The organism is Advenella alkanexedens (genome assembly GCF_019132845.1).
In the GTDB taxonomy this organism is placed as follows: Bacteria; Pseudomonadota; Gammaproteobacteria; order Burkholderiales; family Burkholderiaceae_B; genus Advenella; species Advenella alkanexedens.
In genome coordinates this window covers 1-115,343 of record NZ_JAHSPR010000009.1, presented here as the reverse complement: position 1 = coordinate 115,343, position 115,343 = coordinate 1, and the positions used below count along the sequence as shown (strand labels likewise).

General features: G+C 50.8%; 106 protein-coding genes, 5 tRNA genes and 1 other RNA gene (1 of these 112 running past the window's edge). 46 read left to right on the top strand and 66 right to left on the bottom strand.

What is annotated here, in order from left to right:
• Window positions 1-1,101 carry the 3' portion of a vWA domain-containing protein gene (locus KU392_RS11845; protein ID WP_169295285.1) on the top strand. Its footprint begins 72 nt before the window's first position, so only the last 1,101 of its 1,173 coding nucleotides appear in the window; the start codon falls outside the window, past its left edge; it ends in the stop codon at window positions 1,099-1,101.
• A 107-nt stretch (window positions 1,102-1,208) separates the two neighbouring features.
• Window positions 1,209-3,902 (top strand): M16 family metallopeptidase, encoded by a 2,694-nt coding sequence (locus KU392_RS11840; RefSeq protein WP_246587451.1) that lies wholly within the window; start codon window positions 1,209-1,211, stop codon window positions 3,900-3,902.
• A gap of 130 nt (window positions 3,903-4,032) precedes the next feature.
• On the opposite strand, the gene dnaJ is transcribed toward KU392_RS11840, so the two are convergent.
• The 5 genes from dnaJ to hrcA form a co-directional block, all read right to left on the bottom strand.
• Window positions 4,033-5,145 carry a molecular chaperone DnaJ gene (dnaJ, locus tag KU392_RS11835; RefSeq protein WP_169295287.1) on the bottom strand — a complete coding sequence of 371 codons (1,113 nt, stop codon included), beginning with the start codon at window positions 5,143-5,145 and terminating at the stop codon, window positions 4,033-4,035.
• A 110-nt stretch (window positions 5,146-5,255) separates the two neighbouring features.
• Window positions 5,256-7,166: a molecular chaperone DnaK gene (gene dnaK, locus KU392_RS11830; RefSeq protein ID WP_169295288.1), complete on the bottom strand. Its 1,911-nt coding sequence runs from the start codon at window positions 7,164-7,166 to the stop codon at window positions 5,256-5,258.
• A 156-nt stretch (window positions 7,167-7,322) separates the two neighbouring features.
• Window positions 7,323-7,907, bottom strand: a complete 585-nt coding sequence (gene grpE, locus KU392_RS11825; protein WP_169295289.1) for a nucleotide exchange factor GrpE — start codon at window positions 7,905-7,907, stop codon at window positions 7,323-7,325.
• Between the two features lie 140 nt (window positions 7,908-8,047).
• Window positions 8,048-9,118, bottom strand: a complete 1,071-nt coding sequence (hemH, locus tag KU392_RS11820) for a ferrochelatase (protein ID WP_246587450.1) — start codon at window positions 9,116-9,118, stop codon at window positions 8,048-8,050.
• A 13-nt stretch (window positions 9,119-9,131) separates the two neighbouring features.
• Window positions 9,132-10,145, bottom strand: a complete 1,014-nt coding sequence (gene hrcA, locus KU392_RS11815; RefSeq protein ID WP_169295290.1) for a heat-inducible transcriptional repressor HrcA — start codon at window positions 10,143-10,145, stop codon at window positions 9,132-9,134.
• A gap of 140 nt (window positions 10,146-10,285) precedes the next feature.
• On the opposite strand from hrcA, the gene KU392_RS11810 reads away from it, so the two are divergent.
• Together KU392_RS11810 and recN are read left to right on the top strand one after the other, a co-directional pair.
• On the top strand, window positions 10,286-11,170 hold the full coding sequence (locus tag KU392_RS11810; protein WP_169295291.1) for an NAD kinase: 885 nt from the start codon (window positions 10,286-10,288) through the stop codon (window positions 11,168-11,170).
• A 20-nt stretch (window positions 11,171-11,190) separates the two neighbouring features.
• Window positions 11,191-12,837: a DNA repair protein RecN gene (recN, locus tag KU392_RS11805; protein WP_217735407.1), complete on the top strand. Its 1,647-nt coding sequence runs from the start codon at window positions 11,191-11,193 to the stop codon at window positions 12,835-12,837.
• Window positions 12,838-12,867: 30 nt separating this feature from the next.
• On the opposite strand, the gene fur is transcribed toward recN, so the two are convergent.
• Complete coding sequence (gene fur, locus KU392_RS11800; protein WP_189386079.1) at window positions 12,868-13,308, bottom strand: ferric iron uptake transcriptional regulator; 441 nt, start codon at window positions 13,306-13,308, stop codon at window positions 12,868-12,870.
• A gap of 185 nt (window positions 13,309-13,493) precedes the next feature.
• Here fur and KU392_RS11795 point away from each other — a divergent pair, with 185 nt between their 5' ends.
• Together KU392_RS11795 and dapB are read left to right on the top strand one after the other, a co-directional pair.
• On the top strand, window positions 13,494-13,949 hold the full coding sequence (locus KU392_RS11795) for an outer membrane protein assembly factor BamE (protein ID WP_169295294.1): 456 nt from the start codon (window positions 13,494-13,496) through the stop codon (window positions 13,947-13,949).
• A 48-nt stretch (window positions 13,950-13,997) separates the two neighbouring features.
• Window positions 13,998-14,789 (top strand): 4-hydroxy-tetrahydrodipicolinate reductase, encoded by a 792-nt coding sequence (gene dapB / locus KU392_RS11790; RefSeq protein WP_169295295.1) that lies wholly within the window; start codon window positions 13,998-14,000, stop codon window positions 14,787-14,789.
• Window positions 14,790-14,832: 43 nt separating this feature from the next.
• Here dapB and murB read toward each other — a convergent pair whose 3' ends face one another.
• Window positions 14,833-15,852 (bottom strand): UDP-N-acetylmuramate dehydrogenase, encoded by a 1,020-nt coding sequence (gene murB, locus KU392_RS11785; RefSeq protein WP_169295296.1) that lies wholly within the window; start codon window positions 15,850-15,852, stop codon window positions 14,833-14,835.
• Between the two features lie 187 nt (window positions 15,853-16,039).
• Here murB and KU392_RS11780 point away from each other — a divergent pair.
• Window positions 16,040-16,115 (top strand) — tRNA-Gly (locus KU392_RS11780).
• 145 nt (window positions 16,116-16,260) lie between these two features.
• Here the strand turns inward: KU392_RS11780 and KU392_RS11775 are convergent.
• Entirely contained in the window at window positions 16,261-16,749 is a 489-nt protein-coding gene (locus KU392_RS11775) for a hypothetical protein (RefSeq protein WP_169295297.1), read from the bottom strand.
• A gap of 403 nt (window positions 16,750-17,152) precedes the next feature.
• Between KU392_RS11775 and KU392_RS11770 the strand changes: the two genes are divergently transcribed.
• Both KU392_RS11770 and KU392_RS11765 read left to right on the top strand, forming a co-directional pair.
• A tRNA-Cys gene (locus tag KU392_RS11770) sits at window positions 17,153-17,226 on the top strand.
• A gap of 20 nt (window positions 17,227-17,246) precedes the next feature.
• A tRNA-Gly gene (locus KU392_RS11765) sits at window positions 17,247-17,322 on the top strand.
• A gap of 82 nt (window positions 17,323-17,404) precedes the next feature.
• Here the strand turns inward: KU392_RS11765 and KU392_RS14330 are convergent.
• On the bottom strand, window positions 17,405-18,799 hold the full coding sequence (locus KU392_RS14330; protein WP_217735406.1) for an FUSC family protein: 1,395 nt from the start codon (window positions 18,797-18,799) through the stop codon (window positions 17,405-17,407).
• Between the two features lie 41 nt (window positions 18,800-18,840).
• Window positions 18,841-19,425 (bottom strand): hypothetical protein, encoded by a 585-nt coding sequence (locus KU392_RS11755; RefSeq protein ID WP_217735405.1) that lies wholly within the window; start codon window positions 19,423-19,425, stop codon window positions 18,841-18,843.
• 318 nt (window positions 19,426-19,743) lie between these two features.
• Between KU392_RS11755 and cls the strand changes: the two genes are divergently transcribed.
• Complete coding sequence (gene cls / locus KU392_RS11750) at window positions 19,744-21,150, top strand: cardiolipin synthase (protein WP_217735404.1); 1,407 nt, start codon at window positions 19,744-19,746, stop codon at window positions 21,148-21,150.
• A 63-nt stretch (window positions 21,151-21,213) separates the two neighbouring features.
• On the opposite strand, the gene KU392_RS11745 is transcribed toward cls, so the two are convergent.
• The gene (locus tag KU392_RS11745) at window positions 21,214-22,449 is read right to left on the bottom strand and encodes an MFS transporter (protein WP_217735403.1); all 1,236 of its coding nucleotides are present in this window, start codon (window positions 22,447-22,449) and stop codon (window positions 21,214-21,216) included.
• Between the two features lie 211 nt (window positions 22,450-22,660).
• On the opposite strand from KU392_RS11745, the gene rssA reads away from it, so the two are divergent.
• The 7 genes from rssA to KU392_RS11710 all read left to right on the top strand — a co-directional run bounded on the left by rssA (window position 22,661) and on the right by KU392_RS11710 (window position 27,881).
• Entirely contained in the window at window positions 22,661-23,593 is a 933-nt protein-coding gene (gene rssA / locus KU392_RS11740; RefSeq protein ID WP_169295301.1) for a patatin-like phospholipase RssA, read from the top strand.
• Window positions 23,594-23,768: 175 nt separating this feature from the next.
• Window positions 23,769-23,897: an entericidin A/B family lipoprotein gene (locus KU392_RS11735; protein ID WP_217735402.1), complete on the top strand. Its 129-nt coding sequence runs from the start codon at window positions 23,769-23,771 to the stop codon at window positions 23,895-23,897.
• Between the two features lie 93 nt (window positions 23,898-23,990).
• Complete coding sequence (locus KU392_RS11730; RefSeq protein WP_217735401.1) at window positions 23,991-24,611, top strand: DUF2946 family protein; 621 nt, start codon at window positions 23,991-23,993, stop codon at window positions 24,609-24,611.
• A 74-nt stretch (window positions 24,612-24,685) separates the two neighbouring features.
• On the top strand, window positions 24,686-25,258 hold the full coding sequence (locus tag KU392_RS11725; RefSeq protein ID WP_217735400.1) for an NUDIX hydrolase: 573 nt from the start codon (window positions 24,686-24,688) through the stop codon (window positions 25,256-25,258).
• A gap of 3 nt (window positions 25,259-25,261) precedes the next feature.
• On the top strand, window positions 25,262-25,996 hold the full coding sequence (gene aat, locus KU392_RS11720; RefSeq protein ID WP_217735399.1) for a leucyl/phenylalanyl-tRNA--protein transferase: 735 nt from the start codon (window positions 25,262-25,264) through the stop codon (window positions 25,994-25,996).
• Window positions 25,997-26,028: 32 nt separating this feature from the next.
• Window positions 26,029-26,763, top strand: a complete 735-nt coding sequence (locus tag KU392_RS11715) for an arginyltransferase (RefSeq protein ID WP_217735398.1) — start codon at window positions 26,029-26,031, stop codon at window positions 26,761-26,763.
• 53 nt (window positions 26,764-26,816) lie between these two features.
• Window positions 26,817-27,881, top strand: a complete 1,065-nt coding sequence (locus tag KU392_RS11710; RefSeq protein WP_217735397.1) for a quinone-dependent dihydroorotate dehydrogenase — start codon at window positions 26,817-26,819, stop codon at window positions 27,879-27,881.
• 104 nt (window positions 27,882-27,985) lie between these two features.
• Here the strand turns inward: KU392_RS11710 and phaP are convergent, their stop codons facing one another.
• The 3 genes from phaP to KU392_RS11695 form a co-directional block, all read right to left on the bottom strand.
• The gene (gene phaP / locus KU392_RS11705; protein ID WP_169295379.1) at window positions 27,986-28,594 is read right to left on the bottom strand and encodes a TIGR01841 family phasin; all 609 of its coding nucleotides are present in this window, start codon (window positions 28,592-28,594) and stop codon (window positions 27,986-27,988) included.
• Window positions 28,595-28,872: 278 nt separating this feature from the next.
• Entirely contained in the window at window positions 28,873-29,694 is an 822-nt protein-coding gene (locus KU392_RS11700) for an IclR family transcriptional regulator (protein ID WP_217735396.1), read from the bottom strand.
• 131 nt (window positions 29,695-29,825) lie between these two features.
• A complete protein-coding gene (locus KU392_RS11695) occupies window positions 29,826-30,626 on the bottom strand; it encodes a competence/damage-inducible protein A (RefSeq protein WP_169295308.1) in 801 nt (266 codons plus the stop codon).
• Window positions 30,627-30,823: 197 nt separating this feature from the next.
• Between KU392_RS11695 and KU392_RS11690 the strand changes: the two genes are divergently transcribed.
• Window positions 30,824-31,207: a thioredoxin family protein gene (locus KU392_RS11690; protein ID WP_169295309.1), complete on the top strand. Its 384-nt coding sequence runs from the start codon at window positions 30,824-30,826 to the stop codon at window positions 31,205-31,207.
• On the opposite strand, the gene KU392_RS11685 is transcribed toward KU392_RS11690, so the two are convergent.
• The 3 genes from KU392_RS11685 to KU392_RS11675 all read right to left on the bottom strand — a co-directional run bounded on the left by KU392_RS11685 (window position 31,182) and on the right by KU392_RS11675 (window position 33,843).
• A complete protein-coding gene (locus KU392_RS11685; RefSeq protein WP_217735395.1) occupies window positions 31,182-32,636 on the bottom strand; it encodes a DEAD/DEAH box helicase in 1,455 nt (484 codons plus the stop codon). The genes KU392_RS11690 and KU392_RS11685 overlap by 26 nt on opposite strands.
• A gap of 122 nt (window positions 32,637-32,758) precedes the next feature.
• Complete coding sequence (locus tag KU392_RS11680; RefSeq protein WP_169295311.1) at window positions 32,759-33,082, bottom strand: AzlD domain-containing protein; 324 nt, start codon at window positions 33,080-33,082, stop codon at window positions 32,759-32,761.
• Window positions 33,079-33,843, bottom strand: coding sequence for an AzlC family ABC transporter permease (locus tag KU392_RS11675; RefSeq protein ID WP_343212452.1), 765 nt, complete (start codon window positions 33,841-33,843; stop codon window positions 33,079-33,081). Before KU392_RS11675 ends, KU392_RS11680 begins: the two co-directional genes overlap by 4 nt.
• Window positions 33,844-34,034: 191 nt before the next feature.
• Here KU392_RS11675 and KU392_RS11670 point away from each other — a divergent pair, with 191 nt between their 5' ends.
• The 3 genes from KU392_RS11670 to KU392_RS11660 are packed head-to-tail and all read left to right on the top strand — an operon-like array spanning window position 34,035 to window position 35,769.
• Window positions 34,035-34,232, top strand: a complete 198-nt coding sequence (locus KU392_RS11670) for a zinc-finger domain-containing protein (RefSeq protein WP_169295312.1) — start codon at window positions 34,035-34,037, stop codon at window positions 34,230-34,232.
• Window positions 34,222-34,683 carry a YybH family protein gene (locus KU392_RS11665; RefSeq protein ID WP_169295313.1) on the top strand — a complete coding sequence of 154 codons (462 nt, stop codon included), beginning with the start codon at window positions 34,222-34,224 and terminating at the stop codon, window positions 34,681-34,683. Before KU392_RS11670 ends, KU392_RS11665 begins: the two co-directional genes overlap by 11 nt.
• A 21-nt stretch (window positions 34,684-34,704) precedes the next feature.
• Window positions 34,705-35,769: a YheT family hydrolase gene (locus KU392_RS11660; RefSeq protein ID WP_217735394.1), complete on the top strand. Its 1,065-nt coding sequence runs from the start codon at window positions 34,705-34,707 to the stop codon at window positions 35,767-35,769.
• Here the strand turns inward: KU392_RS11660 and KU392_RS11655 are convergent.
• Entirely contained in the window at window positions 35,766-36,695 is a 930-nt protein-coding gene (locus tag KU392_RS11655; RefSeq protein ID WP_217735393.1) for a cytochrome c oxidase assembly protein, read from the bottom strand. The two genes, KU392_RS11660 and KU392_RS11655, sit on opposite strands and share 4 nt — an antisense overlap.
• A 145-nt stretch (window positions 36,696-36,840) precedes the next feature.
• On the opposite strand from KU392_RS11655, the gene KU392_RS11650 reads away from it, so the two are divergent.
• The 10 genes from KU392_RS11650 (at window position 36,841) to ruvB (ending at window position 46,200) form a co-directional block, all read left to right on the top strand.
• The gene (locus KU392_RS11650; RefSeq protein WP_425514659.1) at window positions 36,841-38,004 is read left to right on the top strand and encodes an FAD-dependent monooxygenase; all 1,164 of its coding nucleotides are present in this window, start codon (window positions 36,841-36,843) and stop codon (window positions 38,002-38,004) included.
• Between the two features lie 60 nt (window positions 38,005-38,064).
• A complete protein-coding gene (dusB, locus tag KU392_RS11645) occupies window positions 38,065-39,078 on the top strand; it encodes a tRNA dihydrouridine synthase DusB (protein ID WP_169295315.1) in 1,014 nt (337 codons plus the stop codon).
• A 55-nt stretch (window positions 39,079-39,133) separates the two neighbouring features.
• A complete protein-coding gene (locus KU392_RS11640) occupies window positions 39,134-39,370 on the top strand; it encodes a helix-turn-helix domain-containing protein (protein ID WP_169295316.1) in 237 nt (78 codons plus the stop codon).
• A gap of 5 nt (window positions 39,371-39,375) precedes the next feature.
• The gene (gene purH / locus KU392_RS11635; RefSeq protein WP_217735392.1) at window positions 39,376-40,965 is read left to right on the top strand and encodes a bifunctional phosphoribosylaminoimidazolecarboxamide formyltransferase/IMP cyclohydrolase; all 1,590 of its coding nucleotides are present in this window, start codon (window positions 39,376-39,378) and stop codon (window positions 40,963-40,965) included.
• A gap of 6 nt (window positions 40,966-40,971) precedes the next feature.
• On the top strand, window positions 40,972-41,517 hold the full coding sequence (ruvC, locus tag KU392_RS11630; RefSeq protein ID WP_169295318.1) for a crossover junction endodeoxyribonuclease RuvC: 546 nt from the start codon (window positions 40,972-40,974) through the stop codon (window positions 41,515-41,517).
• A 26-nt stretch (window positions 41,518-41,543) separates the two neighbouring features.
• Window positions 41,544-42,116: a Holliday junction branch migration protein RuvA gene (ruvA, locus tag KU392_RS11625; protein WP_217735391.1), complete on the top strand. Its 573-nt coding sequence runs from the start codon at window positions 41,544-41,546 to the stop codon at window positions 42,114-42,116.
• A 38-nt stretch (window positions 42,117-42,154) separates the two neighbouring features.
• Window positions 42,155-43,138 carry a TRAP transporter substrate-binding protein gene (locus KU392_RS11620; protein WP_217735390.1) on the top strand — a complete coding sequence of 328 codons (984 nt, stop codon included), beginning with the start codon at window positions 42,155-42,157 and terminating at the stop codon, window positions 43,136-43,138.
• Between the two features lie 57 nt (window positions 43,139-43,195).
• Window positions 43,196-43,693: a TRAP transporter small permease gene (locus tag KU392_RS11615; RefSeq protein ID WP_217735389.1), complete on the top strand. Its 498-nt coding sequence runs from the start codon at window positions 43,196-43,198 to the stop codon at window positions 43,691-43,693.
• A 41-nt stretch (window positions 43,694-43,734) separates the two neighbouring features.
• On the top strand, window positions 43,735-45,009 hold the full coding sequence (locus tag KU392_RS11610; RefSeq protein WP_217735388.1) for a TRAP transporter large permease: 1,275 nt from the start codon (window positions 43,735-43,737) through the stop codon (window positions 45,007-45,009).
• A gap of 132 nt (window positions 45,010-45,141) precedes the next feature.
• On the top strand, window positions 45,142-46,200 hold the full coding sequence (ruvB, locus tag KU392_RS11605; protein ID WP_169295323.1) for a Holliday junction branch migration DNA helicase RuvB: 1,059 nt from the start codon (window positions 45,142-45,144) through the stop codon (window positions 46,198-46,200).
• A 97-nt stretch (window positions 46,201-46,297) separates the two neighbouring features.
• Here ruvB and recQ read toward each other — a convergent pair whose 3' ends face one another.
• Window positions 46,298-48,121: a DNA helicase RecQ gene (recQ, locus tag KU392_RS11600; RefSeq protein WP_217735387.1), complete on the bottom strand. Its 1,824-nt coding sequence runs from the start codon at window positions 48,119-48,121 to the stop codon at window positions 46,298-46,300.
• Window positions 48,122-48,220: 99 nt separating this feature from the next.
• On the opposite strand from recQ, the gene KU392_RS11595 reads away from it, so the two are divergent.
• The 4 genes from KU392_RS11595 (at window position 48,221) to KU392_RS11580 (ending at window position 50,888) form a co-directional block, all read left to right on the top strand.
• Window positions 48,221-48,658, top strand: coding sequence for a hypothetical protein (locus tag KU392_RS11595; RefSeq protein WP_217735386.1), 438 nt, complete (start codon window positions 48,221-48,223; stop codon window positions 48,656-48,658).
• A gap of 117 nt (window positions 48,659-48,775) precedes the next feature.
• Window positions 48,776-49,846, top strand: coding sequence for an FAD-dependent oxidoreductase (locus KU392_RS11590; RefSeq protein WP_169295326.1), 1,071 nt, complete (start codon window positions 48,776-48,778; stop codon window positions 49,844-49,846).
• Complete coding sequence (gene thiS / locus KU392_RS11585) at window positions 49,843-50,070, top strand: sulfur carrier protein ThiS (protein ID WP_169295327.1); 228 nt, start codon at window positions 49,843-49,845, stop codon at window positions 50,068-50,070. Before KU392_RS11590 ends, thiS begins: the two co-directional genes overlap by 4 nt.
• Before the next feature lie 11 nt (window positions 50,071-50,081).
• Window positions 50,082-50,888: a thiazole synthase gene (locus KU392_RS11580; protein WP_169295328.1), complete on the top strand. Its 807-nt coding sequence runs from the start codon at window positions 50,082-50,084 to the stop codon at window positions 50,886-50,888.
• A gap of 81 nt (window positions 50,889-50,969) precedes the next feature.
• Here the strand turns inward: KU392_RS11580 and KU392_RS11575 are convergent, their stop codons facing one another.
• From KU392_RS11575 to KU392_RS11545, 7 genes are all read right to left on the bottom strand, one after another.
• On the bottom strand, window positions 50,970-51,299 hold the full coding sequence (locus KU392_RS11575; protein ID WP_217735385.1) for an AzlD domain-containing protein: 330 nt from the start codon (window positions 51,297-51,299) through the stop codon (window positions 50,970-50,972).
• Complete coding sequence (locus tag KU392_RS11570) at window positions 51,286-51,981, bottom strand: AzlC family ABC transporter permease (RefSeq protein ID WP_169295330.1); 696 nt, start codon at window positions 51,979-51,981, stop codon at window positions 51,286-51,288. Before KU392_RS11570 ends, KU392_RS11575 begins: the two co-directional genes overlap by 14 nt.
• A gap of 84 nt (window positions 51,982-52,065) precedes the next feature.
• Complete coding sequence (locus KU392_RS11565; RefSeq protein ID WP_169295331.1) at window positions 52,066-52,866, bottom strand: heme ABC transporter ATP-binding protein; 801 nt, start codon at window positions 52,864-52,866, stop codon at window positions 52,066-52,068.
• 14 nt (window positions 52,867-52,880) lie between these two features.
• Window positions 52,881-53,825 carry a FecCD family ABC transporter permease gene (locus KU392_RS11560; RefSeq protein WP_371808423.1) on the bottom strand — a complete coding sequence of 315 codons (945 nt, stop codon included), beginning with the start codon at window positions 53,823-53,825 and terminating at the stop codon, window positions 52,881-52,883.
• A 55-nt stretch (window positions 53,826-53,880) separates the two neighbouring features.
• Window positions 53,881-54,711: a heme/hemin ABC transporter substrate-binding protein gene (locus KU392_RS11555; protein WP_169295333.1), complete on the bottom strand. Its 831-nt coding sequence runs from the start codon at window positions 54,709-54,711 to the stop codon at window positions 53,881-53,883.
• Window positions 54,712-54,718: 7 nt separating this feature from the next.
• On the bottom strand, window positions 54,719-55,756 hold the full coding sequence (locus tag KU392_RS11550) for a hemin-degrading factor (protein ID WP_169295334.1): 1,038 nt from the start codon (window positions 55,754-55,756) through the stop codon (window positions 54,719-54,721).
• 38 nt (window positions 55,757-55,794) lie between these two features.
• Window positions 55,795-58,095, bottom strand: coding sequence for a TonB-dependent hemoglobin/transferrin/lactoferrin family receptor (locus KU392_RS11545; protein ID WP_217735384.1), 2,301 nt, complete (start codon window positions 58,093-58,095; stop codon window positions 55,795-55,797).
• 221 nt (window positions 58,096-58,316) lie between these two features.
• Between KU392_RS11545 and KU392_RS11540 the strand changes: the two genes are divergently transcribed.
• Window positions 58,317-60,080 (top strand): PHA/PHB synthase family protein, encoded by a 1,764-nt coding sequence (locus KU392_RS11540; protein ID WP_217735383.1) that lies wholly within the window; start codon window positions 58,317-58,319, stop codon window positions 60,078-60,080.
• Window positions 60,081-60,101: 21 nt separating this feature from the next.
• Window positions 60,102-60,860: an acetoacetyl-CoA reductase gene (gene phbB, locus KU392_RS11535; protein WP_217735382.1), complete on the top strand. Its 759-nt coding sequence runs from the start codon at window positions 60,102-60,104 to the stop codon at window positions 60,858-60,860.
• Between the two features lie 96 nt (window positions 60,861-60,956).
• On the opposite strand, the gene gstA is transcribed toward phbB, so the two are convergent.
• Both gstA and rraA read right to left on the bottom strand, forming a co-directional pair.
• Window positions 60,957-61,562, bottom strand: coding sequence for a glutathione transferase GstA (gstA, locus tag KU392_RS11530; protein ID WP_217735381.1), 606 nt, complete (start codon window positions 61,560-61,562; stop codon window positions 60,957-60,959).
• Between the two features lie 31 nt (window positions 61,563-61,593).
• Window positions 61,594-62,076 carry a ribonuclease E activity regulator RraA gene (rraA, locus tag KU392_RS11525; RefSeq protein ID WP_217735380.1) on the bottom strand — a complete coding sequence of 161 codons (483 nt, stop codon included), beginning with the start codon at window positions 62,074-62,076 and terminating at the stop codon, window positions 61,594-61,596.
• A gap of 155 nt (window positions 62,077-62,231) precedes the next feature.
• Here rraA and KU392_RS11520 point away from each other — a divergent pair, with 155 nt between their 5' ends.
• The 3 genes from KU392_RS11520 to KU392_RS11510 are packed head-to-tail and all read left to right on the top strand — an operon-like array spanning window position 62,232 to window position 64,888.
• Window positions 62,232-62,663 carry a YeeE/YedE family protein gene (locus KU392_RS11520; RefSeq protein ID WP_217735379.1) on the top strand — a complete coding sequence of 144 codons (432 nt, stop codon included), beginning with the start codon at window positions 62,232-62,234 and terminating at the stop codon, window positions 62,661-62,663.
• Window positions 62,664-62,699: 36 nt separating this feature from the next.
• On the top strand, window positions 62,700-63,128 hold the full coding sequence (locus KU392_RS11515) for a YeeE/YedE family protein (RefSeq protein ID WP_217735378.1): 429 nt from the start codon (window positions 62,700-62,702) through the stop codon (window positions 63,126-63,128).
• A 32-nt stretch (window positions 63,129-63,160) separates the two neighbouring features.
• Window positions 63,161-64,888, top strand: a complete 1,728-nt coding sequence (locus tag KU392_RS11510; protein WP_287810630.1) for a SulP family inorganic anion transporter — start codon at window positions 63,161-63,163, stop codon at window positions 64,886-64,888.
• A gap of 88 nt (window positions 64,889-64,976) precedes the next feature.
• On the opposite strand, the gene KU392_RS11505 is transcribed toward KU392_RS11510, so the two are convergent.
• From KU392_RS11505 to KU392_RS11460, 10 genes are all read right to left on the bottom strand, one after another.
• Complete coding sequence (locus KU392_RS11505; protein WP_169295341.1) at window positions 64,977-65,615, bottom strand: isochorismatase family protein; 639 nt, start codon at window positions 65,613-65,615, stop codon at window positions 64,977-64,979.
• A gap of 49 nt (window positions 65,616-65,664) precedes the next feature.
• Entirely contained in the window at window positions 65,665-67,002 is a 1,338-nt protein-coding gene (locus tag KU392_RS11500) for an amidase (RefSeq protein WP_217735377.1), read from the bottom strand.
• The gene (locus tag KU392_RS11495) at window positions 67,002-67,223 is read right to left on the bottom strand and encodes a hypothetical protein (protein ID WP_217735376.1); all 222 of its coding nucleotides are present in this window, start codon (window positions 67,221-67,223) and stop codon (window positions 67,002-67,004) included. Before KU392_RS11495 ends, KU392_RS11500 begins: the two co-directional genes overlap by 1 nt.
• Window positions 67,224-67,247: 24 nt before the next feature.
• Window positions 67,248-68,651 (bottom strand): amidase, encoded by a 1,404-nt coding sequence (locus KU392_RS11490; RefSeq protein ID WP_217735375.1) that lies wholly within the window; start codon window positions 68,649-68,651, stop codon window positions 67,248-67,250.
• A gap of 14 nt (window positions 68,652-68,665) precedes the next feature.
• Window positions 68,666-69,724: an AbrB family transcriptional regulator gene (locus KU392_RS11485; protein ID WP_217735374.1), complete on the bottom strand. Its 1,059-nt coding sequence runs from the start codon at window positions 69,722-69,724 to the stop codon at window positions 68,666-68,668.
• Window positions 69,725-69,726: 2 nt separating this feature from the next.
• Window positions 69,727-70,716, bottom strand: a complete 990-nt coding sequence (locus tag KU392_RS11480; RefSeq protein ID WP_169295346.1) for an ABC transporter ATP-binding protein — start codon at window positions 70,714-70,716, stop codon at window positions 69,727-69,729.
• A 47-nt stretch (window positions 70,717-70,763) separates the two neighbouring features.
• A complete protein-coding gene (locus tag KU392_RS11475) occupies window positions 70,764-71,792 on the bottom strand; it encodes an ABC transporter ATP-binding protein (protein ID WP_169295347.1) in 1,029 nt (342 codons plus the stop codon).
• 10 nt (window positions 71,793-71,802) lie between these two features.
• Complete coding sequence (locus KU392_RS11470; protein WP_246587448.1) at window positions 71,803-72,741, bottom strand: ABC transporter permease; 939 nt, start codon at window positions 72,739-72,741, stop codon at window positions 71,803-71,805.
• 11 nt (window positions 72,742-72,752) lie between these two features.
• Complete coding sequence (locus KU392_RS11465) at window positions 72,753-73,706, bottom strand: ABC transporter permease (RefSeq protein ID WP_217735373.1); 954 nt, start codon at window positions 73,704-73,706, stop codon at window positions 72,753-72,755.
• An 82-nt stretch (window positions 73,707-73,788) separates the two neighbouring features.
• The gene (locus KU392_RS11460) at window positions 73,789-75,339 is read right to left on the bottom strand and encodes an ABC transporter substrate-binding protein (protein ID WP_217735372.1); all 1,551 of its coding nucleotides are present in this window, start codon (window positions 75,337-75,339) and stop codon (window positions 73,789-73,791) included.
• 369 nt (window positions 75,340-75,708) lie between these two features.
• Between KU392_RS11460 and KU392_RS11455 the strand changes: the two genes are divergently transcribed.
• On the top strand, window positions 75,709-76,416 hold the full coding sequence (locus KU392_RS11455) for a TetR/AcrR family transcriptional regulator (RefSeq protein WP_217735371.1): 708 nt from the start codon (window positions 75,709-75,711) through the stop codon (window positions 76,414-76,416).
• A gap of 66 nt (window positions 76,417-76,482) precedes the next feature.
• Here the strand turns inward: KU392_RS11455 and KU392_RS11450 are convergent.
• The 8 genes from KU392_RS11450 to mnmC1 form a co-directional block, all read right to left on the bottom strand.
• Window positions 76,483-76,558: transfer RNA gene (locus KU392_RS11450), tRNA-Lys, on the bottom strand.
• A gap of 73 nt (window positions 76,559-76,631) precedes the next feature.
• A tRNA-Lys gene (locus KU392_RS11445) sits at window positions 76,632-76,707 on the bottom strand.
• 52 nt (window positions 76,708-76,759) lie between these two features.
• On the bottom strand, window positions 76,760-77,554 hold the full coding sequence (locus KU392_RS11440; RefSeq protein WP_169295350.1) for a MetQ/NlpA family ABC transporter substrate-binding protein: 795 nt from the start codon (window positions 77,552-77,554) through the stop codon (window positions 76,760-76,762).
• 16 nt (window positions 77,555-77,570) lie between these two features.
• The gene (locus KU392_RS11435; RefSeq protein ID WP_169295351.1) at window positions 77,571-78,224 is read right to left on the bottom strand and encodes a methionine ABC transporter permease; all 654 of its coding nucleotides are present in this window, start codon (window positions 78,222-78,224) and stop codon (window positions 77,571-77,573) included.
• Window positions 78,205-79,272 (bottom strand): methionine ABC transporter ATP-binding protein, encoded by a 1,068-nt coding sequence (locus tag KU392_RS11430; protein ID WP_217735370.1) that lies wholly within the window; start codon window positions 79,270-79,272, stop codon window positions 78,205-78,207. Before KU392_RS11430 ends, KU392_RS11435 begins: the two co-directional genes overlap by 20 nt.
• 127 nt (window positions 79,273-79,399) lie before the next feature.
• On the bottom strand, window positions 79,400-80,275 hold the full coding sequence (locus KU392_RS11425) for a polysaccharide deacetylase family protein (protein ID WP_217735369.1): 876 nt from the start codon (window positions 80,273-80,275) through the stop codon (window positions 79,400-79,402).
• A 1-nt stretch (window position 80,276) separates the two neighbouring features.
• Window positions 80,277-82,409, bottom strand: coding sequence for a glycoside hydrolase family 31 protein (locus tag KU392_RS11420; protein ID WP_217735416.1), 2,133 nt, complete (start codon window positions 82,407-82,409; stop codon window positions 80,277-80,279).
• A 237-nt stretch (window positions 82,410-82,646) separates the two neighbouring features.
• Complete coding sequence (mnmC1, locus tag KU392_RS11415; protein ID WP_217735368.1) at window positions 82,647-84,536, bottom strand: FAD-dependent 5-carboxymethylaminomethyl-2-thiouridine(34) oxidoreductase MnmC1; 1,890 nt, start codon at window positions 84,534-84,536, stop codon at window positions 82,647-82,649.
• A gap of 108 nt (window positions 84,537-84,644) precedes the next feature.
• On the opposite strand from mnmC1, the gene KU392_RS11410 reads away from it, so the two are divergent.
• Window positions 84,645-85,514 (top strand): inositol monophosphatase family protein, encoded by an 870-nt coding sequence (locus KU392_RS11410; protein WP_169295355.1) that lies wholly within the window; start codon window positions 84,645-84,647, stop codon window positions 85,512-85,514.
• A gap of 2 nt (window positions 85,515-85,516) precedes the next feature.
• On the top strand, window positions 85,517-87,007 hold the full coding sequence (gene mgtE / locus KU392_RS11405; RefSeq protein ID WP_343212451.1) for a magnesium transporter: 1,491 nt from the start codon (window positions 85,517-85,519) through the stop codon (window positions 87,005-87,007).
• Between the two features lie 156 nt (window positions 87,008-87,163).
• On the opposite strand, the gene secA is transcribed toward mgtE, so the two are convergent.
• Window positions 87,164-89,911, bottom strand: coding sequence for a preprotein translocase subunit SecA (secA, locus tag KU392_RS11400; RefSeq protein ID WP_217735367.1), 2,748 nt, complete (start codon window positions 89,909-89,911; stop codon window positions 87,164-87,166).
• A 94-nt stretch (window positions 89,912-90,005) separates the two neighbouring features.
• Entirely contained in the window at window positions 90,006-91,013 is a 1,008-nt protein-coding gene (locus KU392_RS11395) for a M23 family metallopeptidase (RefSeq protein ID WP_169295357.1), read from the bottom strand.
• Window positions 91,014-91,118: 105 nt separating this feature from the next.
• On the opposite strand from KU392_RS11395, the gene KU392_RS11390 reads away from it, so the two are divergent.
• Complete coding sequence (locus KU392_RS11390; RefSeq protein WP_217735366.1) at window positions 91,119-91,622, top strand: DciA family protein; 504 nt, start codon at window positions 91,119-91,121, stop codon at window positions 91,620-91,622.
• Here the strand turns inward: KU392_RS11390 and lpxC are convergent.
• The 16 genes from lpxC to rnpB form a co-directional block, all read right to left on the bottom strand.
• Entirely contained in the window at window positions 91,619-92,542 is a 924-nt protein-coding gene (gene lpxC, locus KU392_RS11385; RefSeq protein ID WP_169295359.1) for a UDP-3-O-acyl-N-acetylglucosamine deacetylase, read from the bottom strand. The genes KU392_RS11390 and lpxC overlap by 4 nt on opposite strands.
• 213 nt (window positions 92,543-92,755) lie before the next feature.
• Complete coding sequence (ftsZ, locus tag KU392_RS11380) at window positions 92,756-93,949, bottom strand: cell division protein FtsZ (protein ID WP_169295360.1); 1,194 nt, start codon at window positions 93,947-93,949, stop codon at window positions 92,756-92,758.
• A 204-nt stretch (window positions 93,950-94,153) separates the two neighbouring features.
• Window positions 94,154-95,383: a cell division protein FtsA gene (gene ftsA / locus KU392_RS11375; RefSeq protein WP_169295361.1), complete on the bottom strand. Its 1,230-nt coding sequence runs from the start codon at window positions 95,381-95,383 to the stop codon at window positions 94,154-94,156.
• Entirely contained in the window at window positions 95,380-96,189 is an 810-nt protein-coding gene (locus KU392_RS11370; RefSeq protein WP_217735365.1) for a cell division protein FtsQ/DivIB, read from the bottom strand. The genes ftsA and KU392_RS11370 overlap by 4 nt, the downstream gene beginning before the upstream one ends.
• A 14-nt stretch (window positions 96,190-96,203) precedes the next feature.
• The gene (locus KU392_RS11365; RefSeq protein ID WP_169295363.1) at window positions 96,204-97,157 is read right to left on the bottom strand and encodes a D-alanine--D-alanine ligase; all 954 of its coding nucleotides are present in this window, start codon (window positions 97,155-97,157) and stop codon (window positions 96,204-96,206) included.
• Window positions 97,154-98,563 carry a UDP-N-acetylmuramate--L-alanine ligase gene (murC, locus tag KU392_RS11360; RefSeq protein WP_169295364.1) on the bottom strand — a complete coding sequence of 470 codons (1,410 nt, stop codon included), beginning with the start codon at window positions 98,561-98,563 and terminating at the stop codon, window positions 97,154-97,156. The genes KU392_RS11365 and murC overlap by 4 nt, the downstream gene beginning before the upstream one ends.
• The gene (murG, locus tag KU392_RS11355) at window positions 98,560-99,633 is read right to left on the bottom strand and encodes an undecaprenyldiphospho-muramoylpentapeptide beta-N-acetylglucosaminyltransferase (RefSeq protein ID WP_169295365.1); all 1,074 of its coding nucleotides are present in this window, start codon (window positions 99,631-99,633) and stop codon (window positions 98,560-98,562) included. The genes murC and murG overlap by 4 nt, the downstream gene beginning before the upstream one ends.
• On the bottom strand, window positions 99,630-100,850 hold the full coding sequence (gene ftsW / locus KU392_RS11350; protein ID WP_217735364.1) for a putative lipid II flippase FtsW: 1,221 nt from the start codon (window positions 100,848-100,850) through the stop codon (window positions 99,630-99,632). The genes murG and ftsW overlap by 4 nt, the downstream gene beginning before the upstream one ends.
• On the bottom strand, window positions 100,847-102,376 hold the full coding sequence (gene murD / locus KU392_RS11345; RefSeq protein ID WP_217735363.1) for a UDP-N-acetylmuramoyl-L-alanine--D-glutamate ligase: 1,530 nt from the start codon (window positions 102,374-102,376) through the stop codon (window positions 100,847-100,849). Before murD ends, ftsW begins: the two co-directional genes overlap by 4 nt.
• Complete coding sequence (gene mraY, locus KU392_RS11340; protein WP_169295368.1) at window positions 102,373-103,542, bottom strand: phospho-N-acetylmuramoyl-pentapeptide-transferase; 1,170 nt, start codon at window positions 103,540-103,542, stop codon at window positions 102,373-102,375. The genes murD and mraY overlap by 4 nt, the downstream gene beginning before the upstream one ends.
• On the bottom strand, window positions 103,532-106,321 hold the full coding sequence (gene murF, locus KU392_RS11335; protein ID WP_217735362.1) for a bifunctional UDP-N-acetylmuramoyl-L-alanyl-D-glutamate--2,6-diaminopimelate ligase MurE/UDP-N-acetylmuramoyl-tripeptide--D-alanyl-D-alanine ligase MurF: 2,790 nt from the start codon (window positions 106,319-106,321) through the stop codon (window positions 103,532-103,534). Before murF ends, mraY begins: the two co-directional genes overlap by 11 nt.
• Entirely contained in the window at window positions 106,318-108,123 is a 1,806-nt protein-coding gene (locus KU392_RS11330) for a peptidoglycan D,D-transpeptidase FtsI family protein (protein ID WP_169295370.1), read from the bottom strand. Before KU392_RS11330 ends, murF begins: the two co-directional genes overlap by 4 nt.
• A gap of 12 nt (window positions 108,124-108,135) precedes the next feature.
• A complete protein-coding gene (gene ftsL / locus KU392_RS11325) occupies window positions 108,136-108,450 on the bottom strand; it encodes a cell division protein FtsL (protein WP_169295371.1) in 315 nt (104 codons plus the stop codon).
• Window positions 108,438-109,508 (bottom strand): 16S rRNA (cytosine(1402)-N(4))-methyltransferase RsmH, encoded by a 1,071-nt coding sequence (gene rsmH / locus KU392_RS11320; RefSeq protein ID WP_217735414.1) that lies wholly within the window; start codon window positions 109,506-109,508, stop codon window positions 108,438-108,440. The genes ftsL and rsmH overlap by 13 nt, the downstream gene beginning before the upstream one ends.
• Window positions 109,508-109,891, bottom strand: coding sequence for a division/cell wall cluster transcriptional repressor MraZ (locus tag KU392_RS11315; protein WP_246587453.1), 384 nt, complete (start codon window positions 109,889-109,891; stop codon window positions 109,508-109,510). Before KU392_RS11315 ends, rsmH begins: the two co-directional genes overlap by 1 nt.
• Window positions 109,892-110,245: 354 nt before the next feature.
• Window positions 110,246-110,629, bottom strand: an RNA gene (rnpB, locus tag KU392_RS11310) — RNase P RNA component class A.
• A gap of 102 nt (window positions 110,630-110,731) precedes the next feature.
• Here rnpB and KU392_RS11305 point away from each other — a divergent pair.
• The gene (locus KU392_RS11305) at window positions 110,732-112,564 is read left to right on the top strand and encodes an ATP-binding cassette domain-containing protein (protein ID WP_217735361.1); all 1,833 of its coding nucleotides are present in this window, start codon (window positions 110,732-110,734) and stop codon (window positions 112,562-112,564) included.
• Between the two features lie 23 nt (window positions 112,565-112,587).
• On the opposite strand, the gene KU392_RS11300 is transcribed toward KU392_RS11305, so the two are convergent.
• Window positions 112,588-113,277 (bottom strand): O-methyltransferase, encoded by a 690-nt coding sequence (locus KU392_RS11300; protein WP_246587447.1) that lies wholly within the window; start codon window positions 113,275-113,277, stop codon window positions 112,588-112,590.
• 141 nt (window positions 113,278-113,418) lie between these two features.
• The gene (pyrC, locus tag KU392_RS11295) at window positions 113,419-114,477 is read right to left on the bottom strand and encodes a dihydroorotase (protein WP_169295375.1); all 1,059 of its coding nucleotides are present in this window, start codon (window positions 114,475-114,477) and stop codon (window positions 113,419-113,421) included.
• 305 nt (window positions 114,478-114,782) lie between these two features.
• On the opposite strand from pyrC, the gene KU392_RS11290 reads away from it, so the two are divergent.
• Window positions 114,783-115,061 (top strand): SWIB/MDM2 domain-containing protein, encoded by a 279-nt coding sequence (locus tag KU392_RS11290; protein ID WP_169295376.1) that lies wholly within the window; start codon window positions 114,783-114,785, stop codon window positions 115,059-115,061.
• Window positions 115,062-115,343: the final 282 nt, after the last annotated feature.

The window sequence follows — 115,343 nt, the reverse complement described above, 5'->3', positions numbered from 1 at the left end:
CTTGAGATCTTGCGTGAGCAGGTCATGGCCCCTACCCTGCATGATTTTTATCTGCTGTCACGCATGACACTGGTCAAGGATGAAACGCTGTTTGACCGCTTCGACCAGGCCTTCTCCCTTTTTGCCAAAGGGGTCGAGGCCCAACTGGCCGACAGCAAGGAAATCCCGCTGGAATGGCTGATGAACGAATTGCAGAATTCACTCACGCCAGAAGAAAAAGCGGCCATCGAAAAGCATGGCTGGGAAAAACTCATGGAGCTGTTCAAGCAACGCCTTGAAGAACAGCAGGAACGGCATGCCGGCGGTAACAAATGGATAGGCACAGGAGGCACTTCCGCTTTTGGCAACAGTGGCTATCACCCTGAGGGCATCCGTGTAGGTGGAGAGTCCGCTGGCCATCGCACTGCCGTCAAGGTATGGGATGAGCGCCTGTTCAAGGAATATGATGACCAACAGGAACTGGGCACCCGCAACTTCAAGGTTGCCTTAAGACGCCTGCGCCGCTTTGCCCGCGAAGGAGCGGCCGAAGAGCTCGATCTGGATGACACCATCCGCAGTACGGCCCGCAACGCCGGCTATCTGGACGTCAAAATGATTCCCGAGCGTCATAATAACGTCAAGGTCCTTATGCTGCTTGATGTGGGCGGCAGCATGGATGACCACATCGCCCGCGTTGAAGAACTGTTTTCGGCGGCCAGCAGCGAATTCCATCACCTGGAAGTGTATTATTTCCATAATTGCGTTTACGAACGCGTCTGGCGCTATAACAGTAACGGGCGCCGCAACTACATAGACACCTGGGAGCTGCTGAGAAAATACAATGCCGACTGGCGCCTGATCCTGGTGGGCGATGCCACCATGAGCCCCTACGAAATCATGCACCCGGGCGGCTCGGTAGAGCATTACAACAAGGAAACCGGTGCTGCCTGGCTGCAGCGGCTTCTGGAACACTGGCCCAAATCCATCTGGCTCAATCCCGAACCCACCAGTTATTGGCCTTACCGGCAATCCATCGAACTTATCCGCAATATTGTGCAAGACCGCATGTACGGAGTCACGGTTGCCGGTCTGGAAGAAGGTATGCGGTTCTTGTCCAAATAGCCGCTTATTGTCAACGCAGTATTTGCCTAATCATACAAATAGCCATGAGACAACATCTGCCACTTTCGCCTTACATTACTTTATTACTACTTTCTTTTTTCCTTTTTATGTCATTACCCATTCCCGCCGCAGGCGCCCTCACCCAGCCGGTACAAATCCACAGTATCGAAGGCATTACCGAATACAAACTGGATAACGGTTTACGGGTTCTGCTGGCTCCCGATCAATCCAAACCCACCACCACGGTCAACATGACCTATCTGGTGGGTTCCCGCCACGAACAATACGGGCGTACCGGCATGGCTCACCTGCTTGAGCATTTAATGTTCAGGGGCACGCCCAACACACCCAATGCACTGGCTGAATTTTCCAAACGAGGCTTGCAGGCCAATGGCTCCACCTCGGCAGACCGTACCAACTACTATGCCAGTTTTGCCAGCAACCCTGAAACCCTGAAATGGTATTTGACCTGGCAGGCCGATGCCATGCGTAATGCCTCTATCCAGGAAGAAGACCTGAATGCGGAACGGGGCATTGTCCTGAATGAACTTGAGCGCGGAGAAAACAATCCTTTCCGGAGCCTGACAGAAAAAATGCGTTCAACGGCCTACCAGTGGCACAATTACCGCAACAGCACCATTGGTGCCCGCAGTGATCTTGAAGGCATGCAGGCCAGTGAGCTGCGTGATTTTTACGACCGCTATTACCAGCCCGACAATGCGGTTTTGGTGGTTGCCGGCAAATTTGAGCCCGAGCAAACTCTCAACCTGATCAATGGACTGTTCAGCACCATTCCCAAACCCGAACGCACCCTGACCGAAGCTCCCACGATAGAGCCCCAACAGGACGGCGAGCGCCAGGTTATCCTGGAGCGCAGTGGTGGCATGCCCTTTATTGCCGCCACTTACCATATTCCTGCCGCGTCCAGTGAACAATATATCATGCTGGATATCGCTGCCAGCATTCTGGCCGACAGCCCTTCGGGTCAGCTTTACAAAGCACTGGTGGAAAACAGCCTGGCCACCGGTGTTTTTGGCTTTGCCATGGCACACCATCACCCTGGACTCATCTTTTTTGGCGCCCAGCTGAATGACACCATGGACATCGCCAAAGCGCAGCAAACCCTGCATGAGGTACTTGAGCAAAGTGCCAGGCACCCCATCACCCAAGAGCAGCTGGATCGAGCCAAAAACAATTGGCTGACCCAATGGGATGAGTTGTTTTCCAGTACAGAACAAATGGGTATTGGCCTGTCTGAAGCCATTGCCTCGGGCGACTGGCGACTTTTCTTTCTGGAACGCGACCGGGTCAAGAACCTCACCCTGGAAGATGTCCAACAGGCCATCAACACTTATTTGCTGGCCAGCAACCGCACCAGCGGACTTTACAAACCCGCCGATAATCCGCAACGTGCTCCGTTTGAAACCACGCCCGATATTGCACAATTGTTGAAAGACTATAAAGGTGATCCCTCTTTTACGCAAACGGATGCTTTCGACGCTTCGCCTGAAAATATCGACAAACTGACCCAACGGGACGTGATCCGGTTGCCCAATGGCACCATTAGCACCGCCATGTTGGTCAAGCCCACCAGGGGCAATCGTGTCCAGGCCGATTATAAAATCCAGTTCGCCAATGCCAAGGCTATGGAAAATATGGCCAGCCTGTCCGCGGCCGCGGCTTCGTTACTGGATAATGGCACGGCCACCATGTCGCGTCAGCAAATCCAGGACCGTATCGATGCCCTGCAAGGCAGCATTCATTACGGCATCAGTGGCAACCGCTTGATGGTATCCCTTTCCACCCATAAAAAGCATTTCCCGGAGTTGCTGCAACTCAGCCTTGAACTCATCCAACAGGCCAGCTACCCGCTCAAAGAAGTGGATGAATACAAGGAACGGGTTATCACGTCGATTCGAAACGCCATGACCGAACCTGGGGCACTGGCCAATAATATCCTGAGTCGCCACAGCAATATCTGGCCCAAAGGGGATGTCCGTTATGTCCCCACGTATGAAGAATTGATCGAAAACATCCAGGCCATCAAACCCGAAGCACTTCGTGAATTCCAAAGCAACTTCTTTGGTGCGGGTGATATTGATATTGCCGTGGTGGGCGACTTTGACCCGCTGCAAATCAGGCAAATTCTTGAAAATGGCCTGAAAGACTGGAAACAGGCGCCCCGCTATGAACGCATAGACACGCCCTACCATGCCGTCAAACCCGAGACGTTCACGATTGAGACACCCGACAAGTCCAATGCCGTTTATATGGCCAGATTGCCGATAGAAATGCAAAATGACGACCCGGATTATCCGGCTCTGTTCATGGCCAACTATCTGCTGGGTGCTACGGAAACGTCCCGCCTCTGGACCCGTATCCGCACCCAGGAAGGGATGTCTTACAGTATCCGCAGTTCATTGAATATTTCCTCTTTCGAGCCTTCCGGTACATGGGCATTGCAAGCCATTTATTCGCCCACCGAAAAAGAGCGGCTCAAGTCCCTGATTGATGAAACCATTCAGAAAACCCTGAAGGATGGCTTTACCGAAGAGGAACTGGCCGATGGCATCCGTTCAGTCCTAAACCTGCGTTCACTGGCCCGCTCACAAGATAGCGTCCTGTCTTCGACCTGGCTGAAATACCTGTCACTGGACCGCACCTTTGAATGGAACCGGAAGTTTGAGGAGTCCCTTCAAAAGCTGACCACGGCAGATGTCCTCCAGGCCATGAAAACCTATCTGAAGCCGGAAAACATATCTGAAGCTTTTGCCGGTGATTTTTTGGGTAAGGCTGACTAACCCGGTACGGGGCAAACCCCGTTCCATGGCCCCCTTACCCAAAGGGGGCTTACGGCACATATTGATAAAAAAAATGCACGTTATAAAACGTGCATTTTTTATTAAAAGCTGATGTTTTCTTTACCGCTGACTAACTGAAAAACTTCTTGACCCGATCAGTCCAGGACTTGTTCTGGGGTGAGTGACGGTCTCCACCATCTTTCAGCGCCGCCTCAAATTTACGCAACAGCTCTTTCTGCTCTTCATTCAGACGTACCGGTGTTTCTACAATCACGTGACAATACAAATCGCCCGGATAATTGGAACGAACGCCTTTGATCCCTTTGCCACGCAAACGGAAAGTCTTGCCGGTTTGTGTACCCTCAGGAATGGTAATTTCACCTTTGCCCCCCAAAGTGGGTACTTCAAGGTTTCCACCCAGGGTTGCCGTCACAAAAGGTAGCGGCACCTGGCAGTGCAGGTCATCACCATCACGCTCAAAAATACTGTGTTCCTTAAGGTGAATCTCAACATACAAATCACCTGGAGGCCCACCATTGACACCTGGCTCACCATTGCCCGCCGAACGGATGCGCATACCTTCATCAATACCGGCAGGAATCTTGACCTGCAGGGTTTTGTTCTTGCGTTTGCGGCCTACCCCATCACATGATGTGCAGGGATCCTTGATTTCCTGACCCGAACCATGACAGGTGGGACATGTTTGCTGGACGCTGAAAAAGCCCTGCTGCATGCGAACCGCACCACTGCCGCCACACGTATGACAGGTGGTTGGCTTGGTACCTGGCTTGGCGCCCGTGCCATGGCAAACTTCACAGTTCTCCCAGCTGGGCACACGTATTTCGGTATCGAAGCCTTTGGCGGCCTGTTCAAGGGTAATCTCAAGACTGTAACGCAAATCGGCTCCCCGGTAGACTTGCGGGCCACCGCCACGACGACCGCCCCCAAAGATGTCTCCGAAAATATCACCGAACACATCTCCAAAGTTGCCGGCACCGGCCCCCATTCCTGCATTGGGATCTACACCTGCATGGCCATAGCGATCATACGCTTCCCGTTTCTCGGGATCTGAAAGCATCTCATAGGCTTCCTTGATCTCTTTGAATTTATCTTCGGCCTCTTTGCTATCCGGATTGCGGTCAGGATGGTACTTCATTGCCAGCTTGCGGTAAGCCTTCTTGATTTCCTCATCCGTGGCGTTTTTGGCGACACCCAGAGATTCATAATAATCACGCTTTGCCATTATTTATACGCCTTTATAACTCTTTAACAAATTTCATAGATTTAAAAACAATACCCGGTTAAGCCTTTTAAGACAGAAACCGGGTATTCAGCTCACATTGAGGTGATCACTTATGCGTCACGCTTGACTTCTTTAAAGTCGGCATCAACCACATTCTCATCTGCGGGCTGGGCTGCTTCAGCCTGACCTGCCTGGGCCTGCATGTCTGCATACATTTTTTCACCCAGTTTCTGGGAAGCGGTCATGAGCGCTTCTGTCTTGGCGTCAATCGCTGCCTTGTCACCATCCTGCAGTGTTGCCTCAAGGTCTTTGATCGCTGTTTCGATGGCTTCTTTTTCAGATGCTTCCAGCTTGTCACCGTATTCAGTCAATGACTTGCGTGTTGAGTGAATCAGGGCATCAGCCTGGTTGCGTGCCTGTGCCAACTCAGCAATACGATGATCCTCTTCGGCATTGGCTTCCGCATCTTTAACCATGCGCTCAATTTCTTCCTCAGACAAACCAGAGTTGGCTTTAATGGTAATTTTGTTTTCTTTACCAGTGCCTTTATCTTTGGCAGAAACGTGCAGAATACCGTTGGCATCGATATCGAACGTGACTTCAATTTGTGGAACACCACGAGGTGCTGGTGGAATGCCTTCCAGATTGAACTCACCCAGTGCCTTGTTACCCGCAGCGATTTCACGTTCTCCCTGAAACACCTTAATGGTTACTGCTGGCTGGTTATCGTCGGCAGTAGAGAAAACCTGAGAAAAACGGGTAGGAATCGTGGTGTTTTTCTGGATCATCTTGGTCATGACACCACCCATGGTCTCGATACCCAGAGACAATGGGGTAACGTCGAGCAACAACACGTCTGTACGATCGCCTGACAATACGGAACCCTGGATAGCTGCACCGGCAGCAACCGCTTCATCGGGGTTGACGTCTTTACGTGGTTCTTTACCAAAGAACTCTTTGACCTTTTCCTGCACTTTAGGCATACGGGTCATACCACCCACCAGAATCACGTCATCAATGTCGCTAACCTTGACACCGGCATCCTTGATGGCAACACGGCATGGTTCAATCGTGCGGTTGATCAGCTCTTCAACCAGTGCTTCAAGTTTGGCACGGGTGATTTTCAGGTTCAGGTGTTTCGGACCGGAAGCATCTGCCGTAATGTAAGGCAGGTTGATTTCGGTTTGTGCGGTTGAAGACAGTTCGATCTTGGCTTTCTCGGCAGCTTCTTTCAGGCGCTGCAACGCAAGCACGTCTTTGGACAGATCGACGCCCTGCTCTTTTTTGAACTCTTCAATAATGTAATCGATGATGCGTTGGTCAAAGTCTTCACCACCCAGGAATGTATCACCGTTGGTGGACAGTACTTCAAACTGCTTTTCGCCGTCCATGTCAGCGATTTCAATGATGGAAACGTCGAAAGTACCACCGCCCAGGTCATAAACCGCGATTTTACGATCGCCTTTTTCAGCCTTGTCCATACCGAAAGCCAGTGCGGCAGCGGTAGGTTCGTTAATAATGCGCTTGACATCAAGACCAGCGATGCGACCCGCATCTTTGGTGGCCTGACGCTGGCTGTCATTGAAATAGGCAGGCACGGTAATAACCGCCTCGGTGACTTCTTCACCCAGGTAGTCTTCGGCCGTTTTTTTCATTTTACGCAATACTTCTGCGGAAATTTGGGGAGGCGCCATTTTTTTACCTTGCGCTTCCACCCATGCATCACCGTTATCGGCCTTGATAATGCTGTAAGGCATCAGGTCGATATCTTTTTGCACTGCGCTTTCGTCAAATTTGCGACCAATTAAACGTTTGACCGCAAACAACGTGTTTTTAGGGTTGGTGACTGCCTGACGTTTTGCTGGTGCGCCAACCAGTGTTTCACCATCGTCCATGTAGGCGATGATGGAAGGTGTGGTACGTGCACCTTCAGCGTTTTCAATAACCCTGACTTTATCACCGTCAAGGACGGCCACACAGCTGTTGGTTGTACCCAAGTCAATACCAATAATTTTGCCCATTATGCTTACCTTAATAATAGCTAATCTGAAATTTTGTAAAAATCCTGTTTTAATAATTTAAAACAGGATTGTTGGATACCTTCAATATGGGGATACAAAAACCGTTTTCAAGATCCGTAACGTATTTTTTTTATCGCCTTTTTACTGCCAACCGGTTTATTGCTTACCGGCTGAAACCATGACCAGCGCCGGACGCAATACGCGCTCGGAAATCGTATAGCCTTTTTGCAAGGACTGCAAAATACAATTGGCTTCGACCTCTTCGGATGGTACGGAGGAAATGGCCTGATGCAGGTTGGGATTAAATTTATCTCCAACGGCAGGTGCCACTTCTTTGAGATGATTGCGCTCGAAAGCCTGGGTTAGCTGACGCAAGGTGCTTTCCACTCCTTCCCTGAGCGCTTCCATTGTCTGGTTTTCAAGCGCCAGGGCGGCTTCCAGACTGTCTTTTACCGGAACCAGGCTTTCCGCAAAACTTTCGGTACTGAATTTACGTGCCTTGGCCACTTCTTCCTGAGAGCGGCGGCGGATATTTTCCACTTCGGCACGGGCACGCAAAAGTTCATCATGATATTGGCTAACCTTGGCTTCAAGTTCCGAATATTTCTCGGCCAGATTTTCTTCCATCAGTACGGTTTCTTCCAAGGTATCCTCTTGGCTTGCATCAGCTTGCTGCTCAACTTCTGGATTTTGCGGCTGTTCCGGATTTTGTGAGTTTTGAGGATTATTCTCTTGTGACATTCGGTTCTCCAAACATGGGTTTATATTCAATGCACCCTAGATTGAGGCAAATTCCGGTATTTCAAGAGGGGGTTTTCATAAAAAACGCCCGCACCCAAAACGTCCAAACCCAGCCAATGAGCGCCAGGCAGGGTCTATGGTTAGCGTATTGGACCTGACAGCGTTGGGCACCAGCCTTGCAGGTGACGCTTGACAATCCCGTCCAAACCATTCATCCACTCGTCGTCACTATTCAGGCAAGGAATATATCTGAACTGTTCGCCACCGGCTTGCTTGAAGGCGCTGGCACATTCAAGCTGGATTTCCTCCAGGGTTTCAAGGCAATCGGCCACAAAACCCGGACACATGACATCAACCCGCTTGACCCCTTGGGCGGGATAAGACTCAAGGGTGTCCTGTGTTGCCGGACCAAGCCATTTTTGCGCCCCGAAGCGGCTTTGAAAACTGAAGTCCAGTTCAACACCCTCATCGGCAAGCGCCTGTTTTAACAGATGAACCGTTCCCTCACAATCTTTGTAATAAGGATCTCCCTGATCGACACTGCTCTGTGGCAGACCATGAAAACTGAGCAATAGACGCTGCGGCTTGCCGTTCTCCTGCCAAAAAGCCCTGATCTTGGCAAGGAGCGCCATGATATAGCCGGGTTCATTGTAAAAACGCTTAATGAAGCGAAACTCGGGCTGATCACGAAAACCGGCCACGATACGGGCGATTTGATCCAGAATGGTAGCGGTGGTACTGGCTGCATATTGTGGATACATGGGCACCACCAGGATACGCTCACATTGTTGCTGACGCAGGCTTTCCATGGCCGTTTCCAGTGAAGGCCGGCCATAACGCATGGCCAGCTCCACGGGTATGTCCAGATCCTGGCGTGCAAAACCTTCGGCAAGCCGTCGGGCCTGGGCCTGACTGTAAACCAGCAAGGGCGAGCCGCCTTCCATCCAGACCTGCTGGTACTTATGCACCAGTTTTCTGGCGCGAAACGGAAGAATCGCCCCTCTTAAAATGGGTTGCCACAGCAAAGACGGCAGTTCGACCACCCGCTTGTCAGAAAGGAATTCAGCCAGATAGCGACGAATATCCGCAGCTGCGTAAGAAGAAGGAGTACCCAGATTAACCAGCAATACACCCGCTTTCATATCCTGATGGGGTTGGTTGACGATATTGTTCTGATCACGCTTTTTTTCAGGTTCAGGTATATTCTGCATAAAGTTATGGTTCTTAGTACTGGCTTAAGGCGTTGGATAGTAACCGGGCGGTTATATCGACAATGGGGATTACTCGATCATAGGACATTCTGCTGGGGCCGATCACCCCCAATGTGCCAATGATTTTACCATCGACCCCATAGGGAGCAGTTATGACCGAGACATTTTCCATAGGCACCAACCGGGAGTCACCGCCAATATAAATCTGGACGCCTTGTGAGCGGCTTGAAATATCGAGCAATTGGATCAATTCGCTTTTTTGCTCGAATAAATCAAACATTTTGCGCAAATAATTCATGTCAGCCGTCATGTCCGTCACATCCAGCAAACGACGTTCGCCCGAAATAAGTACGGTATCTTGTTCTGAAGTATCGGTGCCGGCATCTACCGCGGCCTGCATCAGCTGTGAAATATCCTCTTTCAGTTTCGCCAGTTCACGGGCCAGTTCAGTACGAACCACGTCAAAAGACTTGCCGGAAAAATGCTGGTTGAAAAAGTTGCCGGCCTCTAGCAGTTCTTGTTCGGCATAATCGCGGGTCGCGGAAATAATCCGGTTTTGCACATCACCATCGGGCGTAACAATAATTAGCAAGATGCGTTTTTCGGACAGGCGGATAAATTCGATATGACGAAAAACCTGGGAACGCTGCGGTGTTAAAACCACACCGGCAAACTGGGTCAAATTGGACACCAGCTCGGCCGCGGCATTCATGGCCTTGCCCGGAGAAGCGTGCAACAGGGCATCCTTGATTTCACTATTGATGTTTTCTGGCGACAAGGTCTGATAATGGCGAACAGCCAGCAGACGGTCTACAAACATACGGTAGCCCTTGGGCGTTGGCACCCGTCCTGCCGACGTATACGGACTTTGGATCAGACCCAGCTCTTCAAGGTCTGCCATGACATTGCGAATTGTGGCCGGAGAAAGCTCAAAGCGCTTTGACAGCGTGCGCGACCCGACCGGTTGCCCATCCTCGATATATTGTTCAATTAAAGCTTTCAGTAAAGCACTAGCGCGTTCATCCATATTGCGATATCTTATAAATTCACACTTACATGTATGATATTTTTTACCAGCGACACATTCGTAGTATTCAGGAACATGCTGAAATTACGGTCAAGATGTCGTAATATCCACATTTCACCTTATTGTATATTGTTTTTGACATGCATTTTTCAACCGTCGCACTAATTGGCCGATATCAGGATTCCGGTATGGATGCTCCCTTGCGGGCATTGTCAGAAGTCCTGACAAAGGCCGGGCGTTCCGTTCTGATAGAAAAAGAGACCGCCACCAATACAGGAGTCGCTGAACTGCCTGTTGCGACCATTGAAGAAATTGGCAGGCAGGCTGACCTGGTGATTGTGATGGGTGGAGACGGAACCATGCTGGGCGCCGCCCGCCAACTGGCCCCCTACGGTATTCCGCTCATTGGCATCAACCATGGCCGCCTGGGTTTCATTACAGACATACCGCTTCAAAACGCCCTGCAAGCCATCCAGTCCGTCCTGGACGGGCATTTCTCCCTGGAATCCCGCACGCTCCTTGAAGCCTCGGTGGTTCGGGATGGGCAAACCTTAACCACGGCACTGGCCCTGAATGATGTCGTCCTGAACCGCTCGGGCCGTAGCGGCATGATTGAAATCAGCGTGGAACTTGACGGCGAATTCATGTACAAGCAACGTGCTGACGGCCTGATTATTGCCACCCCAACCGGCTCGACCGCCTATTCCTTAAGCGCCAATGGCCCCATTTTGCACCCTGGTGTCAGTGCTTTCCTGCTGGTGCCGGTTGCCCCACAAACATTGTCCAATCGCCCCATTGTGATTCCAACCAGTGGCACCCTGAAACTTACGCTCACTGAAATCGGGCGTGCCGAAACGGGTGCCAGCGTGCACTTTGACATGCAAACCTGGTCAAACCTTCAATTGGGCGACCAGATTATCGTAAAAAAAGCCCAACACCAGATTCAGTTTTTGCACCCCAAAGGCCTTAGCTTTTTCTCAACCCTGCGCAAAAAACTGCACTGGAACATCATGCCCGAGTCTTGAAGACAAGGTTACACTCACTCATGCTGCATTCATTACACATTCGCGATTTTGTCATTGTTGATCAGGTGGATCTGCACTTTGACCAAGGTTTTACCGTTTTTTCAGGCGAGACCGGTGCCGGCAAATCCATCCTGATTGATGCGTTGGCGCTGGCACTTGGTGGCAGGGCCGAAACCTATTCCATTCGTGAGGGTGCCGATAAAACCGATATCAGCGCGGTTTTCGACTGCCCGGACTCCCTGCGTGACTGGCTGCAAGAGCAGGAAATGGATGACTCCGAGCTGGTGCTGCGCCGGGTGTTTGACCGCTCGGGTAAAAGCCGGGCGTTTATCAATGGCGTTCCCGCCAACCTTGCACAATTACGCAGCATCGGTCAACACCTGGTAGACATCCACGGCCAGCACGCCCACCAAAGCCTGCTTAAAAACAGTGCCCAACGCGAGTTGCTTGATGCGCATGCCGACAATAACCGCCTGCTGCAAACGCTTGCACAACAATGGAAAGCATGGCAAAGCGACATTCGCCAGTACAAGGAATCACAGGAAAACGCTGCCCAGCAAAACCTTGAGCGCGAACGTCTTGAATGGCAACTTCAGGAAATTGCCAAATTGCAATTGGGTAAGAATGAATGGGAAAACGTCAGTACCGAACACAACCGTCTGGCACATGCCTCTTCCCTGCTGGAAGGCGCCACACAAACCCTGAATACCCTGGATGACGAAGAGCAGTCACTGATATCCGAACTGAACAGCGCCACCCAGCGTATTGCTCAATTACTTAAAAACGATCCGGCCCTGCAAGGCATTTACGATGCCCTGGAGTCGGCCCGGATTGCCTGCGTTGAAGCCGCATCCGACCTGAACAGTTACCTGGACAAAGTGGATCTTGATCCTTTACGCCTGGCCGAGCTGGAAACCCGCATGCGCAATATTTTTGACACGGCCCACAAATTCAGGGTAGAACCCGAGCAACTGCACGCTCTTGAGCAAGAGCTTGAGGTCAAACTTGCCCATTTCAATAAAATCAGCAATCTTGAAGAACTGGAAAAAAGCATAGCGCAACGTAAGGCCGCCTATATGGAAACCGCCCAGGAACTGTCAAAGGCCCGCAAAAAAACCGCCTCCACGCTTGGCAAGGAAGTGACCCAGGCCATGCAAAGCCTTGCGATGCAAGGCGGTGTCTTCGAGATCCATCTGCAAAAAGCAGAACCTGGCCCACACGGCCTGGAACAGGTTGAGTTCAATGTTGCCGGCCATGCCGGTACAACACCGCGCCCTTTAGCCAAGGTAGCATCGGGTGGAGAACTGGCCCGTATTTCCCTTGCCCTGTCAGTGATGGCCAACAAGGCAGGCAGGGTTCCCACCCTGATCTTTGATGAAGTGGATACCGGTATTGGCGGCGCGGTGGCCGAAGTGGTCGGAAAACTGTTACGTGAGCTGGGTAGCCGTCATCAGGTGCTGTGTGTCACACACCTGCCACAGGTGGCTGCCTGCGCCCAACAGCACTTTCAGGTTCAGAAAAACCAGAAAAACAAAACAACACATTCGGAAATTGTTTTACTGGATGAGCAGGAAAGAATCAATGAAGTTGCCCGCATGCTGGGTGGCGTCACAATTACTGAAACCACCCGTGAGCACGCAAGGGAAATGCTGAATATTCAGGTTTGAGCCCTGTTCCGTAAAGGGGAAGGCCCAACGTTATTTCAAATGGTTCTTGGAAGGGTGCCTGGACTCGCAGTCGGCGCAGGTACCATACAAAACCATCGAATGGCTCTCAAGATTAAAATTATAGTCTTTGGCAATTTTGTATTGCCGTTTCTCAATTTCAGGGTCGGTAAATTCATCTACTTTCCCGCAAACGGAACAGACCAGGTGATCGTGATGATCACCGTCGTCAAGCTCGAAGACAGCCTTGCCGTTATCGAACTGGCTACGCGTTAAAATACCGGCCTGTTCAAATTGAGTCAGCACACGATAAACCGTGGCAAGGCCAATATCGACATTTTCATTAATCAATAAACGGTAAACGTCTTCGGCACTTAAGTGGCGAGCTTCTGATTTACGGAAAATATCCAAAATCTTAAGGCGCGGAAAAGTTGCCTTAAGGCCCATGTTTTTTAATTCGGTTTGATCGTTGATTTGATCGTTCATGTCACCCACACTAAATGATGCTGACCCAGCATCATAGTCAAATTTAGCCACAAAGAAAGCGCTTAATGAATAAATTTCCAAATATTTCAGTGCAATCAATCCTATAATTGCCCAGAACTATTATCATAACACTTTTAAATGTCCAAAATTATCATAGGATATTCACCCAAGTCATGAATAATACTGCACTTTTCCTTCGTCTCCGTAAAGGACTGTTTATCTCTGCCCTTGCACTTACTGCACTAACCGGTTGCCAATCAGGGAAATGGGGCTTTCCTTATATCGCCCCTGTACAGCAAGGCAACTGGATCACAGAAGAAAACGTGGCACTATTACAAAAAGGCATGACTCCGGATCAGGTGCGTTACGCCTTGGGCTCACCCACCCTGACCGACATCTTCCGACCTGACCGCTGGGATTATCCTTACTACTACCAACCCGGTTATGGTGAACCGGTCTCGCGCAATTTCTCAGTCTGGTTCGTGAATGGTGTTCTGGATCGCTGGGAAGGTGATCAACAGCCCAACTTCCAACCTTACGAGCAAAAAGCGGCTGCCCGCACGGTAGAATCAACAGCCAGCACCGCAGAAGCGGCAGCCAGCCAGGTAGAAACGGCTCCCTTGGAATAAATCGTTTTCTGCAATCACCAATAATTATCAAAACCAAAGGTTAGTTACATGCGTATAGCTATTTCCGGAGCCAGCGGCCGTATGGGTCGCATGCTCATTGAAGCAGTACTTGAACACCCCGAACTTGAACTTACCGTTGCCCTTGATCACTCGGGCAGCGAACAACTGGGCACCGATGCGGGTGCATTCCTGGGCAAACCCACCGGAGTTGTCATCACCGATGATTTGTCAGCCCTGCAAAACAGTGATTGCCTCATCGACTTTACCCGCCCTGAAGGCACCCTGAAGCACCTGCAGGCTTGTGGCCAGTACAAAACCAAAGCCGTTATTGGTACCACCGGCTTTGATGCCGCCGGTATTCAGGCCATAGAAGAAGCTGCCAAAGAAAATGCGATTGTGTTCGCCCCCAACATGAGCATTGGCGTCAATGCCACCCTGCGCCTGCTTGAGCTGGCGGCACAACTATTGAATACCGGCTACGATGTGGAAGTCTATGAAGCTCACCACAAACACAAAGTGGATGCTCCTTCTGGCACTGCATTGAAAATGGGTGAAGTGATTGCCGAAACCTGGGGTAAAAAACTGGATGACATCGCCGACTGGGCCCGGCACGGTCACACGGGGGCACGCAAAGACGGACAAATCGGTTTTTCGGTTGTGCGCGGTGGCGACATCATTGGCGACCATACCGTGATGTTTTGCGGTACGGGTGAACGAATTGAAATCACCCATAAATCATCCAGTCGTGCCACATATGCCCAAGGCAGCCTGAAGGCCGCCCTGTTCCTGCAAAAACACAAAACCGGCCTGTTCAACATGCAAGACGTCATTCAGGGTTGACAAACTTTATACCCCCGCCTGCCACTGGCATTCGGGGATGCACTTAACGTTTGAGGCCTACAAAAACCGGTTCGGGTTCCAGCAAAACACCAAATTTATTCATGACATCACCGGCAATTGCCTTTGCAATGGCAGTAATATCCGCTGCACAGGCTTTGCCGGTATTCACAATCACCAGAGCCTGTCTTGCATGCACGCCGGCATTGCCCAATTTCCGCCCTTTCCAGCCACATTGATCAATCATCCAGCCAGCGGCCAGTTTATAACGGTTATCGGGCTGCTCATAAGCAACCAAGTCCTGGAATTGCGCTTTTAACTCCCGATACTGCTGCGCAGGAACAATGGGATTTTTAAAAAAGCTGCCTGCATTACCTGTCACCTTTGGATCGGGCAATTTACGACGACGTATCTCACAAACCGCCTCAAAAATGGCTTGTGCCGTCAGTTGAGGCCTGGCAGTCTCATAGGATTGAAGATCGGGATAAGACAATACCGGCACCCATTGCTTGGGCAAACGAAACCTGACCGCCGTAATGATGAGGCCTTTACCCTCTTCATGCTTGAAGATGCTGTCACGGTAGGCAAATTGGCACTGTTGATTATTGAAGACCTGTTCTGTCTGGGTTAACGGATCGTAAGCCACCACGCTATCGAGTCGGTCTTTCACTTCCACACCATAGGCACCAATATTCTGCACAGGTGCCGCCCCCACCGTACCAGGTATTAAAGCCAGGTTTTCCAGGCCATACCAACCTTGCTGTATGCAATTAACCACAAAATCATGCCAATTTTCACCCGCAGCCGCTTCTACAATCCAGTCGCTGTCGGTTTCCTGCCAAAGGCGAATCCCTTTAAGTTGGTTATGAACAACAATTTGATCGATTTGTTCACTTAATACAACGTTACTTCCCCCACCCAGAACAAAGTAGGGGACACCCGGCTTCAACAAGTCTGAAATAGCACTTAAATCTTTTTTATTACAAAGACTTATGTAATTATTTGCCCATGATTTCAAGCCCAGTGTATTAAAACCGCTCAGGTCCTTCTGTTGTATAAAATCCATATCTTCAACTATTCAAATAACGTTTTTTTGACATTATAAAGAAATAAATGCTATTATTTTGTCTTTCTTAAGCACTTCTTGCTTATTTCGAAAAACAGGCAAATAAAAAAAGCTTGCAAAACGAAAAAAGATTGCTTATAATTTAAAACTTCACTGATTCAGCAAAACACTGAAAATTGTGAAAAATGCGGGAATAGCTCAGTTGGTAGAGCGCAACCTTGCCAAGGTTGAGGTCGCGAGTTCGAGACTCGTTTCCCGCTCCAGAATTCAAATTTGCAGGAATTTCCTGCAAATACGCAAAAAGGACCTTTCGGTCCTTTTTTTGTTTCTGCCACATGAATGCCTTAAACCCCACAACACACTCTACCTGGCAGAATCCAAGATCATCACCGCCCCGCCACGGGCTTCTTATTTTTCCTTAACCTCCTCTTTCTCGTGCCTGTTTGCATTTACGAGGTAATTAAAGGGCAAAAAACCGGCATTCAGCTGTTTAAACATATCAGCAAACATATTATTCCATGGCATCGTATTGGCACCATCGGCCAACGCAACAGACTGCCGCTGCCATTGCTGCAATATTTCTGCCATACCCGACAGGAACAAACGCTGATTTTCAAGTGCCTGCTGGGTCAAAGCCCGATTGCCATTGGCGCATTGCGACAAACTTACCATAAGATCGTTAAAAGCCTGGCCCCGCAGGGGATCATTATTGATATTCAGCAGTTTTTCCATATTAGCCCGACTCTCACCAAAAGCCGCGGCAATGAACTCACCCCAGCGCTGATTGTTTTCCTGAAACAGCTTTCCCATTTGTCGGGACAGCTCCATATTTGCATTGAATAAATTCTGCGACAACTGACCATCAGAATAAGTTGATGCCTTGTTATTGGTTCCCATACCTGCCTCCTATAGTTATATACCAACGTCTAAAGTACACCCCCAGTGTAGTCAAAAAATATTATAAAACAATGCGTTATATCAAACTAGAGCACAACGACCGCAGCAACCATCCCTTTCAGGCCAATCCCACGCCCCCCCTATTGCCTATTTAGCTCATATAAAACACCTAAACACCTAAACACCTAAACACCTAAACACCTAAACACCTAAACACCTAAAAATGATGCACCATTACAACAAAAACAGGTTAAAAATCTATCCAATGATAATTTTGTTGCTTATTTCACAACAAAAACTTCCATTTTGGCTTAATGGTGCTATACTCATTCTCTTATTAAGTCTTTGGCACTGAACGGCAACGATTGCATTATCCGGACCTATCAGTTGCAATGTACTAAAGGGCGCAGTAGCAAAGCGGTTATGCAGCGGATTGCAAATCCGTCTAGGGCGGTTCGACTCCGCCCTGCGCCTCCAGTCAAAGACTTGTTAAAAATGCGGGAATAGCTCAGTTGGTAGAGCGCAACCTTGCCAAGGTTGAGGTCGCGAGTTCGAGACTCGTTTCCCGCTCCAGAATTCAAAAAAAGCCCAGACAAGTGTCTGGGCTTTTTTTTCTTCCTAACGTACTTTCCGCCTAAAACACATCATTCACCATTCACGCAAGTGCCTCATGCCCGGCCATGGATTTGCTGCGAATATTGGTTTCCAACAATTTGGACAGGTTGGTAATTTCCTCATTCAAACCAAATAAAAACGCCTTGATTTGTTCGGTGTTTTTCTCTGAAAAAGAATACTGTTCGCCATCATCCTGATGTTTCTGAATATGCTCAATCTGATCAAGTAAATAATGAATATCACTGCTGGCTGGAGGAGCTGAATCAACCGTTCGATGAATAAAATACACCGTTATTTTGTCGCATAAGCGCTCGGCTCCTGCCACCAAAGGAAACCAGCTGGTGGCCTCCACGCCAACAGGTGCGGGCGCCAGCATTAAGCGATGCAGCTCTGTTCTTAAATCGGAAACCTTTTGGGAAGCGGCAATCTTTGCCTTGAATACCTCTTGGGTTATTTTTTGGAACTCAGCTTCATCGCCATTGGCACTCTGGCAGGCTGACTTTAAATAATGCTTGATGGCATTCAAGACCTCATCAAATCTTTTGCCCAGTACATTATTTTTTCTTTGTGGCCAAAGAAAATAGTTGAAGACCAGGATAATAACGCCCGCAATAATGGTATCTATGACTCTTTGGCCCGCATAATTAACCGTCATGGGACCTGTACTTAACAAATCCAGAAGCAGCAATAAGACGGCGGTAATGATGATTACCTGAGTCGCGTAAGACACCATTTTTGCCCAGGGAATCAGCGCGGCCAATATGCCAATCACAACAATTAAGGCAACCCCCTTGGGCAACAGATACAAAACCACTGTCCCGATGCATGCCCCAAAAATGGTTCCCAGACAACGCATGAGCGTTCTGGCAAACACAGAGCCAAAATCCGGTTTCATGGTTAATGCAATCGTTAAAGGCACCCAAAACCAATGGTTTTCATGAATGACGTACCTGGTCGCAAAAGCCGCCCCCATGCAGGATGCAAACACATAGGCCTGGGTAATGACTTCTTTACCCACAATCAAGCGCTTCAAGCCCATTTGCGCCCGCTGCTTTAAGGAAGTTTTGACTGAGAACCGTTTCTGTCTTGGCAAGGAATCAGAGGCGGAAGAAGGCCAAAGACTTTCCATCAGCCGGGTAAGACTATAAACAAAACCACTGGCTTGCTCAGGAAAATCCGGTAGCGGTGGTGGTGTTTTACGCTTCCGGACAAGGGCATCTGCGATTTCCTCCAGCAAATGAGCCGAATCCGCAAGCAACTTTGTATCCTTATTAATTGCAATCAGGTGCGATAAAGTGCTGTCCAGAGCCTGTAAAAGTGCAGCCTGACGATCTGCTTCCTGACTCCGCTCAGGAAAATTCCGGTATTTGCTATTCAATAAGGCGGAATAAAGTGTGAAGTAGCTGTCCAGGGCGCCATCCAGTGTTGTCCGCACTTTTTTATCATCCACTGGTGTTGGTGAGGTTTTCCGGGATTTTATGTGTGCATAATCGGCCAGTTTTTTATATGCTCCGAAAGCAGTAAACGTTCGGGGGCATGAGAGTCCAGCAAGGCCTGACATCCCAACAGCAACAGGTAAAACACCGTCCCCAGCTGAAAACAGAGATAGAGCTTCCAGCCCATTCCCTCTATCGGCATACCCACAATGACCGAGGCCATGACCAGGGCAATCATTGTACCAACCGAATAAGGCATGCCGTAATTGCTGATAATGGAACAAAAGAAAGCCAGCATGGCCATGATGATAATCACCACCAGCCAGGGCAGCCCCACCAAAACACCGGCAAATGCCCCCAAACCACCGATTAAGGAAGCAATGACGGTATTTTTGAACATGGCACGATAGGAAATATTACTGGCTTCACCCGCTGAAAAACAAAGCGCGGCAATACAGATGAAAACGCCCTCCAGAACATATCCGCTTAACAAGCCCAAGGCAAATGCCAGACAGACAGACAAACCCGAGCGGACCGCTTTACCCACAGGAAAATGGGCATGTTTTAACTCGATCAGCTGCCTCAACCGGGCAACAGGGCGATAGTGCGTGATGAAAATTGACATAAAAAGATGTTCTCCGTCCCCGCTTAATAAAATATGATAAGTCAATTATGCCGATAAGAACCAAAAAAACAAGACAATAAAAATAGATGTTTTAAGCCCATATAAACAAAAAACCAAATAAATTCAATCTTGCAACAATCACACACAGCTTAAATTGGTGCTTTGCAACACCCAAGCGATGCACTTACAATCACGAAAGTTGACTGCAGCACTACCGCTTAACCCGTGGCAAGTGCTCAACATTCCTTGGGATTATGTTGAAAGCGCCGAACAATGGCCGCATCATCCATCCACCCATACTAATAACGGGGTATTTTCATGTGGTTGATTATCCATTTTATTATCATCACAGGGCTATCGATTCGCGTCTTGCTCAGACCTCGACGTGATCCGGCATCACGTGTTGCCTGGATCCTGTTCATCATGGCCCTGCCCTATGTGGGCGCATTAACCTATCTGATGCTTGGAGAAGTCCGGCCCAACAAAGGCCGGGTACCACAAAAACTGTCTGAAAGTACCTTACCCGACTTTTTCACGCAAGCACCAAACGAGCTTATCCCGGACATCAGCGCATCGGGGTTTTCAATTGGCCAATCAATCAGTGGCTTTAAACCGGTAGGCGGCAATACCGGATATTTGCTTGATAATTCAAACGCCACCATTGACGCCATCGTTGCGGATATTGATGCCGCCCAGGAACATGTACATCTTCTTTTTTATATCTGGCTGGCCGATAACAATGGCCGCAAGGTGGTTGATGGCCTGATACGGGCAGCCCGGCGGGGTGTCATCTGCCGCGTGATTGTTGACGATCTGGGGTCGCGCAACTTTATTCGCAGTGAACACTGGTCAGCAATGAAAGATGCAGGCGTGCAACTGGCTCGTGCCCAACCCATCGGCAACCTGATGTTTCGCATTCTGAAAGGACGCGTTGACATTCGAAATCACCGGAAAATTGTTGTTATTGACAACCGGATAACGTATTGCGGCAGCCAGAACTGTGCTGACCCTGAGTTTGCCATCAAAGCAAAATACGCGCCCTGGGTTGATGCAGTCATTCGTTTGGAAGGTCCGGTTGTCCGGCAAAACCAACATCTTTTCCTGACCGATTGGCTGATCTGCACCAATGAGGATTGCCGTGATCTGGCGCAACGCCCCATACCGCCAACGGAGCAAGGTTTTCTTGCCCAGGTGATCGGAACCGGGCCCGAGAATCATTATTCAGCCACACCAGAACTTTTTGCAACCTTAATATTCAGCGCGCGCAAGGAACTGGTTATTACCACGCCCTATTATGTACCCGATGACTTCATGCAGGCCGCGCTTTGCAGCAGTGCGCGGCGGGGTGTGGCTACCAGCCTTGTCCTGCCTGCCCGTAATGACAGCTGGTTTGTAGGCGCGGCAAGCCGAAGCAATTATTCAGAATTGCTGGAAGCCGGTGTTCGCATTCATGAATACACCGGTGGCTTGCTGCACGCAAAAACACTCACGATTGATGGCGAAATGACCTTGATTGGTTCGGCAAACATGGACCGGCGCAGTTTTGAACTTAACTTTGAGAACAATATCCTGCTTCATGACCAAGGCTTGACACAGGCCATTCGTTGCAGGCAAGCTGAATATATTGCGCAGTCCAATCCGGTTAACCAAGCTGATGTGGATGCCTGGAGCATGCCCTATCGGCTGCGCAATAATGTCCTGGCCATACTCAGCCCACTACTGTAATCGCAGGCAGGCAGCACAAGCCTGCCTGCCCACAAAATTACCCATGCAATTTCCAGCTGCCCATCAGGCATGATCAATAGAAGGTGCCCGATTGAAAACCGCGGTCACTGACAGCACCAGCACGGCCAGGATTAATGGTACAAATGAAACCCAAAGCACCATATCCCAACCATAAACAGCCAGTAAATTTCCCGACGCAAACGAACCAATCGCCATGGTGCCAAAAACGATAAAATCATTAAAGGATTGCACACGGGTAGCCTCTTCTGGCCTGTGGCATTCCAGCACCATGGCTGACGCCCCCACAAAACCAAAGTTCCAGCCGACGCCCAGTAAAATCAGGGTCAGCCAGAAATGCGCGACATCGATCCCTGCCAAACCAATGATTGCCGACCCACCAATCATAAGCAAACCGACCGTTACTACACGCCCCGAACCAAAACGGTTTATTAAGCGCCCGGTAAAAAAACTGGGCAAGTACATGGCAATGACATGCCACTGCATGCCCAGATTAGCCGTTTCCAGGGGATGACCACACATTTGCATCGCCAGGGGTGCCGATGTCATGATGAAATTCATCAGCATGTAAGAAACCGCAGCGCAAATCATGGCAGTAATGAAGCGGGGTTGACGTACGATGAAGGAAAGCGACCTGCCACCGGCCACTTTTTTGGCTGACGGAAGGGGCAAATGAACCCCAAACAATACCACTGCCGACAAAGCCGCCACAGCCGCCTGCACTAAATAAGTAATTGCAAACGTATAGGGCGGCCAAAAATCCATGGTGTACGTAACCAGCTGCGGCCCAATCACACCGGCCGCCACACCGCCTCCCATGACAAAAGAAAGGGACCTGGCCCGCATTGCCGGCTCAACCCCATCGGCTGCCGCAAAACGGAAAGACAGCACCACTGCGGCATACGCACCGCCAAAAAATGTTGCCAGACAAAACAGCCAGAACGAACCCAGTACGACCGCCAACGCCGACAGCAAGCCCACCAACACACCACACCCTGTACCGGCCATGAAGGCCATGCGGCGACCATAACGCCGGGCAATGCTCCCCATGGGCAGGATACATGCCGCCATACCCACGACAAAAATACTAATGGGCAAGGTTGCCAATGATTTATCAGGGGCCAAGACATTGCCAACAACGGCACCGGTTGCATAAACCACAACCGAATTGGCACCCGCCAGAGCCTGGGCCACTGTAAGACGGGCGATATTCCCACATTGCTGGTGCAGGGACAGGGCAGATGCATTATCTTCCACTGAAACGGTATCGGTATGCGACAAAATTAACCCCAGTTCTATTAAATATTACAGGAACGATATGAACTGAAAATCCCAAACTGATTGCTTTACAAGCATTTAAGCTCCCGACAGATCTTGCACACATATCGAAATAAAAAATACATATTACTAAATTTCATAAACATATATAAATAAAACATAACAACTCAATGATAATATCCTATGCATACACCCAACTACCATCATTAACCACATGCCGCCATCCCACCCCCTCCACAGAAAACAAAAAATCGGTCTCATCCTGGGAAGCGGATCCGCGCGCGGATGGTCACATATCGGGGTTATCCAGGCACTGGAAGAAGCGGGTATCAAGCCGGACATTATTTGCGGTACTTCTATTGGTGCCCTGGTTGGTGCCGCCTATGCTGCGGGTGAAATAGAGGTTTTCAGAAAATGGGTTCTGGGGCTGAGCATCAGCAATGTGCTTTCTTTCATGGATATCCGCCTGAACGGTGGGGTCCTGAAAGGCGAAAAACTCATGAATTTTTTCAAAAGCCACTTCATGGACAGAAACATCGAAGAACTCAAACTGCCATTTGGCTCGGTGGCCACTTCGCTAACCACCGGCAATGAAATCTGGATGCGCGAAGGATCCACGATCGATGCCGTCAGGGCCTCTATTGCCCTGCCCGGCTTATTCACCCCCGTTATATATGATCAGGATATCCTGGTCGATGGTGGCCTGGTTAATCCGGTACCGGTTTCCCTGGCGCGAGCCATGGGTGCCGATTTCCTGATAGCAGTCGATCTGAACTCGGATCTGATTGGACGACATTTTTACACTCCACCCGAACCCACCTTTTCTTTTGGCAGCAATGCCGCCGAATGGCTTCGCAGGATCCAGCAAAATTTTGGCATACCAGGCAACCTTCCCGAAGAAACCACCGCGCAGATGAAAAACCCGTCTTTACTCGATGTCATTGCGTCAAGCCTGAATATCATGCAGGCGCAAATCACCCGCAGCCGGATGGCCGGAGAACCGCCACATATTATTATTGCCCCGCAACTGGCCCATTTGGGTTTATTGGATTTTCACCGTGCCGCCGAAGCCATTGAGGAAGGGCGTCGTGCCGTTGAAATATGCCTGCCCGCACTGGATAAGCTGAAAAAGAAAAACAGAATCTGAGTTTTCTTTACGGCTCCCGCCTGAGCACTCGCATCATTGAACCTGCTGTCATTCAGCGACCGCAAACAGCAGCTTGATGTCGTCCTATTACATCAAATCCTGTGTTTGTAAATGTTTTTTTCTAACAAATCGGCTATTCTTATGTCGATTAATAAAACTAAACAAGGATTGTAATATGAGTTTCAAAAATTATTTAATAACCGCACTTATCTCTTTGTTTGCCCTTACCGGTTGCAATACCGTCAAAGGACTGGGTGAAGACATTTCCGCAGGCGGGCAGGCCATCGAAAGAGCGGCACAATAAGCAGCAAGCCAAACGATAACCGGCTTAACAATGTCCGTCAGCACATAAACGCCATCTTGGCAGCCTGTAACAACAAAACGTGAAAGGAACGACATGGACAAGAACGTACTGGATGCAATCAAAAAATGGCCTGATGTTCCTGCCGTCTATGGCTGGTTATCGCTGGACCTGAACGGAAAATGGAAGCTTCATCCTGCCGGGTCTTATCAACCCGGCAAACCCGGGGAATCCATTGGCAGCCCCCAAATCAACGACTTCATCAATCGCAATTATGCGGCGACCGACAAAGGCGAATGGTTTTTCCAGAACGGTCCGCAACGTGTTTATGTTTGTCTTGATTATGCACCCCACGTATTACACCTGGCTGAAGACGGCCATACGCTTGAGGCACACACCCGTCAGAAGGTAAAAGCCGTGCAAGCCTGGTATCTGGATGAGCAGGGCTTTCTGTATGCACAAACCGATCTAGGCGCTGCCATTATTGTTGGCCGCGATACCGTCCAGATCATTAAGCACTTCGCTATCCGGAATACCTATAATCCTGGTTCCCTTCCTGGTAATCTGTCAGAAAAACTCCTGATTGAACTGGAGCAAGGACAGCAACTGGACGTCAGTTACGAACACCACCCTGAATACAATGCTCCCTTGCAACAGATTGACAGTGAACAGATCCCCGAAACAATGCATTTTATTGCCTGTCCCGTTGCGCGATAATTTTTAGCAGACCATGGCAAACTTAAGCCATAATCCATGTATCATTGTACGTATACACGAATTACCCGTATTTTATGACTTCTCACGATACTTCCTTTTATTTTCCCGCTCCGGTTGAGCAGCGTTTTTGTTCACAATGTGGCTCCATCCTATCCCGAAAAATCCCCCCTGATGACAACCGGGTGCGTGACCTTTGCGAAAACTGTGGTGCCGTTCATTACAAAAATCCATTAGTAGTGGTGGGAACGGTTCCCGTCTGGGAAGATAAAATCCTGCTCTGTCGTCGCGCCATCGAACCACGCTATAACAAATGGACCTTACCCGCTGGCTTCATGGAGCTTAGTGAAACAACCAGTGTGGGCGCCATTCGTGAGACCACGGAAGAAGCCGGGGCAGATATCACGCTTAAACAGCTTTTTACCGTGATCGATGTTATTGGTGTCAACCAGGTACACTTGTATTTTCTGGCTGAAGCCAATAGCCCAAAGCTGGATCCCGGCCCGGAAAGCCTGGAAGCCCGTTATTTTGACATTGATGAAATTCCCTGGGATGAACTGTCCTTCCGAACCGTTACCCAAACCCTTAAACGCTATATTGAAGACAAGGAACGTGGGGTTTTCACGACTCACTACCTTTCCTTGTCCTGAACCATGACGCTTTACTGGCTAGACCTGGATACCCCGTTCCCACCCCAAGAGTTCGCACTCGAAGAACCGGATGGACTGCTGGCCTGTAGTGGCGATTTGTCCATTGGACGAATGATAAATGCCTATCAACAGGGCATTTTCCCATGGTATTCCGAGCCACAACCCATTCTGTGGTGGAGCCCTTCCCAACGCATGGTACTCAAGTGCAAGGATTTTGTCATCTCGCACAGCCTGAAGAAAAAACTCAGGCAAATTGCCAGGCAGGAAACCCAGCCAAATCCTTTCATCCAAATCAAGGTGGATACCGCCTTTGTCCAGGTCATGCAGGCATGTGCCGCTCCACGGCAGAATCAGGCCGGCACCTGGATCAACCAGGATATTATTACCGCCTACAGCAATCTGCATTTACACGGATTCGCCCATAGTATTGAAACCTGGATAGATGGCAAACTGGCCGGAGGCCTTTACGGTGTCTCAATGGGCAAGATGTTTTATGGTGAATCCATGTTCTCCACGGTTAGCGATAGCTCCAAGATTGCCTTGGCCTATGCCGTCCGTTTCCTGACGCGTCACGGTGTGGAATGGATAGACTGCCAGCAGGAAACCAGGCACCTGGGCAGTCTTGGCGCAGCACCTGTGCCACGTAAGGCTTTTATCGAACACCTGAATAAAACCATTTTTCAAACACCGCCTCCCTGGCAAGCGGGAGCTTTACTTTCAGATGGTAATATTTCTTGAATCGGGCTTAGATATTTAAGTATAGTTAACGCATGAGCGAAATTCATGACCCCAACCTGCATGTATTGCATTACTACTTAACGGCCTCTTATCCCTGCAGTTATATTGACGGCAGGACCGCCCGTTCCCGGGTGGTTGCGCCCGGTCATCTGGTTAATGACAAGGCCTATGCCAGCTTGCTAAGGGTCGGTTTCCGCCGCAGCGGCCTGTTCACCTATAAACCCCAGTGCGACAATTGCCAGGCCTGCATATCAGTCCGTATTAATACGTTTGCTTTCAAACCAGGCTCAACGCAAAAACGCATACTAAAGCGCCATCATGATCTATCTGCCCGCAAAGTCCCCATGCAATGGCAAGACGAACATTTTATGTTGTACAGCCGCTACCAGCATGAGCGGCATCCTGGCGGTGGCATGGATGAGCATAGCCATGAGCAATATGAACAATTCCTGCTGTCAAGCCATGTCAACACCGAGCTGGTCGAGTTCAGTTCACCCGATGGCGTCCTGCGTATCGTATCGATTATTGACGTCAGTGATGACGGACTGTCTTCAGTGTATACCTTTTATGATCCTGATTACCCGGGCAGCCTGGGCACCTATTGCATTTTATGGCAGATAGAACAATGCAGGCAGCTCGGTTTGCCCTGGTTATATCTGGGATATTGGATAAAAGAAAGTCCCAAAATGTCCTATAAAACCAGATTTCAGCCGCTTCAGTACTATATAAACCAACAATGGATTGACGATATTCCCGGCCAGGAATAGTTTTCAGTGACAATAAGCATTAAAATGGGCGGATTCCATTTTATTTCACAACCATGTTCAATACCTTCAAACTTTATCCCTTTGTTCGCCCACTGCTTTTTTCAATGGACGCCGAAACGGCTCATGAAATGACATTGAAATCGTTGCAAAAAGCGCATCACTGCAAGGTTACGCGCGACTTGCTAAAAGGTAACCATACCCTGCTTCCAAGCACCCTGATGGGCCTGCCCCTGCGTAACCCCATAGGGCTGGCTGCCGGACTGGATAAAAACGGCGAATGCATTGATGCCCTTGGCCAGCTTGGCTTTGGTTTTATTGAAGTGGGCACGGTAACCCCCCGGGCCCAGCCAGGCAACCCCAAACCCCGTATGTTTCGCCTGCCACAGGCGGAATCCCTGATTAACCGGATGGGTTTTAACAACCATGGACTGGACACCTTCCTGCAAAATGTCCAAAAAAGTGAATGGCGCGCCAAAAGAGGCGTTCTGGGCCTGAATATCGGAAAAAACGCCGATACCCCGATCGAAAATGCCGCCAGCGATTACCTGATCGGACTTGAAGGTGTGTATCCCTTTGCCGATTATGTCACCATCAATATTTCCTCACCCAACACCAAGAACCTGCGTGCCTTGCAAGGGGGCGATGAATTAAGTGATTTATTGCGACAAATTGCCGACAAACGTAAAGAACTGGCCGACCATTATGGTCGCCGGGTACCGGTGGTTGTAAAAATTGCTCCCGATCTTGAGGCCGAGCAAATTCAGGCAATTGCCCATATTTTGCCGCTTTATGAAATTGATGGTGTCATTGCCACCAACACCACCCTTTCACGCAACGCGGTTCAGGGTCTTAAACACAGTGAAGAAAGTGGTGGCCTGTCAGGCCCTCCGGTTCATGAACTGTCCCTCAAAGTGATTGAATCACTCAGAAAAGAAATGGGCCCGGACTTTACCATTATTGGTGTGGGCGGTATTAACTCGGGTCAGCAGGCCCTTGAAAAAATCAATGCCGGGGCCAATGCCGTGCAACTGTACACGGGCCTGATCTACCAAGGCCCCAAACTCATTGCCGATTGTGTGGATGCACTTAGAAAGTGCGATGTTTTTATGCGTAAATAAACCTTTGCACCAGGATCCGCCTTCATGGGGCCAGGATCCTGCCAACATTTTTCTCCAAAAAAAAGAGCCCTGACGGGCTCTTTTTACTGACTGCTTAACGCAGATTAGTTACGACCACCAGAACGCTGAGCTGTTTTGGCAGCATTTGCAACGTTATTGGCAGCAGCTGTCGTAGCAGCTGTGGCTGATTCGGTAGCCTTGATCGTGGCATTGGCTGCTGCTGTCAGATTGCTTTCAGCAACTTCAACGGCCTGTTTGGCAGCTTTGTTCAAAGAATCATAAGCTGTGTTGGCAGTTGCCAGTGAGGATTTCAACAACGCAACAGCGCTTTCTGAACCTGTAGGGGCATTTTTAGCCAATTGGTCAATTGTTTCAGCGATTTGTTGTTGGCCTTCTGCAACCTGGGTTTCTGTCAGTTTGATCAACTCGTTGCTAACGTTTGAAAGAATGTCATAAACATTTTTGGTGTAAGCAATCGCTTTTTCAGCATTGGGCTGGGCCAATGAAGATACAAAAGCAACCGCTTCCTGTGGATCTTTCAATTCAGAAACCTGTTGAGACTGCTCGGCAGCCTCACCCAAAGAAGCCTTGATGACTTTCATGTTCAGGTCGACCAGTTTTTCGAAACCACCAAAGATTGAACCTTGTACGGCCACGAAAGTGTTGATGGCTGATTTTTGACGATCTAGAATTTGTTGTGGGATTGCGCTCATGGTATGTCCTTGATAGAAATAAATAAGTTTGTGAAGTAAAAAGCTGCCATATGATATAAATTGAACAGCCGGTTGCAATATCATTTTCAGGAAATTACCGCCAACCTATTTATATTGCACCGCACAATTCAAATTATACGTCTTTTCAAAAGCTGGTCAAGTCTTTTATTGTGCAATGCACAAAAAAAACAATACAAAAACCGAAGAACCCAACCTCTTGAAATATAATTATTTTTTATTAAGACTTGATGACAGGCTACTTTCATAGTCCGTCCTGGCTACCTGCCCGCTTTATGCTCTTCCCTGCGACACTCATACCCCAGGTCTGCCGAAATCCGGGCTGCGGTATCCGTTAACAGCTCAACCCACTCATCACGCATCCGCTCTGAAGGCGAAGAGATGGACAGGCCTGCAACCAACTTTCCACTATCATCAAAAATACCGGCAGAAATACAACGAACACCCAACTCCAGCTCTTCATTATCCCGGGCATAGCCATGACGACGCACAAAAGCCAGCTCTTTTTCCAGTCGATCAAGATCTGTCAGGCTGTTACCGGTCGTACCGCCAAGACCGGTTCGCAATGCATATGCGCGTACCGTCCTGGGCTCGGCCGCTGCCAGAAAAAGCTTGCCAACCGACGTCAGGTGCAAAGGTGCACGACCACCAATAGCACGAACCACCTGCATGCCAGAGCGTTCACTCCAGGCCCGGTCTATATAAACAATATCATCGCCCTGCTGAATGGATAAATTGATGGTTTGCCCGGTAAGACGATGCAACGTCTGCATGTGTTCATGGGCGATTTCCCTCACGTTCAGCCTGTCTTTAACCAGGGAACCCAGCTCTAACAGACGCATGCCAAGCTGGTACATGCCGTTATTAACCCTGTCCACATAGCGACCGGCAGCAAGATCATTCAAAATACGGTGCGCGGTTGACGAGTGCAAGTTGGACAAGGCGGCAATTTCTTTCAGGGAGACAGGCTCATCCTGCTCGGCAAGTACATCAAGCAGTTTCATGGCCCGTTCCAGAACCTGGATGGTGATATCAGAAGAAGAAGGTTTAACCGGAGGTACGATTGAACTCTTGGCAGTCATGGCAATAACTTTGAATGTTGCAATGCAATATATTTTATCCCATCATGTGGAAAGAAGCTATGCTTATCTTGATACAGACAAGCATCACTTCTTATGCTTATATCCCTTGCCTTTGCAAGGCCACAGGGACATTAATGACTGAACCGTCCTCCGGCCCTGAGAATTTCTCCTTTCAAATAGGAAAAAGCCTCTTGAACAGCGGGTGACGGCCCTTTGACGCCCAAGTCAACAAAGGGCGGATTATTATCTTTGGCCACGGTCGGCAAACTGAAAGTCTTGACCCCCGGCCAGTTGGTTTCGATGAACTCCAATGCCGGTGTGATACGGGACTCGGGCAATGAATATGCCAGAATGGAGTGTTCTTCTACACGCTGAAGGTTATGATATTGTGCATACCGTTGGTCAAGTGTCCATTCGATCATGGGCCAGGCCATTTCAGGAAAACCGGGTACAAAGGTATGGTCCTGAATGAAAAAACCCGGAATTTTATTATAGGGGTTGGGCACGATTTCGGCCCCTTTGGGAAATACCCCCATAGCCAGCCGGCGCTGGTTTTCGGGCGTACCCATATCTATGCTGCCACGTCCTTCTTTGGCCAACTCCTGAAAACGTGAGGTAATCAGCTTGGCGGCGATGGGGTGCAACTCCAATTCAACACCCAAGGCCAACGCAACGGCATCCCGAGTCTTGTCATCGGGAGTGGCCCCAATGCCACCGCAAGAAAACACAATATCGCCCGAAGCAAAGCTGCGTTTATATTCCTGTACAAGCGTATCCAGATCATCGGGCAAAAACCGGGCCCATGACAACTGCATGCCCCTTCGAGACAGCATCGAAATCACTGTTGACAAGTGCTTGTCTTGGCGACGTCCGGACAGGATTTCATCACCGATGATAAACAGACCTATTTTTCTTATCGAGTTATTACTCATATTTCTCACCTTTTGAGCGGCTTGGCTCGAATACCAAATTACTGCATAAATGATTGATTAAGAAAGCACATAAATTTTGACTTAAAAACAATTATTGTTTTATGATGATAAGCCAATCGGCCGCGGAAAAACAGCGTCTGACACCTTGCTGGCGTTGTTTTTCATGCATGCTCGCCTTTTTCCGGCTATTATTGATTATGTTCATTCAAAATCCAAGTCAACACGCTTCCACTATTACACAAACACTTCATAATCCCAATGTCTGGCTCATCGCATGCTATTGCGCGCAGTGGTGCGGCACATGCAAAGAATACTTTACGGCATTTGAAGCATTAAGCCAGCGTTTTCCCCAACACCTTTTTGTTTGGGTGGACATAGAAGAAGAGCCCGAATTGCTGGATGATATTGATATTGAGAACTTTCCCACGCTCTTGATCCAAATCGAAGGAAAGAATCATTTTTTTGGCACCATGCTGCCTTACATCAGCCACCTGGAGCGAATATTGCAAAGCATCCGCCCCGATAGCCCTGTTCAGCCAGATGGCCCCGCTGCGTTCAGTCACCTGATTCAGCAGGCTTGATATTTTTAGGACGCCCACCTAACAAGACCGCCAACTGTGGCTGTTTGGACGCGGCATGGTGCTCCATCCATTTTTGCTCCTGTTGCAGCCGTTGCGCTTCTTTATGCGGATCCTTGACCGCAGGCTCGTAAGGCTTGAAGAAAAAATCATCGATAGGCGCCGGTCTTGATGCAGGAAAAGTCCGTTTAAAACGCTCTCCTTTACCACGTGCACGCGAATCACCACTCGTACTGGCATGGCCACGATGCTGGAATACTTCAGGAATATTAAGAGTGCCACGAGGCACTTTAATCTTGATAAGCTTTTCGATATCTTCAAGCAGCTTTTCCTCATGATCGGTATACAGGGCAATGGCCTCACCGGAAGCCCCCGCCCTGCCCGTACGTCCGATACGGTGCACGTAATCTTCAGGGTTAAAGGGAAGATCAACGTTAATCACACAGGGCAAACCGGCCACATCAAGGCCACGCGCCGCAACGTCGGTCGCCACCAGTACGGTGGTTTCACCCGATTTGAAGGACTCCAGTGCCTTGATCCGCTCGAGCTGGGATTTGTCACCATGGATGGATTCTGCCTTAATGCCTTCCTTGACCAGTTCATGCGTTAAACGGCTGGCACCAATTTTGGTATTGACAAAAATAATGACCTGGCTGAGGCTGCGTGATTTGAGCAAATACAGGACTGCGGCCTGCTTGTTATTGCCGGATACCGGGTAGGCAATCTGGGTCACGTTTTCGGCCGTGGCATTTTGCGGCGCCACATTGATTTCAATGGGCGATTTCAGGAATGAACGCGCCAGTTTCCTGATTTCACCACTAAACGTGGCAGAAAAAAGCAGACTTTGGCGGGATTTTGGCAACAATTTGACAATGCGCTCAAGATCGGGCAAAAAGCCCATATCCAGCATCCTGTCGGCCTCGTCAAGAACCAGGGTATTCACCTGGGACAGATTGATGGTTTTTTGTTCTATGTGATCCAGCAATCGGCCAGGCGTGGCAATCACCAGCTCACATCCTTTGCGCAGCTCTTCTTTTTGGGCGGAAATATCCACGCCTCCAAATACCACAGCCACACGCAAGGGGCAACTTTCGCTGTAACGCTTGACACTGTCAGCCACCTGATCGGCCAACTCGCGGGTGGGGGCTAAAATAAGTGCACGCACCGGATGCCTGGCAGGCGAAGTACTGTGACTGGCATAGGGCATTAAACGATGTAACAGGGGTAATGTAAAGGCCGCGGTTTTACCGGTTCCGGTTTGGGCAGCCCCCATAACATCACGGCCATCGATAATAGCGGGTATGGCCTGGGCCTGAATAGGTGTGGCGACCGTATAACCACTCGCTGAAATGGCCTTTAAGAGATCGGGGTGAAGACCAAATTCGCTGAAAGACTTTGCACTTTCAGTATTGGCATTAGAGGTATCCGTCATTGGGTCCTGAACAATAAAATAAAATATCCGTGTTTGCAAAAAATGCAAAAAATAACTATTAACCGCTTATTTTACTACTCTGGCATCCCATAATAGCCGATTCACGAAAGTCCGGGCTGAATTTATCCAAAAAACCAGCGTAACAACCATAAAGTTCCCATCCCGACCGCAATCAACACCAGGATACTGCGGAAGCGGAAAAACGCCAGTCCGGCAGCAACACCCGCAAACAACTCCGGCCCTATATGCGGCATTTCGCCTTGTGCCCAAGGCAGCAGACTGGGCACGATAATAGCCACCAGTGCGGCAACGGGCGCATAACGCAAACTGCTTTTTACATTGTCGGACAAGGGAATAAAGCCGCCAATCAGCAAGTAACCCACCCGGGTGATAAACGCACACAACACCATCAGGGCGGTGGCCTTCAATACGTATTCAACACTCATTTTGCACCGCCTTTTCTGGCTTTCCTGTCCTTTTTGCCATATTTTTCAGCCAGCACGCCTGCCACCACACCCACAATAATTGCCACAAACAGGCCAAGCCTGAAAGGTAACTGTTGCCCCATCCAGGAGGCGGTCCCTGCCGCCAGGACCGTAACCAGCATGGGTTGCGTCCGGACCATGGGAATAACAATGGCCAACAAAGTAAAAACACCGGCATATTCAAGCGACCAGGAACCAGGGATATAACTGCCAACATAGATGCCCAGAACGGTTGACACCTGCCAAACCAGCCATAACAGGATGGAGGCCGACATAAAATAACCGTAGTACATGCCTATCCGTCCAGGCCGCTGCGTGCGAAACCGGTTCATGAACAGGACAAACCCGATATCGGTTAGAAAATACCCGACCACAATTCGTCGCAAAACAGAAAAATGCCTGAAATAAGGATACAAACTGGCACCAAAGATAATAAAGCGCAAATTCACAACCATGGCGGCAAAAAAAACCGCCCACAAGGGCGCATTCAGGGCCATCAACGGTGCTACCGTCAGCTGCAGTGAACCGGCATAAACCAGGAAAGACATCAGTACAGCTTGCCAGGCAGCCAGTCCATAATTCACCATGGCAACCCCTGACACAAACCCCCACACAGACAGGGCAAACAGATTGGGCGCCATATGCCTGCTGCCCATTAACCAGGCCATTTTTTTAATTGAAAGCCGGGTAGGCAGCGATTTAACGCCTATAGATAACTGCACAGACAAAACGACTTCCTTGTACAATGATTGAAATTATTAACCGTAAAGCGAATTCTAGCAAAGCCAGGATGTTTTCATTAAAATAAGACCAGGTTTCATCCAGAAACAGGCCTGTTTTGCAGTATTTGCGTCCAAGCCCTGTATTTGTAAAGATTTTATGTTTCGGCTATCGCATGCCCAGAAGGAAAAAAATGTCATCTCAAGCAACACAAGACCCCGTTATTGTTACTGCACAAGATCTGCCCTTGCATTGCCCTGGCCCCAACGCCCCCCGTTGGAGCCTGCACCCTCGTGTGTTCCTTGACGTCACCAAAACCGGTGAAGTCAGTTGCCCGTACTGTGGCACCCATTACAAACTGAAAGAAGGCGAAAAAGTGCATGGGCACTAAAACACCCGGCGCCATCAAACGCAGTGTTTTTACCAGCCCTGCCGAGGTTGAGCAATCTTTTTACGAGGCGCTTCGCGAAGCTGACCTGGATAAACTCATGCAAACCTGGGCAGATGACGAAGATATTGTCTGCATCCACCCCAATGGTGAACGTCTGGTTGGCCAACAGGCCATCCAGACTTCCTGGAAAGAAATTCTTTCAAAAGGCCCCCTTAGCATCGAAGCAAAAATACCGGTCATTTTCCATCATGGCATGATCGTTATTCATACCGTTCTCGAACGGCATTACTTTGCTACCTCAATGGGGCAAAAAGAAATGCTTTGCCATGTCACCAATATTTATCAAAAGAGCCGTAACGGCTGGCACATGATCCTGCACCATGCTTCCCTGGCCCCGCCAGATACCGTGCTTGAGGATACGCATCCGACAGTCAGCATGCTGCTCCATTAACCCTTTACTTACCCGTCGCCCTTGAATACCCAGCTGGATCTTAGTGCCTGCCCGTCGCCAAAATGGTTACCCGACGGACAGTCGCAAACCATTTTTGCATCCCGGTTCGTGCCCCGGCCCTCTATCTTCTATGCCCGTGAAAGAATCATTACCACCGATAATGATTTCATTGACATCGACTGGAATATTCCCGGCCAGCATCCGCTTGTCCCTGCTGACAATATGCCCGCTACCTCTACAATCTACCGGAAAGGACAAGGCACGAACCCAGGCAGCCAGACGGACACACCTCCCGCCCTGGTCCTGTTTCACGGTCTGGAAGGCAGCAGCCAAAGCCATTATGCCCGTGCCATTTGCCATTATTTCCGGCAAAAGAACTGGGTGGTCGCGGTTGTCCATTTCCGTGGCTGTTCGGGTGAAGCCAACAAACTGCCCCGCTCCTACTTCTCTGGTGACTCTGCCGATATCCACACTATTTTCAAGCATGTACGCCACCACCTGCCCAATGTGCGCTGGCATGCCTGCGGCATTTCCATGGGTGGCAATGCACTGCTGAAATACACCGGCGAACAACAGGAAAGCCTAAGCTGGCTTCAGGCCGTGGCAGGCATATCTGTGCCCCTGGACCTGCTGGCAACCGGAAAACAGCTGGAAACCGGTTTTTTTGGTCGTTTCGTGTATACGCCACATTTTTTACAAACCATGAAAAAGAAAATCCGGGAAAAAAGCCGGCAATTTCCCAACGACATTAATATCCAGAAAATTCTGCAGGCCAAAACCCTGTTTGAATTTGATGATGCCTATACGGCACCGATACATGGTTTCAAGGGCGCGCTTGACTACTGGACCCGCTGTTCAAGCAAACCATTTCTTAAAGACATCCGTATTCCTGCCCTGGTCCTGAATGCCAGAAACGACCCATTCATCCCAGAGAACTCGCTACCCGGCCTCAGGGATATTTCTGCCTCTGTCACCCTGCATCTGCCTAAAACAGGCGGCCATGCCGGTTTTTCAACCGGCGCCTTCCCCTCAAACTTTAACTGGTTGACTCACCGGCTTGAGAAATTTTTCTGTCAGGGCAGCTAATGCACGCTGGCCGGCAGACGCCCCACTTCCCTGCCTCTGAAGGTTGTACGCAAACGCCCCTTGGCCGACAGCCGCATCATATTGGCCAAGGCCACCAGCAAACCGAAAGACTCTACCAAAGCGGCCGGAATCCACATGGTCAGTCCCCCAATACTTTGATCTTGCAGGGCGCTCATGGGCAAAGCCCGGCCACAAAGATCAAACAGAGGGTATAGATCAACGGAGGTAAAGGCAATATAAGCCCCTGCCACCATTTGCGGCAACATGGTCAAAATGGGGGAAAGCACCCGAGCTCCGGGTGACATGACCGCAGGCGAACCGCCTTTGACACACCACTGCCCCATACGGCCCAGCCAGGTTTTAGCCGTCAGCAGCGGCGGATTGGAGGGGCGACGGTCAAGCACCAGGTTCCAGTACATAAACCCGCTAATGACGACCGACCAGTTCATGAGCCGGTACAGTTTCCAATCGAGCATGGAATAAAACTGTATCGTGGGATCCAGCCAGACCAACACCAACATGATAAACAGGACCGGCACAAAAATTTTATTGGTCAGGACACCTTCAATGAAACGGCCGGAAAAAGTCTGACGGAAATCCTTGAGCCAGACTCTTGTCCGCAAAGGCAGCCCAGCACGCATGACCTGACCCGGATAAGCCGCCATGACAATAAGTGGTCCCAAATGGTGCAGCACCACATGTTGTATGCGGTGAATGAAAAACATACGCTCGGCGTAGTAGTCGATATGCGTATGCAAAGACAGGTAAATCATGAAAAACCCGATCCAGAACAGCCATTGCCGGGTACGGGTCACTTTGTGCACGGCCGTGCCGCGCATGAATAAAATACCACACACCAGAAAAGCGATGACCAGGGTGGGAGAAAACTCCCATGGCTGCAGCCAATGCATCAGGTCCAGATTCATAAACCACCGATCGAAAAAAATTAATTAAACTATTATAATCATGCAGATAGCGTATTGTAATGGCTGCCGGCCCGTTTTCGGGATAATCACCAAAAGCGCAAAAAAATGAAATTGTCGCCGAACGGCTCAAAAGAAGCGCTAAAATATGGCCATCATGGAAGAATTTGATTTTGATATTGCGATCCTGGGTGCCGGTCCTGCCGGCTGTGCGCTGGCCTGTACACTGGCTTCGGTCAGTCAGGGTTCTTTGCGTATTGCCCTTTTCCAGGGTATCAGCAAGCAGCATGACCCCGCCAAAGACACCCGCGTCCTGGCGCTCAATCACGGCAGCCAGGTTTTTCTTGAAAAGCACCGTCTTTGGCCCGACCACAGCGCGCCCATAGAAACCGTTCATGTTTCACAAAAAAACCGCCTGGGTCGCACGCTCATTTCAAGCAAGGATTTTAACGTACCCATGCTGGGTAGCGTGGTTGCCTATGCGCAATTGTATCGCAAACTGCAAGAGCGGCTTCAGCAGTTACCGGTTACGATGCTTAGTGGTGAACTGGCCAGTGCCACCCAGGAAAACGGCAATGCCCCGGTTATTGTCACGCAAGGCGAAAAAACCTGGCGTACCCGTATCGCGATCCAATGTGACGGTATCAAACCCAAAGGCATTCACCGCGAATATAACCAGCATGCGCTAATCACCTCGGCACGTGCACAATTCCCCAAACCCGGATGGGCCTGGGAGCGCTTCACCCGGGAAGGCCCCCTGGCTGTTCTGCCGCACCCCATTTACAAGGATGCCCAATCCATTGTTTGGTGTACCTCGCCAGCGCGCGCGCAGGAATTGGCCGAACTGGACGACGCCATGTTCTCCCAAACCCTGACCCAGCATTTTGGTGAGCGGCTGGGCTTACTAAGCGTACTGGAAAAGCGCACTGTTTTCCCGCTTCACTTAAGCGCCAGCAAAAATACGGTTAACGGGCATATCGCCACGCTTGGCAATGCGGCCCAAACCCTTCACCCGGTTGCCGGACAGGGCCTGAATCTGGGTCTTCGCGATGTAGCCACCCTGGTCCACTGCCTTAAGCCCTGGATGCTTGACACCCACCAGGATGCCGCCCCCTTCCTTGACAACTTTGCCAACAGCCGCAAACTTGACCGCAGAATAACCTGTGAACTGACCGACTTCCTGCCACGTATTTTCACAACCGGCAACCCGCTGGTCGAACATGCCTGCGGCTTAAGCCTGCTGGGCATGGACCTGATCAAGCCCCTGCGCCAACCACTGGCACTGCATTTGTTACAGGGCTTCAGAAACTGAATTTTCCGGAAAATCGCTCATTTTTTACTCAGCGACAGCCCAATTGGTTAAAATCTACGCATGCATATCGGTCCCTGGCACCTTCCCAACCCTGTTTTTGTCGCCCCCATGGCGGGAGTGACCGATCGTCCTTTCCGACAGCTTTGCAAGCGGTTGGGGGCGGGTTATGCCGTTTCTGAAATGGCCGCCAGCAACCCTAAACTCTGGAACAGCGTCAAAACCTCGCGCCGTCTTAACCATGAAGGCGAAATAGACCCCATCGCGGTCCAGATTGCCGGTGCAGCCCCTGACATGATGGCTGAGGCCGCCGTTTTCAACATAGAAAAAGGCGCTCGCATCATCGACATCAATATGGGCTGTCCCGCCAAAAAAGTCTGCAATGTTGCCTCGGGCTCCGCGCTGTTGCGCAATGAGCCGCTGATTGCCCAAATCATAGAACGCGTTGTCAAGGCCTGCTCTCCGTACAACGTGCCGGTTACGCTTAAAACCAGAACCGGCTGGGACCGGGAAAACAAAAACGCCTTGCGTGTGGCGCGTCTTGCCGAAAACCTGGGCATTGCCGCCTTAACGCTACACGGCCGTACCCGCTGCGATTTATACACCGGTCAGGCCGAGTACGACACCATTGCCCAGGTCAAGGCCAACATCTCCATTCCCGTTATTGCAAATGGGGATATCACCGATCCCTACAAGGCAAAATACGTACTAGACTATACCAAAGCAGATGCCATCATGATTGGCCGTGCCGCACAGGGAAACCCCTGGATCTTCCGGGAAATCAATCATTTCCTTGAAACAGGCCAATTACTGCCAAAACCCGGTTACGGGCACATGAAAGCCGTCCTGCTTGAACACCTGCATCATCATTACACCTTCTATGGTGAATACACCGGGGTTCGATCGGCCCGCAAGCATATCGCCTGGTACATCAGCAAACTGCCTGAAGCAGACGCTTTTTGTGACAGGATGAACCGAATCGACAACAGTCATGATCAATACACAGCTGTAGAGCAATGGTTTGATCAGTTGATTATCCACCAAGGGCAGCAACCGGAAACCAGCCCGGCCCACTGAAAATACCCTTGTATTTTTATATCCAATAATATAATTCCACTAATACCGTTACGCCATGAATAATACTCAAAATCTTCAAGAGTGTGTCCGTACCAACCTAGAGCTGTATTTCAAGGAACTCGGTGACAGCAACCCGAGCAATCTTTGGGAAATGGTTAACAACTGCGTTGAAAAACCCCTGCTTGAAGTTGTTATGCAAAAAGCCAACAGCAACCAATCCAAGGCGGCTGAAATGCTTGGCATTACCCGTAATACCCTGCGTAAAAAACTTATCACACATCACTTAATCTAATCACCATGAAACTTTCAACTGCCTTACTTTCGGTTTCAGACAAAACCGGCATTGTCGAATTTGCTCAAGCCCTTTCACAACGTGGCATTAAATTGCTCTCCACCGGTGGCACTGCCGCACTGCTGAAACAGGCCGGTCTTGCCGTTACTGAAGTTGCCGAGCACACGGGTTCTCCTGAAATCCTGGATGGCCGGGTCAAAACCCTGCACCCCAAAATTCACGGTGGCCTGTTGGGCCGTCGTGATGACGAAATCCATCTGGATACCATGAAAGAACACAATATTGACCCCATCGATCTGCTGGTGGTCAATCTGTATCCTTTCCGTGAAACCATTGCCAAGCCTGGCTGCAGTTTTGCCGACGCGATTGAAAACATCGACATCGGCGGCCCTGCCATGCTGCGTGCCGCTGCCAAAAACCACGGTACCGAAGCCGGTGGCGTGACTGTTGTGATTGACCCTGCCGACTACGGCCAGGTCTTGCAGGAAATTGATGCAAACGGCCAAACCTCCTATGCCCTGCGCCTGAAACTGGCCAGCAAGGTATATGCCCACACTGCGGCTTACGACGGCGCCATTACCAACTACTTAACCAGCCTGGCCGATGCCGCTCCGGCACAAAACGCCGAACCGGCCCGCAAGCAATGGCCATCCGTGTTAACCGTGCAGGTTCAACAGCACCAGGAACTGCGTTACGGTGAAAACCCGCACCAGTCCGCTGCCTTCTACGTAGACCCCAATGCCCCCGAAGGCCTGCTGGGACGCTATCGCCAGTTACAGGGCAAAGAACTGTCGTATAACAATATTGCCGATTCTGATGCTGCCTGGGAATGTGTCCGCACCTTCGAGGCACCCGCCTGCGTGATTGTCAAACACGCCAATCCTTGTGGCGTCGCCGTGGCCGAATCTGCACTTGCCGCCTACCAGAAAGCCTTCAAGACCGACCCCACTTCCGCATTTGGCGGCATTATTGCCTTCAACCGTACGGTTGACCTGGCCACCGCACAAGCAATCAGCGAGCAATTCATGGAAGTGCTGCTGGCGCCTTCTTACACCGCCGAAGCCCTGGAGCTGCTGGCCGCCAAGAAAAACGTGCGCGTCCTTGAACTGGCGATGGGCAACGGCAAAAACGACTTTGACATCAAACGCGTGGGCGGTGGCTGGCTGGTCCAGGACCCCGATGCTTTTGACCTGGATACCAGCGCCCTGAAAGTGGTCACCAAAAAACAACCCACCGAACAACAAATGCAAGATCTTCTGTTCGCCTGGAATGTGGCCAAATTCGTCAAGTCAAACGCCATCGTGTTTTGTGCCAACGGCATGACTATGGGTGTAGGTGCTGGCCAGATGAGCCGTATCGACTCTGCCCGCATTGCTTCCATCAAAGCTGAAAATGCCGGTCTTTCCCTGGAAAACTCCGCTGCTGCATCCGATGCTTTCTTCCCGTTCCGTGATGGCCTTGATGTCATCGTTGCCGCTGGTGCCAACTGCATCATTCAACCGGGTGGCAGCATCCGCGACGATGAGGTGATTGCCGCTGCCGATGAACACGGCATTGCCATGGTCTTCACCGGCACACGCCATTTCCGCCACTAATTGGCAATGCGCATACTTGGTATTGACCCTGGCCTTCGACGCACCGGTTTCGGTGTGATTGAGGCCAGCGGTATGCGCATTCAATATGTGGCCAGCGGAACCATCGTGGTGCCCACCGAGCTGCCTCTTTACCAGCGCCTCAAGGCCATTCTGGATAATATTCGTGAAGTGATCCAGACGCACCGGCCTGATGACTCGGCGCTGGAAAAAGTATTTGTTAATACCAACCCGGTATCCACGCTTTTGCTGGGGCAGGCCCGCGGTGCCGCCATGTGCGCACTGGCAGACAGCAATCTGAACGTCAGCGAATACACGGCCCTGCAAATCAAGAAAGCCGTTGTGGGCAACGGGCACGCCAAAAAAGAGCAGGTGCAACTCATGGTTCAACACTTGCTGTCCCTGAATGGCTTGCCCTCATCCGACTCGGCCGATGCCCTGGCCTGTGCCATCTGTCATGCCCACGCCAATCCCCTGCTGCAAAAGCTCAAATCCCACGAGAAAAGCCAGCTGAGCCACCAATCGCGCATGCGGGCTGGCAGGCTGATTGGTTAACCTCTTTTTATATTGCATTACATATTATGATCGGACGTCTTACCGGAACCCTTATAGAGAAACTGCCGCCTACTGTCTGTCTGGATGTCAATGGGGTCGGTTACGATATTGATGTTCCCATGAGTACCCTGTACGACTTACCCGAATTGGGTGCCAAAGTCACCCTGTACACGCATTTGGCGGTCCGGGAAGATGCCCACACCCTGTTTGGCTTTCTGCATGCGGCAGAAAGAAGCACATTCCGGGCCCTGATCAAGGTCAGCGGTATCGGATCGCGTACCGCCCTTGCCCTGCTTTCCGGGATGAGCGTCAGCGACCTGGCCAACGCCATCGCCAACCAGGATGCCGCCTTGCTACTTAAGGTTCCCGGCATCGGTAAAAAAACCGCCGAACGCCTTTTGCTTGAACTGCGCGGCAAACTGGGAGATACTCACTCCACACAAACAAATTCAGTCAACCACAGTCAAACCGATATCCTCAATGCCCTGATCGCATTGGGATATTCCGAGCGGGAGTCACAAACTGCGCTTAAAACCTTGCCTGCTGAAATTACCGTTTCAGAAGGTATCCGGATGGCTTTGAAATCACTGGCAAAATAATTTATTCAATTTTAAATATTCAATTTCAAGGAAATAAAATGCGTCCTCAATGGTTTAAAAAAGTTCTTGTTGCCACCGCCATCAGCAGCCTGTGTTTTTCAAGCGCAGCCATGGCCGAGAAAACCCTGAAAATGGCTTATGCCCTGTCTAAAGACTCTCACTATGGTGCCGGTGCCAAGGCCTTTGAAGAGTCTATTGGCAAAAGCACCAATGGTGAAATCAAAATTGAACAGTTTGCCAACAGTGCCCTGGGCGGCGAACGTGAAGTCATTGAAGGCCTGCAAATCGGTACGGTGGATGCCGCCATTTTATCTACTGGCGCCACCCTTAACTTTGTGCCACAAACCGGTGTTTTCGACATTCCTTTCCTGTTCCGTGACCTGGACCATGCCCGCAAAGTGCTGGATGGTGATATCGGCAACAAACTGCTGGCCGAATTCCCCAAACGTGGCCTGGTGGCCCTGGCATGGGGTGAGCAGGGCTTCCGTCACCTGACCAACAGCAAACATGCGGTCAAGACACCGGCAGACCTGAAAGGCCTGAAAATCCGTACCACCGAAAACCCGATTCACATTACCGCTTTCAAGGAACTGGGCATGTTGCCAACCCCCATGGCCTGGCCTGAAGTGCAAACCGCCCTGCAGCAAGGCACCATTGATGGCCAGGAAAACCCGCTTTCCGTGATCGTTTCCGCCAAGCTGTCCTCCCAGCAAAAACACCTGTCCCTGACCGGACACGTATATGGTCCTGCCGTGATTGTGGTTTCCCCCATGGTTTATGACAGCATGTCTGACGAAGACAAGGCAAAACTCAAGGAAGCCGGATTGGCTGCAGCAAAGAGCATGCGCGATTTCGTTGACAATGTAGAAAAAACAGGTCTTGAAACACTGACCAAAGAAGGCATGGAAATCACCCAGGATGTTGATCGTGCCGAATTTGCCAAAATTGTTCACAATGTCTATCCTGAGTTCCACAAAAAATTCTCGAAAGAACTGATTGAATCCATCCAGAATACAAAATAAGTTTTTTCTTTTCCTGCGGGGCTGAATGTTTATTCAGCCCCAACTCTTCAAATCACCATGAAATCGCTCACTCAATTACTGGACAAGTCTGTCTTCAGACTGGTGTCCATCATGGCGCAATTGCTGCTGCTCTCAGCCGTGATTGCCTCATTCCATCAAGTTGTCAGCCGCTTTATCTTTGAATCACCCGCTGACTGGACCGAAGTCTGGACGCGCTGTGCCATCATTTGGGTTGTGTTGCTGGGTCTGGTACTGGCCTGCCGCCAGGGTGCCATGCTTAAAGTGGAAATGCTTGAAAATGCCCTGAATGAAAAATACAAACGTTGGTTAGCGACGCTGGTCATGGTTATTACCAGCACCTTCCTGGGTATCCTGACCTGGGTGGGGGCCATGGCTGCCTATCGCTTCCGGTTCCAGACCATTGCCGGTCTGGAATTCAGTATTGCCTGGATTTATGCCGCCATTCCCATCGGCTCATTTCTGGCCCTGATTGCCGTGATTATTCACTGGTCACAGGGATCGGCTGAATCCAACGATGAAATCGCCCCCCTGTAGGGCCATTGCATTCGTTACCGCTTAATATTCAGGTTAATTTTATGTCTCAATTAATGATTCTTTCAATGCTACTGTTCTTTGCGCTGACAGTACCAGTAGCTATTTCCATCGGTCTTGCCAGTCTTATCGGTGTCCAGGTTGCAGGCATTAACTGGCTGGTTATCGCCCAGAAAATTTACGCCTCACTGGATTCTTACCCGCTGGTGGCCATTCCCTTCTTCATTCTGGCCGGCAACCTCATGGAAGCGGGCGGCATATCCACCAGAATGGTCAATTTCGCCAAAAGCCTGGTAGGCAACATGCAAGGTGGTCTGGCGTGCAGTTGCGTGATTACCTGCATGATCTTTGCCGCAGTGGCCGGTTCAAGCGTGGCTACCACCTTTGCGGTGGGGGCCATTTTAATTCCCGCCATGGTCAAGCATGGTTATCCCAAACCGTTTGCCGCCTCCTTGCAGACAACGGCTGCCGAACTCGGCGTGATTATTCCGCCATCGGTTCCCATGATTTTGTTTGCGGTGTCCACCGAAACCGATGTGGGTGAGCTCTTCATTGCCGGTATCCTGCCAGGCATGCTGATTGCCTTTGCCCTGGTTATTTATGTATGGCTGTACGCCAAACGCCATGGCTATGGTAAAAACGACGGTGAAGGCCGTCTGGGCATCTGGGAATCCTTCAGGCAGGCATGGCTGGCACTTTTAATGCCCGTGATTATTCTGGGTGGCATTTATGGCGGCATTTTTACTCCTACCGAAGCCTCAGTGGTGGCCGTGGTGTATGCCCTGATCGTGAGTATCTTCATTTATCGCACGATCGGCTTTGGCCAGCTGTCGGAAACCTTCCGTAAAACCGTGATTGCCACGGCCGTTATCATGTTCGTGATCGCCAATGCCGGTCTTTTCGGTTTCCTGCTTAACCGTGCCGGAGTACCCAATGCACTGGGGGAATGGCTTGGCATGCTGTTCAGCGACAAAGTCAGCTTCCTGCTGGGCGTGAACATTGCCCTGTTCTTTATTGGCATGTTCATTGAAACTTCAGCCTCTATCGTGGTGCTGGCCCCGTTACTGCTGCCTGTTGCAATCAAGTTTGGCGTTGACCCTACCCACTTCGGGATCATCATGGTGGTTAACCTGGCCCTTGGCATGATTACCCCACCGTTTGGCGTTAACCTGTTTGCTGCATGTACGGTGGCCAAACTGCCCATCGAAAAGCTGATCAAACCCCTGATTCCTTTTGTGGGCGTCACGGTATTGTGCCTGATGATCATCACTTATGTACCTGAGATTGCCCTGGTACTGCGTGATCTGGCTTACCGCTAAGCAGCAATTAAAAACCGGCCTTATGGCAACATAAGACCGACTGTGCATCAAAGACATCGCTGTATGGACATACAGTCTCCAAAAGAGATTACAATACAGCGATGTCTTTTTCCATTATTGCGCAGCACGACCATGGCCATTTTTAACGATTCCTTATCAAGCAGTCCGCCCGCCAGGATTGTTTCCCCACAAGCCAGTTCACCCAATGAGGAATCGGTTGAACGCGCCCTGCGCCCCAAATCCCTGGCCGAATATACCGGCCAGCACCGGGTTCGCGAACAGCTTGAAATTTTCATCACCGCTGCCCGCAAACGTCAGGAGTCCCTGGATCATGTCCTGTTATTTGGGCCTCCGGGGCTGGGCAAAACCACACTCGCCCATATTATTGCCCATGAAATGGGCTCCCAGTTAAGGCAAACCTCAGGCCCGGTTTTGGAGCGCCCGGGCGACCTGGCCGCCCTGCTCACCAATCTTGAAGCCAATGATGTGCTTTTCATTGATGAAATCCATCGCCTGTCGCCAGTGGTTGAGGAAATCCTTTACCCTGCCCTGGAAGACTTCCAGATTGATATTCTGATTGGCGAGGGTCCGGCTGCACGCAGTGTCAAAATCGACTTGCAACCCTTTACCCTGGTGGGCGCCACTACGCGTGCAGGCATGCTGACCAACCCCTTGCGCGACCGCTTCGGGATTGTTGCCCGGCTGGAATTCTACAACACCGAAGACCTGACTCAAATTGTCAGCCGCAGCGCCGCTTTGCTTAACACCACCATGACCGAAGACGGGGCACGGGAAATTGCCCGGCGGGCCCGGGGTACGCCACGCATTGCCAACCGCCTGCTACGCCGGGTGCGCGATTATGCCGATGTCAAATCGGATGGTGTGGTAACGGTAGAGTCGGCCAGTGCCGCCTTAAGCATGCTGGAGGTTGATCCGCAAGGCCTGGATTTAATGGACCGAAAACTGCTGGACACCATCATTCATAAATTTGACGGAGGCCCGGTTGGGGTTGATAACCTGGCCGCTGCCATTGGCGAAGAACGCGACACGATTGAAGATGTGATAGAACCTTATTTAATCCAGCACGGTTACCTGCAAAGAACACCCCGTGGACGCATTGCCACGCTAACCACCTGGCGCCACCTGGGGCTGCAACCCCCTTCACGAGGTGAAGACGGAAAGCTGTTTTAAGCCTGTATCCCCATTCCCACACTGGAGCATCGCTTCTTCTGGTTCAGAATGCGTAAAACGTGAGGCGCTATCACCACATGGTGGGATCCGCTCAACACTACATTTGATCAAGAAATTCAATAATCGCTTCGCCGTAAGCCTCTAACTTATGCGCCCCCACCCCGCTGACAAAACTTAAATCTTCAAGCGTTTCCGGGTTATTCAGGGCAATCTGCCGCAAGGTGGCATCATTGAAAATCACATAGGCTGGCACTTCATGTTCCCGGGCAATGGCCAGCCGCCATTTTTTAAGCTGGACGAAGCGCTCCTCGGCTTCGGGCGGAAGACTGATAACCGGCTTCCTGGCTTTGGGCATAATGTTGCGTGACTTGGATGCCATGCGCTCGGACTCCTGACGTAGCATCAGCACCTCTTCACCCTTGAGCACCGCCCGGCTTTTTTCCGTTAATGCCAGGGTGCCATAACCTTCGATATCCAGTGCCAGATAATGATTGGCCAGCAACTGTCGCAATACGCTACGCCAGGCCGAATCGCTTAAATCCTGTCCCACCCCGAATACACTTAATGTATCGTGCTGGTTTTGCGTCACGCGGTCGGTTTTCTTGCCGCGCAAAATATCAATAATATGGCCGGCGCCAAAACGCTGGTCACGTTCCTTGAACAGCCGGTAAACCGCTGACAGGATTTTTTGTGCAGCCACCGTACCATCCCACATTTTGGGCGGGTTAAGGCACACATCACAATTACCGCAAGGTTCGATATGCTGGTCAAAATAAGCCAGCAAACGAACCCGCCGGCACTGGGCGGTTTCGCAAAGCCCCAACATGGCATCCAGCTGGGCCGCCGAACGACGCTTGAAGACTTCATCGCCATTTGAATCCTCAATCATTTTTCTTTGCTGCACCACATCTTGCAGGCCGTAAGCCATCCAGGCGGTGGCTGCCAGGCCATCACGTCCGGCACGGCCGGTTTCCTGGTAATAGCCCTCTACCGACTTGGGTAGATCAATGTGCGCCACAAAGCGGACATCGGGTTTGTTAATGCCCATGCCAAAGGCAATGGTGGCCACCATGACCAGATCATCTTCCTGCTGGAAACGGGCCTGGTGTTCGGCCCGACGGGCCACATCCAGACCGGCATGATAAGGCAGGGCCTTAATCCCTTCCTTATTCAGGAATTTGGCAATATCTTCGGTTTTATTGCGTGACAGGCAATACACAATACCCGAGTCACCCATATGCTCTTGACGGATAAACTGCAGTAACTGGCGACGGACATCATGCTTTTCAACAATGTGATAAGTGATATTGGGCCGGTCAAAACTGGCAATAAACTGCCTGGCATTATCCAGCGCCAGACGCTGGATGATTTCCTGGCGGGTATGAGTGGTGGCGGTGGCAGTTAAGGCAATGCGTGGCACATCGGGCCAGCGCTCGTGCAAAATGGACAGCCCCATATATTCAGGGCGGAAGTCATGCCCCCATTGGGATACACAATGGGCTTCATCAATCGCGAACAGGGATATTTGCCCCTGGCTTAACAATTGCAGGCAACGTTCACCCAGCAGGCGTTCGGGAGCAATATAAAGCAGGTCCAGCTCACCCCGCAAGAAGTCTCGCTCTACCGCGCGGATTTCCGACCAATCAAGGGTGGAATTCAGGTAAGCCGCCTGCACACCCAGCTCTTTGAGGGCATCCACCTGGTCTTTCATTAAGGCAATCAACGGAGACACCACAATAGCGCATCCTTGCCTGACCAAGGCAGGCACCTGGTAACACAAGGACTTGCCGGCACCGGTGGGCATCAGGACAAGCGCATCCCCACCAGAAACAAGATGTTCGACAATGGCCTGCTGTTCGCCCCGGAAAGATTCGTAGCCAAAGACCGTTTGTAAAACCTGGCTGGCTGAAGATAGTGACACTGCTGAAATATGCTGTAGTTGATTTAACCGTTATTAAAACAATTCTGAACCAGAAAAGTCGTATGATGTTGACATTATAGTCAATGCTGAACAACAGAAATGAAAAAATCCGTTTTTTACAAATTGCTGGTGGCTGTCTTGGCCAGTACCTGCGTTACCACCGCCCTGGCAAAAATTCCCGTTTACGTCAGTGGCAACACCCCCAATGATGCCATTGGCACCCATATCGTTGCGCAACTGCAAAACCGGATCATGATGTCCCCTGTCCTGCAACTGGTTAACCACCCGGACCAGGCAGTGGCCCGGGTAAGACTGATTGGCGCAGATCCTAACCGTGACGGCCGCTTTACCGCACTGGCCGAAAACGTGGATATCGTCAATGTGCCTGCCCCCCATGCAGCCTGGCTGAATATCCAGCAACATATCCGCATCTGTCTGTCAGAGTCCAGCGAAACATGTACCCAACAAATTTATACCGACCTTGAAGCAGTGGCCAGGCAATACGGGCCACAGTTGCAACAAAAACTGGGCCGTTGAAATTTGATCTTTATCATTAAACCCGGAACCAGCCGCCAATGTTGTCACTGGCGCAAGCCTGCCTGTTTATAATGTTGCCTTACTTCAGTAAAACCAATCAACAGGCAAAGAAAAAACATGAAAATCGCTATCGCCGGAGCCGGCCTGTCAGGCCGTTTGCTCGCTTTTGTTTTGTCATCACAGGGTCACCAGGTAAGTGTGTTTGACCCGGCCCCATCCATGTCCAGTCCGGTTGCCGCCGGCTGGACGGCCGCAGGCATGCTGAGCCCGATTGCCGAACTGGAAAGCGGTGATGAAAACGTCTTTCAGCTGGGCAAGCGATCGCTGGATTTATGGGCAAACCTGGTTCCCCGCCTGAGTCTGCCGGTTGAGTTGCACTTTAAAGGAAGTCTGCTGGTGGCGCACCGCGGTGATGAAGGTGCCGCAGACCGGCTGGTCTCCCTGCTTAGGGCAAAAGCCCCCGAACACGATCAGCCCCAACCCCTGCCACGCCAGGAACTGGCCCGACTGGAGCCATCCATACAAGGCCCCTCCCACACCTGGCTGCTGGCCAACGAAGGCCAGATTCATACGGTACAGGCCATGCAGGCGTTGGCGGCATCTGCCCTGAATGTGCAATGGCACTGGAACCGGCCGGTTACCTTGCTGACGCCGCATACCATTCATACCGGCACCGAAAAACATACCTTCGACTGGGTTTTTGATACCCGTGGCGTTGGTGCCCGTGACAAACCCATGCATAACCATGCCGAACTTTCCTGCCAGAATGTACGGGGCGTGCGCGGAGAAATTTTCTGGGTCCAGGCACCAGGCGTCAGTTTGCACCGTCCCATTCGCCTGCTTCACCCCCGCTACCGGGTTTATATTGTTCCGCGCGCACCCGATACCATCGTGGTCGGTGCCAGTGAAATCGAAAGCGAAGACCGCTCCCCCGTTTCAGTCCGTACCACGGTTGAACTGCTGGCTGCCGCCCACAGTATTCTACCGGAAATCGCCGAAGGCAGAATCATTCACTCGGAAGTCAACCTGCGCCCCGCCCTGGCTGACAACTTTCCGCGCATTGAAACCGAGCCTGGCCTGACCCGCATTAACGGCTTGTTTCGCCATGGCTGGCTAATCGCACCCGCTCTGGTTGAAAACGCCTTAAAATCGGTCTTTTCCGCTGACTTTTCTTTATTGCAGGTATGACAACAATTTCAATTTCAGTTAATGGTCTTGAGCGCACAGTTGAACAGGGCACTACACTGGCCGCCCTGGTTGAACAATTACAAACCGAAGCCCATCAGGAAACTGACCCAACCGCCGTCGCCACCGCCGTCAATGAAATTTTCGTTTCCCGTTCGGCACGTGAAACCTATACATTGCAAGCCAACGATGCCGTCTTCACCTTTTCACCCATTACCGGTGGCTAAGCAGGAATAATATGTCATTCACTATTGCAGATACCCTGCTGTCCAGTCGTTTTTTTCTTGGCACAGCCGGCTACCCCTCACCCAAGGTTTTACAGGATGCCATCGCCGCCTCGGGCGCACAGGTGGTTACCGTTGGCCTTAAACGCCAGCTTGCCCCCGGACAAAATCCCTTGAGCAAAAGCACGACCGACGGGGTGTCCAATGCTTTTTTCCAAATACTCAAACAAAATGGTGCCCGGCTTCTGCCCAACACGGCTGGCTGCAAAACCGCCCGAGAGGCCATTACCCTGTCGCATATGGCACGGGAAATTTTTGATACCAATTGGATCAAACTTGAAGTAATTGGTGATGACTACACCTTGCAGCCCGATCCGATTGAACTCATTAACGCCGCCACGCAACTGGTCAAGGACGGTTTTGAGGTTTTTCCATATTGCACCGATGACCTGGTGACTTGCAACCGCCTGCTGGATGCCGGTTGCCGCATTTTAATGCCATGGGGCGCCCCCATTGGCTCGGGCCAGGGACTGGTTAACCCCTTTGCCCTAAGAACCTTGCGTGCCCGCCTGCCCAATGTGCCGCTGGTGGTAGACGCCGGCATTGGCTCCCCGGTTGATGCGGTGAAAGCCATGGAACTGGGCTTTGATGCAGTCCTGTTAAATTCCGCCGTTGCACAATCGCATGATCCGGTCAAAATGGCCGAAGCGTTCAAACTGGCCATTCAATCGGGCCGGATGGCTTATGAAGCCGGCATTATGGCCAGACAAGATATGGCCACCCCCACCACCCCCGTAACCGGCAGACCTTTTTTGCTGTAATGCCGTTAGCGATTAACGCAGGGTATCTTTTTACCCTGCCAACCCGCTTTTTTAAACGTTGCTACCATACCAGGGCCGCTGTTACACCAGCCACATCAGAAAACCGTAAGCCACCATACCCACCAGCATGGCCAGACCGGTGTTTTTGGCCGCCTTCAGCACGCCAACCAGAATCAGCACCGCCAGCACATAAGCGCCCACCTCCTGCCAGGACGTGGTTTCTGCCAGCCCCGAATACAGCACCACTGTAGTGGTTGACACCAGCAAGGCCGGTCCCATGATGGCAAACCGGCCCGAATTCAGGCGTGACAGCAAGCGGCTGCGCTGCATCAGAACAAACGGCAGGGCCCGCATCAAATAAGTGAACACGCCCATGGCCACCATGGCAATCACATATTCATACTTTTGCATTGTCTTCTCCGGGCGTATAAAACAGGCAGGCCCCAAAAGCCCCCACCAGAATGGCCAGGGTTGGGAAGCCCAGTGAGACCACCCCTATCGTAATCACGACACCGGCAGCCATGGCCTTTAACATATGATGTTGAATACTTTGCACCGTGACCGCCACAAACATGGCCGGCAAGGCAAACCCCAGGGTTTTTTCAACCACCGGAAAAGCCTTTAATAATTCATCACCGGCAAACACACCAATGGCCGTACCAGTAGCCCAGGACAGCCAGGCCAATATGCCCAGGCCCATATACCAACTGCCACGGGCCGCATTTTCCACCTTACCCATGCCCACATAACAGGTCGCAAACACCTCATCGGTGAGGTAAAACGCCTTGACCAAACGATTCTTCAGCCCTTTGGGCAGGTATTTTTCAATAATCGGACCATACAAAAGATGACGGGCATTAAGCAAGGTCACCAATAAAACCATGGTCACCAGCGGCGTGCCCAATTGCAAGGATGCCAGGATAAAAAATTGCCCGGCCCCCGCATAGACAATCAATGACGTGGCAATGAGCTCCCAGGCACTTAAACCCAGGCTGGCACCCGCTATGCCAAACGCCATGGCAACGGGAATATAGCCCAGCATGATGGGCAGCCCCGCGCGCAGGCCCCGGCCAAAATAATTCAACTGACTCATTCTGATGATTGCTTTTGTTAGTTTGCTTCAGGAAAAAGGTGAGATATTACACCATTGCCATGACAGCCTGCCGTAAAAAGCGTTTTACTCCCAGATTACCAGCTGTTTACCTGGCACCAGTGGATGGGCAATGGCCTGCCCGTAAATGCCATACACCGCATGCAGATTCTCTCGGGTCAGCACTTTTTCGGGGGTATCGCAGGCAATCAGCCTGCCCTCGCATAGCAGGGCAAGCCGGTCACAATAACGGGCGGCAAGATTCAGGTCATGCAAAATAATAAGCACACCGATGTTTTCCTGGCGGGCCAGCTTGCCCAGGGTCCTTAATAATTGCTGCTGGTGTTTGGGGTCCAGGCTTGACGTGGGTTCATCCAGCAAGACATAACGGGCCGCCGTGTCCTGTTCACGTAGGGCCAGCAACTGCACCAGCACTCGGGCAAACTGGACCCGCTGCCGCTCTCCGCCAGAAAGGGTCTGGTAGTTACGCATTTGTAAACTCTGCACATCGGCCCATTGCAGGGCCTGCTCAAGCAAAGTCGTGGCCTGTTCCTGCGTTATCCCTGCAAACGGGTACATGCCCATTTCAATAATTTCCAGCACGCTCATATCAAAGGTCAGCGAGGCATTTTGCGGCAATACAGCTCGCCGCCGGGCGCATTCGGTCGCGCTCAAGCTGGAAATATCCGTCCCGTTAAGGGTAACGGCCATGCGCTCATGCGCAGTCAGTCCCTGCTTCATTTCACCGGCCAACACCGACAGCAGCGTTGACTTGCCGGCACCATTGGCACCCAGCAAAGCCAGTACCTGCCCGCTTTCAATGGAAAGGGAAACATTATCAAGAATACGTCGTTGCTGCCGATAAACACGCAGCGACTTACCTTTCATGGCACTTGTCATTATTACCTCTTGATCTGGCGAATCAATAGCCAGAGAAAAAACGGGCCGCCAATCAGGCTGGTCACCAGCCCAATGGGCAGTTCTGAAGGCAGGATAATGGTACGGGCCACCCAGTCAGCCCAAATCAGGGCCAGGCCGCCCCCCAAAAAGGAAGCCGGCAACAGATAACGATGATTGGCACCAATAACCATCCGCATAATATGCGGCACGACCAGCCCCACAAAACCAATGCCCCCCGTAACCGCCACCAGCGGACCAATCAACAGGGCCACACAAACAATCAGCCGGCGCCGCAAAGCCTGCATGGAAAAACCCAGATGCTCCACTTCCCGCTCTCCGAGCAGCAAGGCATTCAGGGCTTTCCATTGCCGGACGGCATAAACGGAAAGAACGACCGTCCAGGGCAGCATAAAACCCAGTGTAGACCAGGACGCAGCCGCCAGGCTGCCCATGCTCCAGAAGGTCAGGTCCCGCAGTTCGTTATCGGTGGCTATATAACTGAGCAGGCCGATAAGGCTGCCGGTAATGGCATTAATCGCAATACCCGCCAGCAACAGACCCGCCACCCCGGGAAAACGGCACCCTACCCAATAGGCCAGCCAGGTACAAAGCAGACTGCCGGCAAATGCCGCCAGGGCAATACCCCAGAAGCCGGTGTTGGCCAACACAATAACCAGTACGGCCCCCAAGGCTGCCCCGGACGAAACGCCAATCAGACCGGGCTCTGCCAGCGGATTCCTGAACAGGGCCTGCATGACCACTCCCGACAGGGCCAGCGCGGCTCCCGCCACCAGGCCAAAGAGGACGCGTGGCAGGCGGATATCAAGCAGCACGGCCTGCATCAGGCGCTGGCTTTCGGGTACCTGCCCCCATAGCAAAGCGGGAATATCCGCAAAAGGAATGGCAACCGCGCCACTGCTGGCAGACCCGATCAGGCTGATCACCACCAGTAGGGCCAAAACAAAAATAATGCGGACTGAAAACAGGTTTTTCCGGTAATGACTACTGTGCTGCATTTGATGCCAGTTTAAGTTGTTCAATAGCCTGGGCGACACGTGGCCCCAGACCCAGGGCGAGAAGATCATCCATGACGACAATCCGTTTGTTAATGGCTGCCGGTGTTGTGGCAATGGCAGGATGCCTGAGGAACTTTTCCAGGCCGCCACTGGCCTGCACCGATCCCTCAGTGACAATGATAAGCTCAGGTCCGAAATTCACCAAGCTTTCTGCCGATACCGGTTTATATCCTTTTTGTGCCGGTTCCAGTACATTGCTCAAGCCGGCCAACGACATCAGGGCGGAAGCCGCAGTATGGCTGCCAGCTGCCTGAAGGGTGCCAGTCCGGTTAATAATCAGGGCCGCCTTCAGGTTTTTGCCTGGCCGGGCCTGCGCCCGAGCCACCGCGGCACGGATTTGTTCAATAAGCGCATCCCCCTTGTCCTCGGCAGATAAAACCCTGGCAATTTCACTCACCCGCTCGTACAGGGATTCCAGGCTGGCGCGGTCGGATACCTTGACAACCTCAACACCCAGTTTACTGATGCTTTCCAATGCCTGCGCGGGTCCCGCGTTTTCCGAAGCCAGGATCAGGTCCGGATGCATGGCCACCACCCCTTCAACGGGTACGGCACGATAATAACCCACCCGGGGCAGGCGAGTGGCTGCCTCGGGATACAGACTGGAAAGGTCATCGGCAATCAGGCGCTCACCCAGCCCCAGCTCATACACAATCTCGGTCACCGAACCACCCAGGGTAATGACCCGTTCTTTATTGGCGGCCAAAGCCATGGGTACAAAAAACAGCCCCAATAAAAACAGCAGTATTTTTTTCATGATGGGATCAGGCCGCAAGCGGCTCCTTGCATAAGGATTCCAGTAAATTACGCCAGGCTGGCAATTCGGGGATACCCGGTTTGCGCACGCCAAAAAACTGCACGATCAGTTCACCGGATTTTTCATAAACCTCAAGAGATGTCACCCATCCATCGGTGGTTGGCTTGTTCACCACCCACACAGAATTAATGGCGGATGTATTTAAATGCAAGTTGAATTTCTCATCCAGAATATTGAACCAAGGGCCTGTACGCAACAATTTATGGATCACGCCGGAATGGATCTGCACCATTCCCCGGTTGCCGGTAAAGCACATGATCGGGATTTCCTGTTCTACACTGAGTTGCAACATCCGTTCAACGGCATCATGATCCACCTGCTGGGCCAAGTCATCGCCCGCCGCCTGCAAGGCGGTCATGCGGGAGACATTCCATTTTTTTAATAAAGGAAAAAACGCATGGGTATCTTTCATACCCAACCAGTCATCGCGCAACTGGTCCGGAGCCTGCTCAGAAAGACCGGTTTGCCCGGGCTCGGGCGCCGTGACGGCCGGTACCTGTACCAAATCGGTCCTGAAACGCGCTACCAACGCCTCATAAGCCTGCCTGTCTGTCTTTTCAGTGCCGTAAACCTTATGAATCGCCATACCGGTTTCATCAAAAAACTGGATACTGAACCGCCCGTTCTGCCTGACTGCCCAGGCCGTTTTCCAGCAGGCAAAAAACATCCGTAAATCAATATCCGGCCCCAGGACGATGCCAATAGAGGCCTTGCCCACCTGGATATCTTCAAACAGGCCATGCCGCTCATGCACGCACCATTCATTGCGGGTCAAGACCATCACCTCGCCCAAGGTGTCCAGCTGTTTAAAAATCTCCTTGATATCGGTACCCAGATAAACCGCTTCGGCATCGCAGCATTGAGCGGCCAGCAACTGCATTTCACTGACATTCAGGCGCTCTGCCACATTGCGGATTCGCAACTTGGGTTCCTGCTCCAGCAGGCGCTCACATTGAGTGCGCAAAGATTCAAATGATAAATTCATATATTTTTACCTTAAAATAATTAACATGAGTATGGTTATCAATATTGGTAACTGACAGAGATCGTGGCATGACGTCCCGGTTCGGTGTAATAGTCGATGCCGCGGGAAATCCGGCTGCTACCCGCCGTTGGCACATTCAGGGCATTCCAGTATTTTTTGTCAAATGCATTCATCAGGCCGGCCTGAATGCGCAGTCCCTTCACCGCCTCGGGGGTCCAGTGCGCCACCAGGTCAAGCGTGCCATAACCGGGTGCCTTGAAATCGGGGTAAGGCACCTGCGCGGTCGCATCGGGGTACTTGACCTTGTTGCGTTTGGCCGCCATTGTCCAGATGGCTTCAGCGCCCCACTGTTGGCTTTGGTAGCCAAGTGCCAGGATGCCCTTGAGCGGTGCCACCGAATTCAGGTAGTCACCCGTACTGCGGTCTTTGCCCACCGTCCATGCCACAGAACCCCGGGTATACCAATGGTTATTCATATTCCAGTAAGCGCTGGCCTCTAAGCCATAAATACGGACACGATCCAGATTGGCATGGGTAAACACGCCAAATGGATACAAGCCGTTTTGCATCATTTGCGCATAAATGGAATCGGCTGCCACTGGCACACCCGATTCAATAAAATTTTTATAATGCTGATCAAAGAAAGTGAGTGATCCACCTGCCGTCTCCGTATTCACGGCAACACCCAGTTCCCATCCGCGACTGGTTTCCGGTTTCAGGGATGCTTCACCCTTGCGCAGGTAATTGGACGATGAACCAAACTGCATATACAACTCGGGGGCGGTAGGTGCCCTGAAACCATGCGCATAACGGGCAAACAAAGCGAGCGTGTCATTAGGATTCCAGGTAAATTCCAGGGATGGCGAAAAATGCCCTCCGCTGCGTTTATCCATTTGCGCCAGGCCACCGTTGGGATTATTCATAAAATCGCCAGCCGCTGATGGGTTCCGCTCGTAATGATCGTAACGCAGGCCAGGTGTCAAGTTGTACTGCCCATTACCCCATGAAAATGTGTTTTTGGCATACGCAAACCAGTCATTGCTTTTAACCTGGGGCACATCAGCCTGGTTGGTATGCAAAAATTCGCAAGAACGGGGACCAAACGGGGCCGGCAACATGGGTGAAACCACAGGGCAATTATCCACCCCTCCTGAATGCTGGCGATAACGGTCGCTGGTAAATCCTGCACCTGCCATCCAATGCGAACGCAACGGTGCTGTCCCCCAATAACCCGATGCATCCATATTCAGGCCCCAGCCTTTTTGCCCTACACTGTTATGGCGGTTATATTCCCCTGACGGAAAACCATATTTGTAAGGATCGCGGGGAATGATATTACCCCTGGCATCTTGCTGGCGATAGGCATTCTGTTCATTAAGCAGGTCGGTCCTGTGCCAGTAAGCCAGCATGGAAAACCGGTCAAGTGCCTCTCCTGCCTGTTCAGACCGGTATTCATAATCCAGCCAGATCCGGTCACGCTTGATTTCTTCTTTATACTGGTTATCGCCAATGTAATAAGTGGATGTATTTTGCTCGCTTAACTTGTCAATATCCCTGTCAAGTCGGAACAGGCTTGCGCCCAGGCCAAGCTGATGCCCGGGTGCCAAATCATGCTCAATCCGGAATAAAGCCGAATTCCGGTGATAATCAGCGGGGTCTTCTTTGGTCCTGTTGTCACCATAACCGCCGGTGCTGGCCTGGTTTTTAATTTCATGCCCCTTTTTATAGGCATACTGGAACAGCATCCGGGTTTTTTCACCCAGCCGGGTAGCCAGCGCCACATCTATGCCCGCACTGTCATCAAGACCCGAATAGGTGGTTTTACCCAAAAAGCCAATATCCTGCCCTTCTGGCAGCAAATCACTGGGCGACAGACTGGTTAAGGCCACCGCAGCTGTCATGGCGTTGGTTTGATTGGCCCCGGGCCCTTTAACAATATCAATCGCTGACAGGGAGTCAAAGTTAATCGCATCAAGCCCCCCTTTTACACCACGGCTGCCATCGCTTAACCATGGCAATGGCACACCATCCTCGGTAAGCCGGATACGGTTGGCATCCAGGCCCCGTATATTCACGCTATTGTTCTGACGATTAAAATTAACACCGGGTGACAAACGTTGCCCCAAATCTGTCCAGCTTTCAATGCCTGCGTTCTGCAATGCTTGGCTGTCTATCCTTTCCACGCGGGGTGTTTCAGCTTCAACCGCTATTGCCTTTACCTGTGGCAAAGTAACGATTTTTTCATTTTGAAGTGCCACTTGTGCAAACACCGGATTGTTGGCCACCAAGCCGGCCAGCATCAGTATCCCTTGATAACGGGATCGAATTGAATACTTCATTTTTATGATTACCTTATTATTCTAAATAACAAAACGAGAATCATTATCATTTGCATTATTATTAATGTCAATATCCTTGATGCAAATCAATATAAAAATATAAAATGATGGGTATTCATATCATCGCAATAAAAATGCAATACTCTATAGTTAAAGATGTCATGTTTCATAAGTGGCTATCACTCTCACCGAAAAGCACCATTGTTCCAGAGGACTTTTGAATGGTAAAAAACACCTACGACCCCCAAACCGCGATGGATCAGCTTGACCAGCGTTTCCAGGCATCTATTGCCAGGGGCACGCTGTCAATGTCTCCGGTACAGGGTTTACTCAGCTATATCGACTGGTCCAGGCATTTGGCCATTTCACCGGGAAAGCAACTTGAATTGCTCAATCTTGCCATCGGCCAGGGACTGGCCTTGGCCCAATATGCCCAGCGTACACAAACCGTTGGCATCCCCGGCACCCCCAGCCACCACATCAACCTGAACATCGAGCCACCCATTACCGACAGACGCTTTAGCGGTCCGAAATGGAACACCTGGCCCTTTAACATGATGCAACTGTCTTATCTCATGACAGAGCAATGGTGGAAAGAGGCAACCAGTGATATTCGCGGCGTTACCCCGCACCACCTGGACATTGTCCGCATGTCAGCCCAACAAATCCTGAATGCGCTATCGCCTAAAAATTTTGTGGCCAGCAACCCCGAAGTATTGCAAAAAACACTGGAAGAACAAGGAGCCAACCTGCTACGTGGTGCCATGAATGCATGGCAACAAGCGCAACAACAATTTACGGGTACCCCCGATCCCAAGCTTGAAAATTTCAAGGTGGGCAAGCAACTGGCCACCACACCCGGCAAGGTCGTACTGCGTAACCAGCTGATGGAACTGATTCAGTACACGCCCACAACCAAAAAGGTTCATCCCGAACCGGTACTGATCATCCCTGCCTGGATCATGAAATACTATATTCTTGATCTTTCGGCACACAATTCCATGATTCGCCATCTGCTTGATCAGGGATATACCGTTTTTTGCATTTCCTGGAAAAATCCCGGTGTGGAAGAACGCAATATGGGCATGGATGATTATCTTTCCATGGGTTTTTTTGCCGCACTGGATGCCATCAACCACATCACCGGCCAGAAAAAAGTCCATGCCACCGGTTATTGTCTGGGCGGCACCCTGCTGTCTATTGCCGCGGCCGCAATGGGCAGGGACCAGGATGACCGCCTGCTTTCCATTACCATGCTGGCTGCCCAAACTGACTTCAGCGAACCCGGTGAACTGTCCCTGTTCATTGATAACAGCCAGCTGGCCATCCTGGAAGCGGAAATGGCCGATATCGGCTATTTAACCGGCGAACAAATGTCAGGCGCATTCCTGCTGCTGCGTTCCGACTTGCTGATCTGGTCGCGTTATATCAAGGAATTCCTGATGGGTGAAGAATCCACCATGAATGACTTGATGGCCTGGAATACCGATACGACCCGCATGCCAGCCAAAATGCACTCCCAATATTTGCGCAGGCTGTTCCTGAACGACGACCTGTCCGAAAGCCGCTATCCCGTCAATGGTCGCCCTGTTTCACTGACAGACATTCACGTGCCCATTTTCTGTCTGGGTACGGAAACAGACCATATTGCACCATGGCGCTCGGTATATAAAATTCACCATTTGTGCCGTTCCGACATTACCTTTGCGCTCACCAACAAAGGACACAATGCCGGTGTCGTGAGCGAGCCCGGTCATAAAAACCGCCATTTTCGTGTACTTACACGAAGCAACAATGACCCCTATCTGGGGCCTGATGAATGGCTCGAAACCGCACAGTTCCAGGAAGGTTCCTGGTGGAACTGTTGGTTCAACTGGCTGAACGAGCGTTCCAGTGAACCGGTACCACCCCCGCCCATGGGTAATCCCGACAAAGGTTATTCCGTACTTTGTGACGCCCCCGGTGTTTATGTTTTTGAAAAATAATGTTTACTTGGAGTGAATGAAATGACAGCTGTAAATGAATCAGTCAAACGTACTGCTCTGGTTACCGGTGGAACCGGTGGGCTGGGTACGGCAGTGGCTCGTGCCCTTCATGATGCGGGCCATACCGTTCTTGTCACCGTGCGTCCCGGCCATGACCCATCCGACTGGTTAAAAAAACAAAGTGATGAAGGCTATACTTTCAAGACTTATTTTATTGATGTCGCCGATTATGACTCCTGTATTGCCGGTGCCCAACAAATGCACGACGATGGTTATCACATTGACATTCTGATCAATAATGCCGGCATTACCCGCGATGCCAGCTTCCGTAAAATGGACAAGGAAAAATGGGATCAGGTCATTAAAACCAACCTGGACTCCATGTTTAACATGACCAAACCCCTGTGCGAAGAAATGCTGGCCGCCGGCTGGGGACGTATTGTCAATATTTCTTCCGTTAATGGCAGCAAGGGTTCATTCGGCCAGGCCAACTATTCATCGGCCAAATCAGGTATTTATGGTTTTACCAAAACCCTGGCGCTGGAGTTTGCCCGTAAAGGCGTTACGGTCAATGCGATTTCGCCCGGTTACCTGAATACCGAAATGGTGGCTGCCGTTCCCAAAGACGTCATGGACACACAGATTTTGCCCCAGATTCCGTTAGGCCGTTTGGGTGAACCGGCCGAAGTGGCTGCACTGATCGTTTTCATCTGCAGCGATCTGGGCGGTTTCATGACTGGCGCCAACGTGGCCATCAATGGCGGACAACACATGTATTAATATCCAGCTCTTCGGATAAGACAAAAATGCCTGCCCGGCAAAGATACCGGGCAGGCATTTTTCATTTTCTGCACGATGCCTGATAAAACAAAACGCTTAAATCAACCCTTCCGCTTTCATCGCGGCGACTACTGCCGGACGCTGTGCCAACCGTGCCTGATAAGCAGCCAGATTGTCCCATTTGGCCAGATCCAGCTGGATATAGCGGGCCCAGCCCAGGATGGTAAACAGATAAGCATCGGCAACCGTAAAGGTATCGCCCATCAAATAATCTTTGCCCGCCAACTCGGCATCCACATAAGACAGGCGTTGCTCCAGAATGACAAGACAGGCATCTTTCCATTCTTGCGGGGTGGACGGCTTGAAAAAGGGACTGAATCCTTTGTGAAGTTCAGACGCCACAAAATTCAGCCAGGCATGAATTTGATAACGGGCTGTTGACCCGGCGGCAGGAATCAGGTTTTGGGAAGGATTACGGTCCCCCAAATATTCCAGAATGGCCTGACACTCTGTTAACACTTCACCATTATCCATTTGCAATGCCGGCACGTATCCTTTTGGATTGATGGTTAAAAAATCCACCCCCGATTCGGTTACCTTGGTTTTAAGATCAACGGTTTCAGCTTCATAGCCAACACCCAATTCTTCCAGCACAATATGCGGTGCCAAAGAACAGGCACCTGGTTTATAAAACAATTTCATTGAACAAGTTCCTTAATGAAGAAGTTAACAACTAAATAATGACAGGGTTTTCAGTCACCACAATACCATCGGCATCACTATAGACATACCAGCCGGATCTGAAGGTGACGCCCCCGATCATGATCGGGATATCCAGCACGCCCTGGCCGGCTTTATGGCTTTTACGAGGATTGGTACCCAGGGCCTTGACAGAAAAGTCCATCTCATTGATCTGGGCACTGTCGCGAATGGCGCCATACACAATAATACCGGCCCAGCCATTTTCCATGGCCAAGGCGGCAATCTGGTCCCCCACCAGGGCCCTGTGCAGCGAAGCACCACCGTCCACCACCAGGACATCTCCTGAAGACTTTTCAGACAGGACCTGCCTGACCAGGGAATTGTCCTCATAAACCTTAAGGGTTCTGATCCATCCGTTAATGGCCTGTCGCTTGCCCCATTGCCGGAACTGAAGGTCACAAGAGGCACTTTCAGGAAATGCATCCATCACATCGCAGGTAAGTAATACTGACATCACTGGTTCTCCTTTTGGCTGAAATATTCGATTTTTAAAATTGACGATCAAGTGTAATCCATGATTTTTATATTTTCGACAGGCCGAATCTGTATTTTTATTATATTTTTATATATAATATATTTTTATATAATATTTATCGTGGAAATATTCACATGATCATCGACTGGCAAAATTTCACGCCCTGGTCCTCACTGGCCGGCGGTATTTTATTAGGCATCGCTGCCGCCATCTTCATTCTGGCCAGCGGTCGCATCCTGGGTATCAGCGGCATTCTGGGCGGCCTGCTCAAACCCGCCAAAGGCGATACCCACTGGCGCATCGCTTTCCTACTGGGGCTTTTTTCAGCACCCTTCATTTACCTGTTAGCCGTGGGTTCCATCCCGATTGAAATCAATACCGACTGGCCACTTATTATTCTGGCTGGCTTGCTGGTGGGTTTTGGCACTCGCCTGGGCTCAGGTTGCAGCAGTGGTCATGGCATTTGTGGCCTGTCACGCCTTTCCGGCCGGTCTCTAGTCGCCACCATTGCATTCATGGCAAGTGGTATTGCAACCGTTTACGTGGTTCGTCACCTTATTGGCTAAACCCCTGTCTTCATCATCATTAAGGATATCAACATCGTGAAACGCATCACCGAATATCTGGTCGGACTCCTCTTTGGCATGGGTCTTATCATTTCAGGTATGGCCAACCCTGAAAAAGTACTAGGTTTCCTGGATATTACCGGCACCTGGGACCCTTCCCTTGCCTTCGTCATGGGCGGAGGCATATTGGTGGGCCTGTTTGCCTTTACCGCAGCCAAAAAACGCCAGACGGCCTGCCTGGGTGATCCCATGATTTTACCATCCAGCACACGCATTACCCCTCGGCTGGTCATCGGTAGCCTGCTATTTGGCATTGGCTGGGGATTGGCCGGCATTTGTCCCGGACCTGCCCTGGTTTCAATGGCAGCAGGAGAATGGAAGGCATTGCTGTTTGTGATTGCCATGGTTGCAGGCATGGCCCTTTTTACCGCCTTTGAAAACCGTCAGGCAGCCAAAGTCCATTAAAATCCACACAAAAACCTCATAAGCTCATTACCGTGACCAAGCGTAAATTGCCCGGCTTTCTGCCCGACTGGCTCTCAAGCTATCAGAAGAACCTGCTTTCAGGTGACCTGACTGCGGGCCTGATTGTAACCGTCATGCTTATCCCGCAAAGTCTGGCCTATGCCATGCTGGCGGGTCTGCCACCTGAAATGGGATTATATGCCAGTATCCTGCCCATCATTGCCTACGCCCTGCTCGGATCAAGCATGACATTAGCCACCGGCCCGGTGGCGGTTATTTCTCTTATGACCGCCAGCGCCCTGGCTCCACTGGCCCAATCCGGTTCAGCCCAATATATCGAACTGGCCATTCAAATGGCCCTGATCTCCGGTGTCATGCTGCTGGCATTCGGGCTATTGCGACTGGGTTTTCTGGCGCACCTGCTAAGTCATCCGGTCATCAGTGGCTTCATTAGCGGCTCGGCCATCCTGATCAGTCTTGGACAACTCAAACACCTGTTGGGCATACCGGCTTCAGGCAATAATATCGCAGCCACCCTGCTTGACCTTACCCGTCATTTGTCCCAAACCAATCCGGCCACCCTGGTCATAGGCAGCAGCAGCCTGCTTTTTTTATGGTGGTCACGCCGTTCCTTAAGTACATTGCTTGAAAAGGCCGGCATGTCATCCCGACTGGCCGGGATGCTATCCAAGCTGGCCCCCATGATCAGTGTGATCGGCTTTACCTTTATGGTTTATTTTTTCAGCCTGGACACGCGGTTTGGCGTCAGCGTGGCAGGCCATGTTCCGCAAGGCCTGCCTTCCTTGGGTCTGTCCCTCCCGGGCTTTGATGCGATAGCCGCCTTGTGGCTGCCTGCACTTCTGATTTCTCTGGTTGGTTTTGTGGAAAGCGTCTCGGTAGCGCAGTCACTGGCCTTGAAACGCAAGGAACGCATCCTGCCCAACCGTGAGCTGATCGGTCTGGGTGCGGCCAACCTTGCCAGCGCCATTTCTGGTGGATATCCGGTTACGGGCGGGTTTGCACGCTCGGTGGTCAACTTTTCCGCGGGTGCCAATACACCCCTGGCCGGCATCATCAGTGCCCTGCTCATGGCCATCGTGATTGCTTTCTTTACCCCTCTTTTTTACTATCTGCCCCAGGCCGTACTGGCCGCCACGATTATTTCGGCCGTTACAGCCCTGATCGACTGGCGCAGTCTCAAGAACACCTGGCAATATGATCGCGCCGATGCATTTTCCTTATTGACAACAATGCTGGGGGTTGTGTTATTGGGCGTGGAAGCCGGCATTTTATTGGGTATCGCCCTTTCCCTTGCGGTACTGGTTTGGCGCAGCAGCCATCCGCATATGGCCGTTCTGGGCCGTGTACCCGATACTGAACATTACCGCAACATAGAACGCCATGCGGTGCAAACCGTGCCGGGCCTGGTGGCATTGCGCGTTGATGAGAGCCTGTTTTTTGCCAACGCTGCGGTAGTGGAACAAAAAATCATGGCACTTGCCAATACCGACACAGATGTTAAAAACATGCTGCTGGTTTGCTCGGCAGTTAATCAAATTGATGCCACCGCTCTGGAAATGCTGGACCAACTTGAAAAAAGCCTGGCTGCCCGCAACATCCAGCTGTATTTTGCCGAAGTCAAAGGTCCCATTATGGATCGTCTGAAAAACACGCCCTTGGGCAAACGAATGAAAAACAAAATCTTTTTAAGTGTGCACACGGCGTTCCAGCACTTGAGAAAAGATCGGGAACCGAACTGAAAAAAGGTTTCAATACCGATATACCAATAAAAAAGAGGGAATGCAAGCCGCATATACAAGCCTGCTCCTTGCATTCCCTAACACCACATTAGGCCTCTGCGCACTCGGTTTCCCTGGCAAAGTGCGCTATCGTTTCCTCCAGGCTGAGCAAGTCGGCATATTTCTGACCCATATCAAACAAACTCGACTCATGCGGTCCCTGTGCACGGTCACCCACACAGTCAACAACCACCATCGGCCGCAAACCATAGGCCGAAGCATCATTGACACTGGCTCTCACACATCCACTTGTTGTACAACCGGTAATAAACAGTGTATCGACACCCTTGAAGGCCAACCAGGAGGCCAGGTTGGTGCCGAAAAAGGCGGAACTGTGTTTTTTCAGCGTGACAAACTCGCCTGGTGCCGGTTTGACACTGTCAACAAACTGGGCATCAGGTGCATCCGGCGTAAGCGCTTTCATGGCAGGCACCTTCAAGGCAAACGTCAGGAAATCGCTACCATCGCATTCGGTAGCCACTCGCACGTGAGCAACCGGCACATTATTTTCCCGGGCTGTTTTCAACAAAATGGCAGTGTTGGCAATCGCATCATTAATGTTGTAGCCACCCAGTACATCGCTTTTTGAAAAACCTACCTGAAAATCAATAATCAGCAAAGCCGATTTTTTGCCAAAACCCAACCGGCTGCCAAAATTCTGTGTTTTAAAAATATCCAAATCACTCATCATACATCCTAAATTTTCATGAATTTACGCACAAGGGATGCTGTGCCCCTTAACTGAAAGTGACGGCCTCATCCTGAGTCACCAGTTTCAGTTTTCCCGGCTCCGGATCAAGAACAGGCTCACACAGTTTGGCAATTTCCAGCAATCGGGCATCTGACATGCGGGGACCGACCAGCTGGATACCCAATGGCAGACCGAGATCTCCCAAACCAACGGGAATCGCCACGCAGGGTGCATGCAATAAAGTCCACATGGCATTGAAAACATGATCACCGGATGTATGCAATCCTTCTGGCGCCTGTCCAGGTGCCGGCAGCGTCAATACCACATCCAGTTCTGGACCAAACAAATTGTCAAAGGCCACCCTGCATTCAGCCGCCAGGTCATAAGAATGCAACAGGTCTTTTTTCGTGAAGCCCTGGCTGTTCATGACGATATCAACAAAGTACCCATTGAAGGCTGGATTTCCGGCATAGTATTCAGGCAGGAAAGCCGAGCGGCCTTCGCTCTTCATGATCACTTCCTGGGCGTGGTTCAATTTGCTGAACCGATCATCAAAATCAAGATCAAAAACGATGGCGCCTTCGGCCTCCAGTAAGCGGGCAGCCTGCATCAAGGCAGCGCGTCCCCATTGATCTGCCTTGGCCCAATTCGGACTCCGGCACAAACCAACCCTGAGACCTTTCAATGTGGTTGGCGCAGGCTCATCAAGATCCATAATCCGGAAATTGCGTCCCACCAGCATCAAGTCATCGACGCAACGCCCATACCAGCCGATGGTATCAAGAGAATAGGAGTATTGTTTGGCCCCTTCCCGGCTCACAAGCCCATGGGTTGGCTTGATACCATAAATACCGTTGAAAGCGGCCGGCCGGATATGCGAACCGCCCGTTTGTGTGCCAAAAGCCAATTGCAGTTGCCTGTCACCGACTGCGGCACCCGAACCCGATGAAGAACCACCCGGTGTATGAGCCAGGTTATAGGGATTGCGCGTTGCCGCCATTCGTCCACCTGATGCGAACTCAACCGTATCTGTTTTGCCGACAATCAGTGCCCCCCGGTGCCGGACAACGGCCACGCAGGCAGCATCTTTATTTGTCTCATGACCATAATACAAAGGTGAGTTATGTGTGGTGGGCATGTCTTTGGTATCAATCATGTCCTTCACACCGAACGTCAACCCATGCAACTCGCTCTTTGGCGCGGTCTGGTCCAACTCACGGGCATTACGAATGACCTGGTCAGGGTCAAAAAAACGAAAGGCCTTGATGATCGGCTCACGCTCAATGATCCGTGAAAGCGTGGAACGTGCCAGCTCTTCACAAGATAACAAACGTTTTGAAATCAGGCTGGCAGCCTGTGTTGCGGTCAGTTCATAGGGTTCCATTATGCATTCCTTTTGGCTTGAATTAATGGGAGACAGAAAATACTGGCGGGTTCCTCAAATTTGGATGGCATGCGAACAATTCTTTGTCCAAGCTGTACAGCCGCATTGCTCAAGCCCACGACATGTTCAAGTTGTTCCGCTGGCACAGCCACACCATATCGTTTGAAATAGGCATCAAGCTCTTGTGGGGTCCATTGGGTGTCAAGGTTAGAAGCAGACATTTTTTTCTCCTGATTCATTTAAAATCAAAGCGCTGGACGTGTTTTGCGAAAGTCCGTCGCGCGTTCAAAAGCATGGCCAACACGCAAAACCATGGCCTCATCCAACCACTTACCAACAATCTGCGCGTTGGTTGGCAATCCATTTGCATCAAATCCGGTACATATACTCATGGCAGGGTGACCTGAGATATTGAAAACAGGACAAGCCGTATCGGTCGTAAAGGCCTTGACATGTGCATCGTTGCCATATTTAGGTGCTGTATGCAATGCACATGGCATAATCAATGCGTCATAGTTTTGGATGAGCTCATCGGTCGCCATAGCCAATGCTTTTCTTCTTCTTTGTGCATTCACATAATCGACGGCACGGTACATGAAGCCACTGGTCAATTTGTCACGAAGTGCCTGACCCATCAAATGGGCACTTTGCAGAAACTCTTTCTCATGCAGGGAGTAAGACTCGACCTGCCCGATAATGCCATTGGCATCACGATAGTCAGATAACGAGGTTGGCAATTTCACTTCCACCAATTCAGCACCTTCGCTACGCAACACCTGAATCATGTTTTCAAATGCCACTCGGTTGGCCACATCCAACAAATCATTACTGCTATCCAAATCACTGACGCAGGCGATTTTCAGGCCTTTGACGCCTTTGCCCAGTTCTGCCATATAATCAGGCACGGCTACGTCCAGAGATGCTGAATCCTTGGGATCATAGCCAGCAACCGCCTGCAGCATGATCGCGCAGTCTTCGACCGTCCAGCACAAAGGCCCGGCCACATCAAGCGACCAGCAGTTAGGCAATATTCCATACTTGCTGATACGACCATAGGTCGGCTTCAGGCCCTGCAATCCGCAGGCTGCCGCAGGCAAACGTACGGACCCACCCGTATCCGACCCCATTGATACCATGGCTGTGCGGCCGGCCACCGAAGCACCAGAACCGCTGGATGATCCGCCCGTGATGTAGTCTGTATTCCAGGGGTTGCGTGCCGGCTCAAAGGGTAAGTCAAAATGAACGGAACCGGTACCCGTACCATACTCCCAGGTATTCAATTTGCCCAACATCACGGCGCCAGCCTGATCCAGCTTGCTAATAACGGTTGAATCGAAATCTGGCACATGATCCATCAAAACCCTTGAAGCCACACATGTCCGGATGCCTTTCGTAAAATAGTTGTCCTTGACCGCATAGGGGATACCATGCAAAAGACCTTTATAGTCACCCGCAAGAATCTCTTTTTCCGCTGTCTGGGCATGCTCACGTGCCTGCTCCGCTGTCACCAGAATATAACTGTGAATCTTCTCATCGACCTCATCGATTCTTCCAAGAAAGGCATCCAATAATTCGACTGGCGACACTTTTTTCGCCGCAAGCATTTTGCTTGCTTCACCAGCGGTAAGATTTAAAAGTTCCGTGCTCATATATAACTCCAAAGTTATCGCCCTGAGGGCACTAGCTTAAGCACCCCAAGTCGTTGTAGAAAAAAGAAGAGATAAGGGGTAATGGAAAGAAAGACAAAGACCCGCACCACATGAAAACCCACAACTGTGGGCACATCCAGACCCAGGGTTTTGGCCGAAAGACTCATGTCGGCAATACCACCGGGCGCTGTTGCCAGAATCATGGTCGGAACCGTGGTACCGGTACCCAAAGCAATCGCGGCACCGATCAATGCACACATACCGGTAATAAGAAAAACATTGAGCAACAAGTTCGGCAGTGTCCGACGAACCATTAACAAAGAGTCTCGCCTGAACATCGCCCCCATGTGAACGCCAATTAATACCTGGGCCACGGCCGTCAGAAATCCGGGAGGTGGCGATGTATAAAGCCCGGAGACAGAAACCACCATGCCAATGGCCAAGGGCACGAGCAACCACGCATTCATCATGCCCATTCTTGCCAGCCAGGCAGTAACCAGAATCGAACTGCACAACAGCAGGCCCAGAACAAACCATTCCTTGCCTGTCACAATATGTGCAGATTTCACGACCACCGAACCATCAACCAGCAACAAGGACGGCAAGACCGACACCAGCAACACAATCCGCAAAAGTTGCGAAACAGCGATCACTTCCGGGATGGCGCCAAAGCGCTGTCCAAGCATGCTCATTTCTGCGGCACCACCCGGTATGCTTGACAGGAAAGCGGTGCTTCGATCCAGTTTGGCCATCTTTGCCAGCAAAAGAGATGCGGCTGCAGCAAACAAATAACTGATCACAACAGCCAAAAGAATCCAGCCCATGTTATCCAATAGCCGTTCAAGGGCGCTGGGCGTAAAATAAAGCCCAAGACAGGTCCCGACAATCCCCAGCCCCAACCGTCGCCCCCAGGACCAAACCCGCACAGGTCCGACAAAAATGGATAATCCCGCGATACAGAAAATGGACCCCACCATCCATGGCAAAGGCACACCAACACGATAAAAAACATAACCGGATACAATGGCCAATGGATAAGCCAGTATGAGAGGGACAGGAGACTGGGATATCATATTCACACCGTTTCTTCAGCAAGCATTTGGGATGAATGGATACAACGGGAAAAATGCTGTGACCCCACCTGAACCATGTCAGGTATCCGCGCACTACAGGCTGCTTGCGCTTGCGTGCAACGGGGTGCAAAACTGCATCCGGGCGGCAAATCGGATAAGTCCGGCGGTGAGCCTTCGATAGGCTTGAGCAGTTCCCCACGTTTTCCACCATGAACGGTCGAGCGCATCAGCCCTTTGGTGTAAGGATGTTGCGGGTTAAGCAAGACGTCCTCGACGCTACCCGTTTCCACGAAACGACCACCATACATAACAGCTATCTTGTCAGCCACCTCGCAGGCAACGCCCAAGTCGTGGGTTACAAAAATGGTTGCCATACCCATTTTCTGTTGCAACTCACGCAGCAAGAGCAAGACCTGGATCTGTACGGTCGCATCCAGTGCGGTAGTAGGCTCATCGGCCAGCAACAGCTTGGGCCGACACGATAAAGCCAGGGCAATCATCGCACGCTGACGTAAACCACCGGACAACTCATGCGGATACGCATCCAGCCTTCTGGCGGCGGAAGGAATTTGCACCAGTTCCAGCAGCTCAAGTGCCCTGCTTCTGGCCTCTACCTTATCAACGCCAAAATTGATCTGAATGGCCTCAGAAATCTGCTGCCCGATCGTAAAAACGGGATCAAATGCCGTCAACGGCTCCTGAAAAATCATTGAAATAACAGAGCCACGGATCGTATGCAGTTGATCGTCCGGCAGGTTGACAACATCAATACCGTCAATCGTGACTTCGCCCTGCAATTGGGCTGATCGTGGCAATAAGCGCATCAGGGAACGCATGGTGACGGATTTGCCTGAACCGGATTCACCCAGCAGACACAGCACTTCACCTGCCTTCAAATCAAAAGATACGCCGTTTACAACAGAAACATCGGTTTCATGAGATACAAATCTAACGTGCAAATCCTGCACTTTTACCAGTGGCTGATGACTCATGTAATACCCCTTAATTTTGTTAATACGGTTTATTCAATAACGACTGATCACAAAGGGAAGTGACAAGCCACCTGGTGAGCGGATGTACTGGACTCTGCGGACAACACAGGTGAAACATGCTCACATAACAATTGCGCCTTATTGCAACGTGCACGGAATCGACATCCTTTGGGCGGATTAATGGGATTGGGTGGATCTCCGCTTAACGGAGGATCCACGACCCGTTTTTGGGGATCCATGGATGGCCTGGATGACAACAAGGCTGCCGTATAGGGATGACGTGGCGTGTTATAAATCTCATCAACCGGCCCCGCTTCCACCACCTGCCCCAAATACATCACCATGACCCGGTCACTTAAAAACTGAATGACATTCAAATCATGGGAAATGAACAGATAAGTCAGGCCAAGCGTTTCTTTCAATGACTGCAACAGATTCAGTACCTGTGCCTCCACGGATTTATCCAGCGCAGACACAGACTCGTCCAATATGAGCAGCCGTGGTCCCATGGCCAATGCCCGTGCAATATTGACGCGCTGGCGCTGTCCGCCTGATAGCTCATGGGGATACCGTTCGGCAAACATTTCAGGTGCCAGCCCCACCAGTTTGAGCACTGAGCTGGCTCTTTTTTTGGCTTCTGCGGCAGATACACCCATGACCTGTGGACCAAAAGCGATACTGTCCCGAATGGTCAAGCGCGGATTCAGGGATGCATAGCTGTCCTGAAAAACCATTTGTACATGCTTGCGCATTTCCCGGACACTGATCCCGCTGGGAGCCCCCACCTCCTCACCATCAAAGATCACTTCGCCGTCATCCGGGTTCATCAGATGCATCAGCAAGCGGGCTGTCGTGGATTTGCCGCAACCGGACTCGCCAACGATGCCGAGCGTCTCGCCTTTGGCCACCTTGAAACTCACACCATCAACAGCATGAATAACTTGTGGCTCACCCGACTCCGTGCGACCACCAATCGGAAAGTATTTCTTCAACTCATTGACAATCAGCAATGGCTGGGCGGGCCCGCCACGATCATCCTTGTCAACCAAATATTCATAATCCAGCGTCGTATTCATGGTTAATTCCTTATGCCTTGACATCCATTGCGCTACGTAAACCGTCACTCAACAAGTTGAAACACATTGACGTCACGAAAATCATGATGCCGGGAAGAATGGCCTGCATCGGTGCCACATAAATTGAAGACCTGAGCGTATTGAGCATTAAGCCCCATTCCGCATCGGGCGGACTCACACCCAACCCCAGGAAACTCAAACCGGAGGCCATCACAATGCTGACGCTGATCAGGCTTGATGCATAAATCAGGACCGGCCCGGTCACGTTATTCAATACATGGTGACGCATGATCATCCAGCCACGTGCTCCAGTCGCTCTTGCCGCCTCGACAAAATCCTGATTGCGGATCTGCGTAGTCACACTTTCAGATACCCTGGCGATGGAAGGAATGAAGACCAGTGTCAGCGCAACCAGCGTGTTCAGAATACCGGCCCCCATGATGGTGGAAATAGCCACGGCAAGCAAAACAGAAGGGAAGGCATAAAAAACATCTACCGTACGCATGATGATCATATTCACGCGCCCACCCGCAAAGCCCGCAATCATGCCGATCATTCCACCAATAAGCGTTGCAATCACGACGGGTGCAAATCCCGTAAACAGGGAAAGACGGGCACCATAGATGAGCCGGGAAAGCATATCCCTGCCCAGCTCATCGGTTCCCAGCAAATGGCCTGGTGTACCGATGGGTTTAAGCCTTTTTACAATGCTCATCTTGTTGGGATCATCCAGTCCCAACCAGGGCGCAAATATGGCAAGTGCCACCAATACGAGCAGGATGAAGGCACAGACCATTGCCACCGGATCCCGTTTCAGGCGACGCAGGGTGGATACCCAGAAACTGCGCGATACTTTCTTGGGACTGCGTGGTACCTTGGGACTGGCAATCGTCGAACTGCTGCTCACCGGTTCGGCGACAGAATTCAATGGAATAGATTGGCTCATCATTACCACTCCTCTCATTTACGTTTAACACGAGGGTCTACTGACATCTGAAGCAGATCGACCAACAAATTAATCACGACAAAAAACATGGACAGAACAAGTATCGTTCCTTGCAGAACAGGAAGATCCCTGGTGAAAATGGCTGAATTAAGCAAGAATCCAGTACCTGGCCATGAAAAGACGGTCTCAACCAGAATGGAACCACCCATTAACTGCGCAAACTGCAAGCCCATAATTGACATCACGACGGGAGCCACGTTCTTGGCCACATGCAAAATGATGCGACGTTGATTCAAACCTTTGGCATACAATGCCTGCACGAATTCTTTCTGATACACCTCGGAAACCGCTGCCCTGACAGAACGGGCGATAATGCCGGTAGGAATAACCGTTAACGTAATCACCGGAAGAATCATGTGAGCAAAGCTATCCATACTGAAATTGAACTCTGTAGAACCGCCCGATCCCATACCTACCGACGGTAACCAGCCAAGCTCAACGGAAAAGAAAATAATCAGCACCATGCCAAGCCAGTAATGGGGTACTGAAACACCGGTAATCGCAATACTGCTTACAAACCGGTCAAGCAAACGATTTTGGGTTTTTCCGGCAATCCAGCCCAGCAATACACCGGCAACCATGGCCAAAAAGATGGCCACCACCGCCAATACCAAAGAGTTGAACATGGCAGGCATCAGCTCCTGAAGTACTGGTCGATTAGTGGTGATGGAACGGCCAAAGTCTCCTGTCATGACATTGCCGACCCAAATCAAATATTGCATTGGCAATGGTTTATCAAAGCCGTACTCAGCCTTGACCTGTTCAACCAGTTCCGGTGTGGCGTTGTCAGGCAAAATGGCATCAATAGGCTCACCCGGAGCAACATGCACCAAGGCGAAACAAACCAGGGAAACACCAATTGCTATAGGCACGAAATAAAACAAACGACTCAGTAGATAGCGCCACATAACTCACCTCTTTTTTGAAAATCCGAATTCAAAATCAGGTTTCCCGGGGAGGGGTATCTCCCCCGGGAAAATTTGTAAAAACTTACTCAACGTAGACCGGACTCCAGTCCTGGAACCAGCTTTGTGCCTGTTCAAAACCTTTCACCCTGGGTGAGAACGCCCGAGGATTCAAGTCATGAACAACCCAGACCCACATTGCTTCGTCAACAATGGCGGCATGCAGCTTGCCCAGCAACTCATCCTGCTTGGCAGGATCAAACTCAGCCTTGGCTTTTGCGGCCAATTCATCCGTATGATCCCTTTGGAACAGACCCCAGTTATAGCCACCAGGAGGAGGTTTGGCAGACCAGGCGGTATTCAATAAGGCGATATCCGGATCCCAGAATCCCCAGCTATTGTTAATGGTATGTATGCCTTCATTTTCCTTGGCGGCAGCTCCCGCACGACGGTGCGCACGCAAAGCCTCCCATTCCATCACTTCAAACTCGGCATCAATACCCACATCCTTCCAGTTGGCCTGAACGAATTCATTCATCGGCAAAGGCTGCATCTGACCGGATCCCGCGGTAGAAATGGCCACTTTTACCTTGACCGGATTTTTAGGGCCATAACCCGAAGCGGCAAGCAATCGTTTGGCTTCTTCGGGGTCATACTTGATCTTGAAAGTCGGATTGCCATACCATGGATGGCCTTCATAAACCATACCTGTAGCGGGCTGGGCCAATCCACCCAGAAAACTCGCCAAGCCCTCCCGGTCAATCGCCAGGTTGGCTGCTTTGCGTACATTGATATCGGCAAAGGGAGAGTTATCCAAATGGCTCAGCTGATAAGGCCAAACATGCGGATAAATGTTTTTAACGATTTTCATGCCCTGTTTTTCAAGGCGAGGGATGGTATCAGGTGGTGGCGCTTCCACCCAATCGACCTTGCCTGATAACAACGCAGCAACCCGTGTGGTTGGATCCGGCATGGTGAACATGACAAGCCGGTCTGATTTGGGAATACGCGCTTCATTCCAATAATTGGGGTTTTTAACCAATTCAGCCCGTTCGCGAGGAACCAGTTTATCAAGCTTCCATGGACCGGTACCTGATGGCGTCTTGGCAAACTCTGCCCAGCTTCCCCCTACCTCTTTCCATCGAGCAGGACTGGATATATATATTTGCGAAAGCAAATAAGGCAATACGGCATCAGGCTCTTTAGTTACAATTTCAACTGTTTTATCATCAATGACCTTGTAGGACTTGACAGGCGCGATATAAGTAGCCGCTTGGGCAGCCTGAGGCTGATCAAACTGCGGTGAAGATGAGTCCATCAACTTATCCAGATTCCACACCACAGCCTCTGCGGTGAAATCAGACCCGTCATGAAACTTGACGCCATCACGCAGTTTAAATGTCCATCGGGTTTTGGAGTCATCATCAACTGACCACTCTGTCGCCAATCCGGGAACCAGGACAGCAGGCTTGTCAGCCTTACTCAGATCCCATCCCACCAAACCATCATACAGGGTATAGCCAATAAAGCGCTGCCCCTCGCCCCCCTGACTGGGCTGTCCGGTTGTTAGCGGAACATCTGCCATGGTTGTCGCAACACGCAAAACAGATTCTGCATGAGATAAACCTGGTGACATCATAAATCCAACGGATATCAACACTGAAACCATGGATTTATAACGAATAGCTCTATTAGAAAACGGACGAATCATAAGTCCTCCTGAAAAAATTACCTCATCATTTAGCTGACAGGTAATACCTGAAAAAACACAAAAATATAAACATGTGTTTAATTCTATTCCCGGGAAATAATTCGGTCAATAATAAAGTTAATATTCCAAATTAATTTATAGTTTGTTGTTTTTAAAGAATATTTTCAACTCATATTGGTGCAAGGCGTTTTATTTTGGTGCACTAAAAATCACCACCATGGTGCTTTTTTCAAATTTCAATGTTAAAATACCAAAAATATTTAAACAATTGTTTTAATTAAATGGAGAGTAAGAATGAAACTGGAATTAAAAACCCATAACACAGGCGGCAACCAAAACGCCAAAGAGCGGATTTTAGAAAGCGCCAAAATATTACTGGCATCCAAAGGACCGGAAACCGTTACCGTCAGGGATATCGCCGAAAGCAGCAACGTTAATGTCGCCTCGATTAATTATTATTTTGGTTCCAAGGAAGGACTTGTTTGTGAAGCCTTGCTGGCTATTCTGGAACCCACCAATATTTCAAGAAAAGAAATGATCCTGCAAGCAAAAGAACGCTTTCAGACAACGCCCATTCCATTACCCGTTATTCTGGACGCCATCATCAGACCGCTGGTCGAATCGGAGAAAGGCATGGACAAGAGCCGCCTTTTTATCCGTGTTGAGCAATACTTGCAAACCAATCCTTTAAGTCCCTACGCCAAATTCGTGTATGAGCACTTTCATCAATATGCCAAGCTGATTATTAATGAACTTCACAGAACCCTGCCACATCTGAGTGCCAGCGAAGTTGTCTGGCGCTATGAGTTTGCCAGAGGCGCCTTGATCCACCTATTGGCCAATATCGAACCGGGACTCACCCGCCTGAAAATGTTAAGCCCGGAAACTTCCTGGATAGACTTTGAAAACGAGGAAGCCATTATTCAAACAATTACCGCCAACATACTTGGTGGAATAGCCGCCCCCACAACCGGAAACCACCCCGCTTCCCAACATAATTAGTTAGCAAATAGCAGGCAAAAAAAATGCCTTACATTTAAAATATGTAAGGCATTTTTATGCAATTCCTGGTGGGCTGGCCGGGACTCGAACCCGGGACCAACGGATTAAAAGTCCGCTGCTCTACCAACTGAGCTACCAGCCCGAATAAAAAAGCCGCTTGGATATAAAAAGCGGCTAATAATATGTACTACAAATTACGTGCTTTAAATTTCAGGTGGTGGGCTGGCCGGGACTCGAACCCGGGACCAACGGATTAAAAGTCCGCTGCTCTACCAACTGAGCTACCAGCCCCTGAAAGAATGAAATTATGACTGATATGACTCAGGCTGTCAATATTTTTTTATTACCACGCCACCAAAATAGAGTCTTGGTACTTTTTCACAACAAAATCTTTAACCGGTTGTGACTGGTAAATCTGCACGAACTCTTTCAAGTCTGCACGATCAAGATCTTTCTCACGTACGGCAATAATATTGGCATAGGGAGAATTGCCATCTTCCAAGACAATTGCATCTTTCTTGGGGGTCAGGCCTGCTTCAATCGCAAAATTGGTGTTCACAGCGGCGAAATCCACATCGTCCAGTGAACGGGGCAACTGGGCCGCATCCAATTCGATGAAACGCAGTTTCTTGGGATTTTCAAGCACGTCAATAGGGGTTGCCTTAATACCTGCTTTCGGATCAAGCTTGATCAAGCCCTGCTTTTCCAGCAATAACAGGGCACGGCCACCATTGGTGGGATCATTGGGCAGGGCAAAACGCGCGCCTTCCTTCACCTCACTTAAATCCTTAATCTTTTTACTGTAAATACCAATGGGGAAAATGACGGTTTTTGCCATGCTCACGATGCCGTAATTGCGATCGGCATTGGCATTTTCAAGGTAAGGCAGGTGCTGGTAACTGTTGGCATCCAGATCGCCTGCCGCCAGGGCTACATTGGGCTGAACATAATCGGAAAACTCGATAATTTCAATGTTGTACCCTTTTTTGGCTGCTTCCTCTTTAACCACTTCCATGATTTGTGCATGAGGGCCGGCTGTAACACCCACTTTCAGCGTTTTGTCTGCCGCATATGAGGCAGAGATAAAACCGGCACCCAAGGCAAGGGCCAGGATATGACTAACAAATGTTTTCTTCATTTCGAATCCTTTAGGATTATTTATGTGACAAACGTCGGGAAATCCAGTCACCCACACTTTGAATCAACTGAACCATAACAATCAGCACTACCACTACAATCAGCATGACCTCGGGCAAGAATCGCTGGTAGCCATACCGGATACCCAGATCACCAAGGCCGCCCCCGCCAATGGCACCGGCCATGGCCGAATACCCGATCAGACTGACCAGCGTGATCACCATCGCGGAAATCAAGCCGGGCAAAGCTTCAGGCAATAAAACCTTCACAATAATTTGCATGGGAGATGCCCCCATCGCCTTGGCAGCCGTGATCAGGCCACGGTCAACTTCCCTCATGGCCGTTTCGGCAACCCGGGCCATGAATGGAATGGCAGCAATAGCCAGGGGTACAATAGCCGCCGTGGTGCCAATCGATGTCCCGGCAATAAAGCGGGTAAACGGAATGATCGCCACCATCAAAATAATAAAAGGCACCGACCGGGTTGCATTAATGATTGCCCCCAGGACACGGTTAACCGCCAGATTCTGCAACAGACCACCTTTGTCGGTCACGATCAGGGCAACCCCAAGGGGCACGCCCAGAAAGAGTGCGGCAAGTCCCGAGACCCCCACCATGAGCAGGGTTTCCAAAGTAGCATCAATCAATAAATTAACCATTTGCGGATTCATACACCACCTCCTGTATTTGTACACCACCCTCATTGCCCAAGGCCTGTCGTGCCTTCAGGATGGCTTGCGCGCTGCCCTGTACCTGCACATATAATTTACCAACGGCGACCCCCTTAATGTCCTCCACTTTGGCCTGCAACAGGGACAGACTGACACCCTCATACCGGGCCGCTCCTGAAAACAGTCCACCAGACACCTGGGCATCGTGCAAATGCAATTCCCAGATGGCGGCATCCTGCCCGGGATGTTCGTTCACCCATTTTTTCAGGCGTGCCACATGAATTTCGAAAGAATCTTCCGACAAGGTGGATTCGGTTGCCGCAGACACCATGGCCCGGGTAACGTCATGCCGTGGATTGGCAAATACATCAGCCGTATCTCCCACTTCCACCACTGCCCCATGACTTAACACCGCCACCCGGTCACAAATTTGCTTAACCACTTCCATCTGGTGTGTGATCATAACAATCGTAATACCTGTCTTGCGGTTGATATCACGCAACAAGTCCAGAATATTGGCCGTTGTTTCAGGGTCCAGGGCCGAGGTGGCCTCATCACTTAACAGGACATCCGGATGGCAAGCCAACGCACGGGCGATCCCCACACGCTGCTTTTGTCCGCCGCTGATCTGGGCAGGATAACGGTCGCTTAAATGTGACAATCCCACCAGGGCCAACAGCTCATCCACCCGGGTTTTGATGTCTGCCTTGTTGACACCGGCAATTTCAAGTGGCAAGGCCACATTATTGAAAACAGTACGGCGCGACAATAAATTGAAGCTTTGAAAAACCATGCCAATCCGTCGTCGTTGCGCACGCAACTCGATTTCAGACAAACCGGTCAACACCTGACCATTAAGGGTAATGGAACCAGAATCGGGCCTTTCCAATAAGTTGATACATTGCACCAGTGTACTTTTACCCGCCCCACTGGGACCAATAATGCCAAAAATCTCACCTTTTTCTATTTTAAGGTCTATTTTTTTGATGGCTTCAAACCCCCCTTTCGGGGTTTTGTATGTTTTTCTTAAATCTTTAATATGAATCATGATGTGGTATTGTGATCTGTCTGCCAGTTTCAGCAAACAAAATTATAGTAAGCCCCTTATTTCTTTTGGAAATAAGAGACTTGCTTTTCTTAAATCTTTTTTAAACCGGCAATGCAGGAAATAAAGCCTATGCCTTGTTGGCTCGCCTCAGTTCCCTGGCTCTGCGTTGCTGCTTGCGGAATTTTTTCCAGCGATTATACAAAGGCCCCCAGTAAGGATTTTTGGCAATACCGATTCTGTGCATTAACCAGGCACCGGGTTTATTTCGGACGGCTATCCGGTAAACATATTTGGGATCACCGCCGACAACATTAAAGCCATAGGCATCGGTCGTATAAAAAACACTAAAACCCAATGCCTCGGCCGCCTGAATATAGTCATCATCAAAATAACCCTGTGGCCAGCACAAATGCGGTGTATCTTTATTCAATTCCCGCAACAAGGCTGCCCTTGATAACTGCAAATCGTTGGCAATACCCGCACACTTGCCGGCTCTGTCACAGTTCAGATCCCAGCGGGTATGAGTATGGGTATGACAATGAACCTCAAATGTCCCTGCCGCTTCCATGGCCCTGACCTCTGACCAGCGAACGGCAATATCATTTGCCTTGCCCGCCGCAACAATTGCATTGCATTCATGGTGTGAAGGGCAAACCGGCAAAGGATCACCCGAACCGTAAACAGGACGCGGATCGCCCTGCCCAGCCCAATTGGTAACCAGGAACATGACGGCATGCATGCCATGTTTTTGCAAAATCGGATGTGCATAAACATAGTTGTCCAGATAGCCATCATCAAACGTGATCAGAACTGATTTTTCGGGTACCGTCTCACCGTTGAGATAGCCGGCGAACTGGTCTGCCGTAAGACTGGTATAACCATTGGCGGCCAAGGCCGCCATTTGCGAATCAAAGTTTTCGGGGCTCGTGGTAATTTGCCCGGAAGACGGTGTCACGTGGTGATACATCAGGACCGGTACAGACCTGGCATTTTTCGAACCCATCTTATCGCTCCCGTGAGATGCGTACCTCGGCACCGCGACGCTTTACTTCCAGTCCCTCGGATTGCAAAATGCGTAAACCTTCAAGACCTTTGATATAACTGGACCCTTGCATTTGCATGACACGTATTTTATTACGCATCACGACCGGATTATGTAATGGCATGCCAAACATCCAGACCTCATCCAGGATTCTGGCCGTATTGAATTCGCCCAAGTGTTTAAGTACGGGCCCCAGGCACAACATATGTCCTTCACGCCCAAAAACAGGTACGGAATCAAGGGGACATTCAAGGCTGATGGATTGACCGCCCTCATAACGCCAGCGGGTATTCAGATCCCACCAGGCTTCGCCTTCAGGCAAATAAACCACCACCTGCCCACCCGGTTCCAGTATGGGCGCCACCAACAAGGCAGGACCAAACATGAACTGGGTATCAAACTCTAGCGCCCTGGCATCATTAGGAAAAGCCAGCGGCATCATGCGCTGAACCGGTAACCCCGTTCTGACCGAGTCTTCTATAATACCCAACACATAAGGAATAAGCCGGTAACGCAATTCAAGCAGGGTTTTGATGTGCGACTGCGTATTTTCATCGAAAGCCGTTGGCAACAGTGCCGGGTTTGCATGCAAGGAGAAACCGGCAGAAAACACCGACAGCCCCAAATAACGCAAGTACCATTCAGGATCAACAGGGCCTGACAAATGATTCGGATTACCAAGATCATGCACCTGCGTCACAATACCGCTGGCCTGAACCGACAGGGCACTGCGTAAAACCTGACTCATGGCATCCCAGTCATTGCCGGGGCATTCCAATTGCTTCCAGGGCGTACGCTGCGAACCCAGGCCAAGACTGTCATTCAACACTACCCCTTCTGCCGGTATCTTGTTACGTGAGACGGCCTCAAACAAGGCTTTTTTCAGTAACAGCGGATAAAGCGTACGCAAAAGCGGGCCCGACTCTCCGTTGCGGGCACTGACCGAATCGGGCAGCTCCACGGGCAGTTTGCACTCAATGGCACTGGCGCCCTCCTCAATGAGCTGCGCGTGTCGCTCTTGCCAGAAAAGGAAAGCGTCTTTATAGGTTAAATCCAGCAGGCCAAACGGCTGCCCGTCTGTGGCCGGGACACCGTCAAAAACCTGCGCCAGCCCTTCTTCGTTGCAAAGCAGCCAGCCACGATCTTCAAGGTCGGCGAACAAAGGCGTATTGGACAATACACCCGGAAAAGTCGTTACACTGGCATACCATTGATCTTCGGCCAGCTGGGCAAAATAACGCCTTGCATCGTCAAGACGTGATACATCCCATTCAAGCGCCTGCTTGTCCTGTTGAAACTGGATCAGGGATGGGTTGCCAAGTCTTAGGACATCCAGCGGCAGACCCTGCTCACGCAGTGCTTTAGCCAGATTACTTATTTCATTGATGTCCTGGCCCTTTTGCTGGGCTAACCAGGCCCCCATGGCCCACAGCGGCGGTTGACCCGCACGACCGGTGAGCGCGGAATATTGATTGAATATCTCAGCGGGCTCACTGGCAAATAAAAACAGGTCAAAAACACCATCTTCCACAAACAGCTGGTAGGTATCCGGCTCATCGGGTGTGCCGGGGGCATGCAAGACACGGCCCAGGGTATTCACATAAAGACCCCAGCCCTGAGGACTCCAGGCCAAGGGCAAGTAGTTGAAGCCGGGTAAATCGGAAACGACTTCCTGGCCACGACGATTGAAATCGCCAGTGGTTTCACCCAGGCCATAAACCGGTGTATTGTCAGGCAGCCCCAACATGAGGCCCCAGCTTTCTGGCTGGTCATTTCGGACTTCAGCCACAAAAGGACTAACGAATTGACTATCGGTACTTAATAACAGCTGCTCATTGCGAAACAGGGCGAGCCGGAATGGCCGGGCATGCATTTGCAGCGTAATGTCACCCTGCACAAAACGCCAACCACTTTCCTGTATGAGAGACTCGGTGCTCATTTCACCAATTGCCTCGGGCCTGGCCAACAATAACTCCTGACGAGCCCTGGCACGCGCATTCAGTTTTTCATCGTCCAGCTTGGAGGCTGGACCACAGCGCAAACGAAATACACCCGGTGCGTGTGCCTCTATGCGAAGAGTCAGGCCCGAATCCATTTCAAAAACGGCATGTGCTGAATGTGCGGATACAAATTCTAGATTATCAAGCTGGATCACGTAAGTTCTTTTTAAGTATTGCGCTTAGTGTGACGCAAAAACGGCCACACTATAAAATGTATTATTTTGACTCATTTATAGCAAAATTAAAATCAAAACACGGATTTAGCAGAAAATTCACCTTATATATCGCCAATTTCACCTTTTAAAGCGGCAAATACAGAAAACATTTCAAAACTAGCGCGGTGAAATCGCTTTCAGCAAATCACGCTCAAGCGGAACCGGTTCGCCCTCCAGCCGTGCACCGATCACATCTCCGGCCAGGCTGGACCACGTCAGACCGTGAGAGGCATAGGCGGCAGCGATGCACACGCCTTCAGCATGATCCAGTTGGCCGATCACCGGCAAACGCCCCTGCAAAACAGCCCGCATGCCCGCCCAGCCACCAATTTCATTGTTCTGGACCGCTTTTGCAAGATCGGCAGAAAGCGCCACCGGCATTTTGGCTAAAATGGCTTGCTGTCCTTGTTGACTTGTGCAAGGTGCATATTGATTATGCCTATACGTACTACCCATGACACAAAGATTGTTGACGGCAGGCAGGAAATACCCCTCGCCACCAATAATGCAACGAGGCCCGCCCTTCACAAGCCCGGCAGGCACATGCATGACCTCTCCCCCCATTGGATGAAGCGTATTCAGCTTGGGCATGGCCGGCACGACCGCTCCCGAGCGGCGGGTTTGCTGCATCAGTCCGCTTTCCTGCATGATGGACAGCGTTTGCAAACCACAGGCAACAATCACCGTATGCCCACAAGCCTGTACAGTACCATCGGCGCCCAGCAACTCCCACTGCCCGGCTTGCTCATTACACAGTAAAAACGCAACCCTGGCGGCCACGCATTCAATCGCCTCACTGTCCAGCAAGATTCGTATAAGGCCTTCCGGATTCACCAGCATTCCGGCGGAAAAATAGGCGCCCGCCCTATCGATGGGCATACCCGCCAACGCCGAGGCCCCGGCACCATCCACACTACGAACCCATTCTTCGGGAAACTGCATGGCTTTGACGGCCTCGATCAGATCCTTGGCATGGCCTTTATTGCGGCTTAACTCAAGCGTGCCACAGCGGGCAGGAATGGCCGATTCCGGAAAATCCCGCCATCGGGCATGCGCCCGTAAAACACCGGCCCGACTTAAACGTGAACGGAAGTTGTCATCAATGGACAGCATGGGTGTCAGGGCAGCGGCAATATGCCCTTGCTGCCCAGCCGACTTGGCATGCGCAAAAGCCGGATCAAAAACCTTGACCTGCCAGCCACGAAGTGCCAAGGCATGCGCCACCCCTGAACCGGCAAGCCCACCCCCGATCACCAATGCCGTTCTGTCCCGATCAGCCCGGTAAACCGGCATTGGCCTGCCTGAACGCGCCAGCAGGGCCAGATACTTTCCCTCGTCACCCATGCGGGTTTCTCCTGCGACCAGACCTTCGATTTTCAGGGCCTGCCTCAAGAGACTTTCATCCTGCACACGACTTATCACACAAACCTGTGGCGAGGCATAACGCAACCAATCCCCATAGCTTTCTTGTGCAAGCACGGCAGGACTACAACTGTCAGCCAGGATATAGGCATCAATGGAGGCATGAATATTTTTCAACATCCGCCGTTTTTCGCCATACGCCAGCGTGATGGTCAGATTGCCCTGCTCAAGATCAATGCGATGCATACCTGGCAACACACAGGGCCATTGACTGGCCAACTCGTTGACCTGTGCCTGAACATGCCCGGGAAAAAGACACGCCCCCATTATCACGAAATCCTCACGGGAAAGCGGCTTCTCTTCAAACACCACCAGATGCAAACGCTGGCAGGGTGATGGACTTTTCTTCCAGTATTGACGCAGCAAGAGCAGATGCATGGCAAAACGCGTACCATTCAGGGCAATGGTATAACGTGCCTTGCCCTGCCATTGCAAACAGGATGACACGAAAGTTGCATACCATGCGTCAAGCTCGGAAAAACTTTCTGCCGTGACCGCAACAGCGTTATCTGTATTGGACAACATGAAGCCATTGGCTTGTGCGACCAAGCTGGCAGGATATAAAACAGGATACGTGAAAGACATGAAAGAAAGCGTTCGGGCAAATCAAAAATTTAAGTATCAGGAGCCAGGGACCCAGGAGTCACTCCTGTGTATAATTCCTGTTTATAAGGACTGAATGGGCGATTTACGATGTTAACAAAGAATTATTTGGATTTTAGCAGAGCATTGGAAGCCGGCATTACCGCAGCACATGCCGCCGCGTCAATTTTACAGGCATATGCCCATAACAGATCTGATCTGGTTATTGATCACAAATCGCGCAACGACCTGGTTTCCCAGGCAGACCGCGAAGCCGAGGCCGCAATTCTGGAGCAACTGACCAAACTAACACCAGAGTTTGGTATTGTGGCTGAAGAGACCGGCGGCAAACCCACCGGCACAGCCACCTGGTATATCGATCCGCTTGATGGCACCACGAATTTCCTGCACGGCATTCCGCATTACGCCGTGTCACTGGGATTAATTGCCCATGCTGGCACCCAACTGCAAGCCGATACCGAGCCCCTGAGCCGTGACACACCGGTTGTCTCGGTGGTGTACGACCCCTGCCGGGAAGAACTGTTCACCGCCATTTATCAGGAAGGCGCCCGACTGAATGGCGAGCGGATTTACTGCTCGACCTCACAATCACTGTCAGACTCCATTCTTGGTACAGGCGTACCGTTCCGGGATTTTTCTTTTGCCGATCAATACATGCCCACCTTTGATGCTGCCCTGCATACGACTCGCGGCATACGCCGCCTGGGCGCAGCAGCTCTTGATCTGGCCTGGGTTGCCTGTGGCCGGTTTGATGCCTACTGGGAAATGGGTCTGGCTCCCTGGGACGTTGCCGCAGGCACCCTTCTCGTGCGCGAAGCGGGCGGGCAGGCCGAAGACATGTACGGCATTGATCCCTGGCCTGTTAAAGGTTATGTTGCCGCCGCCAACAAACAGGTTTTCCCCGAACTCATGGCCATGCTCAAGCCACACCTGACTGCCCCCACCATTAAAAAAGAATAAGCATGAATAATGACGTAAAAGAAGAAAGCAAAGCGCCCGAAGCCGTTGCCATCATGGTACCCAGAAGACTGGATACCGAAGATGCGCAACTGGCACTGGAAAGAATACAGGAATTACTGAAAAAGCATGCCCTGGTAGAAAACCTTGTACGCAGGCAAGAAGAAGGAGACGAACAGGCCGACATTATTGAAGGCTTATTAAGGCGGCAACATGAGGCTGAGCTGGAACACACACTTAACCAGCTGCATCCGGCCGATATTGCCTTTATCCTTGAGTCATTACCCTCAGAGCAGCGCCGCCTGATCTGGAGCCTGGTGAATGCCAAATATGATGGCGATATTCTTCTCGAGGTTGATGACTGGGTTCGTGAAGACCTGATTTCATCCATGAATCGCGAAGATCTTCTGGCCGCCACCGAAGACCTTGACGCTGATGAACTGGCCGATCTGGCGCCCGACCTTCCCGCCGATATTGTTGCCGAAGTCCAAAAAGGCCTTACCAACGAAGAACGGGCACAATTGCTTGAAGCCATGGGCTACCCTGAAGATACCGTGGGTGCCATCATGGACTTCGAGATGGTACGGGTGCGTGAAGATGTCAGCCTTGAGGTCGTCTTGCGTTACCTCAGGCGCCTTGAAGAACTGCCAGACCATACTGACCAGATTTTTGTGGTGGATCGCCAGGATCGCCTTCAGGGCGTATTAAGCATTTCCCAACTACTGGTCAATGACCCGGACACTAACGTGAAAGATGTCATGAAAACTGACTATCTTTCCCTCAAACCCAGTGATGACGATACCGATGCCGCGTCGGCTTTCGAGCGTTATGACCTGGTTTCCGCACCGGTTGTCAACCGGCAAAACCGCCTGATTGGCCGGGTAACCATTGCTGATATGGTGGATGTGATTCGTGAAGATTCACAAGAACAGGATTTATCCCGTGCCGGCCTTCATGAAGAAGATATTTTTGCGCCGGTCGTCAAAGCCATCAAAAACCGTTCCCCCTGGCTGTTGATCAATTTATGTACAGCCTCCACCGCCGCGGTCATTGCCTCACAATTTGAAGGCACGGTCAGCCATATCGTTATTTTGGCTTTCCTGATGTCTATTGTGGCAGGTATTGGTGGCAACTCGGGTAACCAGACAATGACCATGGTCATCCGGGCCCTGGCGGTTGGACGCATTACCTCAAAGAACTTTACTTCCCTGCTGAAACGGGAATTTATTGTGACTATTTTAGTCGGTTTCATTGGCACCATCGTAGCTGCTGGTTTTTCCTGGGCTATTTCAGGCTCATTCAAAATTGCCTTGGTCATGGCCACCGCCATGCTGTGCAATATGCTGATTGGTGCCATGCTGGGTGTCCTGATCCCAATTTTCCGCGACAAGTTTGGCAAAGATCCCGCCATTGGTTCTTCGGTATTGCTCACTTTTGTCACCGACTCTCTGGGTTTTTTCATCTTCCTGGGGCTGGCCAGTATCTTTCTGCTTTAACAGTCTCGCAGGCAAAAGTGGTGCCCACACCAACTGCCCAGCCCTGAAGACCACAAAAAAATGACTGGATACCGTTGAATTCAGTATTCAGTCATTTTCATAACACAAAGAACATCAAAGCCTGACGGATATCCGTTTCAGGCTTTTACCTGGCCTTTATTTCAATTGACCATGGCAATGTTTGTATTTCTTGCCGCTACCGCATGGACACGGATCATTGCGTCCTACATTGGCCATCATGTTTTTAACAACAATGCCACCCGCAGAGACATCACCATTTTCATTGACTTCAGCACCCAAAGCTTCGTCAAAGTCAGAATGATGAAGCGTTACGTTCCGCACATGCGGCTTGGCGGCCTCTTCACCCGCCTGCTGGACCTGCTCGGGAGAGCGGATCTGAACAGTCATTAGCACTTTGATCGTATCATTGCGGATACGCTCAAGCATACCGGCAAACAACTGGAAGGCCTCTTTCTTGTATTCCTGTTTAGGATCTTTTTGTGCATATCCGCGCAAATGGATGCCCTGACGCAGGTGATCCAGTGATGCCAGATGCTCACGCCAGTGTGCATCAATGGTTTGCAACAGGATGGAACGCTCAAACGAAGACCACTGTTCCTGCCCAACCAGTGCAACCTTGGCCTCATAGGCATTCTTGGCTGCCTCCTGGATGGCCGCCAGGATTTCTTCCTCACCAACACTGTCATCCGCCTGAATCATGGCCGTCAAAGGCACCTCTATTTGCAGCTCGGCGGCAAGCGCGGTTTCCAGCGCAGGAATATCCCATTGCTCTTCCATGGAGTCTTCGGGCACATACGTGCGCACCAGATCATTCACTGCAGCACTGCGCAATTCGGCAACCATATCCGAAATGGAGGCCTCCTCAAGCACCTCGTTACGCTGGCCATACAAGACCTTGCGCTGATCGTTGGAAACGTCATCGTACTGAAGCAGTTGCTTGCGAATATCGAAGTTGCGGCTTTCCACCTTGCGCTGTGCCGACTCGATAGAGCGGGAAACCATTTTGGCCTCGATAGGCTCACCGTCGGTACCCAGGCGCTCCATGATGGCACGCACCCGCTCACCGGCGAAAATACGCATGAGCGAATCATCAAGGGAAAGATAAAAACGGGAAGAACCGGGATCGCCCTGACGACCGGCACGACCACGCAGCTGGTTGTCGATCCGGCGTGACTCATGGCGTTCGGTACCGATAATACGCAATCCGCCCGCAGCCTTGACCTGCTCATTAAGCGGTTTCCAGGCTTCGCGGATGCTGGCGATTTTTTCTTCTTTCTGGGCGGCCGTGAGAGAATCATCGGCACGAACCTGATTGATGGCTTTTTCTATGCTGCCGCCCAATACGATGTCGGTACCACGACCGGCCATATTGGTGGCGATCGTAATGCGCCCGGGTTTTCCCGCCTCGGCCACGATTTCCGCCTCACGGGCATGCTGTTTGGCATTAAGCACTTCATGAGGCAGTTTTTCTTTTTTCAGCAGCTCAGACAAAAGCTCCGAGTTTTCGATACTGGTGGTACCCACCAGAACAGGCTGGCCACGCTCATGACAATCACGGATATCTTTAATGATCGCGGCGAATTTTTCCTGGTCATTTTTGAAGATCTGGTCGTTCTGGTCGATCCGGATCATGGGCAGGTTGGTAGGAATAATAACGGTTTCAAGACCGTAAATTTCCTGGAACTCATAGGCTTCGGTATCGGCCGTGCCGGTCATGCCCGCCAGTTTTTCATACATGCGGAAATAATTCTGGAAGGTAATGGAAGCCAGTGTCTGATTCTCATTCTGGATTTGTACACCTTCCTTGGCCTCAACTGCCTGGTGCAAACCATCGGACCAGCGACGGCCCGCCATGAATCGTCCGGTGAATTCATCGACAATAATCACTTCGTTGTTTTGCACCACATAATGCTGGTCTTTGAAGAACAGATTATGGGCCCGCAAAGCCACCATCAAATGATGCATTAAAGTGATGTTGCGTGGATCATACAAAGACTCGCCTTCGGGCAAAATGCCGGCCTGACGCAAAAGCTGCTCGGCTTTTTCATGACCGGCTTCAGACAGGTAAATTTGCTGGGATTTTTCATCTACCCAGAAATCGCCTTCGGGCTCGGGTTCCTGCGGCTTGGGCTCTTCGTTCATGCGCGTAAGCAAGGCAGGAATACCATTCATGCGAACATACAATTCGGTATTGTCTTCAGCCTGACCCGAAATAATCAATGGGGTACGGGCCTCATCAATCAGGATCGAGTCGACCTCATCGACGATCGCATAATTAAGGCCACGCTGACGACGGTCCTCGACACGGTATTCCATGTTGTCACGCAGGTAATCGAAGCCAAATTCATTATTGGTGCCATAAGTGATATCAGCACGGTAAGCGGCAATTTTTTCCTGGTTGTCCTGCTGGGGAACCACCACCCCTACACTCATGCCCAGGAAGTTGTACAGGCGACCGTTCAACTGCGCGTCACGACGGGCCAGGTAATCATTAACCGTTACCACATGCACACCTTTGCCACTTAAGGCATTCAGGTAAACGGGCAAAGTACTCATGAGGGTTTTACCCTCACCGGTACGCATTTCCGCGATTTTACCGTTATGCAGGGCAATACCCCCCAACAGCTGCACATCAAAGTGACGCATGCCCAAAATCCGGCGAGATGCCTCGCGGGTAACGGCAAAGGCCTCGGGAAGCAAGTCATTCAGACTTTCTCCCTTTTCGAGACGGGCACGAAATTCAGGTGTTTTGGCTGAAAGTTCTTCATCGGAAAGCGCCGAGACTGTTTTTTCCAGCGCATTGATTTTTGCCACTATTTTGCGATACTGTTTGAGTATGCGGTCGTTACGGCTGCCAACTAGTTTTTTAAGTATAGAAATCATTCTTATTTTGCAATATAAGCTTGGATTTTCGCAGGCGCTGCCCGCCAAACCGGTCCAATGTGGTTAGTCAAAATTTTTACTCTAAGCCAGTAGTTTAACGCATACCGGTTCCGCTTGTAACGCCAGAACGCAAACTGCCTCCAGCTTTTCCGCCAGAACCCAGTTGCGCCCCAATAACAGCCGCACTTGCCTTGCTGACCGTGTCAAGCAATGAATTCTCGGCAACCGCCGTTGCCGGAGCCGTTGAGGTTTGCTTCAGGAACATAAGCGGATCAACCGGATTGTCGTTGACACGGACCTCGAAATGCAAATGCGACCCCGTTGAGCGCCCTGTGGAACCTACCCGGCCAATAATTTGTTTTTTGGAAACCAGGTCACCTTTTTTCACCAACAGCTTGGACGCATGGGCATATCGGGTTACCACGCCATTGCCATGATCAATATCTATGGAGTTTCCATAAGCGCCGTTATAACCTGCTTCCACAACAAGGCCGGCCGAGGAGGCATAAATCGGGGTACCGGTGGGTGCCGCAAAGTCGGTGCCTGAATGTAAATGATATTTTTTTCTGATAGGATGGTGACGCCAGCCATAGGCGGATGAGATACGGGCTGCCGTCATGGAAACCGGTAAAGCGGAAGGAATACGACTACGATCGGCATTACGCGTATTAAGCAGCAGCTCCATGGTTCTGAAACCATCATTTTGCATTGAAATCTGTTGTTTGAGCATATCCAGCTCACGACCGATTTCCTCGGCTGACATGATCGTGTCATTGGTAATCAGATCATCTTCAAAAGAAAATGACTCATCCGACTCTTTTGCCGCGGGCAAAATGGCTGCCGCCTCGGGGGATTTGAGCAGACCTGCCGTACCGGCCACCCGGGTACCCAGTTTTTCCAGGCTTTCGACCCGGGCACGCAACTCACCCACCTGGGTGGCCATGAAGTTGACGCTATTACGGATAAGCGCCTCATCGCGGGCGGAAGGTTGCGTATTGGTGACCAAATGGCTATTATTTTCCTGGTTAAGAGATTGAGCGCCCCAATATCGCTCTAGCATTGCACCACTGGCTACTGCAACACCCAAAACCAGGACTGACATGCTGAATGTCCAGATTTTCCTGCTGGACTGCCTGTATCTATATGAACTTTCTGATAAAAAAAGATCTTTTCTACGCTTTCTAAACATTTTACCTATCTACTGTCTATGTCCCTGTTTCGTAAATATTATAAAAACAAAAACCATGCCACCCATCGCCAACAAAGCAATGGGGAAAAGACTGCCCTGGGCTGGCTTAAGGATGATGAGCAAAAGGCGAACATCCTTAAAACAGCCAGTTATTACCTGGACATACAAAATACAATCCTGGCCAGTTTACATGATCCGGTTACCCAGGCATGTAAAATCCTGAAGTTCGATAACGGAACCCTGGTCATTGCGGTACCCAGTGCCGCCTACGCGGCAAAGATACGCCAACTTACACCAAGAATCAGCCAGCTCCTGATGAATCAGGGCTTGAACGTCAATGAGGTTCGCATCAGAATACAGGCCAACCTGTACCAACCCGAACCGCAGGCCCGGGCTCATACTGAAAACAGGACTATTTTAAACCAATCTGCACTGGATGCCTTTGATAAATTGCATAAAACCCTGCCGGAAGGCGAATTTTCTGATACCATTGCCCGAATTTTAAAGCGAAGAAAAACCTAAGCCAGACGCCAGTCACGGCTAACAGCATCGGCTGCGGCCGCCTGTGAGTCATAAGTGACGATTTCCCAGGCATCTTCCTGGGCCAACAAAGCACGGCACAGCTTGTTATTCAGGCCATGACCCGATTTACAGGCCACATAACGGGCCAGCAAAGGTTTACCAATCAGATAAAGATCACCGATGGCATCAAGGATTTTATGCTTGACGAACTCATCATCATAACGCAGACCATCGCTGTTAAGAATTCGATAATCATCCATGACAATGGCGTTATCAAGACTGCCGCCACGGGCCAGACCCATAGAGCGCATGGCCTCGACATCGCTGGCAAAACCAAAGGTACGGGCGCGGGCGATTTCCTTCGTGTAAGAATCACGGGCGAAGTCCACTTCGGCAAAACTGGCCGTTGAATCAATGGCCGGATGTTGGAAATTGATTGAAAACGCCAGCGCAAAACCTTCATAAGGCTCAAGGCGGGCCCATTTGGCATTCTCACCCTCGCCTTCACTCACCTCTACCGTTTTCAATACTTTAAGAAAACGTTTGGGTGCATTTTGTTCAACAATACCGGCAGAGCGCAACAAATAAACAAAAGTCCCGGCGCTGCCATCCATGATAGGCACTTCTTCGGCATTCAGGTCTATATGGATATTATCTATTCCCAAGCCGGCCAGGGCTGACATTAAATGCTCTACGGTAGAGATACGGACGTTGCCATTTTGCAGAACTGAAGCCATACGGGTATCGCCCACCTTGTCTGCCAGGGCGGGAAAATCAATAACCTCAGGGGTATCAATACGATGAAAAACAATACCGGTGTTTGCCTCGGCAGGACGCAGGACGATTTCCACGCGTTCTCCGGAGTGGACACCGACACCCGTTGTTTTAACTAGATTCTGAATTGTTCTTTGTCTGAGCATAAGTGTAATATCGCAACAAGGCCAAAATTTACCTTTTATAAAAGGCCATTTTACCTTGAAATGACATGCCAAGTTATTGATTTGACAAAAAGGTGTTTCAATCGAAAACAAAAAAGAAACGGCTTGGGGAAACCGTTTCTTTTAATGGATGGAAACCACTAAGCTGATTTCCATCCGGAGTTGGTACTGCCTTTTTGTTGGTTCTGCTTTTTATTAATCGGCCTGTTTGCGTAAAAAGGCAGGAATATCGTAGCGTTCCATACCTGATGTTTCAAGCGCCCTTACCTGATCGGAGGCCGCCTGGCTGCGAGCACGAGGATTACGGAATACCGGTGGGGTATCCAGATTGAACGCTTCAGTCTGGTTCTCAACCGCATTCAAATTCAATACCAGATCATCGGTACCTGTACGCACATTCTGGTTTACATTATGCACCAATTCAGGCTGTTTGCGTCCGAGACCCGTGGCAACCACGGTAACACGCAGGCTGTCACCCATGGATTCATCAAAGGCACTACCAAAAATGAAGTGAGCATCTTTGGATGCATAGCTGCTAATGATTTCATTGATCAGCTTGGTTTCCGTCATTTTCAGGGAACGGCTGGCGGTTACATTAACCAGGATACCGCGCGCGCCATTCAGGTCAACACCTTCGAGCAGCGGGCAGGCAATGGCCTGCTCGGCAGCTACCCGGGCGCGATCCTGGCCGCTGGCGACTGCCGTACCCATCATGGCCTGGCCGTATTCGCCCATCACCGTCTTGACGTCTTCGAAGTCGACGTTGATATCGCCCTGGACATTAATGATTTCTGCAATACCTGCGCAGGCATTGTACAGAACATTGTCGGCCTCCTTGAAGCACTCATCCTGGGTCGCGTCTTCGCCCATCAACTCATACAATTTTTCGTTCAGGACCACAATCAGGGAATGTACATGCTTGGCCAGCTCGGCAATACCTTCTTCCGCCGACTTCATGCGACGGGTTCCTTCAAACGAAAACGGCTTGGTCACCACACCAACCGTCAAAATACCCAGCTCCTTGGCCACTTCCGCTACCACAGGACCAGCACCGGTTCCGGTACCACCACCCATGCCGGCAGTAATGAAAACCATATTTGCGCCATTCAGGGCGGCCCTGATTTCTTCACGCGCAAGCTCTGCAGCAGCACGACCCTGCTCTGGCTTGGCACCGGCACCCAGACCTGAATTACCCAAACGAATTTGCACGGGTGCCTCTGTAGCAGTGAGCGCCTGGATATCGGTGTTAGCGCAGATGAAATCCACACCCTTAATACCTGAACGCATCATATGCCGCACCGCGTTGCCACCTGCTCCACCTACACCAATCACCTTGATAACAGTACCGCTGCTATTGCTGTCATCTAATATTTGAAAACCCAAATCCATGTTAACCAACTCCTATAATCCAGATAAATATCGAAAATTCCCCAATTTTCGGAAATCATTTAAAAAACAAGGCCAAAGCAATTCCCGCATTTGTCTTTTAAATAACCCCTGGATGATGTTCATCACCCTTTTGCAGGGTTAACCCCTGCAAAAATACGTTTTAAGCATAAAAAAATCACGTAATCCTTTAATTATGCTTATATTTTAATTCATAAACCACTCTTTCATGCGTAAAAAGATCGATTTAAATCCTCCTTTTTGTTGCATGGTCTTGCTACCTCTGAGGCGTTGCACACGCGCTTCGGTCAACAAACCCATCACGGTTGAAAACCGTGGATTGCGAACCACATCGGCAAGGCTTCCCCGATACTCGGGAACCGCCACCCGAACCGGCTTGAGAAACACATCCTCGGCCAATTCAACAATTCCCGGCATCAGCGATGTTCCACCAGTCAGTACAATCCCTGACGCCACCAGATCCTCATAGCCGGAATCCCTGACCACCTGCTGCACCATCATGAACAGTTCCTCGATACGAGGTTCGATAACCGCCCCCAGCGTTTGCCGCTTGACCTTGCGTACATCGCGGTCACCCAGGCCTGGCACTTCGATCAATTCCTCAGGATTGGCAAGGGATTGTTTGGCAATGCCAAAACGCAACTTGATGTCTTCAGCATCGGGCGTGGGTGTCCTGAGCATGGCCGCGATATCACTGGTTACCTGGTCTCCGGCAACAGGCAAAACGGTGGTATGACGAATGGCGCCACCAGTAAAAATAGCCACATCGGTTGTACCACCGCCAATATCCACCATGACCACGCCCAACTCTTTTTCATCATTGGTCAGGGTAACCATGCTGGATGCCAGCGGTTGTAAAATGAGGTCCTGCACTTCCAGTCCGCAGCGTCGGACGCACTTGACAATATTCTGGGCGGCACTGACCGCACCTGTCACAATATGCACACGCACTTCCAGCCGTATACCGCTCATGCCAACCGGCTGCCTGATATCTTCCTGGTTATCAACAATGAATTGCTGGGTCAGGACATGCAGTACCTGATGATCAGTTGGAATATTAACCGCCTTTGCGGTTTCAATAACCCGTGCCACATCGGCCTCGGACACTTCCTTGTCTTTGATGGCCACCATGCCACTGGAGTTGAAACTGGTAATGTGATTGCCGGCAATGCCCGTATAAACTTCCCTGATTTTGCAATCAGCCATCAACTCGGCCTCTTCCAGAGCACGCTGGATGGAGTTCACGGTTGAATCAATACTGACAACAACCCCTTTACGCATTCCCTTGGACTCATGCTGCCCAAGCCCAATTACTTCAAATCGCCCGTCTTCAGGCAACGCTTCGGCAACTACCGCAACAACTTTGCTAGTACCGATATCCAACGCAACAATTAGGTCCTTAAGGTCACGACTCATTTTTTCTCTTTACTATCAACTGGTAGCGTATTATCCACTGGAGCATACGTTAAGGCAAAGCCCTTGGTATAACGAAGATCCACCTTGTTTATTTTCCTGCCTTCGATACGGTTTTGTAATACCGGCCATGCACGCACAAAACGTTCGATGGTCGATGCGAAAGAGACGGCCCCCTGCCCCCCGTGCGGATTGACGGCATCAGCACCCGGGTCCCTTCCCATTACCAATTCCATATCATTACTCAATTCTACACGCCATGCATAGCGATCGCTAAGCGTTATTTCATTAACACCCAATTTTAATGGCGCCAGCCAGCGAACCAGCTCGGCATACCGTTGCACCACCAGTCGCTCAGAACCATCTGGCCCATTGAATTGCGGCAACTCCGATTCGGAATTCAATTCAGCCTGGTTTGCTGAAAACAGCTCACCCCATGTATTGATCATCTGGTTTTCATTCCAGAAAGCAAAGGGCTCATGCTCTTCTATTTTAAGCGATAAGCCATCCGGCCAGACACGTCGCAGATGCGCCTGCCTGACCCAGGGAGAGGTCTCAAAAATCTTCTTGGTCTCACCAAGGTCAATCGTAATAAAATTGCCCTTGAGTTTGCCCGCAATGGTTGCCTGAATGCTGGCAGGCGACACGTAATTGAGCACCCTTCCGTTCACCGGCTCGATGGTGATGCGGGACAGATTGAACATGGGGCGATGCGCAAGCCAATAGATACCCCCCGCAATAAAAATGATAACGGCCATGACTGCAATAACGTTTGCAATGAGGTTGGTTGCACGGGCATTATTCAGCACTGTTTACATCCCTGTTATCCGTTTTCAGACACAGGCCTGTGTATTTTGCACGAGGCCTGCGACAGGATGAAGACACACAGATCGGCATAACTCATCCCTTCCGCTTTCGCTCCCATCGGCACCAGCGAATGAGTGGTCATGCCCGGTGAGGTGTTGATTTCAAGCAACCAGGGCTGGTTTTGGGCATCAAGCATAATATCGACCCGCGCCCATCCTTCACATCCAAGGGCCCGATAGGCCTGTACGGCAATGCCCTGGATCCGGCTGGCCAGCTCGGGGGCCAAATTGGCCGGACATTCATAACGCGTATCGTTTGAAATGTATTTATGCTCAAAATCATAATTGCCGTCTGGGGCAAAAATTTCAATCACCGGTAAGGCCCGGGCATCTTCCCCTTTACCCACCACGGGAATGGTCAGCTCACGGCCAACCACAAACTGCTCGGCCAATAGTTCATGATCAAAATTAATGACCTGCCTGAAAGCCTCATGCAACTCATCCGGTTCGCTGACTTTATACAGCCCCAGGGTCGAACCTTCATGCGGCGCCTTGAGGATCAGGGGTAGCCCCAGTTCGGCACAAGCGGCATCGGTATCGGCCAGGTTCCTGACCACTTTGTATCTGGGGGTTGGCAAGCCTTGCTCAAGCCAGACGCGCTTGGTCATGATTTTATTCATTGCCAGGCTTGAGGCCATCACACCGCTACCGGTATAAGGAATACCCAATAATTCGAGTGCCCCCTGCAGCGTGCCATCTTCTCCATAACGACCATGCAAGGCAATAAAAACACGATCAAAATTCTGTGCCGCCAATTCTGCCAGGCTTTGCTTACCGGTATCAAACAGATGGGCGTCTATCCCCTTGCTTTGCAAGGCCGACAAAACACCTTCACCCGATTGCAGGGAAACCGTTCTCTCGGCTGAGTGGCCACCATACAAAATGCCGACTTTGCCAAATTCGTGCGTCATACCAACTCTCCAATTTGCCCGGGAACCTTACTGATTGAACCCGCTCCCATGACCACTACCACATCGCCATCCCTGACAAAATCAATAATTGCCTGTGGCATTTCACTTACGTCTTCAATGAAAACCGGTTCCAGTTTCCCCGCCACACCAATTCCCCGTGCCAGGGCACGACCATTGGCAGCCACAATGGGCGTCTCACCGGCAGCATATACCTCTGTCAGCACAACCGCGTCAGCACTATTCAAGACTTTTACAAAATCCTCAAAACAATCGCGCGTACGGGTATAACGATGTGGCTGAAAGGCCAGAACCAGACGACGATCGGGCCAGGCGCCACGCGCTGCCGCGATAGTGGCAGCCATTTCCACCGGATGGTGTCCATAATCGTCGATGACCGTAAACTGACCGCCCCCATTTTTCTCGGGAATATTGAAGTCACCCGTATGGGAAAAGCGGCGTCCAACACCATTAAATCCTTTTAAGGCTGAAACAATAGCCTCATCAGGCAAATCCAGCTCGGTTGCCACGGCAATCGCGCCCAGGGCATTCAACACATTATGGCGGCCCGGCAGGTTCAGGGTGATGCTCAAGGTGGGCAACCACTCATCAACCCGGATACGGCGAATAACGTCAAAGCACATCATGGTACCTTCTGCACGCACATTGACTGCCTGAAAATGGGAATCATCGCTAAACCCGTAGGTGGTGACCGGACGGGAAATGAAGGGGATGATTTTACGAACATTGTCATCATCGTTACACAGAATTGCACTACCATAAAACGGCAGCCGCTGGGTGAACTCCACAAACGCGCTGCGCAAGCGGGCAATATCATGACTGTAAGTGTCCATGTGATCGGCATCAATATTGGTAATGATGGCCATGACCGGTAATAAATTCAAAAACGAAGCATCCGATTCATCCGCTTCCACCACAATATAGTCACCCTGCCCCAGACGCGCATTGGCACCGGCCGAATTCAGCCGCCCGCCAATCACAAAAGTCGGATCAAGACCGGCTGCCGCCAGCACACTGGCCACCAGACTGGTCGTGGTGGTTTTGCCATGGGTGCCGGCAATGGCGATCCCTCTTTTCAAACGCATTAATTCCGCCAGCATGATGGCCCGGGGTACCACTGGAATTTGTCGGGCCCGGGCAGCAAGCACCTCAGGGTTACTGTTGGCCACAGCGGTTGACGTCACAATCGCATCGGCATCCCGCACGTTCTCCGCCTGATGCCCAATATGAATGATGGCACCCAAATTGGCCAAACGGCGCGTGACGGCCGACTCCTGCAAATCGGAGCCGCTGATGCGATAGCCCAGATTGAGCAATACTTCGGCGATGCCGCTCATGCCAGAGCCACCAATGCCAACAAAATGGATATTTCTTATCCTGTGTTTCATTTTTTATCCTTAACTACACTGGCGCACACATCCGCGATCAGCTGTGTAGCGTCAGTTCGTGCACATTGCCTTGCCTTTTCGGCAACGGCCTGCAATTCATGACGTGTTTTATCCTGTAACCAGGATGACAGCCATTCGGCTGATAATTCTTTTTGCGCTTTGGACCACGCCGCATTTTCACGGACAAGCCACTGTGCATTGGCCGTTTGATGATCATCAATCGCATGTGGCAGGGGAATAAACAAGGCAGCCACCCCGATCGCAGCCACCTCGGCAACCGTCATGGCACCCGCACGGCAAATAAGCAAATCAGCGGCTGACATGGCTGCCGCCATATCGGAAATGAACGCCACGCACTCAGCTTCCACCCCCAGATCGGCGTAGGTTTTTTTCAGGGTATCAAGATGTTGGGCGCCAGACTGATGCACAACATGAGGGCGCGTCTGCGGCGCCATGCCGGCCAATGCCTGGGGCACAATAGTGTTCAGGGCATGCGCCCCCAAACTGCCCCCCACCACCAAAATATTCAGACGCCCCGAACGATTCCCGTAACGCTGGGCCGGAGTCGGTGTGGCAAGCAAATCCGTGCGTACCGGATTACCCACCATTTTCCCCTTGGGCAATACACCAGGAAACCCGGACAACACACGGGTGGCCACCTTGGCCAGCCATTTATTGGCGGTACCTGCCACGGCATTCTGCTCATGAACCACCAAAGGAATACCACGCAAAGCTGCCATCATACCACCCGGAAAAGCCACATAGCCGCCCATACCCAGGACAACCGAAGGTTTTTCCCTGGCCAGAATTTTCCAGGCCTGGGTGCTGGCCTGCAACAGGGTAAACGGCAATTTGACAATAGCCGCAATGCCCTTGCCCCGAACCCCTGAAAAAGTCATGGGTACCAAAGTAAAACCATGCGCAGGCACCAGCTTGCCTTCCATTTTGGAGGGATCGCCCAACCAGACGACACACCAACCGCGCGCCTGCATTTCATGTGCCACGGCCAGCCCTGGCATGATATGCCCGCCCGTTCCGCCTGCCATGACCAATAATGTTGGCTGTTTCATGAGTACGACCTTTTATTTTCTTTGTTGACAGGCCGGCCACGCATCATTTGACGGACCTCGTAATCAACGCGCATCAACATGGCAATCGCAATCAGATTCATGACGATAGAAGACCCCCCATAGCTGACCAGCGGCAAGGTCAGACCCTTGGTCGGCAACAGACCCAGGCAAACCCCCAGATTAATAAATGCCTGCACACCAAACCAGACACCAACCCCCTGGGCCACCAGGCCATTGAACTCGCGATCCATCGCAATGGCAGAACGGCCAATATCAAAGCTTTTTTTAACAATGATGAAAAACAGCACCACCACCAGGAAAATCCCGACAAAGCCCAGCTCTTCGCCCACCACTGCAATAATAAAATCAGTATGTGCCTCGGGCAAATAATGCAATTTTTCAATGCTTGAACCCAGACCAACCCCGAACCATTCTCCGCGCCCGATGGCAATCAGGGAGTGCACCAGCTGGTAAGCACTGGATTGCACGTTTGATTCATGAAACGGCTCAAGATAGGCCATGATTCGCTCCAGTCGCCAGGGAGCAAAAATAATCATCGATACAAACAAGACAACCAGTGCACCAATGGCAAAAACAAAAAGTCCAAGATTAATGCCCCCAAGAAACAGGATCCCAACAGCAATCGACACCGTTACCATTAAAGCCCCCAAATCGGGCTCAAGCAACAAGAGTGTGGCGACCGCTACCAATGCCAGGGCCATGGGAATAAAACCACGAATAAAATCCTGCATGTATTTCTGCTTACGCACCGTGTAATCGGCGGCAAAGAGCAACATGGCCACCTTCATGAGCTCGGATGGCTGAAAGTTGATGGGGCCAATGGGAAGCCAGCGTGAAGCGCCATTGACCTCTCTACCAATAAACGGCACCAGAACCAGAACCAGCAGCAGCATTGCAAACAGAAAAATCCGGAAAGCGTTTTTTTCCCAGAAGCTCATGGGTACAGTCAGCGTCAGAAAAAACAGAAACACGCCCACTGTAATATAAATCCCATGACGGAGGGCGAAGTAATACCGGCCCAAATTGGCATACTTGGGCCCATCGGCCAATGCAATAGAGGCGGAAAACACCATAATCAGACCAAACAACAACAAGGCAGAGACCGCAACGCCCAACAGCAAATCATAATTGCGCATGGTCGTACGACCCGGCTTGACCGCACTGACACTGGAACGCAGCTCTGCCAGCAAACTCATGCCACCTCTCCGTTTTCAAGGGCCAGCTCGTTGACAGCATCAATGAAGGCATTGCCACGATGATTGTAATTTTTGAACATATCCATACTGGCACAGGCGGGTGATAACAACACCACATCGGTTTCCTGCGCATGATCCAGCGCAATACTGACAGCCTCTTCAAGCGACACGGCATGAAGACATGGCACACCGGCAGGTGCCAAAGCCTGCTCAATAACACGGGCGTCCTGCCCGATCAGAACAACAGCACGGGCAAAGCGCGCCACCGGTGTGACCAACGGAGAAAAATCCTGTCCCTTGCCCAGTCCACCGGCAATCAAGACCACCTTGCGACCCATACCCTTGAGGGCCGCGACCGTAGAACCCACATTAGTGCCCTTACTGTCATTGATGAAGTCAACCCCCCGGATGCTTCGAACAAAATTGGTTCGGTGTGGCTCAGCCACGTAATTTCTTAACGCATTCAGCAATGGAGTCCAGCCGATACCCAGTACCCGGCACAGCGCCATGGCCGCCAATGCATTCAGGGCATTATGCCGACCTCGCACCAGTATGGCATCTGCCGGCATCAAGCGTTTGAGCACTCCCTGTTTTCTAACCGGGCGTTCCGTGCTTTTTTTTCTTCGGCCACCGGTTTCGGGCAGATCAAACTCATCGGCACTGCTCGCAGCCAGCCACAACATGCCATTACTGTCTTCCAGACCCATATCCCCGTCAAGGACAGGCTCGGTTTCACCGAAAGAGCGTACATTCAGGTCATCGGCAAACGCCACCATGGCACTGACCATTTCATCATCACGATTGATAACGGCCACCCGGCTCATTTTGAGCAGTTTTGCCTTGCAATCGGCATATTCCTGCAAATTGGCATGCCAGTCCAAATGATCCTGGGTAATGTTCAGCACAACCGATGCGTCAGGCTGCAAGGTTTTAACGGTTACCAACTGAAAACTGGATAACTCAAGCACCCAGACATCAGGCAAGGCGTTGGCATCAAGAGCCGCCATCAACGCGGTTAAGGCAGAAGGGCTGATATTGCCCGCTGCCACCGCGACCAGCCCGGCTTCCTGCAACATGTCACGGATCATGGTGGTTACTGTGGTTTTGCCGTTCGTACCGGTAATTCCCAGCACCTTGGGCTCATAAGCCTGTGTTTGCCTTAGCTGTAAAAGTGCGCGGGAAAACAGTTCTACTTCACCCAATATTTCAATATTGCGCTGTTCCGCACGGGCAAGAAAACCGGCCAGCTGTGGCTCGGATGGCACCAGACCCGGACTTAAAACAATTGCGTCAATCCCTTCCAGGGCCTCATCGTCAAAGCTGCGTTCACCCAGGAATTTTTCAAAGGGCAAACCTGTTGCATCCAGCTTGTCCAGGCCCGGCGGGTTGGTTCGGGTATCGGCAATGCGCAAGCGCGCCTGATTACGCAGGCACCATAAAGCGGCAGCAAGACCGGTTTCTCCCAGTCCCAGAACCAGGACCGAGGAAGGAAAAGACAAAACGTTATTTTCTGACTGTGTATTCATCGTAATTTCAATGTTGCCAAACCAAGTAACACCAGCATCATCGTGATAATCCAAAACCGCACCACCACCTGGGTCTCTTTCCAGCCACCCACTTCAAAGTGATGATGCAAAGGTGCCATTCGAAGTATGCGACGCCCTGTACCATATTTTTTCTTGGTGTATTTGAACCAGACAACCTGGAGCATGACCGACAGTGTTTCCACCACGAACACCCCTCCCATGATAAAGAGGACAATTTCCTGCCGGACAATGACAGCCACCGTGCCCAACATGCCCCCCAGCGCCAGCGCTCCCACATCGCCCATGAAAACCTGGGCAGGATATGCATTGAACCACAGGAATGCCAAGCCGGCACCAGCCAGGGCGGCACACAAAATCAACATTTCGGAGGCACCTGGAATATAAGGGAACAACAGGTATCGGGAATAGTCAACCCGTCCCACCACGTAGGCAAAAATACCCAAGGCACTGCCCACCATAACGGTGGGCATAATGGCCAGGCCATCTAGACCATCGGTCAGGTTAACCGCATTACTGGTACCCACAATGACCACCCAGGTCAATGCGGCGAAACCAAATACGCCCAGCGGATAACTGACGCTCTTGAAAAAAGGCACGATCAGGTCGGCACGGGATGGTAGCGGCATGCTGAAACCACTTAACACCCATTCCTTGAACAAAGGCCATAAATCGGCATTGGCCGGTGCGGAAACGGCAAATGTCAGATATACCGATGCAATCAGGCCAATCAATGACTGCCAGAAAAATTTTTCCCGCGAGGACATGCCTTCGGGATTGCGATAAACCACTTTGCGATAATCATCCACCCAGCCAATCGCGCCAAACCCGAAAGTCACCAGCATCACCACCCAGACAAACCGGTTGCTTAAGTCTGCCCACAATAAAGTACTGATACCAATCGCGATAAGAATGAGCACCCCCCCCATGGTGGGCGTGCCATTTTTGACCAGATGCGATTCGGGTCCATAAGCCCGGACCGCCTGGCCAATTTTAAGCGCCGTCAATCTCCGGATGACACGCGGGCCGGCCCACAAGCCAATAAACAATGCAGTAGCGCACGCCAGCATGGCTCGCAATGTAATGTATTCAAAAACACCGAAGCCACTTATACTTGTAGACAGCCACCCGAATAACTCATACAGCATCTTGTTCCCCTTCAATGGATGAAGCTTTTTGCAAGTCTGCAATCACACGCTCCATACGCATTGATCGTGATCCTTTCACTAAAATATTTAACGGTTTGAGAATTCTGATGTACGGTGCCATCTGATGAATGTCTTCAAAATGCGTTGCCTGTGAACCAAAGGCTTGTACAGTTTGCCTGGATGCCTTGCCATAAGCCAGCAAGTAATCAATACCTTTTTCTTTGGCATAGAGCCCCACTTCGGCATGCATTTGCGGACCATCATCACCCACTTCGGCCATATCTCCCAGCACCAGCACCCTGGACCCGGGCAATCGTGACAGGACATCGATGGCAGCACGAACAGAATCAGGGTTTGCATTATACGAGTCATCAAGCAATTTTGTGCCGTCAGAAAGCACAAATCCCTGCATTCGTCCCTTAACGGGGCTAAATTTTTGTAACCCAATGATAATCGTATCCACAGGTATACCGATCGCCAGCGCACAGGCAGTGGCTGCCAATGCATTGCGCACATTATGATGGCCCGGAATATTCAATGAAACCTGAGCGGAGGCACTTGGGGTCACCAGCAAAAAACGACTGCCATTGATATCGGCCACCAACTCTTCGGCAGTAACATCGGCCTGTTCACCAAAACCGAATAAAATCCGACGCCGCTCGCCGGCAATATCGTGCCACAAGGCGGTATAAGGCTCATCGGCAGGAAAAACAGCGACCCCATTGGCATCAAGACCGGCAATCACATCACCGTTTTCAATCGCAACGGCCTCTACCGTTTGCATGAACTCCTGGTGTTCCCTTTGCGCGTTGTTCACCAGTCCGACAGTAGGCCTGGCTAGATCGGTCAGGATGCGGATCTCACCCGGATGATTCATGCCCAATTCAAATACAGCGACCTGATGATTTTCATTCAAGCCCAATAAACTTAAGGGGACACCAATTTGATTATTCAGGTTGCCTTTCGTGGCAATACAATGTGCCGGCCCGACATGTACCTCCAAAATGGCGGCAATCATTTCCTTAGTGGTTGTTTTGCCATTACTGCCTGCCACCCCAATAACCGGGATATCAAACAGGGAGCGCCAGGCCTTGCCCATCAATTCAAGCGCCCTGCCCGTATCGGCCACCAGCACCTGGGGCAGATCGATATCCGGATTCTTGCGGCTGACAACCGCCAACCATGCGCCCGCTTGCTGAACCTGTCCCAGAAAATCATGGGCATCAAAATTTTCACCGACAAGGGCAATGAATATCTGCCCTTTGCCAATACTGCGTGAATCGGTGGAGACACCGCTTGCATGACGCAAGGCCAATGCCAGTACAGACCACTCACGATCATCAAAACAGGTTTTGACATGATTGACTTCCTGATAGGTTTCATGCCCTTTTCCTGCCACCAAAATGACATCTTCGGGCAAGGCATGTAATACCGCCTGTAAAATGGCATAGGCCCGATCAGGCTGAACATGAGGTGAAACAGGCATGCCGGCCAGGATGTCGGCCAGAATCCGCTCAGGATTTTCGGTACGGGGATTATCGCTGGTCACATAAACCAGATCGGCTTTTTGCGAAGCAATTTTACCCATGACAGGACGTTTGGTTTTATCCCGGTCACCACCGCAACCAAAAATGCAAACCAACCGTCCTTTCCGGGCCCGGGCGGTTGGCCTCAAGGCATCGAGCGCGCGCTCCAGCGAGTCGGGTGTATGCGAGTAATCCACCACCACCAAAGGCTGCATTCCCGCTTCCCCGGCTACCTCCAGGCCTTTCACAATCTGCAATCGACCAGGTACCGGCTCAAGCAACGAGATGGTTTTAACAACATCGGCCAGCGTCCAGCCCATAGCCTGCAACACACCTGCAACCAGTAATAAATTAGAGATATTGTGCTCACCCAGCAAACGGGTCAATACCTGCGCCTCGCCCTGCGGGCTGAACAAATCGAAAGCCAGTCCGTAATCATCAAAACGGTGCTCTTTGGCAAGAATCCTGGCATCTACATGATTTTTCAAGGAGTAACCAATCGTGTTTTCGGCACGGGAGTCTAGAAATATGCGCTCACCGGCCGGATCATCCAGGTTGATCACGGCATGCTGCAAGCCGGGCCAATGAAACAGACGCATTTTGGCCCGCTCGTATTCTGCCATGTCCTTGTGATAATCAAGGTGGTCAAGGGTCAGATTGGAAAAGGCGGCAATCCGGATACGCAATCCGTCCATACGCCCCTGATCCAGGCCGATGGAAGAGGCCTCGATAGACACCGCATTAATTTCCCTGTCTCGTAACTCTGCCAGCAAACGATGCAAGGTCAGCACATCAGGGGTCGTTAGTGAACCACCCAAATTGGTATTATCGGGCAATACCATGCCCAGTGTGCCAATGGTGGCACACGGCACGCCATTGGCGGTCAACGCTCTGGCCAACCAGGTGGCACAAGAGGTTTTTCCGTTCGTGCCGGTAACTGCAATCACAAAAACCTGTTCCGATGGATGTCCGTACCAGGTGTCACCCAACTCACCCAGCAATTGCCTTAAACCCGGCACGCCCAATACCGGCACCGGATAAGCGGTATTGACCGGCGGGCCACTGGATTGCTCAAGCAAAACAGCCGCGGCACCCTTTACGATTGCATCTTCAATGTACGCAGCGCCGTTTTGTGAGGTTCCGACACAGGCAACAAAGACATCCCCTTTACAGATGTCCCTGGAGTCAAGCCGAAGGTGCGCCGTGGATGCCACATGCTGTGTTAACCAATGTAATATGAATGGTATGGTCATCCGCGATTTCTCCTGCCTGTCGTGTTCTGACTTTTTGCTTCCAATGAGGGCTCTACCGGCAAATCTGGCGGAACCGTGAGATACTTCAAGGTTCCTTCAATGATTTCCGCCGCAACCGGCCCCGCATTGAGGGTACCGTAATAACCGGCTTTTTTCGGCCTGTTAACGGTTACGGCCACCACAATCCTGGGTTTTGAAATAGGCGCAACAGCAACAAATGAGCCCCGATAATCAGAGCGGCTATAACGCCCGTTGACAATCTGCCTTGCGGTTCCACTTTTTCCGCCAATACGATAGCCGTTAACCATTGCCTGGATTTTATTACCTTCCATACCCACCGACTCTTCGAGCATGGCCCTGACATCACGAGCCGTTTGCGGTTTATAAATCTGAATACTGGTGGGTTTCTTGTCATTTTTAATCAATGACAGGGAGATCATGTCTCCGTCACGGGCCAGTGTTGTAAATGCCTTGGCAATCTGCAACAGGGATACCGACAAACCATATCCATAGGACATGGTGGCCTTTTCAATCAGCTTCCAACGCTCCCATGGCCGGACACGTCCCGAAGCCGCACCGGGAAAAGCGATGTTGGGAACCTGTCCGAAACCCAGGGCATTGAATACGGTCCACATTTGTTCCGAACGCAAACGCTCGGAAATCATGGTCATGCCAATATTACTTGAGCGACGTAAAATACCTGACACATTCAGCGTGCCATTACGGGAACTGACATCGGTAATGGTGGCCCCCTGGTAGCGGTAAGAGCCGGTTCCTGTATTGAACAAGGTGTTTTTGGTAATGACACCGGCATCCAGCGCCAGAGCGGATACCAATGGCTTGATAATGGAGCCCGGCTCAAAGGTATCTGTAATGACCCGATTCCTGAGTGCGGAACCTTTACGCTCGGACTGCATATTGGGATCGTAAGACGGCACACTGACCATGGCCAATATTTCACCATTATTCGTGTCAATGACCACGGCTCCGGCCGATTCGGCCTCATGCTTTTTCATGGCTTTTTCCAGGGCTTGCATGGTCAGAAGTTGAATATGCCCGTCTATGGTCAGCGTGACATCCGCACCATCGGTGGCCGGCTCCACTTCCTGGACATCTTCGATAATACGTCCGATACGGTCGCGCAAGACCCGACGCAACCCCGGCTTGCCCCGCAATGATTCGTTCATTTGCAGCTCAATGCCTTCAATTCCCCGGTCTTCGATATTGGTAAATCCAACCACATGAGCGGTCAACGCACCCTGCGGATAAGACCGTTTGGACTCGGGTAAAGAATGAATCCCGGGAATGCCCAGCTCTTTAATCTGCTTGCCGATATCCGTCGGAATCTGCCGTTTCAGATAGACAAATGTTTTGTCCAGGTTCTTCAGTCTTTCCTGCAGGTCTTTCAAAGACATATCCAACAGTTTGGCCAAAGCGCCCAGCTGCTGGGGGCTTGCCTTGCTGGTTTCCTCGGGGATACTCCAGACGGCTACCGCGGGTGTGCTGGTTGCCAGAAACTCACCATTACGGTCGGTAATCAGTCCACGGGTGGCCGGCAGCTGCAGCGTACGCTCAAATCGTTTTTCGCCTTCCGCCTGCAAGAACTCGGTACTCATGATCTGGATATACAGCGCCTTGCCAATTACTGCCAAAAAACCCAGGGAAATCAGGAAAAAAAGAACGCGCGCGCGCCACCTGGGGATTTGCACATGCAAAACCGGACTGCTGTAATGGCGGGAATAGGCGTTTTCTCTGGATCGTTTGAACAACTCAGGGATTTTGTTTTTGCCGAATTTAAGCATTTGGCTTCCCTTTTATTGGTTACTCTGTTGCGTCGCAGGTGAGGCCGGACTATTCGCCAGCTCAGAATCTTTGATATAAATAATTTGACCGATATGCGGTATTTGCATGTTCAATTTTTGGGTTGTTACCTGTTGAATCCGTGCATTAGTCGTTAATTTTGCCCGCTCAAGCTGCAAGTAACGCCAATCTATACCCAGTTCATTTTCCACCGCCTGCGCTCGCCCCAGATCGACATACAGCAGACGTTGCTGATATCGAACCGACACCAGAGAAGCAGCACTGTAAACAAACCAACACACCAGCAGCAATAAACCTAACCGCGCCATGAACCCCTCCGTTTGCCAGACTGGTTACCCGGTGTGAGCGGCCTGCTGACAAAGGCATCAGCATCCGTCAATGCCGTTTCTGTTCTTTGCGCGACCCGCAACACTGCAGAGCGAGAACGGGGATTGGCCACCACCTCTTCCGAAGCCGCCAATACCTTACCCAGACTTTTAAGCACCGGTTGTGGCATTTCACTTTCTCGTAAAGGTAAACGTGCAAAATCGGCACCAGGCTTGGCCGCTGCCGCGATACACTGTTTAACCATGCGATCTTCAAGCGAGTGAAAACTGATCACCGACATCCTTCCACCTGGTGCCAACAATCTTAAAATTGACGCGAGGGTGTTCGCCAGCTCCTCGAGCTCTTGATTGATGTGAATCCGTATAGCCTGAAAGGTACGTGTGGCCGGATGTTGACCTTTTTCCCGCGTCCGGACGACGGTTGAGACGAGCTCGGCAAGTTCGAGCGTGGTGCACAAAGGGCTGGATTGGCGGCGATGATCAATCGCCTTTGCAATCTGGAAAGCAAACCGTTCTTCGCCATAGTGTTTTATAACCTCCTTCATTTCTTCAATACTGGCCTGTGCCAGCCATTCAGCCGCAGTTACGCCACGACTGGTATCCATTCGCATATCCAGCGGCCCTTCCCGCATGAAAGAAAAACCTCTGGATGCATCATCTATCTGTGGGGAAGAAACCCCCAAATCCAATAAAACACCCTGAACCTGGTCAATGCCACGCTGATGCAACTCTTCTTCCATTGAAGAAAAGCCGCCATGAATAATGTTCACCCGGGAATCTTCCTGTTGCAATTGACGTGCCGAGACCATGGCCAGGGGATCTTTGTCAAAAACAAACAGTTTTGCATTGGCTGAAAGCTGGGACAGCAGATAACGACTGTGCCCCCCCCTGCCAAACGTGCCATCCACGAAAACACCATCTTTATTGCCAGGAGGCAATAAATCGTGAATCCATTTGGCCTTTACATTGAATTCATCGTGAACCAGCGCATTGACAGTTGCTCCGAGCAACACGGTCTTATGTACGAAACTTTCTGAAATCACAATGAAAAATCATCCAAACTATCTGGTAAACCTTTGGCCAAATCAGCCGCCTGCATGTTCGCAAACATCTGGGCATCCCAAAGATCAAAATGCCTGCCCATGCCAACTAAAACAACTTCTTTAATCATTTCTGCAGCAGAGCGCAATTCGGGAGCAATGAGTACTCGCCCTGCTCCGTCTATTTCCACATCCTGGGCGTTACCCAATAACAGACGCTGGACATGACGGGCGGACATTGGCAATTGCATGATGACTTCACGCTTTTCTTCCCACACGGGGCGGGGGTAAACCAGCAAGCCACCATCAAAATTGCGGGTAATGGTCAGGGCACCTTGGGCGGATTCCATTAGGGCATCACGATACCGGGCAGGAATGGTCATCCTTCCCTTGGCATCTAAGGTGAGTGCACTATTTCCCTGGAAAACCAATTTTTCCCCACTTTTTTCCACATTTCCCTACTTTTCCCCACTTTAAGACAAGGCTGATATTTGGTCAAGCTTTATTTATTGACTTTTTCCAATAACTACAACGACTTAGCGTTACCTGACGAAAATGGAAAATAGAAAGACCTTTAGAAATCAAGCTCTTAAAATAGAAAGTGAAAGTAAGGCAAGAGATATCGTAAAAACTGTATATTAATTTTTATCATTTCTTAACAGTTCTTGAGAAATTACCATGAACCACCAGCCCTTCACCCGGTCATGGCGAGGGTTTACAACCTATAAGAAAAGAACTGACAAAGTGAGCCTATAAGCCGGATTCTGTAAACCAGTAAACTGGTTGGCAATCATTCCTCTGGACGCATCATTGCTGATGCGTTCTAGCCATCTACCCGCATGTTTGGACGAGCCGCCCTTCCTGGCAGAACCAGACACATGCCTATTTGATGTTGCTCCGGATAGAGGTTACCGCGTTTCACCCTGCGGCGTTATTGCCTTGCGGCAATGCCATACGGAAGTCGCCGTATCAGTGCACTTGCGTGCCCACGCTGCAGTCTCGTCTCTGTGGCCCTATTCCTCGGTTACTTGCGCAACCGGACGGCTGTTAGCCGCTATCCTGCCCTATGGAGTCCGGACGTTCCTCGAGGATAAAACCCCCGCGATTGCCCAGCCCACTTTGCCAGAAATGCATTTTAACCGACTTATTCCCGCCAAAGGTGTTAAAGTCCTTTTATCCCAAAAGAATAAAAAACCGTTTACCCAATATTTTAGATCTACTTTATGGCAGCACAAACTCTTATCACATTAATCAATGCTCATCTGGCATATGGCCACCACGCTCTGCTCGATAACGCCAACCTTACCATCCAGGAATCCGAAAGAATCGGTCTGATCGGCCGCAATGGCGCTGGCAAATCCTCATTACTGCGCATTCTTGACGGCCGTACCGAAGCCGATGACGGTGAAATCTCAAAGATGGGTTCATTGCGCGTCATTACCGTTGAGCAGGAACCCGTCCTTAACGATTATCAAACCGTTTATGAAAATATCTGTGGCAATATCCTTGACTCCGAAGACTGGGCCCGACCGGCCCGTGCCAGTGCAATCATCGAAAAACTGGGCCTGAATCCTGACACGCTGGTCAAGGGATTGTCGGGTGGCACCCGCAAACGCATAGCCCTGGCCCGCGCTTTTATCGAGGCCCCCGATTTACTGCTTCTTGACGAACCCACCAACCATCTGGACTTTGAGGGCATACTATGGCTGGAACAAATGATACAAAGCAGTCGTTCCGCCTGCGTGATCATTACCCACGACCGACGCTTCCTTGATGCCGTCACCACCCGCATCATAGAACTGGATCGCGGCCAGCTACACAGTTTCCCTGGCAATTTCAGCCAATGGCAGGCACGCAAAGCGGAGTGGCTTGAAGCCGAAAAACTGCAAAACGAACGTTTTGACAAATTCCTGGCCCAGGAAGAAGTCTGGATTCGCAAAGGGGTTGAAGCCCGACGCACTCGCAACGAAGGCCGGGTCAGACGCCTTGAAGCATTACGCCGCGAACGCAGTGAACGTCGTGAACGTGTTGGAAACGTCAACCTGGCTGTTTCCATGGGTGAAAAATCCGGTAAACTAGTGGCTGAACTGGAAAACGTCAGCCACACCTTCGGTGACAAAACCGTTATCAAAAACTACTCCACCACCATCATGCGTGGTGACCGGATTGGCTTAATTGGCCCCAACGGTGCCGGTAAAACCACACTGCTCAAAATCATTCTGGGCAAACTGTCCCCCACTGAGGGAAAAGTCAAGCTGGGCACCAACCTGTCGATTGCCTATTTTGACCAAATGCGTGAACAACTGGATGAAAATGCCGTTCTTACCGAAGTGATCAATCCAGGCAGTGAGTGGATTGAAATCGGTCAACAGCGCAAACACGTCATGAGTTATCTGGGTGATTTCCTGTTCTCACCGGCCCGTGCGCAATCCCCTGTTTCCAGCCTGTCGGGTGGTGAAAGGGCACGGCTGCTACTGGCTCGGCTGTTTGCCCGGCCTGCCAACGTTCTGGTCATGGACGAGCCAACCAACGACCTGGATATTGAAACCCTGGAACTGCTTGAGGAATTACTTCAGGACTTTAATGGCACGGTTCTACTGGTCAGCCACGACCGAACTTTCCTGAATAATGTGATCACACAAACCATTGCCTATGAAGGAGATGGGCAGTGGCGGGATTACGTGGGGGGTTATGATGACTGGCTTGAACAGCGGCCCGCAGACGTGGCGGACAAACTGGCAGGCAAGCCAGGCGGCACCGATAAAAAAGCTGAAACAACACCAGCCGTTAACACGCCTGCCCAGCCAAAATCACGCCCAAACCGTTCCCGCATTAGCAGCTGGGAGCTCAAGGAGCTGGAATCCCTGCCCGAGGAAATTTCCAAACTGGAAGCGGAACAGGCAGAGCTGACCGCCAAACTTTCCGACCCGGAACTCTACAAAGACGGCTCGGACACGGCTAACGGCATTAACCTTCGTCTGCAAGAGCTGGAAGAAGAGCTGCTTAAGCTTTTTGACCGCTGGGAACAGCTCGAAGCCAAGAAAGAAACCAGTTAGGCTATTGGCCTGGCCTGACGGTGTTATTGCTTGACAATAGCAATCGCCAGGCCATCCCAGCCTTTAGACCCCAGGGTCTGAAAAGCGGTCACGGTTAGACGAGGGTTGTCCACCATATCATCAAAAAACCGGCGCAGCCCCCGGATATTATCCGCCTTGCCACTATCATCCAGTATTTTGGCCTGTCGAACCACATTATCAGCCACAATGACTGTGCCCGGTCGTGACAGCTTCAGGGCATAATCCAGATAGACCGGATTATTTTCCTTGTCAGCATCGATAAAAATAAAATCAAACGGGGCTTGCTTTGCTTGCACCATTTGCTCAAGCGTTTCAGCCGCGACACCTTGTCTGATTTCAACCTTGTCCTGCAAACCGGCCATATTCAGGCTTTCACGGGCAATTCTGATATAACTCTCATCAAAATCCAACGTAACCAGGCGACCATCATCGGGCAAGGCCAACCCCATCCAAACGGTACTGTATCCACCCAGGGTACCAATTTCCAGGACGTGCCGGGCCGCATTCATCCTGATCAGCATATGAAGCAGCTTGCCTTGATTGGGTGCCACATTAATTGCGGGAATATTGTTTTTCTTGCAATGCTCAAGCACTTTTTCAGGAATCACATCTTCTTTCAGAAACAACTGATTGAAGTAGTCATCAACCTGTTTATAACGTTCTTCGGTAATTTGAATTTTATGTTTAGCCAAAGCGATGTCCATTAATGCTTATGGCCTGGTCGGGTTGAGTGTTTACCCCACCCGAAGCAGGCATTCATTCAAGAACCTTTCAATGTCAATCCCAAACGGAATGAAAACGCCAGGATTGCCGTATATGTATGTATCACTGAATTATTTCATTTTCCAGTTCAGGTTTTCACCAGCCGCCAAGGGAACCAGGGTGGTATTGTCAGCATAAGGCAACTCTGCCGGAATATTATATTCGATACGCTCCAGGGTAATGAAGTCCTGATTGCGTGGCAAACCATAAAAATCCGGTCCATTCAGACTTGCAAAAGCCTCAAGTTTATCCAGCTTGCCAGCCAGTTCAAAGGCAGTGGCATAAAGCTCCATGGCATGTATGGCAGTGTAACAGCCGGCACAGCCACAGGCATGCTCTTTAAGACCTTTGGCATGCGGAGCACTGTCTGTGCCCAGGAAAAAGCGTGTACTGTCACTGGTGGCTGCCTCAAGCAAGGCCAAGCGATGCTTTTCACGCTTTAATACGGGAAGACAGTAGTAATGTGGACGAATACCACCGGTAAAAATGGCATTCCGGTTATAAAGCAGATGGTGGGCGGTAATGGTTGCCGCCACAGGACCTTGTGCATCACGTACATAGTGTGCACCTTCCTGTGTGGTGATGTGCTCAAACACCACTTTCAGCTCAGGAAAATCACGACGCAAGGGAATCATGACTTGATCAATAAAAACCGCTTCGCGATCAAACAGGTCTATGTTTGGATCGGTGACCTCACCATGAACCAGCAAAGGCATGCCATGTTTTTGCAACGCCTCAAGTGCCGGACGACATTTACCCAATAAATCGGTCACGCCTGCATCCGAGTTGGTTGTGGCACCGGCAGGATATAATTTCACGGCATGAATAAAGCCCGATTCGGCTGCCTTTTGAATTTCCTCTGCCGAGGTATTATCGGTTAAATATAAGGTCATCAGCGGCTCGAATTTGCCTTCGTAGCCCGTTTTTTCCAATGCATTTTCAATTCTTGTTTTATAGGCCGTCGCCAGCGCCACAGTCGTCACGGGAGGGCGTAAATTCGGCATGACAATCGCACGGGCAAATTGCCGGGCACTATCGGCAATGACAGACTCAAGCGCCAGCCCGTCACGCAAGTGCAGGTGCCAGTCGTCGGGGCGTTTTAAGGTAATTGAATGATCGGTGATTTGCATGAGATTGAATATTAAAAGCAGAGTGTCGATGGAATAATCATGCACTATAACTAAAATATGTCTTCTTTACCCAATATTAATGTCCTGCTGCCAAATTTTACTGGTGGAAAGCGGGTATTAAATCGAATTTTCAAGGGGCATGAATATATACAATAATGGTTAATTATCGCTAATTTACCCAGGCAAAGGTCTCAAAAACCATTTGAAGCAAAATATACTTAAAAAATGCTAGGCAAGCTTCCTATTACACGTTATTCTCTAACACATACATGCTATATAACCCTGCCTTTAAGGAGAGCCCCAAAATGGCCACAACTAAATCGGAAAAACCTGCACGCAAACCAAACGCAGCGTTTATGAAACCCCTTACTCCAAGCACCGAATTGGCCGCCGTTGTAGGGAGCACACCACTGCCTCGTACAGAAGTTACCAAAAAAATCTGGGAATATATTAAAAAACACGATTTACAAGACCCGCAAAACCGTCGCAATATCAATGCCGACGATAAACTGCGCCCAATCTTTGGTAAAGAGCAGGTCAGCATGTTTGAAATGACCAAACTGGTTAGCACTCACCTTAAGTAAGAAGGTACCAGGCACACAAGCATAAGAAACGGGCACAGGCCCGTTTTTTTATGCCTGCCATTAGCGCCTTCCTCCTCGTTCCCATGCTCCGTGGTAACGCATGAGCCTATCCTTTGACGCGCTCCATGGCAGCAAAGCGGCCCACGAATCGAGCGGGCAATAAAAAAACCCCTTCAGTAGTGCTGAAGGGGTTTTTCGTAATAAAGAGCCTGACGATGACCTACTTTCACGGATGTCCATCCACTATCATCGGCGCGAAGGCGTTTCACTGTCCTGTTCGGG

What these genes read in the sequence shown, in the direction of transcription:
- KU392_RS11840 (WP_246587451.1), top strand. Translation starts at nt 1,209, where the DNA reads ATGTCATTACCCATTCCCGCCGCAGGCGCCCTCACCCAGCCGGTACAA.
- dnaJ (WP_169295287.1), bottom strand. Translation starts at nt 5,145, where the DNA reads ATGGCAAAGCGTGATTATTATGAATCTCTGGGTGTCGCCAAAAACGCC.
- dnaK (WP_169295288.1), bottom strand. Translation starts at nt 7,166, where the DNA reads ATGGGCAAAATTATTGGTATTGACTTGGGTACAACCAACAGCTGTGTG.
- grpE (WP_169295289.1), bottom strand. Translation starts at nt 7,907, where the DNA reads ATGTCACAAGAGAATAATCCTCAAAACTCACAAAATCCGGAACAGCCG.
- hemH (WP_246587450.1), bottom strand. Translation starts at nt 9,118, where the DNA reads ATGCAGAATATACCTGAACCTGAAAAAAAGCGTGATCAGAACAATATC.
- hrcA (WP_169295290.1), bottom strand. Translation starts at nt 10,145, where the DNA reads ATGGATGAACGCGCTAGTGCTTTACTGAAAGCTTTAATTGAACAATAT.
- KU392_RS11810 (WP_169295291.1), top strand. Translation starts at nt 10,286, where the DNA reads ATGCATTTTTCAACCGTCGCACTAATTGGCCGATATCAGGATTCCGGT.
- recN (WP_217735407.1), top strand. Translation starts at nt 11,191, where the DNA reads ATGCTGCATTCATTACACATTCGCGATTTTGTCATTGTTGATCAGGTG.
- KU392_RS11795 (WP_169295294.1), top strand. Translation starts at nt 13,494, where the DNA reads ATGAATAATACTGCACTTTTCCTTCGTCTCCGTAAAGGACTGTTTATC.
- dapB (WP_169295295.1), top strand. Translation starts at nt 13,998, where the DNA reads ATGCGTATAGCTATTTCCGGAGCCAGCGGCCGTATGGGTCGCATGCTC.
- murB (WP_169295296.1), bottom strand. Translation starts at nt 15,852, where the DNA reads ATGGATTTTATACAACAGAAGGACCTGAGCGGTTTTAATACACTGGGC.
- KU392_RS11775 (WP_169295297.1), bottom strand. Translation starts at nt 16,749, where the DNA reads ATGGGAACCAATAACAAGGCATCAACTTATTCTGATGGTCAGTTGTCG.
- KU392_RS11755 (WP_217735405.1), bottom strand. Translation starts at nt 19,425, where the DNA reads ATGTCAATTTTCATCACGCACTATCGCCCTGTTGCCCGGTTGAGGCAG.
- cls (WP_217735404.1), top strand. Translation starts at nt 19,744, where the DNA reads ATGTGGTTGATTATCCATTTTATTATCATCACAGGGCTATCGATTCGC.
- rssA (WP_169295301.1), top strand. Translation starts at nt 22,661, where the DNA reads ATGCCGCCATCCCACCCCCTCCACAGAAAACAAAAAATCGGTCTCATC.
- KU392_RS11735 (WP_217735402.1), top strand. Translation starts at nt 23,769, where the DNA reads ATGAGTTTCAAAAATTATTTAATAACCGCACTTATCTCTTTGTTTGCC.
- KU392_RS11730 (WP_217735401.1), top strand. Translation starts at nt 23,991, where the DNA reads ATGGACAAGAACGTACTGGATGCAATCAAAAAATGGCCTGATGTTCCT.
- KU392_RS11725 (WP_217735400.1), top strand. Translation starts at nt 24,686, where the DNA reads ATGACTTCTCACGATACTTCCTTTTATTTTCCCGCTCCGGTTGAGCAG.
- aat (WP_217735399.1), top strand. Translation starts at nt 25,262, where the DNA reads ATGACGCTTTACTGGCTAGACCTGGATACCCCGTTCCCACCCCAAGAG.
- KU392_RS11715 (WP_217735398.1), top strand. Translation starts at nt 26,029, where the DNA reads ATGAGCGAAATTCATGACCCCAACCTGCATGTATTGCATTACTACTTA.
- KU392_RS11710 (WP_217735397.1), top strand. Translation starts at nt 26,817, where the DNA reads ATGTTCAATACCTTCAAACTTTATCCCTTTGTTCGCCCACTGCTTTTT.
- phaP (WP_169295379.1), bottom strand. Translation starts at nt 28,594, where the DNA reads ATGAGCGCAATCCCACAACAAATTCTAGATCGTCAAAAATCAGCCATC.
- KU392_RS11700 (WP_217735396.1), bottom strand. Translation starts at nt 29,694, where the DNA reads ATGACTGCCAAGAGTTCAATCGTACCTCCGGTTAAACCTTCTTCTTCT.
- KU392_RS11695 (WP_169295308.1), bottom strand. Translation starts at nt 30,626, where the DNA reads ATGAGTAATAACTCGATAAGAAAAATAGGTCTGTTTATCATCGGTGAT.
- KU392_RS11690 (WP_169295309.1), top strand. Translation starts at nt 30,824, where the DNA reads ATGTTCATTCAAAATCCAAGTCAACACGCTTCCACTATTACACAAACA.
- KU392_RS11685 (WP_217735395.1), bottom strand. Translation starts at nt 32,636, where the DNA reads ATGACGGATACCTCTAATGCCAATACTGAAAGTGCAAAGTCTTTCAGC.
- KU392_RS11680 (WP_169295311.1), bottom strand. Translation starts at nt 33,082, where the DNA reads ATGAGTGTTGAATACGTATTGAAGGCCACCGCCCTGATGGTGTTGTGT.
- KU392_RS11670 (WP_169295312.1), top strand. Translation starts at nt 34,035, where the DNA reads ATGTCATCTCAAGCAACACAAGACCCCGTTATTGTTACTGCACAAGAT.
- KU392_RS11665 (WP_169295313.1), top strand. Translation starts at nt 34,222, where the DNA reads ATGGGCACTAAAACACCCGGCGCCATCAAACGCAGTGTTTTTACCAGC.
- KU392_RS11655 (WP_217735393.1), bottom strand. Translation starts at nt 36,695, where the DNA reads ATGAATCTGGACCTGATGCATTGGCTGCAGCCATGGGAGTTTTCTCCC.
- KU392_RS11650 (WP_425514659.1), top strand. Translation starts at nt 36,841, where the DNA reads ATGGCCATCATGGAAGAATTTGATTTTGATATTGCGATCCTGGGTGCC.
- dusB (WP_169295315.1), top strand. Translation starts at nt 38,065, where the DNA reads ATGCATATCGGTCCCTGGCACCTTCCCAACCCTGTTTTTGTCGCCCCC.
- KU392_RS11640 (WP_169295316.1), top strand. Translation starts at nt 39,134, where the DNA reads ATGAATAATACTCAAAATCTTCAAGAGTGTGTCCGTACCAACCTAGAG.
- purH (WP_217735392.1), top strand. Translation starts at nt 39,376, where the DNA reads ATGAAACTTTCAACTGCCTTACTTTCGGTTTCAGACAAAACCGGCATT.
- ruvC (WP_169295318.1), top strand. Translation starts at nt 40,972, where the DNA reads ATGCGCATACTTGGTATTGACCCTGGCCTTCGACGCACCGGTTTCGGT.
- ruvA (WP_217735391.1), top strand. Translation starts at nt 41,544, where the DNA reads ATGATCGGACGTCTTACCGGAACCCTTATAGAGAAACTGCCGCCTACT.
- KU392_RS11620 (WP_217735390.1), top strand. Translation starts at nt 42,155, where the DNA reads ATGCGTCCTCAATGGTTTAAAAAAGTTCTTGTTGCCACCGCCATCAGC.
- KU392_RS11615 (WP_217735389.1), top strand. Translation starts at nt 43,196, where the DNA reads ATGAAATCGCTCACTCAATTACTGGACAAGTCTGTCTTCAGACTGGTG.
- KU392_RS11610 (WP_217735388.1), top strand. Translation starts at nt 43,735, where the DNA reads ATGTCTCAATTAATGATTCTTTCAATGCTACTGTTCTTTGCGCTGACA.
- ruvB (WP_169295323.1), top strand. Translation starts at nt 45,142, where the DNA reads ATGGCCATTTTTAACGATTCCTTATCAAGCAGTCCGCCCGCCAGGATT.
- KU392_RS11595 (WP_217735386.1), top strand. Translation starts at nt 48,221, where the DNA reads ATGAAAAAATCCGTTTTTTACAAATTGCTGGTGGCTGTCTTGGCCAGT.
- KU392_RS11590 (WP_169295326.1), top strand. Translation starts at nt 48,776, where the DNA reads ATGAAAATCGCTATCGCCGGAGCCGGCCTGTCAGGCCGTTTGCTCGCT.
- thiS (WP_169295327.1), top strand. Translation starts at nt 49,843, where the DNA reads ATGACAACAATTTCAATTTCAGTTAATGGTCTTGAGCGCACAGTTGAA.
- KU392_RS11580 (WP_169295328.1), top strand. Translation starts at nt 50,082, where the DNA reads ATGTCATTCACTATTGCAGATACCCTGCTGTCCAGTCGTTTTTTTCTT.
- KU392_RS11575 (WP_217735385.1), bottom strand. Translation starts at nt 51,299, where the DNA reads ATGCAAAAGTATGAATATGTGATTGCCATGGTGGCCATGGGCGTGTTC.
- KU392_RS11570 (WP_169295330.1), bottom strand. Translation starts at nt 51,981, where the DNA reads ATGAGTCAGTTGAATTATTTTGGCCGGGGCCTGCGCGCGGGGCTGCCC.
- KU392_RS11565 (WP_169295331.1), bottom strand. Translation starts at nt 52,866, where the DNA reads ATGAAAGGTAAGTCGCTGCGTGTTTATCGGCAGCAACGACGTATTCTT.
- KU392_RS11555 (WP_169295333.1), bottom strand. Translation starts at nt 54,711, where the DNA reads ATGAAAAAAATACTGCTGTTTTTATTGGGGCTGTTTTTTGTACCCATG.
- KU392_RS11550 (WP_169295334.1), bottom strand. Translation starts at nt 55,756, where the DNA reads ATGAATTTATCATTTGAATCTTTGCGCACTCAATGTGAGCGCCTGCTG.
- KU392_RS11545 (WP_217735384.1), bottom strand. Translation starts at nt 58,095, where the DNA reads ATGAAGTATTCAATTCGATCCCGTTATCAAGGGATACTGATGCTGGCC.
- KU392_RS11540 (WP_217735383.1), top strand. Translation starts at nt 58,317, where the DNA reads ATGGTAAAAAACACCTACGACCCCCAAACCGCGATGGATCAGCTTGAC.
- phbB (WP_217735382.1), top strand. Translation starts at nt 60,102, where the DNA reads ATGACAGCTGTAAATGAATCAGTCAAACGTACTGCTCTGGTTACCGGT.
- gstA (WP_217735381.1), bottom strand. Translation starts at nt 61,562, where the DNA reads ATGAAATTGTTTTATAAACCAGGTGCCTGTTCTTTGGCACCGCATATT.
- rraA (WP_217735380.1), bottom strand. Translation starts at nt 62,076, where the DNA reads ATGTCAGTATTACTTACCTGCGATGTGATGGATGCATTTCCTGAAAGT.
- KU392_RS11520 (WP_217735379.1), top strand. Translation starts at nt 62,232, where the DNA reads ATGATCATCGACTGGCAAAATTTCACGCCCTGGTCCTCACTGGCCGGC.
- KU392_RS11505 (WP_169295341.1), bottom strand. Translation starts at nt 65,615, where the DNA reads ATGAGTGATTTGGATATTTTTAAAACACAGAATTTTGGCAGCCGGTTG.
- KU392_RS11500 (WP_217735377.1), bottom strand. Translation starts at nt 67,002, where the DNA reads ATGGAACCCTATGAACTGACCGCAACACAGGCTGCCAGCCTGATTTCA.
- KU392_RS11495 (WP_217735376.1), bottom strand. Translation starts at nt 67,223, where the DNA reads ATGTCTGCTTCTAACCTTGACACCCAATGGACCCCACAAGAGCTTGAT.
- KU392_RS11490 (WP_217735375.1), bottom strand. Translation starts at nt 68,651, where the DNA reads ATGAGCACGGAACTTTTAAATCTTACCGCTGGTGAAGCAAGCAAAATG.
- KU392_RS11485 (WP_217735374.1), bottom strand. Translation starts at nt 69,724, where the DNA reads ATGATATCCCAGTCTCCTGTCCCTCTCATACTGGCTTATCCATTGGCC.
- KU392_RS11480 (WP_169295346.1), bottom strand. Translation starts at nt 70,716, where the DNA reads ATGAGTCATCAGCCACTGGTAAAAGTGCAGGATTTGCACGTTAGATTT.
- KU392_RS11475 (WP_169295347.1), bottom strand. Translation starts at nt 71,792, where the DNA reads ATGAATACGACGCTGGATTATGAATATTTGGTTGACAAGGATGATCGT.
- KU392_RS11470 (WP_246587448.1), bottom strand. Translation starts at nt 72,741, where the DNA reads ATGATGAGCCAATCTATTCCATTGAATTCTGTCGCCGAACCGGTGAGC.
- KU392_RS11465 (WP_217735373.1), bottom strand. Translation starts at nt 73,706, where the DNA reads ATGTGGCGCTATCTACTGAGTCGTTTGTTTTATTTCGTGCCTATAGCA.
- KU392_RS11460 (WP_217735372.1), bottom strand. Translation starts at nt 75,339, where the DNA reads ATGTCACCAGGTTTATCTCATGCAGAATCTGTTTTGCGTGTTGCGACA.
- KU392_RS11455 (WP_217735371.1), top strand. Translation starts at nt 75,709, where the DNA reads ATGAAACTGGAATTAAAAACCCATAACACAGGCGGCAACCAAAACGCC.
- KU392_RS11440 (WP_169295350.1), bottom strand. Translation starts at nt 77,554, where the DNA reads ATGAAGAAAACATTTGTTAGTCATATCCTGGCCCTTGCCTTGGGTGCC.
- KU392_RS11435 (WP_169295351.1), bottom strand. Translation starts at nt 78,224, where the DNA reads ATGAATCCGCAAATGGTTAATTTATTGATTGATGCTACTTTGGAAACC.
- KU392_RS11430 (WP_217735370.1), bottom strand. Translation starts at nt 79,272, where the DNA reads ATGATTCATATTAAAGATTTAAGAAAAACATACAAAACCCCGAAAGGG.
- KU392_RS11425 (WP_217735369.1), bottom strand. Translation starts at nt 80,275, where the DNA reads ATGGGTTCGAAAAATGCCAGGTCTGTACCGGTCCTGATGTATCACCAC.
- KU392_RS11420 (WP_217735416.1), bottom strand. Translation starts at nt 82,409, where the DNA reads ATGGATTCGGGCCTGACTCTTCGCATAGAGGCACACGCACCGGGTGTA.
- mnmC1 (WP_217735368.1), bottom strand. Translation starts at nt 84,536, where the DNA reads ATGTCTTTCACGTATCCTGTTTTATATCCTGCCAGCTTGGTCGCACAA.
- KU392_RS11410 (WP_169295355.1), top strand. Translation starts at nt 84,645, where the DNA reads ATGTTAACAAAGAATTATTTGGATTTTAGCAGAGCATTGGAAGCCGGC.
- mgtE (WP_343212451.1), top strand. Translation starts at nt 85,517, where the DNA reads ATGAATAATGACGTAAAAGAAGAAAGCAAAGCGCCCGAAGCCGTTGCC.
- secA (WP_217735367.1), bottom strand. Translation starts at nt 89,911, where the DNA reads ATGATTTCTATACTTAAAAAACTAGTTGGCAGCCGTAACGACCGCATA.
- KU392_RS11395 (WP_169295357.1), bottom strand. Translation starts at nt 91,013, where the DNA reads ATGTCAGTCCTGGTTTTGGGTGTTGCAGTAGCCAGTGGTGCAATGCTA.
- KU392_RS11390 (WP_217735366.1), top strand. Translation starts at nt 91,119, where the DNA reads ATGTCCCTGTTTCGTAAATATTATAAAAACAAAAACCATGCCACCCAT.
- lpxC (WP_169295359.1), bottom strand. Translation starts at nt 92,542, where the DNA reads ATGCTCAGACAAAGAACAATTCAGAATCTAGTTAAAACAACGGGTGTC.
- ftsZ (WP_169295360.1), bottom strand. Translation starts at nt 93,949, where the DNA reads ATGGATTTGGGTTTTCAAATATTAGATGACAGCAATAGCAGCGGTACT.
- ftsA (WP_169295361.1), bottom strand. Translation starts at nt 95,383, where the DNA reads ATGAGTCGTGACCTTAAGGACCTAATTGTTGCGTTGGATATCGGTACT.
- KU392_RS11365 (WP_169295363.1), bottom strand. Translation starts at nt 97,157, where the DNA reads ATGACGCACGAATTTGGCAAAGTCGGCATTTTGTATGGTGGCCACTCA.
- murC (WP_169295364.1), bottom strand. Translation starts at nt 98,563, where the DNA reads ATGAAACACAGGATAAGAAATATCCATTTTGTTGGCATTGGTGGCTCT.
- murG (WP_169295365.1), bottom strand. Translation starts at nt 99,633, where the DNA reads ATGAAACAGCCAACATTATTGGTCATGGCAGGCGGAACGGGCGGGCAT.
- ftsW (WP_217735364.1), bottom strand. Translation starts at nt 100,850, where the DNA reads ATGAGTTTGCTGGCAGAGCTGCGTTCCAGTGTCAGTGCGGTCAAGCCG.
- murD (WP_217735363.1), bottom strand. Translation starts at nt 102,376, where the DNA reads ATGAATACACAGTCAGAAAATAACGTTTTGTCTTTTCCTTCCTCGGTC.
- mraY (WP_169295368.1), bottom strand. Translation starts at nt 103,542, where the DNA reads ATGCTGTATGAGTTATTCGGGTGGCTGTCTACAAGTATAAGTGGCTTC.
- murF (WP_217735362.1), bottom strand. Translation starts at nt 106,321, where the DNA reads ATGACCATACCATTCATATTACATTGGTTAACACAGCATGTGGCATCC.
- KU392_RS11330 (WP_169295370.1), bottom strand. Translation starts at nt 108,123, where the DNA reads ATGCTTAAATTCGGCAAAAACAAAATCCCTGAGTTGTTCAAACGATCC.
- ftsL (WP_169295371.1), bottom strand. Translation starts at nt 108,450, where the DNA reads ATGGCGCGGTTAGGTTTATTGCTGCTGGTGTGTTGGTTTGTTTACAGT.
- KU392_RS11315 (WP_246587453.1), bottom strand. Translation starts at nt 109,891, where the DNA reads ATGACCATTCCTGCCCGGTATCGTGATGCCCTAATGGAATCCGCCCAA.
- KU392_RS11305 (WP_217735361.1), top strand. Translation starts at nt 110,732, where the DNA reads ATGGCAGCACAAACTCTTATCACATTAATCAATGCTCATCTGGCATAT.
- pyrC (WP_169295375.1), bottom strand. Translation starts at nt 114,477, where the DNA reads ATGCAAATCACCGATCATTCAATTACCTTAAAACGCCCCGACGACTGG.
- KU392_RS11290 (WP_169295376.1), top strand. Translation starts at nt 114,783, where the DNA reads ATGGCCACAACTAAATCGGAAAAACCTGCACGCAAACCAAACGCAGCG.